Genomic DNA, 115,343 nt, shown 5'->3' with positions numbered 1-115,343 from the left:
TGTCAGGATTGACGAAGATGATGTAGGACATCGTAAGGAACGTCGTGACGCCGGCGATCACTTCCGTGCGGACGGTCGTGCCGTGCTCCTTAAGCTTGAAGAGTCGTTCAAACATTTTTCCTCCCTTGGCAGACGCCATCTCGACGCAGCCGAACGACAGAGACCGGGTGTGTTGCTCCTCCAAGAGCCCGGCCATTGCAATTTGATCGCGCGCCCCGATGTCTTCAGGGTGTATGATCCAGGCCGTGCGGCCTCGCCGGATGGGTCGCCATCGCAAGCACCCGATTGTGCGTTTTCGCGCGCATGACCGCTAGCCACCGATTTCGACGCCGAGCGCGAAAGACTTTCAAGTTTTCCAGCGAATTCCGGAGGCATTCCTTCGGGCACCGGCGATGCTAGATCCGGGTATCGGACGCGCTCCAGGCACCGTCGTCGGCCCGGACGAGCATCGGCGTCGCGAAGACTCCTACAGTCCGATCCGGCCATTGCGGAGAGAGTTCGGCGAGCGGCTGGCGCCACCGTTCCGACTGCAACATGGCGGCACCGATCGCGACCGGCTCGATGCCGCAGGCCGCCATCAACGACAGGCCGGCAAGGATCGAGGCTCCGCTCGATATCACATCGTCGATCAGCACGACTCGCCAGCCCCGCAACAGCGGCAGCATGCGGGGATCGACATAGAGCCGCTTTTTCTGACCGGGCGTCGTGATGGACGACAGGGGAACGGAGAGATCGTCGACGTACCAGAATTTTCGCGAGGTTCCGAGCGGCACATAGCGCTTGTGGCCGAGCTTGCGGGCAACGGCTGCGGCGAGCGTCAGGCCGAGTGTCGGAAGACCCGCGACGATTTCCGGTCGGAAGGGCGCCAGTCGGGCGGCCAGTTCCTCCGCGAGCGCGTCCTCCACCTCGAAGCTCGCCTGATTAATGATCAGCGAGGCCAGCGCATGTCTGCCGTCCGAAAGCGGCCGGATCGGCAGGAGGATCTGGCGCCCGTCCGCGAGAGTGGCTGGAAAAAAGGTGCGGAAGCCGCCGTCTCCGACAAAGCTGCCGGGCGGAAAGACCTCCTGCCAGTAATCGTGCGGCTCCATTGGTTTCGCTACCGTCATACCTGGCGTCCATTCGGCTGAGTAAAAGGTTCTGATCCCTGAGTTTTTCGTCTATACCCATTGCCGCTTCGATCAAACCGAAAGGGCACGTCCCAGCGACCAAAGCTGGGGAATTCAGGCTCTTTCCAGACTGCTCAAGGAATGCCTGCCGATGCGCGTGCCCCCCGGGATTGCCGACGATCTCACCTTTCTCACGGCCTTTCGCCGCGACCTGCACGCTCATCCCGAACTCGGTTTCGAGGAAGAGCGGACGAGCGATCTTGTGGCGAGAATCCTCGAAGAAGCAGGCCTCAGAGTCCACCGCGGCCTCGGCAAGACAGGCGTCGTTGGCACGCTGCAGGTCGGCAACGGCACGCGCGCGATCGGCCTGCGCGCCGACATGGATGCGCTCGCCATGCCGGAACTCGCCGACCGGCCCTACAAATCCACGGTAGCGGGGAAGATGCATGCCTGCGGCCATGACGGCCATACGACGATGCTGCTCGGCGCGGCGCGCCACCTTGCGGCGACGCGCAACTTCTCAGGAATGGTCCATTTCATCTTCCAGCCCGCCGAGGAAGGCCGCGGCGGCGCCAGGCGCATGGTGGAGGACGGGCTTTTCGATCTTTTCCCTTGCGACGCGGTCTATGGACTGCACAACATGCCGGGGCTTGCAGTGGACGAGATGGCCGTCGTGGCGGGGCCGCAGCTTGCCTCCTCGGACAGCTGGCGCCTCACCTTCCGCGGAGTCGGGACGCACGGCGCCAAGCCGCATCTCGGCCGCGATCCGATCACGGCGGCGGGGACATTCCTCGCTTCTCTGCAAACCGTCGTCGGCCGGGTCGTCGACCCGCTGCAGCCGGCGGTCGTCAGCGCCTGCGCGCTGCAAGCAGGCGACCCCAAGGCGCTGAACGTCATTCCGGACACGGTCGAGATCGGCGGCACGGCGCGTGCCTATACGCCGCATGTGCGCGACCAGTTGGAAGAAGAGATCGGCCGGTTGGCGCTGGGGACCGCGGCGATGTACGGCATCGAGGCCGATTATCGCTTCGAGCGGCGTATTCCCCCGGTCGTCAACGATCCCGACGCGACGGCACGCGCCCTTTCGGCCGCCCGGTCCGTCTTCGGTGAGAAGGCGCTGACCAGCTTCCCACCCTCGACCGCCGGCGACGACTTTGCCTTCTTCGCGCTGGAGGCGCCCGGCTGCTATGTCTGGCTCGGGAATGGTCCCGCCGTCGACGGCGCGCTGCACCATAACAGCGCCTACGACTTCAACGACGCGGCGATCGGCCCCGGGGCTGCCTTCTGGACCGCGCTGGTGGAGCAGGAACTCAAGGCCTGAAGAGCGTCAGAAGGTCTCCAGGACCGGGCTTTCCAGCAGCTTGCCGGTCGCTACGTCGGCAATGCCGCGATCCGTCTGGTGCGGCCCGGCATTGCAGGCGAGCGTCGCCCCGAAGCAGGCCTTGAACACGAGATAGGGAGGCTGCCACTCTACGATTCTGCCGGCAGCCTCGCGAATGGCCGCGAAACCCGCTGCGACCTCGGCAAGCGGCGCATCGGAGACAAGCCCGCATAGCGGCAGAGGCAGCAGCGCCTCGACCTTGCCTTCGGCAACGACCGCCATTCCGCCGCCGGCTTCGATCACCGCATTGGCCGCAACCGTCATGTCGCGCGGGCTGCTGCCGAAGACCGTCAGATTGTGGCTGTCATGCGAAACGGTTGTCGCAAAGGCGCCGCGCCACTCGCCCCAGCCTTCAAGCAAACCGACCCGCGGTCGGCTGTCGGCGCGGCCATGCCGATGGGCTACGGCAATCAGCGTCGTGCCATCAGGCGGCACCAGATATCCGTCCGAAACCTCGGCTCCCGCCTCGCCCCATCGGGTGAAGCGCGGCCGGTCGATCGTCACGACGCGGGCCGTGCTGCCCGTGGCAGCGATGCGAAAGTCGTCCTCTGTCAGCGGTTCGATCTTCATCGTGTGGCGCAGGGGCGAGACATCGGCCGCGACGGGCGCCTGAAGCATCCCGCCGCCGCTCGCCACCAGCCTGCCGTTCGCCAGCACATGGAGCGCGCGGAAATCGCGAATGTCCTCGAAGAGGACGATGTCGGCACGGCGACCCGGTGCGATCAGGCCGAGATCGGCCCTTCCGAGCCGCCGGGCGGCGTTCAGGGTTGCCGCCTGCAGCGCCCACTCGGCCTTGAGCCCGTAGCGTACGAGGCGGCGGACCACGTCGTCGAGGCCGCCGTCGCGGTGAAGATCGTCCGGGAAAACGTCGTCGGTACACAGCGTGACCGTCTGCGGCAGATGGCCCAGAGTACCGAGCGCTGTCACGAACTCGGGAAGAAGGTGATCGTGCGAGCCGCGCAGCTCGATGGTCAGGCCGGCGCGAAGTTTGGCGATGAGGTCGTCACCCGAAACGAGCTCGTGATCGGAGCCGACGCCGGCCGTTACGAAGGCCTGCAGATCGGCTCCCTCCAGGCCGCGCGCATGCCCGTTGACCGATTTGCCCGCCTTCAGTCCCGCCTCGACGATCGCAGTCATGCGCGGATCGCCGTCGATGACGCCGCGCATGTTCATGACCTCGGCGATCCCGCCGATCTCCGGCCAGGACAGCATTTCCGCAACGGCTTCGGCGTCGAAATCCGCGCCGGCGAGCTCCAGGCCGGGAGCGGAGGGCACGCAGGACGGCGCCAGAACCACGGCACGCAAGGGTAGACCGCCCATTGCGTCGACGGCCCAGCGCACGCCGGCAAGTCCGCTCACATTGCCGAATTCGTGCGGGTCCCAGACGACCGTCGTCACGCCGCGCGGCACCACGGCGGCAGCGTAGACCGCGGGCGTCACCATCGAGCTTTCGACATGCATATGCGTATCCACAAGACCGGGCGAAAGGTAGGCTCCCGCCGCATCGATGACCGTGTCCGCGTCGCTGCGCGACCCGGGTGCATGGACGCTCGCGATCAGGGCACCGACGATCCCGACATCCGCCGCGCGGCATTCGCCTGTCACGACATCCACGACCGTGCCGCCGGCCACGAGCACATCGAAGCGCGCATCACCGCGTGCGGCGGCAACTGCGCGCGCCCGCAAGCAGGCGTCGTCGAGGTCGGAGGGTTGCTGCAGTACCGTCATCTGGCGGCTTCCTTGGCGAGCGCACCGAGCAGGTGCCGGCGGGCACGTTCCGCGTCGACGTCGATCGCATATTGGGCGTTGAATGTCGCGTGGCTCCCCCGGGTCTCGACCACCGTCCGGCCGCGCGTCAAGGCTCCGGCAAGCTCGACATCGATGCGCGCCGGGCGAAACGACACAGCGTCTCCATCGACCAGCGCAACGGCTGCGCAGGGATCGTAGATCGCCATGCCGGTCCGTCCACGGCTCGTGCCGATCGCGACGTAGCCGGCGAGAAGATCGGCAAGCAGCGCGGCCTTTGCGCCACCTGCGGTGCGTATCGCCTCCACATCGTCCGGATAAGCGATGACCTTCCGGCAGAGGTCGAGATCGACCATCCTGAACGGCACGCCGTGGGCAAACACGATGGCGAGCGCTTCCGGATCGGCAAAGGCGTTGAACTCGGCGGACGCCGTATGATTGCCGCTGGAAACACCGCCGCCCATCCAGGTGAGCTCGTCGATCCGCGCGGCGAGGTCGGGGCGTGCCAGGGCAAGGGCAGCGATATTGGTAAGCGGCGCGAGCGCCAGGATACGATGCGGACCTTCGCCGTCCTCCAGCCAGCGGCAGAGCGCAAGGAACGCATCGCTGTCCGGCAGGGCGGGTGCATCGGGGAGGCTCAGCCCCGACGTCGGCATGCCGGTCTGCCCGAGGATACGCTCCGCCGTCTCGAGCTTTCCGAGCACGGGGAGCGCCCGTCCCCGATGGATCGGAAAGGTCCAGCCGAAGGCCTGCGCTGCGGCGGCGGCGTTGCGTTTAACCTGCCCGAGCGGCACATTGCCGTAGACCAGCGAGACGCCGTCGACGGCCTCACCGGCGTGAAGGACGACGAGCAACGCGGCGATGTCGTCGAAGCCCATATCGGTGTCGATCCAGATGCCCATGGCGGATCAATTGAACCTTTCCAGCTTCGCGGCCTTTTCGACCGGCAGATCGAATGCGAGCGTGGTGCCTGCGGCATGCGCGGGCACGGCCGCATCCACTTCGGCCTTCAGCGCACCGAGCGGCGTATCGAGCAGGTATTCCCGCGTGCTGCCGGAAAAAGAGGCCCCGCGCACGGTGCCCTGGAAAGGACCTGACCCCAGGGTCACCATGCGCGGACGCCAGGCAAGCCCCGCCGCATCGTGCGGCAAAGGCCCGGGAAGCTCGATCGGGCCGTTTCCGGCGCGCAATTTGCCGTTCTCGACGGCAAAGATGTTCTCGAAGCCGACGAAATCGGCCACGAAGGCCGAGGCCGGCCGGTTATAGATCTCTTCCGGCGTGCCGATCTGCTCGATCGCGCCGTTCAGCATCACCACGATGCGGTCGGCCAGCGACAGCGCCTCGCCCTGATCATGGGTGACGAAGATCATCGTGACGCCGGTTTCCCTCTGGACCCGCTGCAGTTCCGTGCGCATCTCGAGCCTCAGACGCGCGTCGAGGTTGGAAAGCGGCTCGTCGAGAAGAAGCACCTTCGGCTCCATCACCATCGAGCGGGCAAGTGCTACGCGCTGCTGCTGACCGCCGGAAAGCTCGGCCGGCTTCCGGTCGGCAAAGCTCGTCAATCCGACGGATTTCAGGCCGGTCCCGACGCGGGATTCGAGCTCCGCTCCGGAGAGGCCCTTCAGCCGAAGACCGAAGGCGACATTCTCGAAGACGGTGAGATGCGGGAAAAGCGCATAGGACTGGAAGACAAGACCGACGGAACGCCTGTTCGCGGCAACGCGAGTAATGTCGGCGCCGTCGAGGCTGATACGGCCCGATTGCGGCTTCAGCAGGCCGGCGATGGAGCGCATCGTCGTGGTCTTGCCGCAGCCCGAAGGCCCGAGAAACGCGACCAATTCGCCTTTTCGGATCGAGAGGTCGAGATCCTTCACGGCGACGGTGTCGCCATAGGCGAGCGTCAGTTTTTCGAGGCTGAGGAAGGCGGGATCAGACATAGCGGGAAAATCCTAGGAAACGCTCGGCGAGGAAGACGATGCCGATGGACATGAAGGCGAGCAGCGCCGACAGGGCCGCGACCGACGGGTCATAGGTGATCTCCATGTAGGAGAGCATGTCGATCGGCAGCGTGCGCACGCCCGGGCCGGACAGGAACAACGAAACCGGCACCTGATTGAAGCTGGTGACGAAGCCGAGAATGAAGGCGGCGAGAATGCCGCTGCGGATGTTCGGCATGACCACCCGGAAAAAGGCGCCGGCGCGTGACGAGCCGAGCAGCACCGCGGCCTCCTCGATATCGGAGCGCAGATTGTTGAGGCTCGCCGAGACGACGCGCACCGCATAGGGCAACACGAGCGCCGTGTGTGCAAGGAAGAGCGCCAGCGTGATATTGAACCCGAAGGGAACGACGAGATAGCGTAGCAGCGCCAGGCCGACGATGATGCCGGGCACGATGATCGGCAGGGAGACGACGGTGCGGACCGTTTCGCCGAAGGGCAGCCGGTAACGCGAAAGCGCGTAGGATGCGGGGATGCCGAGGGCAAGGGCGGCAGCCGTCCCGCCGATGGCAAGCAGCATCGACATGGCGAAGCTCTCGCGGAAGCTCTCGACCTCGAAGACCTTTGCGACCCATTTCAGCGAAAGGCCTTGCGGCGGAAAGGCAAGCGTCTCGCCCCCCGACAGGGATGCCGCGACGATGATGAAGAAGGGGCCGATCAGGAACGCGGTGACGAGTACGAGCACCGTTACCGGGAAAAGACGGGAATTCATCGCTTGCTCCTCGCGGTGGCGAGCCGCTTCAAGAGAAGATTGGCCGCGAAGCTCATGACGATCAGGATGAAGGCGATGACGCTTGCGGAGACGAAATCATTGGCGACGGTCACACGCTGATAAAGAAGCGTTTCCAGCATCAGGACCTTGGAGCCCCCGAGGATCGCCGGGGTGATATAGGCTGTCAGGGAGCCGGTGAAGACGAGCGTTCCGCCGATCACAAGACCTTCCCTGGTGAGCGGCAAAATGACCTTCCAGAAGACCTGAAACCAATTGGCGCCGAGTACCCGCGCTGCGGGGATCGCGTCCTTCGGCATGTTTTCGAGCGCACTGATCAGAGCCAGGATCATCAGCGGCAGAAAGAGCTGCAGGAGCCCGACGAAGACCGCCGTCTCCGTGAACAGGAAGCGCACCGGCTCGTCCGTCAGGCCGACGCTCGTCAATGCCTGGTTGACGATCCCGGTCCTCCCCAGAATGACGATCCACGCATAGGTGCGCGCAACCGGCGATATCATCAGCGGCAGCACCACGAGGCCGATCATCCGGCCCTTGCCTTTCGGCGGCAGGTTGACGATGGCGAAGGCAGCGGCATAGCCGATGACGGCAGCGACCACGGTTACCGCCGCGCCGAGCCGCAGCGTGCGCAGGAACACCGTCCGGTTGAGCGGATCGGATAGGAACCCGGTATAGGCGGATACCGACCAGCCATCGACATTGCGGAAGCCTTCGGCAAGCAGGATGACAACCGGCCCCAGAAAGACGACGGCGGCGAACACGGCCGCCGGCAAGGCAAGTGCCAGCGCCTCAGCCCGGTTGTGGAACATCTCTACCCCTTTCCGCGGCAGTGCCGCCGTTGGATACGTGGCGCGACGCCGGCAGGATCTGGCGTCGCGCAAGGCAAGAGCCAGGCTCTTACTGGCCGACCTTGGCGTTCCACTCGGAAAGCCACGCTTCCCGATTGTCGAGTGCCACTGCCGACGGGATGAGCTTCAGGTTCTTGACCGTTTCTTCGCCGTAGGTGAGGTTCTCGGCGATCTCCGGCGAGACCTTCACTTCCTTGTTGGCGGGGCTGTCGACCAGCTTTTCGGCGAGCGCCGTCTGGATTTCGGTCGACAACCAGAAGTCCATGAACTGAAGCGCGAGATCCTGGTTCTTCGAGCCCTTGGCCAGAACCATGACGTTCATGCCGCCGGTCTGGCCCTCCTTCGGGGTCGCCCACTTGATCGGCAGATCCATCTTGGTGAAACCTTCCCAGGAGAACCGGCCGATCGGCGCCGCCCAGATTTCTTCCTGCTGCATCAACTGCACGAGCTGCGAGGATTTGACGTAGAAGGTGACGATATCGTCCTTCTTTTCGCCGACTGCGGCGATCGCGGCCTCGAGGTCCGGCGTATTCTGGCCGAGCGCTTCACCGATCATGTAGAGCGTCGGCGGACCCTGGTTGGTCGTGACGTTCGGGAGAGCCACATGGCCGGCGAGCTTGTCGCCGAGTAGATCGGCCCAGGACGTGACTTCCACCTTGTCGGAACGATAGACGATCGAGGTGGCGTAGAAAGTGTAGCCGATGCTCATGCCGTCGCCGTTCGGGTCCTTGGCGATGTCGTAGAGCTTGTCGAAATTGCTGAGCTTCGAAGTATCGATCTTGTCGATCAGGCCGGCCCTTGTAGCGGAAAGCGCGTCCGCCATGGAAACCACCGCCATGTCCACGACCGGATTGGCCTTGTTTGCCTCCATCTTGGCAAGGCGTTCGATGCTGTTGCCCGTTTCGACGACGAGCTTGCAGCCGCACTTGGCTTCGAATGGATCATAGACCAGCTCCTTGAACGCGTCCTGGGCGAAGCCGTAGACGGAGATGGTCAGGGTCTTCTCCTGAGCGGATGCGCCATGGGCGCCGATCAAGAGGAGCGCGGTCGAGGCGATGAGGATTTTCTTCATGACTGCGGTTCTCCTTCGCTGGGTGGCTTTACGTTGGGGGCTGGCTGCACGTTTGATGGTGGCGTCGCCGTGGACTGGCGGACGACGAGTTGCATGGGCACTTTCGAAATGGTGGCGGCAACGGGCGTGCCGTGGGATGGAAATTCGGCTTCGCCGGCGCCGATCGCCTGCACCAGCGCCTCGACCGCGAGCGTCGCGATGCGCGCCATATCCATCCGAATCGTGGTCAGCGCCGGCGTCACCACCGGTGACCAGATCAGGTCGTCAAACCCGGTGACGCTCGCCTGTTCCGGGACATGGATGCCGGCCCGTTGCAGTTCCGTGAGCGCGCGCAGCGCCTGCAGGTCGGAGACGGCCGCAAAGGCCGTCACGCCTTCCGCCACCTTCCCGGCGAGCCCGAGCGAGCAGCCCTGGCCGTGTACCTGCTCCAGCCGTTCGATCCACAGCGTCTCCGCCTGCGCGCCTTCGCGCATGGCCGAGCGAAGCCCGCCGATCCGGTCGTTCTGCACGTTGGAGGCGGGATTGTTGCCTAGGATCAGCAAGCGCCTGTGACCGAGTCCGACGAGATGCTCGGCGATCTGCCTTCCGCCGTCCCAATGGTCCGCCGCCACCGTGTTGCCGGGTGTCGAGGGCGTGTCCACCACAGCGACCGGGCAACCGACATCGGCAATGCGGGTTCCCCGCCGCGGCACGATGACCATGCCGTCGACGCCCCGCTCGATGAGGCGTTCGATCGCCCTCGTCTGGACGGCGACGTCGCCGCGGGAGTCTGCGATCAGCACACCGTAACCGGCAGAAGATGCCGCAAACTCGATCGCCTGTGCGATCTGGGGAAAGAGCGGATTGCTGATGTCAGGCAGAACCAGCCCGATGACCGCGCTCTTGCCGGTCCTGAGCGCCCTTCCCGCCTGGCTCGGAACATATCCGATCTCGGCCGCAACCGAGCGGATTTTCTCGGCAAGCTCGGCGGAAACGCGCCCTTTGCCGGAGAGCGCGTTGGAGACCGTCGCCGCGGAGACGCCAAGTGTCGTGGCTATCCTCGTCAGTTTGGGTCCGGAACGTGCCAAGGCCTTATCTTCCGCCGCATCGGATGATTAAACGATTAAGCTGCGATATATCAGCCGATCGTGCCTGTCGAATCTTTTTTGAGTCGAACCTAATAACTGGCCGCAGAGATCGCTCACCTGTGGATGAAGCGTACCCGGGCGTTGTCCTCAACGCGCAACGAAGAGCAGGTCGAAGCCCCTGATCTCGCCTTTGGAAACCGATTTGCGGATCGCTCCCCAGAGCGCCGACGGGTTCTCCAATCGAAAGCCACGCAGGCTTCGTATCAGGCGGAAGGTTGCCGACGCAGTCCTGATTACGCGCAGAACGGCAGGCCCGGAGAGCGAAGCGGCCAGGATCTGCGGGTGCACCGCGAGCAGCACGCCGGCGGTCCTCTTCCGGTCGATCGCCCGGAACTGGTCGAGAACCTTGTATTCGTAGCCTTCGATATCGATCTTGAGGCAGAGACGTTCGGTCCTCGCCATCGCCTGAAGCTCGGGAATTGTGATCGTCTTCGCCTCGATCGACATGCCGGTGTCGTCGGCGATCAGCGCCGACGTTTCCGAACTCCCGAAGCCGCCGCCCACGGAATTGAGAACGAGACGTTCGTCTTGCGAAAGGGCCGCATTGACGAGTTTCACTTCCCCGGTGTTTGCGCCTTTCATTTCGGTGAGAATGCCGAAACAGACCGGATCAGGTTCGACGACAATGACATTGTCGGCAGCCTGTGCCGCCCAGTAGGGCGTGACCCCGATCCAGCCACCAATGTCGATATAGGTCGTTTTGCGGTCGACGAAGCGCGCGATGTTGCGAAAAGTACCGGGCTCCCACTGGCCGGACTGCAACCGGCTGAAGAAGCGCGCCTTTTCCGGCTTGTCTGGGAAATAAACGGTTCTCTGGAAATAGGTTATCGCGCGCATCGCGCTTCTCTAGAGCATTTTCAAGCGAAGTGGAAACCGGTTTTTCCGGGGACGTCGCGGAGGGGGAAACGGGTGAACGAGGCTCAGGCCTCTGCCCTCTGGGCGCGGCTGCGCGCCTCCGTCAACTCGGAAGTCGTCTGGCTGAGGCGGTCGGCCAGCACCCGCATGATCTCGACTGCCATCTCCGGGAAATCAGCCAACAGTTTGAGGAAATCATCCTTCCGGATCCGCAGAGCTTCGAGTGGGGTGGTCGTCTTGACCGTTGCCGTACGCGGCGTGTTGCAGAGGATGGCGATCTCGCCGACGATCGAATTCTGCTCCACTTCGGCGACTTTCAGCTGTCCGTTCGGCGTCGAAACGAGCACATCCGCATTACCCGAAAGGATCACATAGGCCGCGTCGCCGATATCCCCCTGATGAAACAGATCTTCTCCCATGCTGTACATCACCCGGTCGGAGGTGAAAGCCAGAAGCTTGAGCTTGGCAGGCGGAAGTCCGGAAAACAGCGTTATCCGGCGCAGCATTTCCACTTCATCTTTTAGGAGCATAACAGTCCGGTTCTCCGAATGCGTCGCGGTTGGTGCAAACAGGTCCTATCCCGTGCCGGCGGGAACATATGCTTGCCTCCTGACAACAATATTACATCAAGATGCCAGTTCCTTGTAGTCGCTGTCTCTTGCATGCGTTTCCACCGGTTCGTCGCGCGCCAACCGCCCGTTTTCGAAATGCGCGACGCGGTCGAAGAGTTCCGCCAGGTCCTGGTTGGCAAGGACCCACAATATGGCGGGCTTGCGCTCACCGTCCCGCAAGAAGGCGAAGGCTTTGCGGGTGATCTGGTCCTGCGTGCGCTGGTCGAGCGCCAGAAGCGGCTGGTTGAACACGTAGAAATCCGAGACCCGGATCAGGGCACGCGCCAGATTGAGCTTCTGGCGCTGGCCGGACGTCAACCGCTTGCCGCCGGCGCCGACGTCGAAATCCAGCCCGAACACGAGCACCTTGTTATAGAGCCCGAGCGACTCGAACAGATCGCGCACGATCGCACGTATCCGCTCGGAGCCATCCGTGTGCTTGTGCCCGATGCGGCCGAAGAGCACGTTGTCCAGGATTGTCGCCGAGGCCATGTAGCGGTCCGGTTGGTAATGCTCGATGATGCCGACGAGATCGGCCGGGAGGCCGTCGCTGAACTCCCGCCGCGCCTCGACGATCTTCTGCATGAGCTCGTCCGTCAGGAGACCGAAACGATGCCGCGGCTCGATATAGCCGAAGCAAAGGCGGATGATCCGGATGGCATCATCCTCGGACACCTCCTCGAGCGGCTTTCCCCTTACCTTCTGAAGAAGCGCTTCGTAGGCAGGGATTTCCTCGGCCGTCATGAAGGTGAGCTGCTGGAAGAACGGGTGGTCGGGCGGCAAGTCGCGGAACAGTTCCACGACGTTCTCGGCGATTTCGAGCCCCATCTCGTAGAAGGTCTCGTGCAGGCCTGCCCGCTTTAGAACGGTCTTGAAGAAAGGATGGTTCTCGAGCGCCGTCTCCCAGCGGTTGCTGTCGGTGACCGTGCCGAAGAGCAGGTTCTCCCCGACCGTTGCCTCGACATTGTAGGAGCCCGGTTCGAAGAAGACGACGAGATCGCTGAGCTTCTCGGCCTCGAGCCGCTGGCGAAGCGCGCTGCGCATCGCCACGATCTCGCCGGCGAAAGCCACGTGCTCGGTCGGATGGATGGTCGAGCGGACAGCAAGAGCCAGGACGTCATTGCTCAACAGAACGACGTCCAGCACGGCCCTGATCTTCGCGAAGAGGTCGTCCGGCCCGGTCGCGCCCGCGGCCTGATAATCGATCCAGTCGCTGTTCAGGTCGTAATGCGGATTGCCGGCGAGCTTCGCCTCCACAAGCTCCCACCTGCGGTGGGCTTCCCTGTCGCCCTCATAGACGACCTCGGTCAACGGAGCATGCTTGAGCCCGTAGAGCAGATTGTCGCCGAGGCTGCCCTGGAAGGCGAAGACGTCGGAGGAGGCGTAGGATATTCGCCTGCCCACCACCGATTCGGGCAAATCGTGTATATCGGCGTCGCCTATGACGATCCGGCCGGTTGCGGGCCAGGTCAGCCGGCCGAAAGCCTCAGCCAGCGCCTCGCCACCCCCGGACGTGCCGCCGGTAATCGCGACCGTCTCGCCGGGCTGGATCTGCAGCGAGACATGCTCCACGACTTTCGAGCCACCGTCGTCGGCCACCGAAAGGTTGACGGCAGCCAGCGCTCCCGTCAGCGGCGTTGCCGGGTCGACGGAGATTGCCTGCACCTTGGGGTCGATCAGAGGTTCGACGCTGAACTGTTCGACAACCTGGGCATATTTGACCTGCACATCCTGGCGCGCCTGGTCCCAATCGATCAATTCCTTCAAGGGGCCCGGAAGATCCTTGTAGGCGCCGATGACCGCGACAAGCTGGCCGATGTCGAGCCGGCCCTGAAGCGCAAAATATCCGCCGATCGAATAGAACAGGAACGGCGTCACCTGGGCCAGGAAGTTGTTCAGGAACTTGACCAGAAACTTCCACTGATAGAGGTCGTAGCGGATCTTGAATATCCGGCCGAGCCGCGCGGCAATGTCGGCCCGCTCGAAATTGGAGGTATCGTGGGCGCGGATCGTGCCGATGCCGTCGACGATCTCGCTGACGCGGCCCGACAGCTCACGCGCCGTCAACTGACGCTCGCGGCCGAGCACCAGCAGTCGCCTGCGCATGCGCGGGATAATGACCGCCTGAACGGCGACGATGGAGGCTGCGATGATGCCCAACCAGAAGCTCTGGAGGAGGATGAAGATCAGCGCCGTCAGCGCCTGCCCACCGAGAAGGGCGGGCTGCACGAAGGCGTCTCCGGTGAAGCCACCCATCGGCTCCACCTCGTCCTTGATCATGGTCGAGATTTCGGCCGGCTTCACGCGCTTGAGATAGCCGGGGGGGAAGCGCAGGACCCGGTCGACGAGCTCGAAGCGGATTCGCCGCAGAAGCCGCTCGCCGAGCCGGCCCTTGTAGGTATTGATATAGAACTTGAAGAGCCCGTTGATGATCACGAGCAGCAGGAACACCAGGCTCAAGGCCAGCAGCATGCCTTCCCTGCCGAGATCGAAACCCGAGAAGAGGTTGACCTCACCGAAGAACGGCAGGTCGAAGGAAATCGGCAGGAACGGTTGGGTCGCCTCGGGGCCGTCGAAACCTGCACCCTGAATCGGTCCGTTGACGATCTGCTTCGGCAGATCGAAGGACAGGAAATAGGGAACCATCGACAGCGCCACGACCAGCAATATCCAGAGTTGCTGCTTGCGGGTGTGAGTCCAGATGTAGCGGGAAAGACGTGGTTCCATGTGCCGGTAAAGAGACCTATCTGAAATTCGGGATCGCACGGCTGTTCTGCCGGCGGACTACAGCGCCGCACTTGGTGCCGGTCCGCCTGATCGTCAATGGGCCTGCGCTACCTCCACGAAATCGTGACTACCCGGCATGAGAGCAGAGCGATGCGCCATGTCAAGCCTCCGACTGATATGCAGTACCGCCTCATCTACGCAGGCCTCTTGCCTCCACTCCTGCGGCCACCTCCGGCGCCTTGCGCTCACTTGACCGTGAGCTTACAACAGCCGCATGACGCATGCCAGCCACTCTCCCCGCCTTCTCGAAGATTGGCGCGAAAACGCCCATGACCTTGCCCGGGGGCTGGCTGCCTATTCCGGCAGCAGGCTCGTCGGCGGCATAGCCAGGGTCATCGCGAAGCATCCGCAAGCCAACATTGCCAATGCCTTCAACCACAAGCAGGTCGACTGCAAGATGTGGGCCCGCGACAAGCTCTTCGAGAGCATCGGCGCAGACTGTCGTCGGATCATCGTGCTCGGCGGCTGGTACGGCGTTCTGTCGGCCATGCTGCTCGAAGATTCGCGCTTCGACATCGAATTCGCCGTGAGTTGTGACATCGATCCCGCGGTTGAGCCGGTGGCGCGCACGCTCAACGCAGCCTTCGGCGACAGATTCCATGCGATGACGGCCGATATGCACACGCTCGACTATCGCGCCCTGAATTCGGATCTGCTGATCAACACGAGCTGCGAACACATCGGCGAACTGCGGAACTGGCTGGACCTGCTTTCGCCCGGCACGCGCGTCCTCCTGCAATCGAACGATTATTTCAGCGAACCCACCCACATAAGCTGCGTCAGGTCGCTTGAAGAATTTCAAGCGCAGGCGCGTCTCGCGCGGATCGACTTCGCGGGAGCGCTGCCGACAAAAAGATACACGCGCTTCATGCTGATCGGGTCGGTCTAAGACCTGGAGCTGGGTGAGGAAAGGACTGTCTCGACGAAAGCCGCTCGCCGATGATCCTCGCCGTCCCGGCGGCTCCGTCGAGGTCGAGCGGCGGGATGGCCGGTCTTGGCCGGGCAAGCATGAAGCTCACCTTCGCGGCCAGAAGCTCAGGCGTGATCCCCTCCTCCGGCAGCACGCCGGCGAGATCGAGCTGTTCGAGCCGTGCCGCCCGCGTGCTCTGTTCGGTCTCGCCACCCGCGGTAAAGGGGATGAGGAGGCACGCGCATCCGGCACGCAGAATGTCGCACACGGTGTTGTAGCCGGCCTGCGAGACGGAAAGGCGGGCACCGCCGAGCAAGCCACCGAAATCCCGCCGGAAACGAAAGAGGCTGACGCCCTCTGGAGCCGCGGCCGCGAATGTGTCGAAATCCGCCTGCGGCAGGTTCGGGCCGGTTATCAGACACCAGCGAAGTGCATTCGGCAGAAGCTTCGCGGCCTCGAGCGCCGCGCCGATCAGCTCCCTGCCGACCGCGCCTCCGCCCGCCGAAACGACGATGTCGAACTTCTCCGCCGCCTCATTTGGCGGCGGCGGGGCGACGAGGCCCGTATAGACGACCTTGTCGCGGACTTCGTCGGCAAGGGGAAATGTCTCCTCGATACGGGCGAATCCGGGGTCACCGTGAACGAGTACGAGGTCGAAATGGTTCTTGACGAGTGCGACAGTCTCCTCGGCCCTCCCGGGCTTGACCCTCTCCTGCAGAATGTCGCGCAGCGACGTCGTCACGAGCGGCGGCCGGCTGCTCGCCGCAATTTCAGCGAGCAGCGGCAGCAGTTCGAACCGCATCTGCCGACGCCCGAAGGGGAAGGCCTCGATGATGACGACGTCAGGTCCCGTGCGGCGGAACGCCTCGATGAGCAGATCCCGTCGGTGCTCTTGAAAAGCGGCCGTGACCGGGTTTCCGTCGCCGTCGACAAGCCCGGAAAACCCCTTGTCGCCGGCAGTCACCGTCGGCAGTGCGATGGTCTGCACACCTTCCCCCGGAAAGCCCGGCACCGGCGTGCCGCCGGTCACCATCGTGACCTCGAAATCCCGATCGACCAGCGCTCCGGCAATGCGGCTCGCGCGCGCCAGATGCCCGATACCGAGAAGATGCTGCACATAGAAAAGGACGCGAGGGCTGCTCAAGGACTTCTTCTCCATTCGCTTTCGAAGAGCCCGACCAGCTGACGGACGCTGGAGTGGTGGTCGAACTCGCTGCGCACGCGCCGTTCCCCCGCGGCGCCAAGCCGCCGGCGGAGCTCCGGGTCGCGGATCAGCCGCTCCAGTGCCGCGGCAAGAGGCTCCGGGCTTTCCGGCGGCACCACCAGGCCGTTTTTGCCATCTTCAAGAAGTTCAGGAATGCCGGAGACTGCGGTCGATATACAGGCAAGCCGCTGGCTCGACGCCTCCACGAGCACATTGGGCAGGCCGTCGCGGTCACCATCGGCCGCCACCCGGCACGCCAGTGCGAAGATGTCGGCCCCACGGTAGCGGCCCAAAACATCCTTCTGATCGAGTGCCCCGTGCCAGCGGATGCGATCCTCGATGCCAAGCTTTGCGGCAAGCGCCTGGAGCCCGCCGGTGAGCTCTCCCGCACCGATATGCTCGAAGCGCCAGTTGATATCCGCAGGCAACAACGACAGCGCCTTCAGGAGGACGTCATATCCCTTCTTGGGAACGGCGCGCCCGACGCTGACGATGCGCACCGGATCGTCCGGATCCGCGCCGTCGCGCCGGGAATGCTCGCCTTCGAAGGCCGGGAAACGATCGAGATCGAGGCCGTGATAGCTCAGATGGACCCGGGTCTGGTCCTTCGACAGGTCCCGCAGGTGCTCATAGCCGCTTCGGGTGCAGGTGACCGTCCAGCGGGCCCGGTCGAGCTTGCCCGAAAGCTCCCAATCCTTAGAGGTCCAGATGTCCTTTGCATGGGCAGAGCAGGTCCAGGGTATGCCGGTGATTATGCTGGCATAGTCCGTTACCGAGGCCGGCGTGTGAATGAAGTGGGCATGCAGCCACGCGGCGTCTTCCGGCCATTCGGTGACGAGCACCAGCGCCTGACCAAGACGGCGGAAGCGGTTGCGTGAAACGTCGCGCGCGAGGTCCCGGAGGAACGACCCGAGCACCCGCCGGAAGCCGGGCTTCGGGACGGTCTTCACCAGCGCGCGGAAAACGCGCAAGGGCTCCTCATGCAGATATTCAGGCAGGTAATGGACGGCCGCGCGTATTTCGTCATGGACGGGATGGCGTTTCCTGTCGGTCGGACGGCGCAGGGCGACGAGGACGAGCTCATGCCCTGCTCTTTCGAGGCCCAGCAGTTCCTGCGCGATAAACGTTTCCGAAAGGCGTGGATAACCCTTCAGCACGACGGCGATCTTCGGTTTCGGCGACACGTGTCTTCAGTTCGATCTTTTCACGACGGCCAAATGCTCTTTCGATCTATGATCGAGCCATTCGCCGACGATCTCGGATATGTGGACGAGGCCTTCCAGCCTCAGGCCATTGGCGCGGAGCGACGGAGGCGCGCGCTGCGGCAGCGCCTTCAGGGCCGCAGCAAGGCGCAACGGCTCCTCCGCTTCATGAGGAAGCAGCATGTCGACGAGCCCGAGTGCCGAGGCACGCTGGGCGCGGATCAATTGTTCTTCGCGTGGCTGAAGGCGCGGCACGATCAGGGCGGGCTTGTCGAAAGAGAGTATCTCGCAATAGGTGTTGTAGCCGCCCATCGACACCACGCCCCTGGCGCCGGCTATCAGTTCCTCCATGCGATTGTCGAACTCGATTATCTTGATGAATGGGATCTTGCTTCCCTTCTTGATCAGCTTGTTACGCTGCTTTGCCGGCATGTAGGGGCCGAGGACGACGAGCGCGTTATGCGTGAGTTCGGGATCCTCCTGATAGGCGTGGATCACGTCATGGATGAGGTCCGCTCCGTCACCACCGCCGCCGGTGGTGACCAGTATGTAGTCGCCTTCCGGCTTATGGCCGGGCAGTGCGTCGTGGGGAACGCTTCTTTGCAGGAATCCGACGAAGTTCATGCGGTCGCGCACGGCAACGGGCACGTCGAGTCCGACCAGCGGATCGTAGAAGTCCGGCGGTCCGTAGACCCAGATCGAATCGTAGAACTGCTCGATCTTGCGCATCGTGTCGCGTCGCTTCCATTCCTCTTCAAGGAGGTGCGGCGCGTCCATGATTTCCCTCAGACCAAGCACCAGCCTGGTGCCGTGCGTCTTCAGGTAGGCGAGCGTATCCTCTACCTCGCCGCGCAGGCCCATCGGCTCCTTGTCGACGACGAAAATGTCCGGCCGGAAGGTTTCCGCCGTCGAACGGATGATCGACTGCCGCATTTTCAAGGTCTCGTGCAACTCGATGTGACGGTCCAGCGAGGTATATTCGCCGTTTCGGAGCTTTATGACGCTCGGGATCTTCACGAAGTCGACGCGCGCGCGATAATCGAAGGCGCCGGCGATGGTCGCACCGGAGATGATCAGGATCTGCAGTCCGCTGTAATCTTCCACCAGTGCATGGGCGATGGCGCGACAACGTCTGAGATGGCCGAGCCCGAAGGTATCGTGGCTGTACATGAGGATGCGGGCATCCTCGAAGCGCCGTGTCATACGAAAAACCTTTCGCTCAAAGATAGAAACGTCGAAGTCTATTGCAGCGATCGCTTGCAGCCAACAGCGATACCGGGGCTTATTTGTAGGGATCGGCGGCGTCGCGCAACCCGTCTCCCAGGAAGTTGAACGCCAATATCACAAGAATGACCGGGATCGTGGGGAAAAGCAGCCAAGGATAGAAGGCAATGACGCTGACGCTCTTTGCCTCGGTGAGCAGGATTCCCCAGCTGGTTATCGGAGGGCGCAGGCCGAGGCCGAGGAAGCTCAACGCCGTTTCTCCGAGGATCATGCCGGGTATGGAGATCGTTGCCGTTGCGATGAGATGGGACATGAAGCCCGGAACGAGGTGTCGCCCTATGATGCGTCCGCTTCTGGCGCCCATCAGCTGCGCCGCAAGGACATAGTCTTCCTCCCTGAGCGCGAGCAGCTTCGAGCGCACGGCGCGCGCAAGGCCGGTCCAGTCGAGAAGGCCGAGGATGACCGTTATACCCAGATAGATGAGAAGCGGGCTCCATGTCGCCGGCATGATCGCCGCCAGAGAAAGCCAGAGCGGAATGCTCGGTATCGACTGCAGGACTTCGATCAGTCTCTGGACCACAAGGTCGAAGATCCCGCCATGATATCCGGCAAGCCCGCCGATGACGATGCCGAGAACGAAGCTGACGGTGATGCCGAGAAGTCCGATCGTCAGCGATATCCGCGCGCCGTAGATGATCCGCGACAGCACGTCGCGGCCGAGACGGTCCGTGCCCAGGAGGAAAAGCTGCCCTCCCTCCGCCGGGCAAACCAGATGCAGATTGCTTTCGAACAAACCCCAAAAACGGTAGTCGTCGCCGCGGCAGAAGAACCGGATCGGCTCGACCTTCGACGTATCGTCCGCGTAATTGCGCTTCAGCGTGTCCATGTCCAGCGTCATCGTCCGGCCGTAGACGAAGGGGCCGACGAATTCACCCTCGTGGAAAAAGTGAACCCTCTGCGGCGGCGCATAGATGAAATCGACATTGCGCGTGTGCAGGTCGTAGGGCGCGAGAAACTCGCAGATGAGGATCATGCCGTAGAGCACCGCGAGGAAGATGCCCGAGGCGAGCGCGACCTTGTGGCGCTTGAACTTCCACCACATCAGGCGCAGCTGTGATGCCTGGTTCACCCGCACCTGCTCCTCGGTCATGACCTCCACGGAATACGGGTCGAAGGGCGCGGTCGAAACGTAGTGCGGAAGGGGCTCGCCGGGCGCCGGGATCGGTGACGTCACTTTGTGCTCCTGCCTTGCAGACGAATTCGAGGATCGAGGACGGCGAGCGCCAGATCGGAAACCAGCACTCCGATCACCGTGAGGAACGCGAGGAACATCAGGAACGAACCGGCTAGATACATGTCCTGGCTCTGCAGTGCCTTGATCAGCATCGGTCCGGTGGTTTCGAGGGACAGCACGATTGCCGTGATTTCCGCGCCCGAAATGATCGCCGGCAGGATCGAGCCGATGTCCGAAATGAAGAAATTGAGCGCCATGCGCAGCGGATATTTGAGCAGGGTCCGCGTGGGCGAAAGCCCCTTGGCGCGGGCGGTCACGACATATTGCTTCTGGAGCTCGTCGAGCAGATTGGCCCTGAGGCGCCGGATCATGCCGGCAGTACCGGCCGCGCCGACGATGATGACCGGGATCCAGATATGCTCCAGTATCGACTTCGCCTTTTCCCAGCTCATCGGCTCGGAAAGATACTTCTGGTCCATCAAATGGCCGATCGAGGTTCCGAACCAGATATTGGCGAAATACATGAGGACGAGGGCCAGCATGAAATTCGGGATCGCGATGCCGATGAGTCCGATCAGCGACAGGCCGTAATCGCCCCAGCTGTACTGGTGCGTGGCGGCATAGAGGCCAATCGGAAAGGCGATGACCCAGGTGAAGATGATGGTGACGAAGGAGACCAGGACCGTGAGCCACAGGCGCTCGCCGACGACCTCGCTCACCGGCAATTCATATTCGAAGGAATAGCCGAAATCGCCCTGGAGCATCCCCGCGACCCAGTGGACATAGCGCAGGATCGGCGGCTGGTCGAAGCCATACTGCTTACGCAGCGCCTCGATCTGTTCCATATTGACGCCTTCGCCCTGCGCCCTGATCTCGGCGATGTAGCTTTCGAAATAGTCGCCGGGGGGCAGCTCGATGATGGCGAACACGAGCGCCGAGATGATGAGAAGCGTCGGGACCATGACTGCGATGCGCCAGAGAATGTACCGCAGCATCTCAGTCGTCCTGTTCCAGCCAGAAGGTGTCGGGCTTGTAGGCGCCGAGGTAGCTCGTCGGGTCGAAACCGTACAGCCCCTCATCGGGGAAATTGCGCAGCTTCTTCGTGACGAGGATCGGCTGCAGCGAGCTGTTGACCAACCCGATCGAGAAGACCTGGTCCGTGTAGATGGACAACATCTGTCTCCAGATGTCCGCACGCTCGGCATCGTCCGCGGAATGCCTCCAGCGCTTTAGCAGGTCCAGGAGCTCGACGACCGGGGGAAGGTCGGGCGCCTCGCCCATTTCGCCATGCGACATATAGTTCAATCCCCAGACGGGCCACTGCAGCTGGTCGTCCGTGGTCGGTGCAAGCTGACCGGGGCTCATGTCCGCGGTCGGCACGCCGTTGTCGAGGCCGAACCACATCGACATGATTATCTCGCCGCCGACCGCGCGGCTGCGGAAGGTATCCCGCTGCGAGGTGCGAATGAAGAGCGAAATGCCGACCTCGCGCCAGTAATCGGTTATGAGCTGAAGCACATCGGTATCGAGCGTGCTTTCGCCGGCCGTCTCCACCACGATCTGCGCCTTTCGGCCGTCGGGAAGAATACGGATCCCGTCGCTGCCGCGCTTGGCCAGTCCAGCCGCGTCGAGCAGTGCGTTCGCCTGGTCCGGATCATGGGCGATCCAGGCACTTGCGAATTCGGGCCGGAAGAGAGGACTTTCGGGCAGCACCGTGTCGGCGCTTTCCTTCGTCAGCCCATAAAAGGCCGCCATGTTGATCTCGCGACGGTCGATTGCAAGCGACAGCGCACGACGGACGCGCACGTCCCTGAGCAGCGGCCGCCACACCGGGTCGGCAGAGTTGAGGTTCGGCAGCAGCGCCAGGCGTGATCCCGAAGTCTTTTTCCAGAGCTTCACCTCAACCGGGTGCCGCTTCTCCGCATCTTTGAGATAGGTATAGTCGACGAAATCGATCCCATATGCCTGCAGGTCGCTTTCGCCCGTGCCGGTCTTTGCTGGAATGAGTGAGGACGAACTGACGCTGAGCACGAATCGGTCGATATAAGGCAATTGCAAGCCGTTTTCGTCCACCCGGTGGTAGTAGGGGTTGCGTTCGAAGACGAACTGTTCGGCCGGCAGGGGCGTGGTGTTGCGCCACGGGTCGAGGGTCGGCAGATCCGGATTTTCGGGCCGGTAGGAGCGCGCCATGCGCATGTGGAGCTGGCTCCACCTTTTGACCCGCTGCTCCTTCAGGAACGCTTTCAGCTTGTCCTCATCCTGATATTTCGTGTGGAACTGCTTGAGATAGGCCGAAGGCATGACGACGACCAGCGGCTGCGGCGCGGCGAGTTCCTGCAGGAAAACCGGGTTCGGCATCGGCCAGGAATAGCGAACCGTTCGCTCGTCGACGATTTCGAACTTAGCCGCCTGTCCGTCCATGACCATCGCGGGCGGCAGGCCGGCCGGGGACAGATCCTCGTTGAGGAGCACGTCTTCGAAGCAGTAGCGGAAGTCCTCGGCCGTCAACGGCGTGCCGTCCGACCACTTGTGGCCCTCGCGCAGATGGAAGGTGAAGATACGATCCTCGACCGTCTCGTAGCTTTCGAGAATGTCGGGCTGGAGATTGAGCTTCTCGTCGTAGCCGACCAGGCGGGTATAGCCGTAGATCGTCATCAGGCGAATGTCCTTCGCACTGCCGATCAGGCTGCGGATCGTGCCGCCGTGTCGGCCGGGCTTGCGTCCCATCGCCGCGACATCGATCACCCGCGGCGTCTTCGGCAATCGTTCGCCGACCGGCGGAAGCTTGCCTTCCTGAACGAGGGTGGCGAGCGCGTCGGTTCCGCCCGCGGCCGCGAGCATCGCTTTCGGAAATGCAGCCGAAGCGAGAATGCCAAGCGCAGTTCTTCGGGTGATCATCGGCGTAACTCCCTGGCATCCACCGATCTGCGGGCGAGGACATAATGCCCGCCGCCGAGATCGGCGGGAATAAGAGCACCGTTCTCGCCGCCGTCGGAGAATTGCGCACCCCAGCGCTGCTGGTCCGATCCGCCGCTCGCCTGAAGGGAATCGAAGTCGAGCTTACGGTCGAGATCGGGATAGGGAACGGCGGCGAGGAGCGACCTCGTGTACGGGTGGACCGGATTGCGCATCAGCACCTCACGCGGCGCCAGCTCCACGATCCGGCCTGCGCACATGACCGCGATCCGGTCGGCCATGTAGTCGACGACCGCGAGGTTGTGCGAGATGAACAGCATCGTCAGGCCGAGCTCTTTCTGCAAGTCCTTGAGAAGATTCAGGATCTGTGCCTGCACCGAAACATCGAGCGCAGAAACGGGTTCATCGCAGATGAGAAGCTGCGGCACGAGCGCGAGCGCCCGGGCAATCCCGATGCGCTGCCTTTGGCCGCCGGAGAAGCTGTGGGGATAGCGATTGATGAAGCGCTGGTCGAGACCGACCGCCTGCAAAAGGGAGCGAACGTGTTCCTCACGCGATTTCGGCGTCCCTCGTCCGTGAATCTCCAGCGGCTCGCTGAGGATGTTCTTCACGGTCATGCGCGGCGAAAGAGACGAGACGGGATCCTGGAAGACCATCTGGATCTTGGCCCGCAACGTCTTGAGTTCCCCGCCGTCGAGCTTCAGGACGTCGAGCGCACCCTCCCCGTCGTCGAATGTGATCGTCCCCTTGTCAGGCGTCACCGCCCGCATCAGGATCTTGCTTACGGTCGTCTTGCCGCAGCCGCTTTCACCGACGAGCCCGAGGCATTCACCGCGGCGGATGTCGAAGCTGACATTGTCGACAGCGCGATGCCGATATGCCGTGCCGCTGCCGAACCAGCCGGAGCTGCGCGTGGAGAACGTCTTTGAAAGGTTGCGGACGGACACGAGGACATTGGGACCCGCCGCTTTCTTGACTTCCCGGTCGCCGACGATCGCGCCGGCCTTGACCGGCACCTCGCGCAGCGCCTTCAGCCGCTCGCCCGGTTTCATGTCGAAGTGCGGCACGGCAGCCATCAAACCCTTGAGATAGGGGTGCCGAGGATTGCGGAAGATCGCATCCACAGGTCCGGCCTCGACGATCTCGCCATGGTAGATAACGACCACCTCGTCGGCCATGTTGGCAACGACCCCGAGATCGTGGGTGATCAGAAGCATGGCCATGTTGAGCTTGCTTTGAAGCTCGCGCAGGAGCTGCAATATCTGCGCCTGAACCGTCACGTCGAGTGCCGTCGTCGGTTCGTCCGCGATGAGCAGGGCCGGACGGCAGATCAGCGCCATCGCGATCATCGCGCGCTGTCGCATGCCGCCGGAAAGTTCGAAGGGATACATGTCGTATGCCCGCTTCGGATCGGAAAACCCGACATAGCCGAGCAGTTCCTCCGTCCTCTCGCGGCGCCCCGCCTTGTCGGCATCCGTATGGATCTTCAGCACTTCGGAGATCTGGTTGCCGATCGTGTGAAGCGGCGACAGCGATGTCATCGGTTCCTGGAAGATCTTGCTGATGCGTGCGCCACGGATCTCCTGGATGTCGCGCCCGTCCCTGTCAAGCGAAAGCAGGTCGACGGGGTTTGCCTCGGCTTCGGGATCGTTGAACAACACCCGGCCGCCGACGCTTGCCACGCTCGGCAGGATGCCCATGATCGCCTGGCTGATCGCCGACTTGCCGGAGCCGGACTCCCCGACGAGCGCGGTCACCCTTCCGGGCAGAATTCTGAAATTCGCGCCTCGAACGGCTTCAACCTCGCCGCCCAGCACCGAGAATGTGATCCGCAGACCCTCAACTCGCAGCAGGTCCGCTCCTGACGTCATCGCAGCACGCTTCCCTCAATACCCCTCCTGCACAATCCCAACTCGAGGCCGCCCCCAAAATAAAATCATGCAGCCACTTCCCGCAGCGCCGCGCGTCTGATCAGGCGCGCAAAGCTCGCTCCACCCTTTTAGCGCCGCATGTTTTTGCCCTTTAATCAGCTAGGATCAACGGGAACATGCAATTGCTTACAGCGAAGTTTGCCCGCCCCGCCGGACGCACTGTAACTTTTTGCCACTCAAAAACAGTAGCCTAGGTTAAACGGGCTGTCCAGCATGCCACCGGAAAGGTGTGGACGCGTCGAAACGGCCTTACGAGAACGGGCAGCTGCCGTTGGTCAGGACGTCCTCGCAGCGCGGGGAACGCCGGAAATCGTCGTAATAGAGCGTCCAATCGGTCGTGTCGGCGGCCCGATAAGGTCCGAACTTGAAGTACTGGTTCTCACCGAGGCCCTTGTCCGCATGGCCTACATGGCCCTTGACGGTGATGATCGGCTGGCCGTTGGCAAAGAGCACTATGTGGCCCGAGCCGTCGGGACCGGGCTTCGTGAAGACGACGAAATCGATCCAGCCGGACCTCGGATCCGGCAGGGGATTGCCATGGTTGGTGATTGTGATCCCGTCCGTGCATGCATTGAAGAGGTTGCCGTCTTCCGGCTTCCAGTTGCCGTCGGTCGCCACCAGCATGCGCATCTGGTTGACTTCCGGACGGAGCCAGACCGGCGCCTGGCCTGGGGCGCAACGCGCCGGTACGCCATCAAGGCCGGCGGAGACCGGAGGCAGATGGTTGGTTTCGACCGTGGCGAAGAGCTTTCCAGAATTCATGCGCAGCGCCAGGAAGGGGCTGAAGTCGCCCTCGGCACCGGGATCGATCTCTCGCTTCCACTGCGCGATGAGATAGCGGTGGTCGTCGCTCGGCACCGGATCGGCGAACTTTACCGAGAAGCCGTACCAGACCCCTTTGTCGTAGGGCACCCGCAGCTCGGTCTTTTCCCAGATCTCCGCGCGTTCGCTGCAGCCGTCGTGATCCGCAGGGCAATTCGGCACGATGCTGAGCTTCAGCCCACCATTGCCGGTGCGCTTGACGGCGCTCTGGAACTCGTATCTGCCGGCGCTCTGCTCGAAATTCTCGCGGTAGTAGAGTCCCCCTTCGGGCGCGAAATCCGTACCCTCGAAACCGTCGAACAATCTCCGTTCATAAATTGGCGGCTCGTCCGCCGACTGGGCATAGGTGAGACTCGGCAAGGCAATCGCCGCCGCCAGCAGAGCTATTCGAAACATCGGTCCCCTCATTGAAGCATCTTGTCGATCAGACCGCGCGGGCCAGGCGGCCGCTTCTTGTTGCGGTAGAGCAACATGACATGCTCCGCCTCGGAAAGTCCATCCTCGGTTGCATCATATGCCCGCTCCTGCGCAATTGCAGCAAGGGCGGTATCCCGCGGGTAGAGGACCGTGAACTTCTGGCGAACCCCGCGCAGTTTCTCCTGCCCGAGCGTTTGCCATTCCCCGCCGCAATAATTCACGAAGGCCTCGCTCGCGACGACGCTGTGGGCATATTTCTTCGTCAGGTTCTGCAGCCGCTGAACCTCGTTCACCGCGGAGCCGAACACCGAGAAGGTCAGCCGGTCGCGCAGGCCGACATTGCCGAACATGACGTTTCCGACATGCAGGGCGATGCCGTAGCCGATAGGGTCGCGGCCCTGCCTCTTGCGTTCCGCGTTGAGGGCGGCCATGCGCGCCGTCGCCGCGCCCACGGCGGCGAACGCCTCGCGGCTGGCCATCTCCGACGGCTCCTTGTGTCGGCCGCAGGGGTAGACGCCGATGAAGCCGTCGCCGATGAAGCTCAGGATCTGTCCGCCGTTGCGGTTGAAGGGCGTGGCGATCGCGTCGAAGAATCCGTTCAACGACTCGATATAGGCCTGCCGGCCTTCCTTTTCGGCAAGCATCGTCGACTGGCGCATATCCGCCATGACGAGAACTGCGCGAACCGTCTCGCCGTCGCCGCGCCGGACCTGGCCGCTCATTACGCGGCGCCCGGCATTGGCGCCAAGATAGGTGGTCAACATATTGTCGGCGAGCTTGCCGAGCACGGCCACTTTGGCGGCGATCGCCAGGTGGTTCTGAAGTCTGAGGAGCGCCGCAATGACGTCGTCGCTAAAGCCGCCCTGACGGTCCGTCGTCCACGAGCCGACCATTCCGTGTTCGGATTCGGCTCCAAGAGGTTGCATGAAGGCTATGTAGTCGGTCGCTCCCTGCTCCTTCAGCTCGTCGAAAATCGGAAACTCCGAGGGCAAGGCGGGATCGATCCGACGCCTGACATGGTCGAGATTGTTGCTGAGCAGGTAATAATACGGACTGTGCAGGAATCGCTCGGGATTGAGCGCCAGTTCCTCATGACGCAGACCACTCACCTCGACACCCTGACCTCGCCACCAGGTAAAGCCGAGGGCGTCGTAAAGCGGATGAAGCATCGAGAAAGACAGATGAACGCGCATGAGCGGCAGGCCCGCCGCCGCCAACCGTTCGCAGAAACCGCGCACGATGGTTTCAAGCGTTTCGTCGCTGAGCGAGGTTCGCATGAGCCAGTCAGCGACCTTGTCCAGGAGGATTTCGGAAACATTGTCGTTGATCGGGCTCATGCCATATCCTCATCGTCGCGGCAACGGTCGCCACCAGCGCCGACCGCGGAGCAGCGATCGCTCGCTCGCGGCAGCACTGAAGTGGGTACCCGTCGGTGAAAGAAGGCTCCCGCCGCCTCCCGCGGCCGTTCGTGCAGCGATCGGGTCACCGCTGCGCCCCTGCAGATATTCACCGCGGAGGACTTTTTCCAGAGACCACGAGCGATTTTTGATCGTTGCCGGATCGTACACGCAACAGCCCTGCGCATTGCACCCTGAAATTGCCGGGGTCCCTCACGACCGCATGCCTGCCCGGCCAGACAAAACGACGCAGGCCGTGAGGCGTGCGGCGCCGCTGACGGCGCGCCGCGCTTGACTTGCGGTGGCTTTCCCGCCAACAAAACGACACCGGGCTCCGCAGCCGGATCGCTGAAGCGGCCCTCCCGGCAACAGAACTGGACGCCAATCTTGACCTCTCCGCATCACGACAGGCTGCTCGAATCGATCTCCGGCCGCACCGCTCGCGTCGGCGTCATCGGCCTCGGCTATGTCGGCCTGCCGCTTGCCGTTGCAGTCGCGCGCTCCGGCTTCCATGTCACCGGTTTCGACATCGACCCGGGCAAGATTGTCGCGCTCGACGCCGGGAGCTCCTATATCGAAGCGGTTTCGGACGAGGCGCTTGCGCGCGAAGCCGGCGCCGGGCGGTTCCGCTCCACGACCGACTTTTCGGACCTTGGATTTTGCGACGTCATCATCATCTGCGTGCCGACGCCGCTCACCAGGCACCGCGATCCCGACCTCTCTTTCGTGGAGAATACGTCGCGCGCGATCGCCGACTGCTTGCGGCCGGGCCAGCTCGTCGTTCTGGAGTCGACCACCTATCCCGGCACCACCGACGGTATCGTGCGCTCCATCCTGGAGGAAACGGGGCTCAAATCCGGCACCGACTTCTTCATCGGATTCTCGCCGGAACGCGAAGACCCGGGCAATCGCGCCTACGAGACCACGAGCATTCCCAAGGTCGTGGCCGGAGACGGCCCAATGGCCGCAGGGCTGATGGAGCGGTTCTATGCCGCCGTGGTCACGACGGTGGTTCCGGTCTCGTCCAACGCGACCGCAGAGGCGGTAAAACTGACCGAGAATATCTTCCGCGCCGTCAACATCGCCCTCGTCAACGAACTCAAGGTCGTCTACGAGGCGATGGGCATCGACGTCTGGGAGGTGATCGATGCCGCCAAGACGAAGCCCTTCGGCTACATGCCCTTCTATCCGGGGCCTGGGCTCGGTGGTCACTGCATTCCCATCGATCCCTTTTATCTGACATGGAAATCCCGGGAGTACGAGCTACCGACGCGCTTCATCGAGCTCGCCGGCGAGATCAATTCGGCAATGCCCCGTCACGTCATGGCAAGGCTCGCCGAGGCGCTCGACCGGCGGGAGGGCAAGGCGCTCAGCCGCTCGGCGGTCCTCGTCATCGGCCTCGCCTACAAGAAGAATGTTCCGGACATTCGCGAAAGCCCCTCCCTGAAGCTGATAGAACTCATCGAGGAGCGCGGCGGCAAGGCCGCCTTCTACGACCCCCATGTGGAAGAAATCCCCTCGACGCGCGAACACATGGCCTTGAAGGGCCGGCGGTCGGTCGTCTTCGACGAAGCGACGGTTCGCGGCTTCGATGCCGTTCTTATCGCGACCGACCACGACGCCGTCGACTATGCCGCGCTTGCCGACTGGTCGCCGCTGATCGTCGACACGCGTAACGTCTTCGCGCGCCTCGGGCTTGCTGCCGAGCACATCGTCAAGGCTTGACCGCAGGGGAAATATCCCCGGTCCGCAAAAGGTCCTCTCCGGAAAGAGCGGCCTTCAGGTTCCGGGCGGCCACCGCGTAGCCGCCGGCGGCACCGTCGATGAAGTGCATATGGTCTCTGCTCATCGGGGTCGGAACGATACACGTCATCAGCGCCGAATCCTGCCGGTGCAGCCCGTAGCGGCATATGCCCGCCGCTGCGCCCTGCTTCAGCCGCTCCTCGATACGGCCCAGCCGATCGAGACTGACGTCGATCGTCATCTTCAGCGCGTCGTCGAACTTGCGGAAGTCCGAATTGCTGGCGAGGTCTCTCGCATATCGCTTGACGTCAAACGGTCCGAAATTGATGCCGAGCCTGAAACAGAGAAACAGTGCAAGGCTCTGCGCGGCGACGAAGGACCAGGTCAGGAAGCGGCGGCCCCTCGGCGCGACGGCGCGCGATTCCGCCGTAATGCCGCGCACGGAAAGGTGCGGCTCGGGTCCCTTTTCCGGTACCGGGTGCCCGCCTCGCTCCTCCCCCTCGGCCAAGGCCACGATGTCGCCGATCAGCGCCTGGTATTCCGGGCCGATGCCGCGCTCTCCCGGAACCGCGATGATGGAGACGATCGCTCCGTGATGCGAGACGATCGGGTTCCAGCGGCATGACAATCCGGTCAGGTCGGGTCTCGTGCCCGGCGGCGCGGCCTCGATCTGGTAGCGGCCCGCCTTCATTTCCGCTTCCGCCCAACTGGCGCCGCCGCCGGAAAACATAGCGTAAGAGACTTCCTCGCTCGCCTTGAAGCGCGCGACACGCATGTCGAACCCGCTGGCGCGCACGTCGGAAACCGGGACGATCGCGGCGCGAAGCTCGAGGCCCAGCTCCTCCGCCACCCATGTCTTCGCCGCTGCGAGCACGTCCCTTGCTTTTGCCGCCAGCGTTCCGGGCACGGCGGCGAGCGCTCCGTCGCCGCCGAAGACGAATGCGAGGTTTCTCTCGTCGAGGCCGTTCATGAGCGCCGAGATGACGCTCGCGCCCGCCATGTTCACGCTCTTGTATCGCCCTTCGGCGATCGCTCCCGTCGAATTGACGATATCGGCAACGGCGAGCCACCAGCCGTCGGGCAAGGGCCGGTAGTTGGCCTCGTCGGCGACACCTTCGAATGCCTCGAAAAGAGGAAGGCCCGCGTAGAATTCCCTGTCGGCCGGCTGCACCATCGTTGCCAAACTCCTAGAGGTGACATCTGTCGCTGATTCCAGGCTGGAGCGATTTTCACCCGATTACGATGGATAAAGCACCTTCGCTTCGATGAATAGATTTCTCTTCTCGCCATGCAATCCGTGCGCGATGGCGCCAATGGCATTGCAGGACCCTCATGATTTGTGCTTGTCTAATCACTACGCCCGGGCAAAGTGCTACGGCAGGCAGGATGAAGCCGGAACGGAATGCAGGACGATACATTTCGAGTGAAGTTTTGGGGCGTAAGAGGCAGCTTGCCGGTATCCGGCGAGCAGTTCCTGCACTACGGAGGAAATACGCCCTGCATCGAAATTCGGTGCGGAAAAGAGGTGCTGATCTTCGATGCGGGATCGGGGCTGCGCGAGGCCGGGCTGTCGCTGATGTCCGAAGGTGTCTCCGAGTTCGACGTTTTCTTCACCCACACCCATTACGATCACATCATCGGCCTGCCCTATTTCAAGCCGATCTACCGCTGCAGCTCCGCCGTCCGTTTCTGGTCCGGCCATCTCCACGGCACGATGTCCACGGCCGAAATGATCAACGAGTTCATGAGGCCGCCATGGTTCCCGGTCGGAACGGGCATCTGTCAGGCGAGCCTCGACACAGTCGATTTCCGTCCGGGTGAAACACTGTCGCCGCGAAAGGACGTTTCCATTCGCACCATGAGCCTCGTGCATCCCGGGGGATGCGTCGGCTACCGTATCGAATGGGGCGGGAGGGCGGTCGCGCTCGTCTACGACACGGAACACGAACCCGGCATTCTCGACCCCGTGCTCCTCGATTTCATCGCCGGAGCCGATCTCATGATCTATGACTGCACCTACCTGGAAAGCGAAATGCCAACCTTTCGCGGCTACGGACACTCGACCGGGATGCATGGATCGCAGCTCGCCAAAGCCGCAGGCGTCACGCGCCTCGCCATGTTCCACCACGATCCGTCGCGCACCGACGCCGCACTCGCCGCAATGGAACAGGAAGTCCAGGCTTTCTTCTCGGGCGCCTTCGCCGCGTGCGACCGTCAGGTCATCGATCTATAAGATCGGCGACCCTGCGCCAGCGGCAGGCCGCGTGCGAGGCGGTGACGTCGAAAAGTCCGGAGAGGAATTCCCATACGCTCTCGTCGTGAACGAGGTGGTGGGTGAGAATTCCCACCGTCCCGCCGCCCTTCTCGATTTCATCCAGTCGGCTATCGATGTCGCGAAGGATCTCGCCATAAGGGCGACAGCCGCGGGTGCCGTGCCAGTCCATCACATCCACATGGGCATTTATGAGCTGCAGCCCGGGAACGCGTAATGCGGCGGATTTTGCCCCCTCCTCCGGTCCGAAAACCGAAAGGGCCCTAAACCCGATCTCGTGCAATCCGGCGACCAGCCCCGGATCGATCCGGTTCCATGGCGGAACGAGGAGCGGCACCATAGCGGTGGGATAAAGCGCGCGCAGGCGTGCCCAACCGGCGCGCAAGTCGGCCGCAACCATCTCGCGCGACCTGTGTCCTCCCAGTTCCTGGCGTTTTTCAGTCACAGGGGCATGGTTTTGATGGGACCACCCGTGGACAGCAACATCGACATGCGGACGGCCGGCGAGGCAGCGCGAGAGGCGCTCGTCGGTATGTGCCGGTATGACGGCCAAGCTCACCGGCACCGAAAAGCGGTCGGTAAGGTCGAGCAGTCGGTGAAGGGCCGCCGTCGGCTCGACGGCATCGTCGTCCCGCAGCCAGAAGTCGATCGATCCGCCTGTCTCCTGCAGGCGATCGAGCCTGTTGGCAAGCGTTTGCCAGATCGATGCCATCGTCATTTCGCACTCCCAACGAACTCGGCGAAGATTCCGGAGAGACGTGCGGCGGCGGCGGGAAGCGAGCGCTGCTCGAAAACGAAACGCCGCGCGCGCTCGCCAAATTGCCTGCGTAAGGTCCCGTCCACGAGGAAGTGTCGCAGCGCTGCCGCCAGCGCGTCGATGTCCCCGGCCGTCGTCAGATATCCCGTTTCGCCGTTTCGTACGACTTCTGGAACACCTGCCGTGTGCTGCGCGACGACAGGGAGGCCGGCAGCCTGCGCCTCCAGATAGGATAGTCCGTAGGCCTCCCCGCAGCCCGGCCAGACATAGAGGTCGCCGCCCGCGAGAATCTCCGGAATCGCCTGAGGCGGCCTCTCGCCAAGCCAATCCAGCCGTCCTGCGGGAAAGGCCGAGAAGGCTTCCGATACGTCAGCCCGTGCAGGGCCGTCGCCCACCACCGTAAGCGTCCAGGGCACATCGGCGACGAGGGCGAGCGCGCGGGCAAGCATGCGATAGCTATCCATCTTGTCGCCCGTACGCATCATCGCGACGGCGAACAGCCGGTTCCCGCCGGCCTCTGTTCTTCGCAGGTCGCGAAACGGCGACACATCGATGAAAGGGGCGAGCAGCGCAGAGCGCACTTCCGGTATCGCCTCTTCGAGACCCTCGCGGTCACGATGGGTGAAACAGATGTTGACCGCAGCCTGCCTTGCACCGGCGGCGACCTCATCTTGCGCCAGTTTCCATGCACCCAAGTTGCGCCGAAAGGAATAAGAACTCTCGGCGGTAACGTATGGTATGGAGAAGTCCGCCGAGAGCGCGGGACCGATGAGATCCGGAGCCTTGTAGTAAGGGTGGTAGCAAAACCACAGGTCGGGCGGGCCTTTCGACTGCCAGAGCCGCCGAATCCGGGCGATCTCCCGCTCGGCCTCCTTGCGCAACGCCGAAAATGCCGCATCCGAGGCTTCACGCGAGAAGGTGCGCAGTTCCGAGGCGATGCCGACGTCGTGACCTGCCACCCGTAGCGCTTCGATCAGCATGCGTGCCATCTGCCTGTCGCCGGAAGGGACAGGGTGGCCAGGCGATTTCAGCGGCGCATGAAAGGCGATCTTCATTCGGCGCGAGCTATCCCGCCTCCCGTCCCGATGTCAACAGGCCCGCAGCCCGACGACGTGCGGCTGCAATGCCCCGACTATTCCGCCGCTGCCTCCCCGCCGCCCTGGGCGAGCGCCGCGTTCTTCTTGGCGATCGCGTCGCGTGTCGCGGCAGCTGCCGCTGTCGCTTGCGCTTCATCACCAGCGACCTGAACGGTCGGCGAGGCAAAATGGATGCTGTTGGCCGCGAAGGCATCCTTGATCATGGCCTGGGCCCGGCGCCTGATCTGGGTCTGATGTCCGGGCTTCGTCGTCATGGCGAAACTCAAGGTGATGCCATAGTCCCCGAACTGCTCGACGCCCTTCATCTTCACCGTTTCTATGATCAGCGGCCCGAGTTCGGGATCGTCGAGGAGCGCGGCGCCTATGACCTTGACGACCTTCTTCACCTTGGCAACGTCGGCATCGTAGGAGACGTTGATCATGAACTTGTCGATAACCCAGTCGCGGCTCATGTTCTGGACAGCGCCGAGCGAGCCGAAAGGAACAGTGAACACCGGGCCGCGGTGATGCCGAAGCTTAACCGAACGGATGCTGAAGGATTCGACCGTGCCTTTGTAGCTGCCGCTTTGGATGTATTCGCCGACCCGAAAGGCATCGTCCATCATGTAGAACACGCCACTGAGGATGTCCTTGACCAGGGTCTGTGAGCCGAAACCGATGGCGACACCAAAGACGCCGGCACCGGCGATCAGCGGGCCGACCTCGACGCCGAGGCCCGAAAGCACCATCATGCCGGCGACGACCGCGATGAAGGCCGCGAGAAAATTGCGCAGGATCGGCAGCAGCGTGCGCAGGCGCGTATTGCGCGCGAGCTCGGCGGAATCCTGCACGGTCAGGCTGGCGCGCGCCATGCGCACATTGATGGATTCCTTGGCAAGCTGCCAGACGAGATCGGCCGCAAGCAGTATGACGATGCCGGCCAGCACGCCGCGGAAGATGCGGTTGAAGGCGTCGTCCTGCATCATCTGCGCGCCGTTGATGCGAAAGGCCATGGCAAGCCATACGGCAGCGAGCGCGATGATCACGAGCCTCGCCCCTCGCTCGATCAGAACATTGCGCAGGACGCGGAAGTCCTCCGCCGCGGCAGCATCCAGCATCGTTCTGGTAGCGGCGCTGGTGAAGCGTAGCAGAGGCGGGAGACCAAGGACATAGACGCCGAGCCAGAACAACACTTCCATGCCTGCAACCCAGAAGAACCAGAGCAAGATTAGGAAGGAAACGATCAAGGCATTGCGCAGGATGCGGCGCGCGGGCGCCATCTCGGCAACCGGCCGGCGCAACGTCGTGTCGATCGCCAGTCCGAGAACGACAAGCCCCAGGACCGCGCCCGTGAGGTTGCGCACGTCTTCGGGAAAGGCAAGCGCCCGCATCATATCGCCGATGGCCCATACGAAAGCGACGGTACAGATGAAGAGCACGGACCGCCTAAGCCAGTAACGGGCACTATGCGGAGTAAGCGATACATACGACCTCGCCTGATCCGTGGCCGCGCGCCCGGAGATAGCCGGCGTCAATACGGCCGATGCGATCGCGATCAAAAGACGAGCCACGATCCAGGCGATCAGAAGCGGCGCGACCGCTGCCCCGAGGTTGCTCGGCCAATCGGCGATCACGAAAGCAGCAATGGCAGCGATGGCGAAGGCGATAAGCGGCGCGATGCGTACGAAGGCCGCCAGCCCGCTTCCTGATTGCGCGTTGTTGCGGCTGGCACTGCGTCGCAGGAGACGGCGCAGAAGGAACTCGGCGCCGTAGCCGATCAGCAGAACTAGGGCAAAAGCCCAGATGATCGGCAACCTTCCCTGGCTCTGCATGTCGCCGGACACGCGGTCTCTCGCCGCCTGCCATTCGGGCAACACACGCGGCGCGGCGTTCAGAAGCGCGGTAAGGTGTCTCCTGGCCTCGGCAATCCAGCGTGAAGCGAAGCTCTGGGGCGGCGTGACGGCGACGGGCGCGGGGGACGCCTGCCTGGTCTCGATTCCCGGCCTGGTCTCGATCCAGTGACGGACCTCGGGATCATCCAACAACTGAAAAAGCTGCTGCACCTTGGCCGGAGGCGCTGCCCCCGGCTCTTGAGCCGCCGAGAAAGCCGCAGGAGCAAAGATCAGTTGGAGAAAAAAGATAAAGACTGCTGTGACGCGCCCTACACCTGCACCCATGCGATAGCCCCCTGATCGCCAGACCACTCGGCGATGATAGTGGCATATCAACACATACGCGTCACAAGGCAATCCCGTGCACTCCGAAGGATGCATGGATCGCGGCCCCGCGCCGGAGCGCCAGCCACGGCGACCTTTGCGCGTCCGATGAGACGCGCGGCGCTGAAGGCCGGCGCAAATCTCTCCGGATTATGGTTCGGCTCAAGCCGAACCGGGTTCGGCGGCCGACACCGCCCTGGCATGTTCGCGGGCCGAGTGTTTCAGGGCCGACGATGCGACTGCGTCCCATTGCGAAAGTATGCGCTCCGGCAAGTATCTCTTGGCGCTCGCCTCGGCATTTGCAGCGAGACGGCTCCTGAGCTCACCGTCACCGAGCATCCTGGACAGTGCCTCGGCAAGCGCATCCACATTGTTGCTGGGAACGAGGATCCCATCCTCGCCATGCTTCACCATGTCCGAGGGGCCCCACTCGCATGCAAAGGAAACCACGGGGAGCCCTGCAGCCATGGCCTCGAGCAAGACGATGCCCCATCCCTCGTAACGGGACGACAATACGAAGACGTCGGCCGTCTCCACCCACAGCCCCGGCCTTTGGGTCACGCCCGGCAACTCAACCCTGTCCCTCAGATCCAGCGCGTCCCGCAGTGCCTCGAGCGATTTCCTGTCATCGCCCTCGCCCCAGATGACGAGCTTCCATTCGGGGTGCCTCGTGGCAATCCGCGCAAAGGCCTCGATCAGGAGATCGAAGCCCTTCTGACGCGTGAGCCGGCCAACCGCGGCCAAGATATTGTTGCCGCGTCTTTTCTGCCATTCGCCGGGCAGGTCGACGGCGTTGGCGATCACCCACCCCCTACTGCGCATCTTCTCTGGAAAATAGTCGAGCGCGCCCTTGGTCATCGTCACGAGACCGAACGCGCGCGGATATAGGCGGCGCTGAACCCATTTCCAGACTGGGCCGAAAGGCTGCAGCGCCGGATTGTTGCGCTCGGACACGATCACCGGAGCCTGCAGCCCGATCGTCGCCAGCAGCGTCAGCACGTTCGTTCGGGTCAGAAAGCTCAACACGAAATCGGGCTGCGAGCGGCGAATGGCGGAGCGCAAGCGATAGATTCTCTTGAGCACGAGCAGGCCCGCCTCGATCTTCCCAGCCCTTTGCGGCGGCAAACCGAGGCGCTCGATCGAGATCTTTGGATCCAACGCGTAATAGGGCTTCGCATCCGGCGGTTCGAGGGTGATGATCGTCACTTTGCAGCCGCGCCGAACCCAATGGTTGGCAACCAGGTTCACCACGTGCTCGGTGCCGCCGGCGCCAAGGCCCGGCAGGACGATCGTCACACGCGCTCCGGATATATTCGACGCCTCATACGCCGGGGAATTCGAACTGTCGTTCATTTCGAGAGACCCCTCCCCTGAAGCCCGGCGAGCGTCACGGACAGGAGTCGTGGCTGCCGCCGCAGCAACGGTTTCTCTTCGCCCAAGGGACATCATCTGGTGCCTCCATTCCGTCTTCGCGATGCAAAACACCACGATCTTCACCAATGCCGATTGGAATGTTACCGGGCGCGCCTCACGCCGTATGCAAGCACGTTATTGACAGAATGCTTGTTTTTCATTTCATATTCAAATTGCTAAAACGAATGCCTGAAATTGCCAGCCGCGGGCCGACCCGGAACCGTAAGCTTAGTTAATTGCTTCAAAGAATCAATACCACACAATACGCGTGACCACTGCACACGGAAAGAATTTCATTTTTTCATTCCAAATTCCATCATGAAATGGAATGTAGAATTATTCCTGAAACGACATATTGTTCTATTCTGCGCGATCAGGCACCAAAATTACATTTATCCATGCGTGCACCGCGCGCCGGTGATCTCAATTTGAGGGACAGACGATGGCAAGCATTCTCAGACGGGCATGGCGTCGAGTGGAGAAGCGCGTACGGCTTACCGCTAATGCCGCTCAGGCCGACAGTTTCCTGATCTCTTATCCAAAATCCGGCCGCACATGGTTTCGGTACGTTCTTTCCCACTATCTCGCGACGATCGCGCGCGTGCCGGAAACGATAGACCTTCATAACATGTTCTCGATCGTACCGAATTTCGATCTCGACCCGGTGCGCGGCATGCCGGGTTACCGCTTCCGCGAGGCGAAAGACGCAATTCCGACGATCCTCGTCAGCCACCTGGACTATCGCGCCAGCCTGTTCCTCAGGCGCCCGGTCATCATGATGGTAAGAGATCCGCGCGACGTGATCGTGTCGGCCTATTTCCATGCGACCCGGCACAAACACCGTTTCGCCGGCACCCTTACGGAGTTCATAAGGGACCGTGACCAGGGTATGCCCAAGATGATCGATTATCTCAATGGCTGGGCAGCCGGCCTGTCCAACCGCGCGCACTTCGTTCTGAGCTATGAGGGTCTCTCCGCCGACACGGATGGGCGAACCGAAGCGGTGCTGGAATTTCTCCGCTGTCCGGTCGATCGGACGGCGCTCCGGGCAGCGGTCGAGGCCGGCCGGTTTGAGGCCATGCAGGACAGGGAACGGGTAGAAGGCATTCCGGCTCATGACTACGATCGGAACGATGTGGAAAGCCTGCGCATGCGCCGTGGCAAGGCAGGTGGTTTCAGGGATTATCTGGACGAGGCGCAGGTCGCAGAGGTCGAGCGTTTGTGCGCTGCCGACCTGACGGTCGCCGCCAAACGTCTCGTCGGCCACACGGGATTGAACGTCTGAACCGGCACCTGCGCGCCCGGATGGAACTGCTCTAACGCCGCGCGGCATCGAGGGCTGGCCTGCCGATGCTGGCCCTTGCAAACACCTCCCGCAGGACATGCGCCGCCTTCTCCATTGCCGCGGTATCGAGCGCGGGGTCGACCAGGAAGGCAAGACTCGTCTCGCCGAGCTCGCGCGCGTCGGGCAATGGCTGTGCCGGGGCCATGCCGATGTCCGTAAAGGCCTTTTCCAGGTAGATTTCCGAGCAACTGCCGCTGAAGCATGCGACGCCGGCGCCGTTGATTTCGGCGATGATCCGGTCCCGGCTCCAGTCGGGCCGCAGGCGCTCCGGCCGAAGAAACGTATAGAACCTGTACCACGCGTGCTGAATCCCACGGGGCGGCAGGGGCGTGCGCAAAGCCTCGATCTCCTCGGCCGCTCTGGCGATAATAGCCGCATTGTGCGCTCTTATGCTGCGCCATTCCGTCAGGCGCTGCAACTGACGCGATCCCATGACCGCCTGGATCGACATCATGCGCCAGTTGGTGCCGATGGACTCATGCAGCCAGCGGAAACCCGGAGGGTGCTCCTTGTGATAGACGGCGTCATACGACTTGCCATGGTCCTTGCGGCTCCAGGCCTTCTTCCAGAGCACGTCGTCGTTCATCGCCACGAGCCCGCCCTCGCCTCCAGTGGTGATGATCTTGTCCTGACAGAAGGAAAAAGCCGCGATGTCACCGAAACTGCCGACCGGCCGGCCGTCGATTTCGGCGCCGTGCGCCTGAGCGCAATCCTCTATCACCCACAGCCCCTTTTCGCGGGCAAGCGCCATTATGGCGGGCATGTCGCAGGGCCAGCCGGCCAGATGCACGACGATGACGCCCTTGGTCCTCGGCGTCAGCTTCGCCCTTATGGTTTCCGCGGTGATGTTTTGGCTGTCGCGATCGACGTCGGCGAAAACCGCAACTCCACCCGCCATCGGCACCGTTGAGGCCGAGGCAATGAAACTGCGCGGCGTCACGATGACCTCATCGCCCGGCTCAAGTCCGAGCGCGAAGAGCGCGAGGTCCAGCGCCACCGTTCCGTTGGCGAGAGCCACCGCATGTTTTACGCCGAGAAAGCGCTCATAGGCAGCCTCGAAGTTGCGGACGTGCGGTCCCGTCCAGGCATTCACCTCGCCAGATCTGAGGACCGACACGACATCCTCGATCTGCTCCTCGTCGTAAACCGGCCAGCGTCCCATCTGTCCCTCCGATTTGAATTAGGCCTTGTGGCAATAGTGAGTAATTCCGTGCGACGCCGTCCTTCAACCTAAACGACGTGCCGGACCAATACGAAAGCTTCCGCCGCTTGCCGCATCACGGTCGCCCCGCGCAAGGTCGCCAGCGCCCTGAGGGTCGCGATCGAGCGCTCGTGCGGCGGCTGGCGCACCTGGGAAGCAAACAACTCCATCGCCTTGAGCTTTGCCTCGAGATGCTCGCTGATATCGACGAAGACGTTTGGCACGAATGCCGGAGACAGATAGGGCGCATTCCAATTTGTCTCCGACAGGGTCTCGTAGGCGAGAACGAGCTTTGGGAATTCCGCCTGGTGCGGCCGGCAGGCGACCAGCGCTGACGTGAAGGTCAACTGATGGTCCATGTGCATGTCACCGACGAAGGGCAATAAGACGGTTTGCGGCGACAGCCGGTGAACGAGCTCGAGCAATGCGGCATTGACGGTTGCATGCGCCGTTTCTGCAAGCTGTGCTGCCGGCAGCCGGAGCCATATGGTTTCCGTCACGCCCAAGGCGCGGTGCGCTTGCCTCGCTTCTGCCTGTATCCGGGCAGTTGCCTCCGGATCGAAGGCAGGAGGCTTTCCCTCCGTCACGACCGCGACGAAGACCTCTTCACCTTCGGCCGCGAGCCGCGCGATCGTCCCGCCTGCGCCGAGCACCTCGTCATCGGGATGCGGCGCCACGACCAGAGTGCGCCCGAAAGATATCTGCCCGCCACCCATGAAACCTCCTGATCAAAAATATTGCCGCCTTGGCGCGGGTTCATCCACCGCATCGCGACTTCGGCGTCTCTGCGCCAAGACGGCGCGAAAGAAACTCCCTGGCCTCTTGCAGATGCCGTGCATGAACCCGCTCGCCGGTGACCAGCGTTTTCAGGGTCAACAGGAGGATCCGCGCATCGAGCCAGAGGCTGGTATGTGCGACATACCAGAGGTCGAGAGCGATCTTCTCCTCGTCCGAAAGCCGCGTATTGCCGTTTACCTGTGCCCAGCCGGTCATTCCCGGGGCGATGCGGCAGCGCATGCGGCCTAGTTCGCCGAAGCCGGCGACGGTCGCCAAGGGAAGTGGGCGCGGACCTACCATCGACATGTCGCCGGAAAGCACCGCAATGAGTTGTGGCAGCTCATCGAAGCGCAGCCGCCGCAACAGAGCGGTCGCGGCGGTCTGCCGCAACGCATCCGGCAAAAGCGTGCCGTCAGGTGCCCGCGCATCCGTCATCGTGCGGAATTTGGCAACGGTAAAGACGCGCATCCCCGCACCGGCGCGCGCCTGGGTGAAGAACAGCGGCAAGCCGAGGGTAGCCCAAACGACCACTGCCGTGACCGCCATCAGCGGTAGGCACAACACGAAAACGGTTCCGGCAAACAGGCAATCGAGGAAACGCTTGAGACGGTAAAATCCCAAGGAGGCAGGCAAGCCGAAGCTGACGGCCGCAGGTTCTCTACAGGTTTTCAACTCAATATTCCCTTGGCGCAGAAGCGCATAGAGCGTGTTTTCAAAATCTCTGAAATTAAGTCTTACATTCCGGCAATTGACACCATGAGCACGTCGCCCGGAACGAGTTCGGTCAGGGTCGACGCCTTTATGCTGGTCGGCGTACCGCCCATCGGGTTCCGGCGAATCTCATAGGTGTATGAAATCTGATTTTTCTTGGTCTCGTCTTCGGCCACCGCGGCCATAAGAAGTATTTGCTCTTCGGCGGAGTGTTTTCCAGAAATCAGCTTTTGGATGGCGATCTCACGCGCCTGGAGCTGGGTCAGTATGTCCTTCTCACGGTCGGCTGCAAGCTTTGCGAGCTGCAGTTTCAGCCCGCTCAACTCCTGGCGCGACCGCGCAAGTGTGGCAAAGGTCTCGAGAAGCTGCGCCTGTTCGGCCGAAGCACTGTTCTCCGCGCGGGAAAGATCGCTTTCGGTGTTCAGCCCGCGCTTGCGCAAGGTAGCGATACGCTCCACATCTTCCTTGCTGTTCTGAACCACGTCCTTTTGCTGCAGGATGAGTTGGTTCAGTATGTCGATGCCGCCTTCGGACTGGGTTATGCCCTCGGACAGGATCTGCGCTTGCGACTTGTTTGCGGCGAGGTCCGCCTTCAGAATCTTTTCTTCGAGCTCTATCACGCCATCGAGAGGCACGCCGGTCACATAGTCTCGTGCCACCTCAGGCACATCGGCGAGGTCGATCTTGTCGCTGGATTTCAACTGAGCCACAAGCCTCGCCGCATAGATGGCCTCGTGGACGATCTCGGCGTTGGCGGCCTCTGCCTCCGCGCGCAGACGGGCGCGTGCGACGATCCGGTCGGATGCGCTCGCCGCAGCGACCTGCATGCCTCCGGCCAGACCGATGGCCTGCTCGACCGTCAGCCCGCTGTAGAAAGGAAACGAACCGGGAGTCTTGACCTCTCCGAGCACGAAAATCGGGCGAAAAGTCGAAATATCGAGAGAGATTTTCGGATCGACGAGAACGTCGCGCCTGCGGTACTCGCTGCGGAGCTTAGCCAGCGCTTCCGGCACCGTGAGCCCGATGACCTCGACCCCGCCGATGAGCGGAAATTGCGCCACGCCGGCGCCCGACACGGTCGCGGTAACCGGCAGCTCGGCATCGTCAAGGAAGTCGAAGGTCAAAACATCTCCCGAGTTGAGCCGGTAATCACCGGCCTGAGCGGGCATAGACGTAATCATCGGGAACGCAAGCGCCCAAAGAACCATCAGCAGGAACGCCCCAAGCTTCCAACGGGGCAAAATGGTCCTATAAACGGCCGGTGAAATCCCCATCTCACAGCCTCCAAAAAAGGAATAAAGAAAACTCTACCAAAAAATATTGGGCGACTATATTCTTCGACGCGCTATCACGTCAAAGGTTTTTAACTATTCGCGGCCTCATTGTTGGATGCGCTCCTTGAGCCATTCCTCTTATGGATCAAAATTTTATAATATTTCAAACCGTTGCAGAAACTTATTGAATTTTTAGAGGAGCATTGGCGGGGGAAAGGGCAGTTAACCTTGCGACAAATGCCGACGGCTTGCGAGCTTGTCGGCACGGTTTTCGCCGGCTCTTCCTCTGACGATATTCACTTAAGACTATACGAGAAATCATGGCGGACCGTCCGCCCCTGAGCGGCGTACGACTACCGGCTCCGCACACAGCATTTGTAAATGCCTATTAACTTATCTCTTAAATCATAGGCGGTTTCAGTGGCGTTCCGAAAGAAGCTTCTCAAGAAATTCGGCAGCTTGCGGCAAATTCTCAGTCGCGAGAAAACGATGCTGGAGCGCCTGCAAAGCATTGCGCACCTGCTCACGGGAAACATTTTGAGCTCGGTCATCGGCCTTATCGGCTTTGCGCTCACAGCGAGGGCACTCGGTCCGGCAGGCTACGGAATCCTCGCGCTATGCTTCTCCTACACACGCGCGGTCGAGCGGATCGTAAGCTTCCAGTCGTGGCAGCCACTGATCAAGTACGGCGCCCATTCGCTCGCGGAGAACGCCGACGATGCGACCGAACTTCGGGCCTTGCTCAAGTTCGGCCTGCTGCTCGATATTTCCGCGGCACTGGTGGGATGGCTGGTTGCCGTCCTGCTCATTCTGGTGGTCGCGCCCTGGCTTGGCATATCGGGAGACGGGGCGGACCTTGCCATCCTCTACTGCACGGTCCTGCCGTTCCAGGTCTCGGGCATGCCGACCGCCGTGCTGCGCCTTTACGGGCGCTTCATGGCGATCGCCTATGGTCAGGTTGCCACAAGCGTGCTGAGGGTCGTTCTTTGCGCAATCGGCGTCGCCACCGGCGCAGGCCTGTTCGAGTTCACGCTGATATGGATGTCGGCCCAGATCATCGGCACCCTCATCCTGGTGCTTTTTGCGCTGGCCGAACTGCGGCGGCAGGGCGTCCTTTCGGGCCTGATAAGCGTTCCGCTTCGCGGTATTACCAAGCGGTTTCCGGGTCTGTGGAAGTTCGCGATCTCGGCGAACCTTTCGCTCACCATTCGTTCAAGCGCCAATGAGCTCGACACGCTCCTCGTCGGCTATCTTGCCGATCCGACCTCCGCCGGCCTGTATCACATCGCCAAACGCATTGGCCGCATCGCGCAGCAGGCCGGCGTGCAGGTTCAGGCGGTCCTCTATCCGGAGCTCGCCCGGGCATGGGCAACCAAGGCGCTCAGCGCCTTCCATCGCGCGGTCGCGCAGATGCAGGGACTGCTTCTCGGTTGCGGCCTGCTTCTGATCGGCGGCCTTTACCTCCTGATCGGTCCGCTACTCACCTGGGCCGCCGGGCCCGATTTCGCAGCCGCAGGGCCCCTCGTCATCGTGCAGTCGGTCGCGGTGACCATGACCCTGTGCGGCGCGGTCATCCGCTCGGCGCTTCTCGCAATGGGACGCGAAAACGAGATACTGCGCAGCGTCACGATCGCCGCGATTGGCTTTCATGCGACCGCATTCGCCCTCATTCCGGTCATAGGCGCGATGGGAGCGAACGTCGCCCACATCGTCATGGCCTCGATCTGGCTGTCGACGATGATGCTGAGCTACCGCCGAACCCCTGCGCCTGAGACTTGAAACTCAAAGTTAAAGAAGCATCTTGCCTCCAGCAGGTTTTTCTGTGAAATTCGCCGGTAGATTTTATTCATTTCAACTATTGCCAGGATTAACATTTAAACTGAGGTCGCTTTTTCCGGATTCTTCGCGCAAATTCTGCTACTTCGCCGCGGAACCTCAACCTGTACATTCATACCGTTTGCCGGCCGTAGCGGCACCTCGTTCACGTTAGCGAATTTCGGAAACACTGCTTGACCTAGGACCAAAGCCCCTTGCGGGGCGGCGAACCGATCGTTTCGGTGCAATCGCCCTTTGAGGCGATCGAGAGAGGGCCAAAGATGGAAATGCGGGATATCGACTTCCTGATCATCGGAGCGACGAAAAGCGCGACGACGTGGCTTCAGCAATCGTTGCAGCAGGACCCGGGCATATTCATGCCCGATCCGGAACTGCACTATTTCAGCCGCTATTACGAGCGCGGCGACGAATGGTATCTGGAACATTTCGCGGGCCAGGAGCACCGGCGGCTGCGTGGCGAAAAATCCAACTCCTACATGGATGTGCCGGAAGCGGCAGAAAGAATAAAGGAAAAGCTGCCCGAGGCCCGCCTGATAGCGCAGCTTCGCAATCCGGTGGACCGGGCCTATTCCGACTATTGCATGCTTTATCGCCGCGCCGAGGTCGGGCGCGACATCGCCCAGTACCTCGACCCACGGCAAGGGGCCGGCGGGCGCTTCCTGAACGGTGGTCTTTATTATCAGCAGTTGCAGGGTTATCTCGACCGTTTCCCCGCGGAGCAGATTCTGGTCCTCCTCTACGAGGACCTGAAGATCGACGCCCGCGCCCAACTCGCCCGCGTCCGCGGCTTCCTCGGGCTCGAAGCCGATGTTCCGCTGAAGCCGCTTGCAAAAAAGGTGAAGGACAAATCGGAACCGGTCGTCAATCCGACCCTGCGCCGGCTCCTGCGTCCCTTGAAGCCGGTGGCTGCTCCATTCCGGCAGAATACCGGCTTCAAGAAACTGCGCTCGCTGATTGCCGGCGAGCTTCAATACGCACCGCTCAGTCATGACCTGCGCGCGCGGATGACCGATTACTTCGCGCCTGAAACGGAAAAACTCGGCGCCCTCGTCGGAAGGGATCTGACGGACTGGTTGAGGAACAGAAGCCCCGAGAAATGACCTCCGGCCCGGCTTTGCCAGGTCAGCGGGTCTTTCATCAGTTCCTTTGGGATCTAAGGTAATGACGTCTTCTGCAGCAGTTGATCTTCGCCAACCGGAAACGCCCAACATAGCCGGCGGTCATCAGGTGATTGTGTGCCTCCCCTTCATTGGAGATCTCGTCGGCGGGAGCCACATGTCCTCGCTCGGCCTGATACGGAATCTCCCCAGGTCGCGCTTCGTGCCGCTGGTCGTCCTGCACGATACCGATGGACCGGTCGCGGATTTGTTTCGCCGTGAGGGCATCGACTTTGTCGCCGCTCCGGTTCTGAACCGTCTGGCGCGAGCGGCTCCGCGCAATGGCGCCGCAGTCGTCAATGTCATGCGCACACTTCCTGCGCTCGTCCGATTCCTGCGAGCGAGCAATGCCTCGATCGTACACACGAATGATGGTCGCACACATCTCATCTGGGGTCTCGCTGCGCGCGTCGCAGGGGCGAAGCATCTCTGGCATCATCGCGGCGACGCGACTTCGTTCGGTCTGCGCCGCGTGGCGCCATGGCTTCCAAACCGATTGGTGGCCGTGTCGAAATTCGCATCGCCCCGCCCGGGGATTTTCTCGGCCGCGAGCAAATGCAGCGTCGTGCACAGCCCGTTCGACGTCACGAAGATGGCGGGGTTCGAGCGCGAGGAAGCCCGCAACAACGTGCTGGCCGCGATTCGGTGTGCTCCGGAGACGAAGCTTCTCGGTTATGTCGGGACCCTGGTGGACCGCAAGCGGCCGATCCTGTTTGTCGAAGCGGTTGCCGCCCTGAAGCGCCTGTCGCCTGAGACCAAGGTTGTCGGCCTTTTTTTCGGCAATGCGCTCAACGGTCTTGACGAGGCCGCAAAATCGCGTGCCGAGGCGCTCGGAGTTGCCGATTGCATTCACTTCATGGGCTTTCGTTATCCGGGCGAGCCGTGGATCGCAGGGCTGGACGCTTTACTGGTGACGGCGGTCAACGAACCGCTCGGAAGAACCCTTGTCGAAGCGATGCTGCTCGGTACGCCGGTCGTCGCGGCCGACTCCGGCGGAAATCCGGAAGTGGTTGAAGACGGCCGGACCGGCATGCTCGTGCGCGCCGACGATCCGGATGAATTCGCCAGGGCTTGTCTCAAACTGTTCAGCGATGCGGCGCTTCGCGATCGCATCGTGGAAACGGCGCGCAACGAAGTACGCGCCCGTTTCAGTTTCGAGCGCCACGTCTATGCGATTACATCGGTCTACGAAGAGCTGACAGGCATGGCCGCCATGCAGCGCTCCGCAAGAGCGGGATGAGGAAAAGTGCGGGCGGTCCTATCCCGCTTTAGCTAGTTGTGAGGCGATCGTGTCAGAAACCGGTATGACAACGGCACATCAACTTCGTTTTGCTAGTCAGCCCAGCAGAACAAACCTTCGCCTTGCGGCTATCGAACGTGCCGTCGTTTATTTGGCCGTTTTCCTGGCGCCCTACGCGACATTGCGGTTTTCCGAACTTTTCTTCACATTCAGCGATTTTTTCTTTTGCTTGAGCCTGTTCCTTCTTTTGATCACCGGGCGTATCAGGAGCAGGCCGCTCGAACAGACGACGTCGATATGGCTCTGCGCTTTCACGCTGTTGTTCATCGGGATCATGCTCGGCAGCCTGTTCCACGGCAGTCCTCAGCGCGGACTGATCGTGATGGGGCAATATCTCTTCGCCTATCTGATCTTGATGGTCATCCTCATCCGTGAGGACCCGAGGGAAGCCTACCGACTGGCCGGCATTTTCCTGGTCAGCGTCATTCTTATCGACATTCACGGTATCATCACGTTCTATACGGTGGGGTATGTGCCCGGAGAAGGTAAAGGCGTCGTGACCGGCGGGAAGCGCCTGGCTACCGTGTTGCGAAATCCGAACCTGGCCGCGGCGATCAACGCCCTGACGCTGCCTATTCTGCTGTTCTTCTGGTCTTCGGGCCGCGTGAAATCATACTTCGCTTTGCCCGCCCTCGTGATCGTCATCGTCACGGTGGTCCTGACAAGTTCGAACAGCGGCCTGTTTTCAACCGCGCTATGTCTTGCCGTCTTCATCGCGATGATTTCGACGCCGCGGCTGCTCTTGCGACTGGCGCTTGGCGCGGGCATCGTCGTTGGCGGCGCGGCACTATTCGGCAGTAAGGAGATGCTGCCAAAGACATTCCAGACGCGGGTTTTGGGCGCGTTGTCCTCCGGTGACATATCCGAAGCGGGGACGTTCCTCTCCAGAGCCGCGCTGATGGAGGAAGCGGCTCATATGATCTCGGAGGAACAGATCCGGCTCGTGGGGCTCGGTGCGGATCAGTTCCGTGAGAGAAGCGTTCAAAGCGCTCCGGTTCACAATATTTATCTTCTCCTTTGGGTCGAGGGTGGATTGCTCGCGCTTGTCGGCTGGTTGATGTTTTCCGGCGTCGGCATGCTGCTGGCGCTCGCGATCTTGAAGGTTGGCGGAGACAAACGCGCGCTCGCGGCGGTGGTGACGACAATCCTCGTCTTCCTGGTAATCGCCCTCTTCAATCCGCATATGTATGCGCGATATTGGACCATGCCGATTCTTCTGTGTTTCGGACTAGGCCTTACGCAGCTGAGAGGTGCTGGATCAACCAAGGTTCAAATGTCGTGAACCATGCAAGCGACGTCCCAAGCAACGGGCGCCGTCTGCAACCGAGAACATTCAGGTCTCGATTTTTGCTGGCCGTGCCGCGAAATCCGGGGTATTGTCAAGATCGTGACGCCCCTCGTTTTTGATGCGGGCGTATTGACATAGTACCTGCGACTTCATCTGCGCCGCGGTATGCCCGAGGGCGCTGGTCAAAGACAACGTGCTTGTGCAGCGAAAGTAGATTTTGGTAGCATTGAACTAATTCATTGCGCCTTATTCAATATTTTACTAAAGTAACAGAATATAGAAAATTTTTTAATATTAGCAGGTTTCCATGACGACATTCGTTCCCGATGGCAGCCTATCTGCCCGCGCTCATCACCGAGAAACCATTGATTTTGCCGTTCAGCAGAGCGGCGCTACGGTCGGCCTCTTTGACCTTTGGGCCGTGGTCAAGAGGCGGTTCTGGTTTCTTGCATCAATCATCATCGGCTGCACATTGCTGTCTGCAGTTGCTTCTTTTTCGCTCCCCAAAAGCTATACCGCTAGCTCGGAAGTGGTGCTGGAGCGCAAAGATGTCCGGCCATTTGCCACCGATGCAGCTCTGACATCCATCGACCGCGACCGCTCGGCGGCGGAAACCGAGATGGACGTGTTGCAGTCGCGCAAGTTTGCCGGCCGCATCGTGGACCGGTTGAACCTCATCGGTGATCCCAGTTTCAATCCTTATGCACCGGGCGGGGACAAGTCGGGCGACCAGGGCCTGGTTGACCAGATCAAGGAATTCATCGGTATTGGCAGTTCTTCGGCAACCGTTCGGGTCGTACCGGATGTGAGGACTCAACGGGATCACGCGATTTCCGCGCTGCTGTCCCAGTTCGAGGTGAGCCGGACCGGCGAAAGCCTCGCCGTGCGGCTTGTCGTAACCAACCAGAATCCGAAACTCGCCCAGGAAATCGCAAACACGATCGCCACCCTCTATGTCGAAGCCTCGCTCGAATTCAAGCAGGACGAGCGAGTCGCGGACAAGGAACGCGCACTCAACACCGGCGGTGCAGTGGCTTTTCTTCGGCAGAGCATGACGCAGCCACTTCTTATCACGTTGCGGAACGAAGAGGCCCGGCTGCTGCAGAGCAAGGCCGAACTCGCTGCCAAATACGGCAAGAATCATCCTCAGATGATCGATGCGGATTCGCAAATAGCAGGCATCCGCAGCATGATCGAGGATGAAGTTCAGCGTATTCTGTCCGATCTCGAAGCCGAGTCCTTGAAACCCAGCGCACGAATCGTATCGACAGCCGAACTCCCCAATTCACCGTCGTTTCCCAAGCCCGGACTTATCATTCCGGCCGCATTCGCCGGCTCCACGCTGCTGGCCTGCGTGCTCGCGCTCCTGCTGGAAACGACCGACACCCGTGTCCGTAGCGGACAGCGCGCGGCGCAACTGCTGCGGATCCCCAATCTTGGCTATGTACCGAAGATACCGAAGCAACTCACCTCTCCGGGCGCCAAGCGATCCTCGTGCATTCCGGACTGGAGCAATTTCACGTCCGCCGAAGCGGAGCGGGCGGTCTATATGGCCGGTCGCTATTCCGACGCAAAGCAACTGCGGCGCATCGTGATGGTCACCTCCTGCGTTCACAACATCGCAAACGCGTCGACGGCTTGGGGAATCGCGACAGCCGCAGCAGCGGATGGCCGCCCTACCGCCTTCGTCAATCTCGATTTCAATCGCCACAACGTTCCCTATCTGAAAAGCGTTGAACGTTCACCGGAGCCAATCGAACGCTATCTCAGAAATCAAGCGGTCATTGGCGAGATCGTGCAGTCCATCCCGACCTTGCCCGGTTTCGGGTTCATCGACGCGACTCATGTGATGATGGAGCCATTCAGATCCCTGGACTCTGACAAGCTCTGCGAACTCATCATGGACCTCAAGCAAAGCGGATACGACTTCATCGTACTGCATGCTCCGCCTGTGCTCGCCTCCGGCGATGCGACTTGGCTGGCGCCCTTTGTCGATGGCGTGGTCCTTATAGCCAATTGGGGTAAAACGACTGAAGAGCAGTTGCTGGAAGCCGCTGCACAGCTCCGAATGAACCATGCGCATCTGATCGGCACAGTGATCAATCAGGTCAATCCGGAAATCCACAGGCGCCACCACTATGGCGGCTTCGTCATCACGTCCAAGCGCATCCCGGCTGGCCGCTGGCATCGCGTCCGCGGCAATGGAGCATTCCCCGAACGGGCGGACGCGGACGTCAACACGCTTCATGCTCCCGCGGCGAGACCTTCGATCACGCGCCCGTCGAATGTCGCTTAGAATACCATAGGGTGAAAGAACTCTTCCCGCGCCGCAGACGTGGCGCTGGATCTCAGTGACAAACGGACGTGGTGTGGCTGGATACCTGTGACGAGCACAGGGATGAGGAAGTCAAGCAAGCCGCGGCGGATACCCGAATCTCAACGGGATTTAATCCGCGGTATCGCCCGCCATGAAATGGAGAAACGCTTCGAGATTTGTCCATCCGTCGCCATCCAAGTCCTGTCGCCCATCGCTGGCATCTGCCGGATCGGTGCCGCTTTCGACCTCCCAGTCATCCGAGATACCGTCCATGTCGCTGTCCGGGTACGGCACCCCGGCATCGAGTTCCGGCCAACCGCCGACGTCCTGCGGATCGTTCACGAGCAGTCGTCCGCTGCGATTTCTGACCGCCTCGGTGATGCGGCGATCGACCGCGTCGCGCCGAGGCTTCGTCGCACCGGCACCTGCCAGGACGTCCTCGTAAGCAATTTCGGGCGCAGAAGCGCGGACCGCCGGTGCATCGAATGCCGACGTTGAAACGAACCTTCTTTGTTTCTCGGCCAAAACGAGGGTGTCATCCTCGCTGGCGCCAGTGCGATATGGTTCGTCGTAATTGTCCTTCAAATAGATCGCGTGCCCGCGTCCGCTTTCTTCGAAGAGATGAACCATATGATCGTCTCGCAGCTTTTCCCCCGCGATCTTGTAGTTGCCGACCACATTAGCCTGGATCCGCGCCCATTCATCGCCGAAGCTTAGGACATATTGCCACTTCGGTGAGAAAAACACGTTGTTCACGACATCGGCGACGGCGCCGGGAATCTTCATCTTTATCAGGGGGTTTCTGAACTGGCCGAAAGCGAAGAGAGAGTGATGCACGGAGACGTTGCCGCCCTTCGTGAACAACATGTTGCGCGCACGCTTGTCTTTCCCGGGGCCGCCCCGCAGCAACGGTTCGCTCGCAATACCCCACTGCCAGGTGAAGTTACTCGCGTCTTCCGAATCGATCGTCTCGTCTGATCCCCAGCTGGCGGAGATATGATCGAGCATGATGTCCTTCGCCGAGCTGGAGTACATTCCGAGGCCTCCGGAACAGCAAGCCTTCACGGCATGCGGACCGGGGCGAAGACGAATGTGCCTGATGATCACGTCATTGGTCACGATTTCGATTGAAGGACGAATTTGCGTCTCGCCGTTCCGGATGGCGATCCCGCCGCCCGGCGCCGTCTCTCCGGCAATCGTCAGGAATGGATGTCGGACGACCAGCGATCCTTCGCGAAGAACAATGGTGCCACCCGTGCGGAAAATACAAATGCGCGGGCCGGATGCCTCGATGCACGCACGTAAGGAGCCCTGCCCTGATTCGTTTGTGTTGACGACATAGATCACCTTACCCCCCCGGCCTCCAAGAGAGCCGGCGCCGAAGCCTTCGGCCGTGGGAAAGGCGCGTTGTCTGCCGTCCGGAAGCTTGGGTGAAAGAGGCTCGGCCAGTGCCGCCTGGGCTAGAGCTTGCCGCGAGAAGCCGACCCATGATCCGCAGGCCAACCCCGCCAAAATCAGGCAACGCGCTATGGTGAAACCAAATGCCCTTACGTCATGCGCTTGGTAGCTTACCGTCATGCTCTTGTGCCGCCATCCTGCAGAAATATGACACCGACCTTCACAGATAGCCGTAGCGTCGGAGCATCCAGCCGCCCAGCCGCTGGAAGGAAACCTGCTGACGGGCCGGCATCCGTGTTCGCCACGTTTCGTCCTTGTTGAGCGCGATCGATGCGTTCATGCGCAGCCGATTGCCAGCCACCTGATGTCCCGGCCCCATGGCCTCGCCATTCTGCAGCGATGTACCCACCTGACTCAGATCAAGCTCGAGGAACGTCCCGATTTGCTGCATAACGGCAACAGGATCAGAGGCGAAATCCTCGTATCTGACACGCATGACCTTTTCAGAGCCCAATTTTCGCGAGAGATATTCGACCGCAAGATTGACCATGCTCCAGCGCAAGGCTGTCCTGAATACCGATTTCGGCTTGATTTCCTTCTGCAAGCCCGATTTGGCGTCGCGCTCGTAACCCTTCAGCAACGACCAGGCTACACCGCGCCCGTCACGCACCAGATGAATGACCCGCATGTCGATCCCGGGTATCTGCGCAACGGCCATCGCTCTTCCCGGCAGCTTCGAGGAATCGACGATCACCTGTCGGCCCGAACATGACTGCATTGCGCTGAACAGGCGCTTCGTATGAAGTATATACAGAGAAAATTGTTTTCCGAGACCCATGCCGCTGAGCAGTCTCGTCATCATCGACAGCCCTTCGAACTTTTGCTGAAGAGCGCAATACTCCTCCATCAGCCCGGGATCCTGGCCCTCGGACCAATCCCGGCGGACCGAGCTCCAGAAGGAGCAATCGCGAATTGCATTGCCGCATGCACAATATTCGTTGTGACGCCAGACGTGACGTGTGAGCGACGTTATCTCTCCGGCTCCCACCACGGCAGCATGCTGCCCCAGCGCAATGTCGAGTATGGTCGACCCGCTGCGTCCGTAACCTGCGATATAAGCGATGCGAACTGGTTGCGAGGGCATCATGAAGCCTTCCATTCTCTAGAAGTTTGATTTCCGCTTCGGGAGACCGCGACGTTCCATTCCGGCCGTGTATGGCTCCGCCTCACGATGCACGGAAATCCAGCAGAAGCTTTTCGATTTCCGATCCGCCCCCGACGCGCTCCAACGCGGCGAACGAACCGTCCTCCTTGAGCTCGAACAAGGTTCCGGCGTTTTCCTGCGCGCGGTTCGTACGGGTCACCACGACCAAGGCGCCCGGGCCGCGGAGATAGGAGTGGATGTTCTCGATTGCGGTCCGGATCTGGTCCAGCGAGAAGTAGTTCGTATTTAAAATGTTTGCGGCTCTCACGAGATCGAACCGGCCGGCCAGGTGCTGCGACCGGCTCATAATATCGTCTTCGACGAAGTTTATTTTGCCGTTCTCGGGTAAGGATCGCGTGATCATCTGCACCTGCCTGCTCTTGCCTGCCCGTACACGGGCGCGCAGCCGCGGCTGCAACAGGACACGCGCCAACAGGAGCGGGGCAAATGCGAGCGTCACATAGTCCAGCCTTCTGATCCAGGGACGAACAGCGACGCCGCGCAGATCATATTGTAGCGGCCAGCCTTCCGGATCGCAAAAGACCGTGACCCAGGGAGCAAATTCGACGATGTGGGCCTCTACGAAGAGATCGGTCGCTGTAATGTGGACCGTGGCGCCGCAACTTTCGAGGAACTTGGACAGTTCCACCGTCGTCAATCCGGTGGAGACGCCCACATCCAGGATGTCATGGAGGGATGCCGCTCGCTCCGCGATCAACGGCCGGAACGCGACCTCAAGCTCTCGAAATCGGGACGGCTGAGTCAGTTTGAAGGTGCCATTGCGCATCTTCAACCGGGCGAAAAAAGCTGATTCCGATACCAGGTCAATCGTGCTTGAACTCAATGAATAAAATTTCTTGGCACTTACGGTCATGGCGCGAGAATCCGTATCCATTCAACCAAAAGCGAAAATTTTTTCAGAACTTAAGATACCGTTCCGTTGCAGGGCGGGAGTCGCCCTCTTAAAAATTGCCACGACGTGGCGTCTTATTATGCGTTGTTACTATTCAAAAATCTAATCTAATGACTGGCGGCATCATCCGCTCAGGCAAGACGTATCATAATTTCCGAGGCGCATCAATTTGCAACGTTAGCTGGTGGTGCCGTATTTCGGCGTTAGATCACGATGATTTTAGGCCGGGTCGACCTAGAACACGACGTGACCGGAATGCGGCCCGGAAATCCCACGCAGTTTTCCTCATCCCGCACTGGACTTCCGCACCTTAGTTGTGTTCGATAGGCGGATATTGTTCTTACATTTATATGCCGTCGGCTCGCCGGCAGTCAGTCATTTCACATTCAGCTTTATGGTGTGACCATGCGCATCGTATTCGTCGGCGCCGTCGAGAGTTCCAAAATCGCCTTGGACGCGCTGATAAGGGCAAAGCGCACTCCGGTGCTTGTAATAACGCTGCCGCCCGAAGCAGCCGGGCGCCATTCCGATTTCGTGGGCCTCGGGGAAATCGGCCGGGCGGCCGGAAGCGCGATCCATCACACGACGGACATAAATTCCCAGGCGACGCTGGAGGCCGTTGCAGCAGCCACCCCGGATTTGTCACTCGTCATAGGCTGGTCGCAGGTCTGCCGGCAGGCGTTCCGGGAGATCGCGCGCGCGGGCACTGTTGGTTTTCATCCGGCAGCCTTGCCGCGTCTGCGGGGCCGCGGCGTCATCCCATGGACTATCCTCCGGGGTGAAGAACGAACTGGCTCGACCCTTTTCTGGCTGGACGACGGCATCGACTCGGGACCGATCCTGTTACAGAGGCAATTTCCCGTTGCCCCGGACGAGACAGCGCGCAGTCTTTATACAAAGCACACCGAAAACCTGGCTGAGATGGTAGTCGAGGCGGCGGCACAGGTCGAAGCGGGAAGCGCGGCCCGTATGGAACAGAACGAGGCGGAGGCGAGCTATTGCGCGAAGCGCACCGCGGAAGACGGCCGGATCGATTGGCATGACCCGGCCGCATCCATCTTGCGGCTGATCCGCGCGGCCGGAGATCCCTATCCGGGCGCCTTTACCTTCTACAAAGGCCAGAAAATACGCATTGATGCGGCAACCCCGGTCGAGAATTCCAGGCAATATATCGGCCTGAAAGGCCAGATTCAGGCGCATACGGAGCGCGGGTTCATCGTACTTTGCGGTGACGGGGAATGCATCGAGGCACACGCATGGGCATGGGCCTCGGACAGGCGGCCTCCGAATCACGGCAAGCTCGGCGGGTCTGACCTGGTCCAGGCTTCTGCGCAAAACACATAAGAACAGTAGAGAACTATAATTGGGCCTATACTGGAAATCTGTTTACAACCCATTAAAGACGTGCTTTTTTATTAAGGTATTCGAATATGCCAAGGAATTTTGCGTTGCGGTTGGAATGATCGCGAACGCCTATTTTTGTTGAATTCATTTTATCTAGCCTTTCGAGCCGGTCGAATAGACACACAACAGACGCACTGTTCTTAGCCACCATAAGAGCTTTGGCGGTCGTGCGTTCGTCGTTCGGCGGAGCTGTAGGGCTTAAAAGTATTGGAAGGGGCCGTCATGCAGCGTATACACGCCGCCGCGAAGGCAGTTCGTAATCATTTCCTGGCGTTACCGACTATTTTGGGAAGAGAGGGGGGCAGCAGAGCACCGGCCAGAATGTTCTGGGCGATCTGCGGAGCCGCCCTCGACATCGGCTTCAGGCGGATAAGGGGAGCGGTCCGCAGCGTTCAGAAATATCCTGCCCTCTATCTCACCGACCTGGCATCGGTCGGCGTCGCGCTCGCAATGGCATTATTGCTACGCTACGGCGTCGAAGAACTTTCCGCACGACCAGAGACCGCCTCGGTGCTGCTATGGTCGGGTGCGCAATACCTCACCATATGCGCACTCGTTTTCCCCCTCTCCGGCCTCTACAGCCGAAATTGGAAATATGGTTCCGTTTCCGACCTTTTCATCATTTTGCGAGCGGTGTTGCTGACCTCGCTGCTGCTCGTCTCGCTGCTGTTTTTCTCGACCAGGCTCACCGACATCCCGCGCACCGTCGTTCCGATGCAGTCGCTCCTGCTCATCGCCTTCCTGGCAGCTGCGCGGCTGAGCTTCCGTGCCGAGGAACTCGCTCTGAGGCGGCCGGTTTTCAAATCCGGGCGCAGCAGGGACGCGCAGGACGACAACCGAATTCCGCTGCTGCTCATCGGCGCGAGCGATGCCGCCGACCTTTATCTTCGGGCTCTCGCACGCGATCCCAACGCGACCTATACGCCCGTCGCATGCCTCGACAGGAGTGAGGATCAAACCGGAATGAGCCTGCGTGGCGTGCCGATCGCCGGCCGTATTCAAGACTTCGAGCGGGTGGTCGCAGAGTTGCAGCAACAGGGCAAGCAGCCGCGTCACATCGTCTTCACCGAAGCCCCTGCGGCCTTTGGCGAGGAGGCATCCGACGGCCTGCTGAGATCCGCAGAAAGACTGGGCATCGCCGTTTCGCGCCTGTCGCAGATGACGGAGCTGAAGCGCGCCAAGGGCGACAACCCCTACGAGCTGCGCTCGATCGAACTGACCGATCTCCTGGAACGGCCGCAGGCAGCGCTCGACCGGGAGGCGATCGGTCGCCTCGTTCGCGGGCGCCGGGTGCTCATCACCGGAGCCGGCGGCTCGATCGGAAGCGAGTTGACGGCCCAGGTTGCCGCCTGCGAACCGGCGGAGATCGTCCTGATAGACAACACGGAATACAATCTCTACGCAATCGACATGACGCTCACGGAAAGCTTCCCCGAACTTCCGCGGTGGAGCTATCTTTGCAGCGTCCGCCGCAGTCAGCGGGTCGAGGAGATATTCGAGCGGCATCGGCCTGAGCTCGTCTTTCACGCCGCGGCTTTGAAACATGTGCCGATGGTCCAGATGAATCCTTGCGAGGGCGTACTCACCAATGTCGTCGGCACCATGAATGTCGCCAACGCCGCCAAGAAATACGGCACGCTCGCGATGGTCCAGGTGTCGACCGACAAGGTCGTCAACTCGACGAGCGTCATGGGCGCGACGAAGCGTCTTGCCGAGCTCTACTGTCAGGCGCTCGACCTGAACGGGCTCGAAACGGGCCTCGGCCCGCGCTTCATGACCGTCCGCTTCGGCAACGTGCTGGGTTCCAGCGGCTCGCTGATTCCGCTCTTCAAGCGTCAATTGGCCCGGGGCGGCCCGCTGACCGTGACAGATGCGAATATGACTCGGTTCTTCATGACGATCCGCGAGGCGGTGGAACTCACCCTCCAGGCTTCCGCCTACGGCTTCGAAAAGCAGCTCGGCCAGGGCGAGATCTTCGTGCTGGACATGGGTGAACCGATCAAGATCATCGATATCGCCCGCCGGATGATCCGGCTTGCCGGCTTCACGCCGGACCAGGAGATCGAAATCAAGATCATCGGCTGCCGACCGGGCGAAAAGCTCTTCGAGGAGCTTTTCGACGAAACCGACAAGCGCACGAGTTCGCCGGTGCCAGGCGTCCTTGGAGCGGTGCCTGAACCCATTCCGCTGCCGACGCTGAGGGACGCTTTCGCGCGCCTGCAGCGCCATTCGGAACGGGGGAACGAGGCCAGCGTCGTGGCGGTCATGCGCGAATTACTTCCGCGATATGAGCACGAGGCGGATCGCAAGATGGCGGCGGCGAGCAAACGCACGCCGTTGCGGCCGAAGAGCCGGATCAAGGCCAAGGAAGCGAAATCACCACGCGGCTACCGCGCGGAGTTCCGCCTGCCCGGAAGGTGACGACGACCTACACGATCGGTGCGGCGGCCTGCGAAAGCCCGCCGATCGGAAGCAGTGTCACGCGCCGATCTTGCAGCAGACCAGTCGGCGCCCCCCGCGCGGCCCGCATATGCGGCCGACGCAGTGAGAAGTTGAACGTTGAATACCACCGCTCGACGGTGGAGCCGATCCCGGGAGACGAGCAGTGAATCTTGTTGAAAAGGTTTCTCGCACCGAAGCCGAGCACTTTGCGGACCGTTCGGCAAAACACGGCGGAATGGCGCGTCCGTCTCGGCAGAAGCGCGTTATTGCCGTCGTCGCCAGCCTGACGGCATCTCTCGTGATCTTTCGGCTCGAGCTGCTGAAGCGGTTGGTCGCCGCCGGGCACGATGTCATAGCCTTCGCACCCGAACACGACCCCCGCGTCGAGCAGGAGCTTGCACGCATCGGCGTGCGCTTCATCCAGATCCCCATGGCGCGCACCGGGCTCAACCCGCTGGAGGACCTGCGGACCTTGTGGACGCTGCGGCGGCACTTTGCCCGGCTCCAGCCGGACATCGTCCTTCCCTATACCATGAAGCCGATCATCTATGCCGGGATCGCGGCCAGGACGCTCGGCATAAAGGAGCGCTGCTTCCTCGTGACGGGGCTCGGCCATATATTTTCGGAGGCCGCCGGTGCTTCGCTCAAGGCGCGGGCAATCCGCTACCTGTGCGTCCGGCTATACCGTTCGGCGCTGCGGGGCGCCCGCGTCGTCTTCGTCTACAACGACGCGGACGACGACGACCTTCGCCGCTACCGAATGTTGCAGGGCGACCTCTCGCCGACTATGATCTCCGGATCGGGAGTCGATCTCGACCATTTCGAATTCTCGAAGCCGCCTCGCAGCGGGCCGACTTTCCTGATGGTCGCCCGGCTGCTGCGCGACAAGGGCGTCTTCGAATATGTCGAAGCTGCACGGATCGTGCGTCGCTCTTTCCCGCATGCCAGATTTCAGCTGCTCGGCCATTTCGACAGCAACCCGACGGCGATTTCCCGCGAGGAAATCGATGGCTGGGTGCGCGAGGGAATACTCGACTACCTTGGCACGACAGTGGACGTGCGGCCTTATCTCGCGGCGTGCAACGTTTTCGTTCTGCCTTCCTATTACCGCGAAGGAATTCCGCGGAGCATTCTCGAGGCCCTAGCGACGGGACGGCCGGTGATCACGACGGATTTGCCGGGCTGTCGAGACACCGTGCAGCCGGGAACCAACGGCATGATCGTGAAGCCACGCGACGTCGCCGCGCTCGCCGACGCCATGGCCGCCTTTGCGCAGGACCCGGACCTGGCGGAGAAACTCGGAAAGCGGTCGCGAGAGCTCGCGGAAGCCAAGTTTGACGTCCACATGATCAACAGGATGCTGTTTGCCGGCATGCACCTGGCCGATTGAGGGATTTTCATGGTGCTGCAGATCAGCCACGCAGAACGTCGCCGGGGCGGCAGACATAGGGCACCGCGATGATAATGCATGTCATCACCAATTTCACCGCGAGTGCCGGCGCCGAAACGATGCTGGCACGGCTGCTGCACGGAGCGACGGACGAGCGCGTCGTCGTAGTCTCTCTCATCGGCGTTTCCGAGCGGAACCGCCGCCTCGCCGACAATCCGAGGGTCGCCTATGTCTCGCTAGGTGCGGCTTCGCTTACGGCGCTTCCCGGCGCGGTCCTGCGGCTTGCCCGGCTGATCCGGAAGGAGCAGCCCGACGTGATCCTCTGCTGGATGTACCATGCGATTGTCGCCGGCACTCTAGCGGCGGGCATGGCGCGGCATGGAGCGCCGGTTTTCTGGAACGTGCGCCAATCCCTGGACGATCCCGCTTCCCTTACACGCAGTTCCCGCGTCGCGATCGCGGCCGCGAAACTGTTATCGCACCGGCCGGCGGGCATAATCTACAACAGCGCCCGCGCGCTCGAACTGCATCGCGCATACGGTTATGCAAATCGGAACGCGGTCGTCATTCCCAATGGCTTCGACCTCCCGCAACTTGCGGCCCCCGAACCGCGAACGGCCCGGCGAATCGGTATTGTAGGCCGATTCCACCCACAGAAAGATCACGGAACTTTCTTCAAGGCGGCCGCTCAGGTGGTGAAGACCCACCCGCAGGCGGTCTTTTCCGCAGCCGGAAACGGGCTCGTCCGCGACAACCCGGCGGTCATCGAGCTGATGACACAAGCCGGTCTTCCGGCCCACTCCGTCGATCTCCGGGGGGAGATCAGCGACATGCCTGCATTCTATCAAAGCATCGATCTCTTGGTCCTCTCATCGCGGACCGAAGGTTTCCCGAACGTTATCGCGGAGGCCATGAGTTTCGGCAAGCCGATCGTCACGACGGATGTCGGTGACGCAGCCGCGGTCGCCGGAAAGGCCGGTATCGCCGTACCAGCGCGCGATCCCCAAGCGCTCGCCGATGCAATGCGCGCCTTTCTCGACCTGCCGGAGGCGGAGTATGCGCGCTATGCGCGCACGGCGCGGGAACGCATCGAGAATGAGTATGCGATTGCTGCAGTGACTACCAAATACTCAGAATTCCTAATGGCTTTAATGAAGGAATTGCCCACAACTAATTGATGCAACCCTGTCCAACATATGGTGCTTTACGGTAGCATCATACAATCAAATGTGACTTCGCCAAACCTTCCTGTGCAGTTGAAAGTAATTGATGGTTTCTAAGATAAGTAGTATATATAGCTTTATTTGAAAAAGTGAGTTAATTCCTGGTGGCGGCAAGCGACTATAGGCTGAGGATCACTTTGCGCCCTATTCTCAATTTACCCGCCCTCCGGCCCACAGCTAGAGGAAATCAAAATGATTCTGAAGGGAACCAATCTTTCCGACACGATCCGCGGCGCTCTGAGCGACGATGAGCTTTGGGGGTACGCGGGCGACGATTATCTCGACGGCGCCGAGGGCAATGACAAGCTTTTTGGCGGCGATGGCAACGACTTCATCGTCGGCGGTCTCGGCGACGACTATGCCGAAGGCGGCACGGGTAACGACAGGTTCGACGGCGGCCTTGGGCACGACACGCTGAAGGGCGGATTAGGGAACGACATCTTAGACGGTGGCGACGGCAGCGACATTCTCGATGGCGGCGACGGCCATGACCAGATCCTGGGCGGCCGGGGCCACGACAAGATTTTTGGCGGCGCAGGCGAAGAATACATCGACGCAGGCGATGGCGACGACATCATCTATGCCGGTTCGGGAGACGACGGCTTCAACAACCGGGTAAATCCCGCAACCGGGCAGGTCACGCAGCAGGCGGTCGCCGGAGGCGCCGGCCACGACAAGATATATGGTGAAGAAGGAAATGACGCTCTCAAGGGCCAATCCGGCAACGATTGGGTCTATGGCGGCATCGGCAACGACATTGTCGATGGCGGCGACGGGAACAACTATCTGGACGGCGGCGACGGCAATGACGTGCTGGACTCCGAAGGCGGCATCGACGAGGCCCACGGCGGCACCGGCAATGACAAGATCGTCGTCGGTGCCGGCGACGATCGGGTCTTCGGGGATGACGGCGACGACATGCTGTACGGCGAAGCCGGCAACGATTCCTTGAGCGGCGGCAACAACTACGATCGCATTTTCGGCGGCGACGGCAACGATACCCTGCGCGGCGACGCCGGCCGGGACGTCCTCATCGGCGAGGCGGGAACCGATATCCTATGGGGCGGAGCCGATTCCGATCGTTTCGTCTTCAAAGGTGCCCCGGTGCTCAGTGGTCAGGATACCGTCATGGATTTCCAGGATGGTGTCGATTTCCTCGTCATAGAGAAGCTCGGGATTAAGCAATACTCCAGCTCAGGCGCTGCAGGCACCGTCTACGCCTATGATGCCACGGGCGGCGACGTGCTGGTAAAAGGCTACGACTCCTCCGGCAAAGCCTTCTCCATTCTGCTGGACGATCCCAACGGCACCCTTAGCGCCGCGAACTTTTCGAGCAGCGATTTCCTTTTCGCCTGATCGGTGAAGGAAGCGTCGGCGCAGCGCAGCGCGTCTATGGACGCGCTGCGCTGCGCTTCGAACCAATTGCCTGTTTCGAAGGCTACTACGCGTTCACGCTCCCGTCCTGAAAGTCCGTCAGGCCCGTCATCGATTTCCATGCTTCGATACCTTCCCGGAAGGAGAGCGGCGCGTAGTTCAGTTCGTTTGCGGCCTTGGAAACGTCGAGGGCCCTGAAGCCGCGCGGCGCCGCATCGGTGCTGTCGCCCTCCACGGCAATGAGGTGCCGTTCTGCCCCGACTGCATCGGCGACGATCTGGGCGGCTTCCAGCGACGTGCAAGCACGCCCGCTCCCCGCATTGAACACGCCGCCTTCGGCCGTCTCCACCGCCTGCAGCGCCAGCGTCACGACATCGTCGACATAGACGAGGTCGACACTGTATCGCCCCCCCTCCTGAATGACGAGGGAACGACCGCTTCCGAGCGTTCGTACGAAGGTGGGCACCATTCCGGTATCGTGCATGCCGGGACCGTACACCGATGCGAGGCGGAGCACCGTGACCGGCATGGCGCTGGATTTGCCGAAGGCCAGCAGACAGATTTCGGCCGCGAGCTTGCTCGCCAGATAGTAGCTCGCCCGGTGCACGGGATAGGCCGGGCTCGCTTCCGAAGCGGGCTCCGTGCCGGGAGCATAGACCTGCGCGGATCCGAACAGGACAAAACGCTTCACGCCCTGCGATGCCGCTTCCATCGCGATCTGGATGGCCCCGTTCGTGTTGATCTCGAAGCATCGGGCGGCCTGACGCGCATCGCTGAGATCGGCGGGAATGTAGGCGGCAAGATGAAGAACGGCATCGGATTGACCTAGCGGCGGGAGAGGATCGCCGATCGACCATTTCTCGACGCCGAGACGCGCGCCGATTCTGGCTGCGGCCCGCTCCGGATCGCGCGCAAGTGCAGTGACCTCGTACCCTCTCGACAGGGCACGATCGATCAATCTGGCACCGATGAAGCCGGTCGCGCCGGTAACCACCAGCCGCATCTTCCTCACACCGTCTCGTCGAGTTTCGCGGGCGCAGTGACCAGGTCGCCGGGGCTCACCACGGTTTCAGACCAGTGCCGCAATATCGTCACCGGCGTGATCTGCGGCTGCTCGATCGGCTCGTCGAAGAGAAGATGGCGGATGCACATCTCCACCTCGTTGAAGCCCGCATGGATCCTGACCGCCGTGGTTCCGGAGAACCGCGCATTGATCTCGAAGATGCGGGGGACACCGTCGTCCAGACGGAACTGGAAGTTCGCCGGACCATAGGCACCGAGGGCATCGGCAGCTTCTGCCATGGCCTTGTTCAGTGCGGGGAAAGGCTCTGCAAATGCCCTGTAGGTATTGCCGTCCCGAAGGTCCCGGCGCATGACGATCGTCGCACGGCACTTCCCGTTGAAGGTCAGCGTGCCGGCGGTGTACTCGCTCGTTTCGGAGCCGACATGTTTCTGGATCACGATCCCGGGCTGCTCCTCAATTGCGCGCGCCAACTGCTCGCGGTTGCGAACGACGCTGAAGCCGATCGAACGTGCCCCGACTCTCGGTTTGATGACGAGCGGAAATCCGCATTCCTGAATCAGAGCGTCTTCATCGCCCGGCAGACAGGAGGGAACATATCCCAGGCCGCGCTCGCGAAAGAACTCGGAGGTCAGCCACTTGTCGTTGGCGATCGACACCACCCGCGGCGAACTGATGATCACCTTGGTTCCGTAGGTTCTCTCGATCGCGTCCCTGTTCGCCGCGAGGATCGGAAGTTCCACGTCGGTTCCCGGAATGAGGATGTCGGGCCGTTCGGCATGCAGGAGTTCGCCAAGCCGGTCCAGATATGAAGGGTCCTTGGCCATCGGCACGAGATAGGCGGCATCCCCCCAGTAAAGCCCGGCCGAGAGCGGACTTGGGTCTCCCACGATTATCCTCGCGTTCAAGGTCGAGCGCCGTAGAGCGCGAATGATGCCTTGCCCGAGCAGGGCACCTGCCCCGGTGATAAAGACCTTCATGACCGCCCTGCTCCCAATTCGATTAGCTGATCTCTGCAATGGCCCAGTTCGCTCAACCGGTGCGCATCGGAACCGATCGAAACGAACGGATTGACCTCCTCGCACAGGGCCAGAAACGCCGGCATGTCGACGAGGTAGGAGGAGTTGATCTCGATCGCGATCCGCCGTTCGAGCGTCGCTCTCATCAAGTCCCTGAAATAGGTTTCCGGAAAACGCCCGTGCCGCCTCAGGCTCATGCCGCCCGGATGCGCCAGGACGTCGATGGGCGCGTTTTTGACCATTCCCATCGACAGGCGAAACTCGATCCCGGCGGTCTCTTCATAGGAAAGCCGCTTGAAATCCAGATAGCCGCCGCGTCCGTCCGGGAGCCTGTGAACGACGCCGAGAACGATATCGCATCCGTCCAGCACGTCCTGCGACACATCCAGCCTGCCGTCGTCATCCATCGCTTTCGTCTCGCAGCCGACATAGACGCTCATATGATCAAAACCACGCGCAGCGGAGCGGATCTCGTCTCTGAACTCAAGAAACCATGACGTGTCTTCGCGTACGTGCTCCGTGAAAGCCAGCTCTGCGAGACCGCGTTCACTGGCCGTTTGCAGGATTTCAAGCGCAGTCGCCTGCCCGTCGGTCCAACTCGTGTGAACCTGGAACTCCACGTTCAGTTGCTCTCGGCTGATGTCCCGATAGCGGCAGAACACAGGCCTGCCAGCACGTATCTTCTCCTGTCCATTCATGCGTCACTCGGCCCTTTGACAAACACTGCGGCGGACATCGCGCTGTTCACGACAGCGCGTAAGCCGGCTGAAGACCCTCGGCACCGGACAGGTGGAGCAAGGACATATCCGCCCAGGCGATGAAGTGCGGGTTTGCGAAGGCGCTGTCCTCCTCCTGCACCGTCTTGCCGTAGATGAGGCGCGAGCCGTCCAAGCGGACGACCGATCCGCCGGCAGCTTTCAGCACCGCGTCGCCGGCGGCCGTATCCCATTCCATGGTGCGGCCGAACCGCGGATAGACGTCCGCCTTCCCTTCCGCCAGCAGGCAGAATTTCAGCGACGAGCCCACGGAAGCGTAGTTCATGACGCCGTGGCCGGTGAGGAAGGCCTCGGTCTCGGAACTGTTGTGCGAGCGGCTGGCAACCGCGGTCAGTTCCGCACCCCGCACCCGCACGCGGATCGCCTGCCGGTGTTCGAGTGCCCATGCCGGATCGAGCAGAAGCTTTTCCGCCCTGCCGCCGTCGGCGACATAGGCGCAGCGCTGCGCGGGCGCATAGACGATGCCGGCAACCGGCACATTGCCCTCGATGAGGGCAATGTTGACGGTGAAGTCGTTTCGACGATTGATGAACTCCTTCGTGCCGTCGAGCGGATCGACGAGAAAGAACGTGCCGCCGCTGATATCCGGAACGCGGCCCGAGGAAACAGACTCCTCGGCAACCACGGGAATCTGCGGAAACGCCGCCGCAAGTCTCTCGAGAATGATCGCTTCGGCCCGCTCGTCGGCTTCGGTGACGGGCGAGTGATCGTCCTTGTAGCAGACTTGGGGACCGGCGTCGTAGACCTCAAGAATTGCCGCACCCGCATCGAGCGCTATGCGCTCCAGCATTTCGCAAAGGGGCGTCATTTGTCCTCCATCCTGCGGTCAAGGAATTCCTCGATCGCGAGCGCCAGGTCGGTCGGTTCATGGCCGACGGTGCGTATATGGAGTTCCGGGTTTTCCGGGGCCTCATAGGGCGAGGATACACCGGTGAAGTTCGCGATCTTGCCGGCGAGCGCCTTCTCGTAGAGACCCTTCGGATCGCGGCGCGCACACTCGTCGAGCGGCGTGTCGACGAATATCTCGATGAACTCGCCCTCCTCCATCAGTTCCCGCGCCATCCGCCGCTCGTCGCGGAACGGCGAGATGAAGGAGACGAGAACGATCAGACCGGCATCGGCCATGAGCTTGGCCACCTCCGCCACGCGGCGGATGTTCTCTACCCGGTCCTCCTCGGTAAAGCCGAGGTCCCGGTTGAGGCCGTGACGCACATTGTCGCCGTCGAGCAGGTAGGTATGCTTGCCCTGAGCGTGGAGGATCCTGTCGAGCTCGTTAGCGATGGTCGATTTTCCGGAGCCGGAAAGCCCGGTGAACCAGAGAACGGCAGGGAGTTGATTTTTCATGGCGCTGCGCGCGCTCTTGTTCACCTCGAGCGCATGCCAGTGGACGTTGTCTGCGCGCCGGAGCGGAAAATCGATCAACCCCGCACCAACCGTGGCATTCGTCACCCGGTCGACGATGATGAAATTGCCCGTCGCCCGGTTGTCCTTGTAGGCGTCGAAGGCGATCGGCGCCTGTGTCGAGATGTTGCAGACACCCACTTCATTCATCTGCAGCGACTTCGCCGCCTCACGGATGAAGCTGTTGATGTTGACCTGGTGCTTGAGCGTGGTGACCGTCGCGCTGACGCTGTCGGTCTCCGTGCGCAGGATGTAGCTTCGTCCCGGCATCATCGGGTTCGCATCGAACCAGATCACATGCGCCTGGAACTGGTCCGCCACGAAGGGCCGGGCACCAGGGGCGACGAGCATATTGCCGCGGGACGCATCCACCTCGTCGGAGAGGACCAGCGTCACCGCTTCGCCTTCCCCTGCCGTCGCAAGCTCCCCGTCATAGGTCACAATCGCCTTGACCGATGTCCGCTGCCCAGTCTTCGCGACGACGACCGGATCGCCCACGGAAATCCTCCCGCAGGAGATCTGCCCGGCATAGCCGCGAAAATCCGCGTTCGGCCGCATGACCATCTGAACCGGGAAGCGGAAAGGCTTTGCCTGGTCCGTCGGATCGAGTTCGACCGTTTCCAGATATTCGAGCAGCGCCGCCCCTCTGTACCAGGGGGTATTGGCGGAAGCCGAGATGACGTTGTCGCCGTCTCGCGCCGAGATCGGGATTGGCCGTATGCTGGCGAAACCGAGCTCTTTGGCGAAAGCCATGTAGTCGGCGACGATTTCCTCGTACACCTGTTGTTGAAAATCGACGAGATCGATCTTGTTGACGGCCAGCACGACATGGCGGATGCCGAGGAGTGAGGCTATATAGGAGTGGCGCCGGGTCTGCTGGAGAATGCCCTGCCGGCTGTCGATGAGGATGATGGCGAGATCCGCCGTCGAAGCGCCGGTCACCATGTTGCGCGTATATTCCTCGTGGCCAGGCGTATCGGCGACGATGAACTTGCGTTTGGACGTGGCGAAATAGCGATAGGCGACGTCGATGGTGATGCCCTGCTCGCGCTCGGCCTCAAGCCCGTCGAGAAGCAAGGCGAGATCGATCTCCTTGCCGTTGGCGGCGCCGGGAGAGCCGACACGCCCGAGGTTTGCGAGCTGGTCTTCGAAGACCAGCTTCGCATCGTAAAGCAGTCGCCCGATCAGGGTCGATTTGCCGTCGTCGACCGAGCCGCAAGTGATGAATCTCAGGATCGACTTGTTGTCGTGCTCGGCCAGATGCGCTTCAATGTCATGCGGCGGTATAGATTGAACATACGACATCAGAAGTAGCCCTCCCGCTTCTTTTTCTCCATCGCCCCGACTTCATCCGTGTCGATCAGCCGGCTCTGCCGTTCGGACGTGCGCACTGTCAGCATTTCCCGCAATATCTCGGGAACGGTGACAGCGTCGGACTCGACCGCCCCGGTCAGCGGATAGCAGCCAAGCGTGCGGAAACGCACGAGCTGTTCGGTAACCTCCTCTTCGGGTTGGATGGGCATGCGGTCGTCGTCGACCATGATCAGCATACCCTCTCGCTTGACGACCGGGCGCCTGGCCGCGAAATAAAGCGGCACGATCGGAATTTCCTCGCGCAGGATGTACTGCCAGATGTCGAATTCGGTCCAGTTGGAAAGCGGGAAGACTCGCATCGTCTCGCCTTGTCCGACCCGCGTATTGTAAGTCTTCCACATCTCGGGCCGCTGGCGCTGCGGATCCCAGCCGTGCTGGGCGCTGCGAATCGAGAAGATGCGTTCCTTGGCGCGCGACTTCTCCTCGTCGCGCCGCGCGCCTGCGAGCGCCGCGTCGAAACCGTATTTCTCGAGCGCCTGCCGGAGCCCCATCGTCTTCATGACATGGGTGTGCACGTTGGAACCGTGCGTGAATGGCCCGATGCCCTGCTCGACCCCGTCCTGATTGACGTGGACGAGGAGATCGAAGCCGAGCTCTCGCGCCATCCGGTCGCGAAACTCGATCATCTCCCGGAACTTCCATTTGGTATCTACATGCAGGAATGGAAATGGCGGCTTGGCGGGGTAGAACGCCTTCATCGCCAGGTGCAGCAGTACCGAGGAGTCTTTGCCGATCGAGTAAAGCACGACCGGATTGGAGAATGTCGCAACAACTTCTCGAATGACATGGATCGCTTCGGCTTCAAGCCGCCGAAGATGGGGAAGAGACATATCGCAATCCCTCTGATTTTAAATAATAAAAATGGTATGCAAATAAAAATGTAGCCGCCTGCGAAATGTTGCAGACGCAATCAAATAATCATGCAGCAGTTAAATGTGATCCTGCCGACTGGTGCGCATTTAAGCGCTATATCGGCAATATTTCAAGTAAGAATAACAATCCGTATTTTCGCGAGCGATTCGCCACGCCGTTAGCGCTCAGGGCGGCCCCGCGGCCCGCGTCTTTAGGATCGCTGAAAAGCGCGGATCGAAGGTCCGGCTGATCGGCTCGGCCGCGGCACCGATCGCAACCGCCCACGGGTCCGTGAAACCCAGTTGCAGCCGCGGCGCGCTGCGTTGCCGCCGCTCGGCGATCGACGGCAGCAGCGGGTGGAGAGCGTCCATGAGAAGGCGGGCGAGCCCGGATGGCATGCCGCCGCATAGAATGATCGTCTGCGGATCGAAAACCGTTTCGAGCAACTGGATCGTCGCCCGCAATTCGAACGCCGCGTCGGCGATCCAGGCAGCTACGCGACGATCCTTCAAGTGAGCGACGGCGTCGATGCGGCCGTAGAGATCGCCATCGGCGGGATCGATCTCGAGAACCTTGCACAGCGAGGCGATCGATATCCGGTGCTCCAGCGGTGCCCTCCCGTCGTCGGAGCAGCCGCGCGGCCTGCTCAAAATCATGCCGATCTCGCCGGCATTGCCATGCGCGCCACGATAGAGTTCGCCATTGAGGATCAGTCCCGCTCCAAGACCGTAACCGAGATAGACGCAGAGGGCGTGGTCGACTCCATGGGCAGCGCCGACCATCTTTTCCGCGGTCGCGGCCGCCGCCGCGTCGTTCTGGAGGCGCACGTCGAGACCAGTCCCGGCCGCGAGCCTTTCAAGCAAGGGAAAGCTTTGCCAGGCAGCCATCATCCAGGGATCGTCGGCGTCGGCGTCGACGCCGAACGGGCCCGGCATCGCCACACCCAGACCCACCAGACGGTCCCTGGATTGCGGTGCGATGGCCGAAAGTTCCTGCCGTGTTTCGTCGATCAGGGTGAGTATGGCCTCGACACCCGTCTCAGGACCGCCGGCCGGCAGGATCACCTCGTTGCGGGCGAGGACTGTGCCGATCAGGTCGACGGCGACCGTGCGCGTCACGTGCCGGTCGATCTGAAGGCCGATGGCAAAGGCGCCTTCCGGTACCAGCCGATAGGGCGTCGATGGCTGTCCCCGCCCCTTGCGCACCGCGGCAAGCGACGCCACGAGCCCGTCATTCTCGAGCTCCTCGATGATGTTGGAAACGGCCTGCTTGGTGAGTGCGGTCGCACGCGCCAGATCGGCCCGCGACAGATGCCCGTTCAGCCGCAGAGCGTCGATCATGACACGGCGGTTGTGTGCGCTCGCGCCTTCCTGATTGGTGCCGCTCTTGGCCCGGATCGGGCGGATCTCGTTCATGAACAAACCCTCTTGACACATCTGGACTATTGAACAAGAAATAAGTCAAGACAATTGACTTAATAAGAGGTCGAAGAACCTCGGGGGAACGAAAGCGGCCCGGAAATGCCCGCGAACGCTCCGGTTTGATTTGTCGAAGGCGGCCGCGAGAAGCGGCGGAATTCCTGTTCGGCGCGCGCCAGGCGCGCCGCGAAGACTGCAACGGTCAGCTACTGGAGGCGACAATGTTGAAATCCACCCGCAACGCTTTGATCGGCGCGACGCTCATCGGGGCCGGCTTCACCGGTCATGCTCAGGCTGAAACGACGCTGAACGCGCTGTTCATGGCGCAGGCCGCCTATAGCGAGGCCGATGTCCGCGCTATGACGGATGCTTTCGCCAAGGCCAACCCGGACATCAAGGTCAATCTCGAATTCGTTCCCTATGAGGGACTGCACGACAAGACGGTGCTCGCCCAGGGTTCCGGCGGCGGCTATGACGTCGTCCTCTTCGACGTGATCTGGCCTGCCGAATACGCGGCCAACAACGTTCTCCTCGACGTGACCGACCGCGTCACGGACGAGATGAACAAAGGCGTCCTGCCGGGAGCATGGACGACCGTGGAATATGACGGCAAACGTTACGGAATGCCGTGGATCCTCGACACGAAGTATCTCTTCTACAACAAGGAAATCCTTGAGAAAGCCGGTATCAAGCAACCGCCGAAGACCTGGGAGGAACTTGCCGAGCAGGCCAAGGCGATCAAGGACAAGGGGTTGCTCGAAAGCCCGATCGCCTGGAGTTGGTCTCAGGCGGAAGCGGCGATCTGCGACTACACGACGCTGGTCAGCGCGTATGGCGGCAAATTTCTTGACGGCGGCAAGCCGGCCTTCACGACCGGCGGCGGGCTCGACGCGCTGAACTACATGGTGACGAGCTACACATCGGGGCTCACCAACCCGAACTCGAAGGAATTCCTCGAAGAGGATGTACGGAAGGTTTTCCAGAACGGCGAAGCCGCCTTCGCGCTCAATTGGACCTACATGTACAATCTCGCCAACGATCCCAAGGAGAGCAAGGTGGCCGGCAAGGTCGGCGTCGTTCCGGCTCCGGGCGCTGCCGGCAAGAGCGAGGTTTCGGCCGTCAACGGCTCCATGGGGCTCGGCATCACCGCGACCAGCAAGCACCCTGAAGAGGCCTGGAAATATATCGTCCATATGACCTCGCAGGAGACGCAGAACGCCTATGCCAAGCTGAGCCTCCCGATCTGGGCCTCTTCCTATGAGGACCCGAATGTGACGAAGGGCCAGGAGGAGCTGATCGCCGCCGCCAAGCGTGGACTTGCCGCCATGTATCCGCGCCCGACGACGCCGAAATATCAGGAGCTTTCGACCGCCCTGCAGCAGGCGATCCAGGAAGCACTGCTCGGCCAGTCTTCTGCGGAAGATGCCTTGAAGAGTGCCGCCGAGAATAGCGGTCTCTAAGACGGGTCGGGTCCGTACCGGACGGGCTCACCGTCCGGCACTGCGTCCCCGCGCTTGGTCGGTGCGGCGCGTTCCCTCCCTCATCCCTGTGCTTGTCACAGGGATCCAGCAGCGCCGCGTCTGCGGCGCGGAAGGGAGCTTTCCAGCCCAAGGACTTGGGCTGGCTGGTTTCCTGTGACAGGCACAGGAATGAGGATCTTTGAGTGAGTATTGCCGGCCGCTACCGAAGAAGAGGTTTCCATTCATGACCGGCACCTGGATTTGGACCCGCGCGTGGCTTCTGATGTTGCCGCTCCTCGTGGTGATGACCGCCGTCATCGGCTGGCCGCTGGTCGACACCGTTCGGCTCTCCTTCACCGATGCGAAGCTCGTCGGCACCGAGGGCGGTTTCGTGGGAACGACCAACTACATCAAGATGCTGGGCGGATCGAATTTTCAGAGGGCACTTGTCACCACGACCTGGTTCGCAGTCATTTCGGTTGCCGCCGAAATGGTGCTCGGTGTCCTTGCCGCGCTCCTTCTCAACCAGCAATTCCGCGGGCGAGCGGCGCTTCGTGCATTGATGATCCTGCCGTGGGCGCTGCCGACGGTGGTCAACGCGACGCTCTGGCGCCTCATCTACAATCCGGAATACGGCGCCCTCAATGCCGCGCTGACGCAGCTTGGCCTCCTTGACAGCTATCGCTCCTGGCTCGGCGAGCCGGGAACGGCGCTTGCCGCGCTGATCGTCGCGGATTGCTGGAAGAACTTCCCGCTGGTGGCGCTGATCGCACTCGCCGCGCTCCAGGCCGTGCCGCGCGACATCACTGCTGCATCGCTCGTCGATGGGGCCGGTCCGTTCAACCGTTTCCGCTTCGTCATCATGCCCTATCTCGCCGGCCCGCTGCTGGTGGCGCTGGTACTGCGTACCATCGAAGCATTCAAGGTCTTCGACATCATCTGGGTGATGACGCGCGGCGGACCGGCGAACAGCACGCGCACGCTCTCGATCCTCGTCTATCAGGAAGCGTTTTCCTTCCAGCGAGCCGGTTCCGGCGCGTCGCTGGCACTCATCGTCACCCTGCTCGTGACAATTCTTGCCGCCGCATACGCGGCGCTCCTCCGAAAGGCCGCCGGAGCTTCGTGATGGAACGCCAAAGCCCCCTCTTCTCCGTCTTCATCCATGCGAGTGCCCTGCTTCTCGCCGTCGTCATCCTCGCGCCTGTCGCCTGGCTGTTGATCATGAGCATTTCGCCTGCCGCGGACCTCAGTGCCAAGCCGCTTGCCTGGTGGCCGAGCGACATCGACCTCTCGCGGTACCGGACCCTTTTGTCGGCTGTCGAGAACAGTGCCGGTGCGGCCTTCATCGCCTCGCTCCTGAACAGCATCAAAGTCGCCGGAATGGCGACGCTTGCCGCTGTGGTGGTCGCCGTTCCGGCCGCCTGGGCCGTGTCGCGCACGTCGGCCGTCGCCTGGTCGCTCTACGCGGTAATCGCCACCTATATGCTGCCGCCTGTCGCCCTGGCCGTGCCACTCTATATGGGTCTTGCCTATTTCGGCCTGCTCAATTCCGTCTTCGGCCTGGCGCTCGTCTATCTCACCATTCTCGCCCCTTTCACGACCTGGCTCCTGAAATCGGGCTTCGATTCGATACCGCGGGAGATCGAGAGCGCGGCGATGATCGACGGCGCGCGGCTGGACCAGATCCTGAGGATACTGACGCTGCCGCTTGCCGCCCCTGTCATGGCAACCTCGGCGCTCTTCGCCTTCCTGCTCGCCTGGGACGAATTCTTCTACGCGCTGCTCTTCACCTCCGACCAGCGCGCCAAGACCCTCACGGTCGCCATCGCCGACCTCGCCGGCGGCCGTGTTTCCGACTACGGACTGATCGCAACCGCCGGGGTCCTTGCCGCCCTGCCCCCGGTGCTGATCGGCCTTATCATGCAGAGAGCCCTGATTTCCGGGCTCACCAGCGGCGGCGTCAAGGGATGACCATGAGCATATCGAAGGACCGCCCGGCAGGGCTCATTGCAATCGACCGGGAGATGGCGCGCCAGCATGCCGACGCGATCGCTTCCTACGAGGGAGCGACGGCCACGGCGCAGCGGATCGCCGCATCGCTGAAGTCGACGGGCCGGCTTCTGCTTCTCGGCATGGGCGGCTCGCACGCCGTCGGCCGCGCCGTCGAACCGCTCTATCGCGCCCTTGGCATCGAGGCGGTCGCCGTGCCGCTTTCCGAACAACTCGGTGAGCCGCTTTCGATCGAAGGCAAGACCATCCTCGTCACTTCGCAATCAGGCGAAAGCGCGGAAGTGCTGCGCTGGTTCCGCGAAACGGACGGCGGTACAAGCGAGACATTCGGGCTGACGCTCGAGGAAGACGCATTCCTGGCCAAGGCCGTGCCTTCGCTCGTCGGATCAGGCGGGACGGAGCGGGCCTTTGCGGCCACGCGCAGCCTGACGGTGACCTTTGCGCTGCACCTGGCGGTCCTCGCCGCCCTCGGCGCCGACCCGGCCGACGCACTTCGCGCCCTCAGGGATCCCGAAGCGCCGGTAATCGATGGGGCACTTGCAGCTCTCGCCGATGTCGGCGCGATCCTCACCTCCGGCCGCAAACTGCAGGGTCTCGCCGAAGCGATCGCCCTTGGGCTTACGGAACTCTCCCGTCTTCCCTGCTTTTCGCTAGAGGGCGGGCAGTTGCGCCACGGCCCGATGGAAATGCTGGGGGCTTCTGTCGGCGTCGTCCTCTTCCGCGCCGCCGATCCGACCGCCAAGCTCGTCGGAGCCATGGCAACCTCCGCAGCCGAAGCCGGCTCGCCGGTGATCGTCTTCGACGCATCGGACGAGTCTCCGGCCGCGGGTGCCACGACGATCCGCTTCAAGCCGGCGGCGGGCATGGCCGCGATCCTCGCTATGCTTCCAGTCGCGCAATCCCTGATGATCGCCTTCGCCAACGCCCGCGTCGAAAACGCCGGCACGCCAGTGCGGTCCACCAAGGTCACCCGGAGCGAATGACGATGCGTCCGCTTGCAGCCATCGGCAACGTCAACGTCGATCTCATACTCGGCCCGGCCGAACCCTGGCCGAAGCCCGGCACCGAGGTCATCGTCGACCATGACGAACTGCGCGTCGGCGGCTGCGCCGGCAACAACGCTCTTGCCTGGGATTCGCTCGGCGTGGACTACGTGATTGCCGCCAATGTCGGCAACGATCAGTTCGGCACCTGGCTGAAGGAGGCTTTCGGGGAGCGTTCCCGTAACTGGCCGGTGGAAGCGGTCGGCACGACGCTTTCGGTGGGCATCACCCACCCGGATGGCGAACGCACCTTCTTCACCACGCGCGGCCATCTGCCGTTGTTCAGCTTTCCGGAAGTGCACTCGATGCTCGATGGAAACCGACTTCGAGGCGGCTATGCGCTGCTTTCCGGTTCCTTCCTGACCGATGCCCTTACACTTGCCTATGACGCGCTTTTCGACTGGGCGGACGCCCACGAGATCGCCGTGGCACTCGACACCGGGTGGCCGCTCGATGGCTGGACGGAGACCAACAGACTCAGGACGCTCGGCTGGCTGAAACGCTGTCATTGCGCCCTCTTCAACGAGGTGGAGACGACCACGCTTACGGGTCTGTCCGATCCGGCCGAAGCCGCGCTGAGCTTGAAGGGCGAAATGCCTACGGAGGCCATCGTCGTCGTCAAGCGCGGCCCCCATGGAGCGCTCGCCATCGATCGGGACGGCGGAACTTTTTCCGTACCGGCGCCGCAGGTTCAGGTCGTCGATACGATCGGCGCCGGCGACGTCTTCAATGCGGGCTTCCTGGCGGCACTCGCCGCCGAAATGCCACTCGAAGCCTGCCTCAAGACCGGGGTCACGATCGCCTCGGAAGCGATCTCCACCCTTCCGCGCCGCTACGGCAAGCCCCTTTCGGCCTTCCTCGAGGAATCCAGGCGATGAGCGCTCTCGAAATCCGTAACATCCGCAAGCGCTACGGCGAGGTGGAAACGCTGAAGGGCATCGACATCGCGCTCGAAAGCGGTGAGTTCCTCGTGCTGCTCGGTTCCTCCGGCTGCGGCAAGTCCACGCTGCTCAACATCATTGCCGGGCTTGCCGAACCGAGCGGCGGCGACATCCTGATCGGCGAGCGTTCGGTCCTGGGGGTCCATCCCAAGGACCGCGACATCGCGATGGTGTTTCAGTCCTATGCGCTCTATCCGAACCTGAGCGTCGCCCGAAACATCGGCTTCGGCCTCGAAATGCGCCGGGTGCCGCAGGCGGAGCGCGACAAGGCGGTGCGCGACACCGCAAGACTGCTGCAGATCGAGAACCTGCTCGACCGGAAGCCGAGCCAGCTTTCCGGCGGCCAGCGTCAGCGCGTCGCGATCGGCCGGGCCCTGGTGCGCAACCCCCAGGTGTTCCTCTTCGACGAGCCGCTGTCGAACCTCGACGCCAAGCTCCGGATGGAGATGCGCACCGAACTCAAACGCCTGCACCAGATGCTGAGAACGACGGTCGTCTATGTGACCCACGACCAGATCGAGGCGATGACGCTCGCAACCCGCATCGCCGTGATGCGCGACGGCCGCATCGAGCAGCTCGCCGCGCCGGACGAGGTCTACGACCGCCCCGCGACGCTCTATGTCGCCGGCTTCGTCGGCTCGCCGCCGATGAACATTCTGGACGCGGAGATGACCGCAAACGGCCTGAAGATCGAGGGCTGCGAGGAGGTGCTTCCCCTGCCGGCAGCCTTCAACGGAGCCGCCTGGGCGGGGCGGCGCGTGAAGGTCGGCATTCGGCCGGAGGCATTGCGGCTCGCAGCCGGGTCAGAGGCTCAACGATTGACCGCGAATGTCGAGGTGGTGGAACTCACAGGGCCGGAACTCGTGACCACGGCTACGGTCGGCAGCCAGCGCATCACCGCCTGCCTGCCGCCGCGCACGGCAGTTGGAATGGGATCGGCTCATGCCTTCACCTTCGACGGGACAGCCCTGCACCTCTTCGATCCGGAAAGCGGCCGCTCGCTTAGAATGGAATAGAGAGCAGGCCGATCTACCACCACCAAATGCGGAGTCGCCTGTCACCCGCCAGAAGCCGTTCGCACCGAAGCCCCGTGGTCGTTGCGATAGCCAAGCTTCTCGGAAAGCTCGCCTGCCCCCTTGATCAGCACGCGAAGATAGGCGTCGCGATTGCGCAGCCCGTCCTCCTTCGGGGCGACGAGGCAGAGCGTCGCGATGCAGATCGCTTCGGCGTCGTAGACCGGCACGGCGAAGCAATGCGTGAAGCTGTCGACGATGCTGTTGAAGGTGAAATAGCCTTCCTTCTTGGCATTGCGGACCTGGGCGATGAATTCGGAGGGCTCGAGGCGCGTGCCATCCGGCAGGACGAAGTCCTCCTGCGGTATGAGGGCCAGGATCTCCTCGTCGCTCATGTGATCCACGAGGAGACGGCCGGATGCGGTCCACGGAATGGCGACCGGTTCGCCTATATTGGTGGAGATGCGGAACGGACGGCTCCCCTCGTTCATCAGGACGACGGCATATTTGTTACCTTCGAGCTGACACATCTGCGCCGTCTCGCGCGTCTCCTCGGCGATCCGCGCCAGAAGATGCTCGCTTTCGCGCATCAGGTCGAACTGTTCGGCATAGGCCGCGCCGAGGAAATAGAGCTTGCGCCCGAGAAAGACGCGGCCGTCATCGCCGCGATATTCGATGATCCCCTGGCGGATGAGCAGGTTGACGAGTTCATAGACCGACGACCGCGGCGCGCCGATCCCCTGCGCGATTTCGTTCGGGCGCAAGGGCTGACGCTGCAGGCGCAGGAAATCGAGGATCTCGAAGGCCCGGTCGAGACCCCTTGCCCTGCGATTGATCGTGTCTTCCGCCTCCGCCACCGCGCCCTCCTTGCCGCTTCTATTCCCGTCCTTCAGAATTGACCTCCTTTAGCCTTGTAGGCGACGCAGTCAACTTCGACCTTGCAGTCGATCATCATGCGCGACTGAACGCACGCGCGGGCCGGCGGGTTGGCGCCGAAATACTGCGCATAGACGCCGTTGAAGGTCCAGAAGTCACGCGGGTCATCGAGCCAGACGCCGACACGCACCACATCTTCGAGCCCATAGCCGGCTTCGTGCAGGATTGCGATCATGTTCTCGATCGCCTTGCGGCTTTCCGCGACGATCCCGCCGCCGACGATCTCGCCCGCATCCATGGCGACCTGACCGGAAACATAGAGCCACCCGTTCGCCTCCACGGCGCGAGCAAATGGAAGGTGCTGCTTGCCGGCACCGGTTTCGCCCGTTCCATAACGCTTGATCGTCACGCTTCACTCCACTTCTTCATTAAATTCAATGGTTGGTCAGTTGAACGTCGAGGTCTTCAGAAACTCCGCCAGGCGTTCGGTCCTCGGTTTCAGGAACATCTCGCGCGGATGCCCCTCCTCGCCGATGCGCCCCTGGTTCATGAAGATCACCCGGGACGAGACCTCGTAGGCGAAGCGCATTTCGTGGGTGACGATCAGCATGCTCATTCCATCCTCGGCGAGCCCCTTGATGACCTGCAGCACCTCGTTGACGAGCTCCGGATCAAGTGCCGAGGTGACCTCGTCGAAGAGCATGAGCTTCGGATTCATGGCGATGGCACGGGCGATCGCGACCCGTTGCTGCTGCCCGCCGGAAAGCTGCCCCGGATAATGATCCTTGCGCGAGAGCAGGCCGACGCGGTCGAGCCATTTCTCGGCAAGCACCCTCGCCTCGTCGCGGCTCATCTTCTTCACCTTGACGAGCCCGAGCATGACATTGGCGGCGGCAGTCATATGCGGAAACAGGTTGAACTGCTGGAAGGCCATGCCGGTCAGTGCGCGCTGGCGGGCGATCTCCCGCTCAGGCTTGCGCCGCCGGGCGCCTCCTGCCGTCTCGTAGCCGATCTCCTGGCCGTCGATGGCGATCGTGCCACCCTGAAACTCCTCCAGCATGTTGATGCAGCGAAGCATCGTCGTCTTGCCCGAGCCGCTGGAGCCTATGATGCTGATCACCTCCCCCTGGCGCATCGAGCAATCGACCCCCTTCAGCACCTCGACTGTGCCGTAGCGTTTGTGAAGATCGCGGATTTCGAGAAGATTGGTCATCGGATTGCGAACCTCACGATGGAACGGCGGTCTTGCGCTCGACGTAACGGCCGAAGCGCTCGATGCCGTAATTGATGACGAAATAGAGAAAGCCTGCGAAGAAATAGAATTCGAGGCTCATGAAGGTGCGGGAGATCAGCTCCTGCGTCCGCAGCAGCAACTCGCTCACGCCGATGATCGAAAGCAGCGTCGATGCCTTGACCATCTCGGCCGCTGTGTTGACCCAGGCAGGAAGTGCCTGCCGCAACGCCTGCGGGCCGAGCACATAGGTGAAGGTTTGCGCGAAGGTCAAACCGATCGCCTTGGCGGCTTCGGTCTGTCCCTTGGGGATCGATTGCAGCGCGCCGCGCACCAGTTCGCCGACATGCGAACTGCAGAAGACGGCAAGGGCCAGGACACCGGCCTGGAACGGCCCGAGATCGATACCGATGGTGCTCAGGACATAGTAGCTCGCGAGCACCAAGACGAGCACCGGCGTGCCGCGGATGAAATCGGTGTAACCGCGCACGATCCATTTGACGGGACGAAACCCGTAGACGAGCGCCAGACCGACGAAGACGCCCAGCACGGTGCCGACGACGATCGAGAGAAGCGATATCGAGACGGAGACGCCGAGCCCCTTGAGGAGCGGGATGCGGGCAAGCCAGAGCTGATCGAGAAACGAGAAATCCATGACGGTTACCTCGGCACTGCAAGACGCCGCTCGGCGGCGCGCATCAGCGCGGCCAGCAGCGAGCAGGTCGCGACATAGAGGCAACTCGCAACGATCCAGGTCTCGACGACGCGGAAGGTCTCGACGTTGATCTTGCGTGCCTCGAAGGTGAGTTCCGGAACCGCGATCGCTGCGGCGAGCGAGGTATCCTTGAAGAGCGAGATCATCGTACTGCCGAGCGAGGGCAGGACGCTACGCAGCATCAGCGGAATGATGATCGACGTGCGTATCTGCATCTCCGTAAGCCCAATCGCGAGCCCCGCCTCGCGCTGGCCCGGCGGTATGGCGATGAGGCCGCCGCGAAACACTTCGGCAAGATAGGCCCCCGAATAGATTGCAAGCGTGGCAACGAAGCTCTCGATCTTGCCAAGACGGACTCCGAGTTCAGGAAGCGCGAAATAGCTGAAGAGGACAAGGACGAGGATCGGCGTGTTGCGGATCACCGTGACGTAGAGCCCGGCAGGCTTGCGCAGCAACGCCCTCCTGGAAATGAGCCCGAAGGCCGTGATCAGCCCGATCACGCAACCGGCGAGGATCGCGACAAATGCCAGGCCGAGGCTGAGCGCCAGGCCTTCGAGAAGCAGGTCGAACGAGCGCCACACAGCCGCGAAGTTCAAGGAGTATGTCATGGAAGCAGCCGTTTCATGGGACAGGGCAGCTCCGCCAACAGGCGGAGCCGCCGTTGGCAGGGCTCACTTGTACTCGATGGGAAAACCGATGTGCGGCGGGGTGAGGTCCTTGCCGAACCAGGTCTTGAACGACTTGGCATAGAAATCGAATTCGACACCGGTCATGGCTTCGTGCAGCGCCGTGTTGACGAAGTTCAGCCAGTCCTGATCACCGCGCCGGACGCCGCAAGCATAGGTCTGCGGGTTCCAGCCATAGCCGGCGTCCTTATAGCGCCCCGAGTTCTGGGTCATGTACCAGGCGAGCGAGGACTGGTCGGTAGCGGCGGCATCGGCGCGGCCGGATTCGAGCGCCTGATAGATCAGGTCGACGGATTCATACTGGTCGACCGTCGCCTCCGGCAAGGCCGCATGGACCATGTCCTCGGCATAGACGTTCTGCAATACGGAAATCGTCACCGACGAGCCGGCAGCTTTTAGCGCTTCGTAATCGGCATACTTGCCGTCCGCCTTCAGCATCAGGCCGACGCCTTCACGGTAATAGGGAATGGTGAAGGCGATCTGCTGAGCGCGTTCCCCGGTAACCGTCATGAATTGGCAGGTGATATCCACCTTGCCGGTGGTGATGTTCGGAATACGGGCGTCGGACGACTGGTTGACGAACTCGATCTTCTCCGGATCGCCGAACAACGCCTTTGCGATGATGCGGCCCATGTCGACGTCGAAACCCTGGAGCTTGTCTTCGGCGCTCTTGAAGTGCCACGGCGCGTTGGTGCTGCCGGTGCCGAGTATCAGATGGCCGCGGCTCAGAACTTCGTCGAGCTTGCTCGATGCCTGTTGTGCTTGCGCTGGCATGGCCGCCAGCACGGCCGCGACGAAACTCGCGGCGACCGTGAATCTGCTGATCATCGAAAGATCTCCCCTTTTGTTCCCACTCATAGATTCCGGTATATTGGACATTGGTCCTGAATAACGGATTGACCCATCAAATGCCTTGGGCCATTACTTGTCAAGCAGGATCGGCTACATTCGCCGCCGATCCACTTCGCATCGAGGAAACCCCGCATGACACTGCCGATCGAAACCCCCGCCGTGCTGGTCGATCTCGATATCGCCCGGCGCAATGTCCTTGCGTTTCAGGCCTATGCCGACCGGCACGGCATCCGCGTGCGCCCGCACATAAAAACCCACAAGCTTCCGCAGATGGCCGAGCTGCAGCTCGATGCAGGGGCGATCGGCATCACCTGCCAGAAGGTGACGGAAGCGGAGGCGATGGTTGACGGCGGCGCCCGGATCAAGGACGTGCTGATCACTTACAACCTCCTCGGCGAGCAGAAACTCGCACGGCTGGCGCGGCTCAACGAAAGGGTGACGGTCAGCGTTGTCGCGGACAACGCGACCGTCGTCGACGGGCTCGCAGCTTTCTTCGCCGATGCCGGAAAGCCCTTGACCGTACTCGTCGAATGCAACACCGGAGCAGATCGCTGCGGCGTCGGGACTCCGTCCGAGGCGGCGCGCCTTGCCCGGCGCATCGCCGAGGCACCGGGACTGCGCTTCGGCGGATTGATGACCTATCCGCCGGCCGATGGCGCCGCACGCGTCCAGGCCTTCATGAGCGACGCGAAGCGGCTGATCGAGGCAGAGGGGCTCGAAGTTCCGTGCATTACATCAGGGGGCACGCCCGGTATGATGCAGGCGGCCGAAGCGCCGATAGCAAGCGAGCACAGGCCTGGTACCTACATCTATAACGACCGGTCGCTGGTTGCCCGTGGCGTGGCATCATGGGAGGACTGTGCCCTCACCGTGCTCGCAACCGTGGTATCGGTTCCCAGCGAAAACCGGGCGATCATCGACGCCGGCAGCAAGGTCCTGACCTCCGACCTGCTAGGTCTCACCGGCTACGGCCACGTGCTCGGCCGCAACGACATACGTATCGACCAGCTCTCCGAGGAGCATGGCCGCCTTGTCTCGGACGGTCCGATCGGGCTCCATGTCGGCGAACAGGTTCGCATCGTTCCGAACCATGCCTGCGTCGTGACCAACATGGTAGATGCGGTCCACGTCATCGAGAGCGGCGGACCAAAAGGCACATGGCCGGTCGTCGCCCGCGGCCGCGTCCTCTGATCGGCGCCCGGTCAGAGGACGCTCTGCTGGCGTAAGAGCCCGTCTGGCAGCCGAAAGCCATTAGTCCACTATTTTAGTGCATTTCTAAAATGTCGTGCTATCTTATCGGCGCTGAGGCCCGAGACCGACAACGGGCACGGCATTCTTCCAGCAGCTCGCATATTGATAGGACTTTTCAAGAAACCACCTCTAGGCGTCATAAGTTTGCGTTGAAGTAGTCTACCAAATCGGTAGCTTTATCTGGCAAAAGATGGAGGTCGAAATGAGCTCGAATAGTCTTGCCGGAATAGTGAAACTAGCGCTTGTCGTCGGAAGCCTGCAGCTTGGCTCGATTGGCCTCGCGCTTGCGGACACGACCATCCTGAACGTGTCCTACGACCCGACTCGGGAACTTTACAAGGAATTCAACGCGGCCTTTGCCGAAAAATGGCAGGCCGACACCGGCGAAACCGTGACGATCCAGACATCGCATGGAGGGTCCGGCAAGCAGGCCCGTTCGGTCATCGACGGCCTGGAAGCTGACGTCGTGACGCTGGCACTCGAAGCGGACATCGACGCGATCGCCAAGGAAAGCGGCAAGATCCCAGCCGATTGGAAGAGCCGTTTCGAGAACAACAGCGCCCCCTACACTTCGACCATCGTCTTCCTCGTCCGCAAGGGCAACCCCAAAGCCATCAAGGATTGGGGCGATCTCGTCAGGGAGGATGTGCAGGTGATCACACCCAACCCGAAGACTTCGGGCGGCGCTCGCTGGAACTTCCTGGCGGCCTGGGCCTGGGCGCGTGCCGCCAATAACGGCGACGATGCGAAGGCGCAGGAATATGTGGCGCAGCTCTTCAAGCACGTGCCGGTTCTCGACACCGGCGCGCGCGGTGCGACGACCACCTTCGTCCAGCGCGGCCTGGGCGATGTATTGCTGGCTTGGGAAAACGAAGCCTATCTGTCGCTGGAAGAGCTAGGCCCCGACAATTTCGACATCGTCACGCCTTCGATCTCGATCAAGGCGGAGCCTCCGGTTGCGCTGGTCGATGGCAACGTCGACAGCAAGGGCACGCGCAAGGTCGCCGAGGCCTACCTCGACTATCTCTACAGCGATGTCGGGCAGAAGATCGCGGCCAAGCACTACTACCGGCCGTTCAAGCCTGAACTGGCGGATCCCAAGGACACAGCGCGCTTCACCGAATTGAAGCTCGTCACGATCGACGATTTCGGCGGCTGGAAGGAAGCTCAGCCGAAATTCTTCGGCGACGGCGGGGTCTTCGACCAGATCTACCGACCGGGGCAATGATATCGATGGCCGCTCGCAGCAGCACGCGGTGGCGGTTCCGGCAGCCGAGCGTCATTCCGGGTTTCGGATTGGCGCTCGGCGTCACGCTGGCATGGCTCACCATCATCGTTCTCATTCCTCTCTCCGGACTGCTGTGGCGCTCCAGCGGCCTCGGATGGTCGAAATTCGTGGAGCTGGCGCTTGACGAGCGCACGGTCAACGCATTGACGATCAGCTTCGGCACGGCCTTCATCGCAGCCGTCGTCAACCTCGTCTTCGGCGTGCTCCTCGCCTGGGTTCTCGTGCGCTATCGCTTTCCCGGCAAGCGCGTGATCGACGCCATGGTCGATCTGCCCTTCGCCCTGCCGACCGCAGTCGCCGGCATTGCGCTCACGACGCTTTATGCGCCGAACGGCTGGATCGGCTCGCTGCTCGCTCCGCTCGGCATCAAGATCGCCTTCACTCCGGCCGGGATCGTCGTGGCGCTGATCTTCGTCGGATTGCCCTTCGTCGTGCGCACCGTGCAGCCGATCATGGAAGAGATCGACAAGGAAGTCGAAGAGGCGGCAGCGACCCTCGGCGCCACCCGATTCCAGACGATCAGCCGGGTCTTGTTGCCCGGCCTCCTGCCTGCCGGGTTGACCGGCTTCGCACTCGCCTTTGCCCGCGGCGTCGGCGAATATGGTTCGGTGATCTTCATCGCCGGCAATCTCCCCTACGTCTCGGAGATCGCGCCGCTTCTGATCGTCATCCGCCTGGAGGAATTCAACTATCCGGCAGCAACCGCGATCGCCGCGGTGATGCTCCTGCTTTCCTTCATGATGCTGCTGGTCATCAATGTGATCCAGGCGTGGAGCAGACGGAGATATGGTTATGGCGCATGATGCCGGCTACGCCTCTAATACGCTCGTGACGGCCGCAACGTCGGAAACGCGGCTTTCGCGCGTGGTCCTGACCATCGTCGCGCTCGGTTTCGTCGCGCTCTTCCTGCTTCTGCCGCTCGCCACGGTGTTCATCGAGGCGTTCCGCAAAGGGGCGGCAGAGTTCTTCACGGCGCTTGGCGATCCCGAGACCTTTTCCGCAATCCGGCTGACGCTGCTCGTCGCGGGAATCGCCGTGCCGCTCAATCTCGTGTTCGGGGTGGCGGCTGCCTGGGCCATCGCGAAATTCGAGTTCAAGGGCAAGGCGTTCCTGACGACGCTGATCGACCTGCCCTTCTCCGTTTCGCCAGTCATCTCCGGCCTCGTTTTCGTGCTGCTCTTCAGCTCCCATAGCGCGCTCGGACCGATCCTGCAGAGCTACGGCATCCAGATCCTCTTTGCCGTTCCGGGCCTCGTGCTCGCCACCGTCTTCGTGACCTTCCCCTTCGTCGCGCGTGAATTGATTCCGCTGATGCAGGAACAGGGAACCGCCGACGAGGAAGCGGCACTCTCGCTCGGGGCCACCGGCTGGCAGACCTTCTGGCATGTGACGCTTCCCAATATAAAATGGGGCCTGCTCTACGGCGTGCTTCTTTGCAACGCCCGCGCCATGGGTGAATTCGGTGCGGTCTCGGTCGTGTCCGGCCATATTCGCGGCCAAACGAACACCATGCCGCTGCAGGTCGAAATCCTCTATAATGAATATAATTTCGTCGCCGCCTTTGCGGTGGCAGCGCTCCTTGCGCTCCTGGCGCTGGTAACGCTCGTTTTGAAGACGTCTCTTGAACTTCGCTACAGCGACGAGATCGCTGCCAGCCGCAGGCACTGAAAGGTCCAGACCTCCATGGAAGTCCGCGTCCAGAACATTCGCAAGGAATTCGGCCGTTTTCCCGCGCTCGAAGACGTTTCCCTCGATATCCGGTCGGGTGAACTGATTGCGCTCCTCGGCCCCTCCGGCTCCGGCAAGACCACGCTGCTGAGGCTGGTCGCCGGGCTCGAAAGCCCGACCGAAGGCACGATCTTCTTCGGCGACGAGGATGCGTCGAAGAAGACCGTCCAGCAGCGCAACATCGGCTTCGTTTTCCAGCATTACGCGCTGTTCCGCCACATGACGGTGCTCGACAACGTCGCCTTCGGCCTGAAGGTGCGGCCCGCCAAACGGCGGCCGTCGGCTGCCGACATCCGCCGCAGAGCGGTCGACCTGCTGGAACTCGTGCAGCTCTCCGGGCTGGAGAGACGCTACCCGGCCCAGCTTTCGGGCGGGCAGCGCCAGCGCGTCGCGCTCGCCCGCGCCATGGCCGTCGAACCCAACGTTCTGCTCCTGGATGAGCCTTTCGGCGCGCTCGATGCGCAGGTGCGCAAGGAACTGAGGCGGTGGCTGCGCGAAATCCACGACCGCACCGGCCATACCACGATCTTCGTCACTCACGACCAGGAGGAAGCACTCGAGCTTGCCGACCGCGTCGTCGTGATGAGCAAGGGCGCGATCGAGCAGGTCGGCACGCCCGACGAGATCTATGACCATCCGGTCTCGCCCTTCGTCTACGGCTTCATCGGACAATCCAACTGCCTCGACGTCACCCTCGCCAATGGCGAAATCTGGCACGAGGACCGCCCGATCGGCCTTCGTGCCGGGAATGAGCCGGACGGCGCCGCAACCCTCTATTTCCGCCCGCACGACGTGGAACTCATCGACGGCTGCGGCGGTTGCCTCGCCGGCCTGGTCACGGCCAGCAGGCGCGTGGCGGGCACCCGGCATCTGGAACTCGATCTCGGACGTAAGCACGCTCCGGTCGAAATCGAGCTGCCGCCGGAACGCGCCGCCTCCACCGACCACACGCGCATCGCCTTCCGGCCGACGCGATGGAAGCTATTCCGCAAGGGCGGACAAAAGGAAGCACCGCTGATAGAGGCGGAGGCGCCGGTGCTCGCAGCCACCGGCACGTGAGGCGGTGAACCCGGGCTGTGGAAGCGCGGATTCGCCCGGTCTGGACGCCGGGCTTTGATCTGCCGAAATAATCGGTTCCGATCGAATGAATCCTGCGGTAGAAACCGTCCAATGTCTGTTATCGATGATCTCACGAGCGCACTCGGCGATGCCGTGCTCACCGGCGACCGGATCGCCGAACGTCACCGCGGCGATGCGAGCCTCACGGGCCGGATTCTCCCTTTGGCGGTCGTTCGCCCGGCGAGCGTTGCCGAGGTCGCCGACGCGCTGAGGATCTGCAACGCGCATCGCCAGGCCGTGGTGCCGCAGGGCGGCTTGACCGGGCTCGCCGGCGGCGCCAATCCGTGCGCTGGCGACGTTGCCATTTCGCTGGAGAGACTTTCCGGCATCGAGGAGATCGATGCTGCGGCGGGTACGATGACGGTTCTCGCCGGAACACCTCTCGAAGTCGCCCAGCGCGCGGCCGAGGATGCGGGTTTCCTGTTGCCGATCGATCTAGGGGCCCGCGGCTCCTGCCAGGTCGGCGGTAATCTGGCCACGAATGCCGGCGGCATCCGGGTCATCCGCAACGGTGTGGCGCGCGACAATGTGCTGGGGCTCGAGGCCGTTCTTGCCGACGGAACCGTGCTTTCGTCGATGAACAAGATGATCAAGAACAACACGGGCTACGACCTGCGGCAGCTCTTCATCGGTTCGGAAGGCACGCTCGGCATTATCACGCGGGCGGTGCTGCGCCTGCGCCCGCTACCCGCCGGGCGGCTGACGGCGCTCTGCGCGCTCGACAGCTATGAGAATGTCGTCGCCCTGCTCAAGCGGGCACAGAAGGAACTCGCCGGCCTCTCCGCATATGAGGCAATGTGGGAGAGCTATTTCCGTTTCAATTGTGTGGCCGAAGGGCTCAGGCTCTTCGAAGCCACTCCCGCTTTCGCAGTCATCGTGGAAGAGGACCTGCAAGGCCATGAAGCGGAACGCGAACGGTTCGAAGCGTTTCTCGGGCGAGCCCTGGAGGACGGCGTGATCGGCGACGCGCTGATCGCGCAATCGCAAAAGGAGGTTCAAACCTTCTGGCGTATCCGCGAGGGCCACGCGCTGGACCGGCTGCCCCTGCTCCTCAACTTCGATGTCAGCCTGCCGATCGGCGAAATCGGCCGCTTCGCCGACGAATGCGGCAAGGCGCTTCGGGCCAAGTTCCCCGAAGCGCACGTGTCGTTCTTCGGCCATGTCGGCGACAGCAACCTTCACATCGCCTTTTCCGTTCCGGGCGCAACCGAGGAAACGGCGCACGCGGTCGACGCCGTCGTCTACGGACTGGTCGGCATCTATAGCGGCTCGGTTTCGGCCGAGCACGGGATCGGCCTCGTGAAGCGCGACTTTCTCGATCGCTCCCGCAGTCCGGCGGAACTCGAACTCATGCGGCGCATCAAGAATGCGCTCGACCCGAACGGCATTCTCAATCCCGGCAAGGTGCTGGGCTCGATTTAGCGTGGAAATTTGCCCCTCACCCTAACCCTCTCCCCGTCGAACGGGGAGAGGGGACGAAGTCGGCGCTGCTAGTCCCCTTCGCCCCGCCTGCGGGGAGAAGGTGGCCGATAGGCCGGATGAGGGCACTTTTTGGGCTCAAACCCATGAGGCGGGCGATTTCGGCAGCCGGCCATCGGGATCGATGACGTCGAGACGCGGTTCTTCCGCACCGTTCCAGCGCCAGAGCGCGACGCAGGTGCCGCCGGGCGACATGAAGGATGGATAGATCACCCCGTGATAGTCGCGCGCCAGAAGCTCCGACTGCGGCCTGTGGGTCTCCGGCACCGCGCCTTTGTCGAGCGCATCACGCCATTCGCAGCGATGGATCGCCTCATCCACACCAAGCTCCAGAAGAACGCTGGCATCCGTGAGGTCCGCGAGCCTCGCCCCGCGCAACTCGAGCTGCACGATGAGCGCCGGATGCTGCACGAAACCCTGATTATATTCAGCCCAGGCAGTGGAAAGCTCGCGCGCAGCATAAATCGCAGGCATGCCGATCGGGTTCCAGCGGCCACCGAAGCGAGCGGCACCCGCGCCGGATAGCGGCATATGTGCCCAGCGCGGAACGAAGGCGCGCCAGAGCGTTATCGGCTCGACCGGCGACGTCGGTTCCGGATCGGGTCGCGATGCGGGCGGAATGTGTTTCCTCATCCCGTCTTAAGCGTAGACGCCGGCACGTACCGATTCGAGATAGGCGAGCACCTTGTCGGCCTTGCCCTCGCCGACCAGATCGAACGCCGTCTTGCCGGCCCAGCCGGGGATAGGCTGGTGCTTGAACCAGATGACGGCGCGGGCTTCGTCGCCCGCCATTTCGGAAGCCATGGCGAGGATGCGGACGACCTTGCTCAAGGCGCTGTCGACCTTCCGGGCGCCGGATTTCGCCGTCAGCGTATTGCGGGCGACACCGATCAGCTTGGCGAGTTCGGCGAGCGTGACGCCCAACCGGTCGGCGACAAGGCGGGCCGAGAGAAACGGGGAATGATCGTCCCCGAAACGGGCTGCAGGTATCTGGAAATCAACGGCCATCATGAGAAATCAAACCTGGTTTGATCGGGTCCCTGTAAAAATAGGGTCGATTTCCCATCAATTCAAGCGCAATCTCGGCTCATTGCCGCCAGGAGGGATTGCGCCGTTCGAAGAAGGCCGACACGCCCTCCCGTGCTTCGTCCGTTTCCCAGGTATCGGCAAGCTGCTCTATCGTTGCGGCGATGACGGCGTCGGTGATGGGAAGGCCCAGCGACCGCGCAAGCCGCTTCGCCCGCCCGGCAGCGCCCGGAGCCGCGACGAGATAGGCCGTCACCGCGGCTTCGACCGCCCCGTCCAGCATGGTGCCGTCGACGACCGTCGTCACGAATCCCGCGACCTTCGCCTCCTCCGCACCGAACACCCGCGCCGACATGAACAGCGGCCGCGCCCTCGCCTCGCCTGTCCGGGCAATGACATATGGGCTGATCGTCGCCGGGATCAGCCCGAGGCGCGTTTCGGTCAGGCCGAATTGAGCACCGGAAGCGGCGATCACCGTGTCGCAGACGCTGATCAGCCCGACGCCGCCGCCGAAGGCGTTCCCATGCACGCGTGCGATGAGCGGCTTCGGCAGATCGTTCAGCGCCTTCAACATCATCGCAAGCCGCGTCGCCTCGGCAATCCGCGTCGGCCGGTCGGCGGAAAACTGCTGACGCATCCAGTCGAGATCACCGCCGGCACAGAAACTCTTGCCTTCCGCGTCGAGAATGACGGCCCTGATCGATGCATCGGTTGCGAGCAGGCCTGCGACGGCCGTCAATTCGCCGATCATGGTGGCGGAAAGCGCATTGTGCTTTTCCGAACGGGCAAGCGTCACCCGGGCGACCCCGCGCTGGTCGATGGCACAACGGATCGTATCGAAGGTCATGCTGTGCTCCTCAGCGATCGTGCAAAAGCAGCGGCGCGGTCGAGTTTTTCCGAGTCGAGGCCGGTGGCAAAACCCTGCGCCTCGAGAAAGGCGTTCACGGCAAGTGTATCGACATTGCCGGCCGCTCCCGGCGCATAAGGACAGCCGCCGAGCCCGCCGGCGGAGGCGTCGAAAACCCTGATACCGCGCTCCAGTGCCACCGCGATATTCTCCAGTGCCCGGCCGGACGTATCGTGAAAATGTCCGGCGAGTTTCGGTGCATCGATCTCGCGGAGCGCCGCGGCCAGCATCGCATCAACCGCTTCCGGCGTGCCGCGCCCGATCGTGTCGCCGAGACTGATCTCGTAGCAGCCGAGGTCGGCAAGCAGCCGCGCGACGCGGGCGGTCTCCGCCGGCACGATCGCGCCCTCATAGGGACATTCGACGACACAGCTCACATAGCCCCGCAGGGGAACGCCTCGATGCCGGCTTGCCTCGGCGACCGGCCGAAAACGCTCGATGCTTTCGGCAATCGAGCAGTTGATGTTCTTTTCGGAGAAGCTTTCCGACGCCGAGGCAAAGATCGCCACCTCGTCGGCGCCAGCCGCAAGCGCCGCCTCGAAGCCGCGCATATTGGGCGTCAGTGCCGCGTAACGCGTGCCCGGCCGCCGGACGATACCAGCCATGACAGCCGGCGCGTCGGCCAATTGCGGTACCCAGCGGGGACTGACGAAGCTCGTTACTTCGATGCGCTCGTAACCGCAGTCGGAGAGCAGATCGACGAGCCCGACCTTGTCCTCGGTAGCAACGAGCCGCGACTCGTTTTGAAGACCGTCGCGCGGCGCCACCTCGACAATCGTGACGCGCTCCTTTGCCGGCGACGTCATTGCGCAGCCTCCTCCATCAGCGTCACGAGCACTGTGCCCTCGCTGACCTGAGCGCCTTCCGCCACATGCACATTGGCGATCGTGCCCTCGCGTGAGGCCGAGAGCGTCAGTTCCATCTTCATCGCCTCCATCACGACAAGCGCCTGTCCCTTTGTCACTGCGTCGCCGGCGCCGACCCGCACCAGCTTCACGAGACCCGGCATCGGCGCGACCAACTCGTCGTCGGCGATCTCGCTGCTCTGCCCGCCGGTCAATCCGTCCGGCACATGGAACACCAGGTTGCGCCCGCCATGGAAGAGCGTCAACGCCTCGCGATCCCTTGAGAAACGGATCAGGCGCTTCTGCCCGGCCACCTCGAGCCGGGCACCGCCCTCGAAGCGGTCGAGCACGAGGACGGGCAGCGTGCTCGCACCGGCACGCACGGCGAACTGGTCACGGCCGCGCGAAGCCAAGGTGACGGTTGCGCGCACGTCCGCATGTTCGATCACCACCATGCGGTGCGCGTCGCCCCAGATCTGCCAGGAGCCGAGCGACGACCATGGATCGGTCGACCTGTTCGGGTCGAGCGCGCCGGTCGAAACTATCGCCGCCAGCGCCAGCGCCTCGTCACCAGGTGCGACCGGAGCGGTCAGTCGCTCGATCTCCCGGTCGATCAGCCCCGTATCCGGGTGGCCAGAGCGGAAATCATGCTCTTCCGTCAGGCGGATGAGAAAGTCGCGGTTCGTGACCGTGCCGCCTATGCGGCATTCCTTGAGAGCATCCTGCAACCGGCCGAGCGCCGCCGAACGGTTCTGGCCATGTACGATCAACTTGGCAATCAGCGGATCGTAATAGGGCGTGATCGTATCCCCCTGCCGGACGCCGGAATCGACCCGCGAAGTCCCCTCGGGAAAGCTCAATTCCGTCAGCCGGCCGGTCGCCGGCAGGAAGCCCCGGGCCGGATCCTCCGCATAGAGGCGCGCCTCGAAGGCCCAGCCGTTCATTGAAATATCGGCCTGTTTCTTCGGCAGCGGCTCGCCGCTAGCGACCCGCAATTGCCATTCCACGAGATCGATGCCGGTGATCGCTTCCGTGACGGGATGCTCCACCTGCAGCCGCGTGTTCATCTCCATGAAATAGAAGTGATCCGGCCAGAGGCCGTTGGTCACGTCGGCGATGAACTCCACGGTGCCTGCACCGACATAGCCGATCGCCTGGGCGGCCCTGACCGCGGCATCCCCCATCGCACGGCGGACCTCGGCCGTCATGCCGGGCGCCGGCGCCTCCTCTATCACCTTCTGATGCCGGCGTTGCAGCGAGCAGTCGCGCTCGAAGAGGTGGACGATATTGCCGTGCCGGTCGCCGAAGACCTGCATCTCGATGTGACGCGGCTTCGTCAGATAGCGTTCGAGAAGCACCGAACCGTCGCCGAAGGCGGATTCGGCCTCCCGCCGTGCGGCCTCCAGCGCGGGGCCGAAATCCTCCTGCCGCTCGACCCGGCGCATGCCTTTGCCGCCGCCGCCCGCCCGCGCCTTGATCAGCACCGGATAGCCGATTTCCCGTGCCCTGTCGGCAAGAAAGGATGCATCCTGCTCTTCGCCGTGGTAGCCGGGCACGACCGGTACGCCGGATCGTTCCATGAGAGCCTTGGCCGCGTCCTTGAGACCCATGGCGCGGATTGCGGCCGGCGGCGGCCCGACGAATATCATGCCTGCTTCTGCGACAGCCTCCGCGAAATCGGCGTTCTCCGACAGGAAACCATAGCCCGGATGAATGGCTTGTGCGCCGACGCTTCTTGCCGCTTGAACGATAGGAGCGCTCGCCAGATAGCTTTCGGCGGCGGGCGCGCCCCCGATCCGGATCGCCTCGTCGGCGAGCGCCACGTGCAGCGCGTCTCCGTCAGCGTCGGAATAGACGGCGACGGTGCGGATGCCGAGCCGTCGCGCGGTGCGGATGATGCGGCAGGCGATTTCACCGCGATTGGCAATCAGGAGCTTCGAAAACATACGCCTCTTTTCCAATCTATTGCGCCGCGACCACTTCGACTTCCAAGAGCCAGGCCGAATCGAAAATGCCGGTGATCACCACCGTCATTGCCGGAGCCAACGAGCCGAGATAGTCGTTGCGGATCTCGCGGTTCTCCATGACGTGCTGCCTGTCGGCGAGATAGGTCGTGACCTTGACGATGTCGGTTTTCGACATGCCGGCCGCCTTGAGCTGCGCATCGACGTTCAGCCAGACTTGGCGCGCCTGCGCCTCGAAACCCTCCGGCACGACGTCGTCCGACGTTACCGGAATTTGGCCGCTGACGAAAAGCACGCGCCGGAAATCCTCGATGCTGACAGCCTGTGAATACCCCCCGCGCGGCTGCGGTGCATTCAGGGCATTGATGTTGTCGCGTTTCATCTCGGGACCTCTCGTCACATTCTGAACAGTCCGAAGCGCGTCTCCTCGATCGGCGCGTTCAAGGCCGCCGACAGAGACAGCGCCAGCACGTCGCGGCTCTTGCGCGGATCGATCACGCCGTCATCCCAAAGCCTTGCCGACGCATAGAGCGGGTGGCTCTGACGTTCGAATAGATCGAGCACCGGTTGGCGGAAGCGGGCCTCCTCCTCTTCACTCCATGGTTTTCCTGACCGCTTCAAGGCTTCGCCGCGCACCGAGGAGAGCACGCCTGCCGCCTGTTCGCCGCCCATGACCGAAATGCGGCTGTTCGGCCAGGTCCAGAGAAAGCGCGGCGAGAAGGCGCGCCCGCACATCCCGTAATTGCCTGCCCCGAACGATCCGCCGACCAGCATGGTGATTTTCGGCACCTTCACGGTCGCGACTGCGGTCACCAGCTTGGCGCCGTGCTTGGCAATTCCCTCTGTCTCGTATTTGCGGCCGACCATGAAGCCGGTGATGTTCTGCAGAAAGACGAGTGGAATCCTGCGCTGCGCGCAGAGCTCCACGAAATGCGCTCCCTTGACGGCCGATTCCGAGAAGAGCACGCCATTATTGGCGACGATGCCGACTGGAATGCCGTGGACATGGGCGAAACCGCAGACGAGCGTGGTGCCGAACCGCGCCTTGAACTCGTCGAAGCGGGAACCGTCGACAAGCCGGGCGATCACCTCGCGGATCTCATAGGGTGTCTTGAGGTCGGCCGGGACGATGCCGGCGATTTCCTCCGGATCGTAGAGTGGCGGCTCCGGCTCGATGCGCTCGACCGTCCAGGGCTTCTCACGGTTCAAGGCCGAAACGGCGCGGCGCGCCAATGCCAGCGCATGCGCATCGTCGCGCGCAAGGTGATCGGCAACGCCCGAAAGGCGCGTGTGGACGTCGGCGCCGCCAAGGTCTTCGGCCGAGACGACCTCTCCGGTCGCCGCGCGAACGAGCGGCGGGCCTGCAAGAAAAATAGTGCCCTGCTTTTCGACGATGATCGCTTCGTCGGACATGGCCGGCACATAGGCGCCGCCCGCCGTGCAGGATCCCATGACCACCGCGATCTGAGGGATGCCAGCCGCCGACATGTTGGCCTGATTGTAGAAGATGCGGCCGAAATGGTCCCGATCCGGAAAGACCTCGTCCTGGTTCGGCAGGTTCGCGCCGCCGGAATCGACAAGATAGACGCAGGGGAGCCGGTTCTCCGCCGCGATCTCCTGCGCGCGCAAATGCTTCTTGACCGTCAGCGGATAGTAGGTGCCGCCTTTGACCGTCGGATCGTTGCAGACGATCATGCACTCGCGGCCGGAAATCCGGCCGATGCCGGTGATCAGGCCCGCGCCCGGCGCATCGTCGTTGTACATCCCATATGCGGCGGTGGCTCCGACCTCCAGAAAAGGCGTGCCCGGATCGATGAGAGTAGCAAGCCGGTCCCGCGGCAGGAGCTTGCCGCGGCTGACGTGGCGCTCGCGCGCCGTCTCGCCGCCGCCGGCTGCGGCCAGGCGCACCGCGTCCTCGATCGTCGCGATGGCCTCCGTCATGGCCGCGCGGTTCGCCTTGAACTCCTCCGAGGATGGCGAAATGTGCGAACGCAATACTGTCATGCTCCCCCCAAGCGTTACCTATTCGGCCTATTTCGTTTCGGCAAAGAGCTCCCGTCCGATCAGCATGCGACGGATCTCGCTCGTGCCCGCGCCGATCTCGTACAGCTTGGCGTCGCGCAGCAGCCGGCCTGCCGGATAATCGTTGGTGTAGCCATTGCCGCCCAGCGCCTGTATCGCCTCCAGCGCCATGGCGGTCGCCTTTTCCGCCGCATAGAGGATACAGCCGGCCGCGTCCTTACGCGCGGTCTCGCCACGGTCACAGGCGGCCGCCACGGCATAGACATAGGCCCGCGCGGCATTCATCGTCACATACATGTCGGCAAGCTTTCCCTGCATCAACTGGAACTCGCCGATCGGTTGCCCGAACTGCTTGCGCTCATGGAGATAGGGGACGACGACATCGAGGCAAGCGGCCATGATCCCGAGCGGTCCGGCAGAAAGCACGACCCGCTCATAATCGAGGCCGGACATAAGCACCTTGACGCCCTCACCCACGCCGCCGAGCACGTTTTCCTCCGGCACCTCGCAATCCGTGAAGATGAGTTCCGACGTGTTCGATCCGCGCATGCCGAGCTTGTCGAGCTTGTGGCCGGCCGAGAAGCCGGGAAATGCCTTTTCCACCAGGAAAGCGGTGATGCCGCGCGGTCCGGCTGCCGGATCGGTCTTGGCGTAGACGACCAGGACATCTGCGTCCGGGCCGTTGGTGATCCACATCTTGCTGCCGTTCAGGACATAACGGTCGCCGCGCTTGTCTGCCTTGAGTTTCATCGAAACGACATCGGAGCCGGCGCCGGGCTCGGACATGGCAAGCGCCCCGACATGCTCGCCCGAAATCAGCTTCGGCAGATATCTGCTCTTCTGTGCCGGTTTGCCGTTGCGGTTGATCTGATTGACGCAGAGATTGGAGTGGGCGCCGTAGCTCAAGCCCACCGAAGCGGATGCGCGGCTTATCTCTTCCATCGCCACGCAATGGGCGAGATAGCCGAGTCCCGCACCGCCATGTGCCTCGTCGGCAGTGATGCCGAGCAGGCCGAGTTCTCCCATCTCCCGCCAGAGCGACATGGGAAAGGCATTGCTGCGGTCGGCATCGTCGGCAAGCGGCGCGATTCGCTCGGAAGCGAAGCGGCGCACACTCGCGCGCAGCGCATCGATCTCCTCGCCGAGCGCGAAGTTCAATCCGGCTTCAAACATTTCCATCTCCTCCCGACGCCCGCTCCACGATCTCCCCATCGCCAAGCAGAGGCGAGCCGCTGCGATCTGTCGCCGCCGCACGCCTATCGTCGTGAACGATAACATCGCCGTCGGCTAATTTCCTTCCAAAGAGCTGGCGTGCCAAGCACGATGTGCAAAGACGGCGGCAGGCATTGCGAAACGCAACCTTACAGACGGGCGAGACCTGCAAGCGCTTCGCGGACGATCTCCGCCAGCGGCTGGGCGACGTCTACGGCGACCGTCCTTACCTCCCCCCTCGGGTCCTCGAGCGTCTCAAGCTGCGTCTGCAGCAATGAGGACGGCATGAAATGCCCTGTGCGGTGGTGCATCCGCTCCGCAAGCACGGACTCGCTGCCGTGGAGAAAGACGAAGGCCAGGCCACCGGGAGCACTTTCTCGAAGCTTGTCCCTGTAGCTGCGCTTAAGGGCGGAGCAGGAAACGACGACCGGCTCCCGGCTCGCCAGCCGCTCTCCGATCGCAGCGAGCCACGGCCAGCGGTCGTCGTCGGTGAGCGGAATCCCCTCGGACATTTTCCTGATGTTTTCCGGAGGATGGAGCGCGTCACCTTCGATGAAGGGATAGCCGCAGGCTTCGGCGATCGCCTCCCCCACCGACGATTTGCCGCTGCCCGAGACGCCCATGACGACGATCGATCCGGGAAAGCGCCGTACCGCGGCTGCTTCTGATTTGTACTCAATACTCATTGTGGCAGGCTTTCACTCCCTACTGATCTTCCCTTGGATCCTATCCGATTCGACGACAACGTTTCGGTACATGAATGCTGCACCTTGCCCCCTGGTGCGGCAAGTCCTCTGCCGGCCGGCGTTTCGAACTCGCAATTATTGGAAAGTTGCGTTTTGCCACAGAAAGCGGCGCGTGCTGATTGCATCGCGGCGTCCATTCAAGCAAACTTATATGCCATAAGCTGACTCGAACTCGCGAGGAGACTAGCAGATGAACAAGAAGGATCCTAACCCGATCGATGCCTTTGTTGGCTCGCGTGTTCGCATGCGCAGGCTGATGATAGGTCTGAGCCAGGAAAAGCTCGCCGACGGGCTCGGCATCACCTTTCAGCAAGTCCAGAAATACGAAAAAGGCACGAACCGCATCGGCGCCAGCCGGTTGCAGGCAATCGCCGACATACTCGGCGTCCATCCGAGCTTTTTCTTCCAGCAGGACGAAGGCAGTGTCCACTCGGGCAAGCCCGCTGCCGATGTTCACGAGTCCCAGGAGATTTCATCCTTCGTCGCCTCGAAGGAGGGTATCGCTCTAAACCGGGCCTTCCTGAAGATCACTGACCCGGTGCTTCGCAAGAAGATCATCTCCCTCGTCGCGGCTATGGCGCAAACGCCCGAGGCGGATCAGGCCCCGGCCCAATCCGGAACCCGCCACGCGGAATCACTCCATGGCTGACGATCGCCATGAACATAGCTGTCCGTGACGACGATTGGCGGCGGACAGGCTGCCTCCGCCGTTCTCAAATCCACTGAGGCGGAATGAAAGTCGCATTCGTTGGCCCGACCGTTCCCGATGCAGTGCGGCTGGCCGGCAACACGCTCACGATCCGCCCGCCTGCCAGGCAGGGCGATGTTCTCCGGGCGGTGCGCGACGGCGCTGCGGCGATCGGCCTGATCGACGGCAACTTCGAATATGTCGCCCCCGTCTGGCACAAGGAAATTCTCTTCGCCCTTTCCGAGGGCGTGGCCGTCTTCGGCGCAGCGAGCATGGGTGCTCTACGCGCGGCCGAGTGCGCAGATTTCGGAATGGCCGGCATCGGCGAGATCTTTCGCCAATATGTAAGCGGCGAGGCCGAAGACGATTCCGACGTGGCACTGCTCCACGCTCCCGAGGAACTCGGCTACGCGCCGCTGACCATTCCCCTCGTCAATGTCAGGGCCACCCTCCGCCGGCTCCTGGAACTGCGATCGTTCTCCGTCGAAGATGCCGCTTGCGTCGAGGAAGCCGTCTCCTCCTTGTTCTACAAGGAACGGACCTGGGGTGCGATCGCTGCGCGCGCCCGACTGATGACGAGCGGTGATGCGCTGATCGGGAAACTGCGGGCGGGGTATGTCGACCAGAAGCGGGCCGACGGCCTTGAACTTCTGGAAGCCCTGCGCAGCCACCCGGGCGAACGGCAGCATGTGAAATGCCAATGGACGTTCCATGCGACGAGCCTCTGGAAAAGAGCGCTTGACCCGTTGCCGTCTTCCACAGGTGAACCTGCCTGAATTTACGCCAGACCGGCGGTCATCAGCATATTATTTAGGCATTAAAGTATTTCGCAAAATATTTAGGCATATTTATATTGCGGAAATTGCTGCATCGCATCATGATACGGCATGACCCATCGCGACCTCACCATTCTTGTGATTGACGAGAACGCCATCCGCGCCTCTATCATCGAGGAAGGACTGCGCGAAGCAGGACACGGCAAGGTCACCGTGATCCATGAGGTTCACGGTGTCGCCCGGGTCATCGAGACGCTCCGGCCCGACGTGATCGTCATAGACATCGAAAACCCTAACCGGGACATGATGGAGCATCTTTTCCAGCTGACCCGCACGGTGGGTCGGCCGATCGCCATGTTCGTGGACCGCTCCGACACGGCCTCTATCGAGGCGGCGGTCGAGGCAGGCGTCTCGGCCTACATCGTCGACGGTCTGAAAAAGGAGCGCGTCAAGCCGATCCTCGACATGGCTGTCAGCCGCTTCAAGGCCTTCAGCCGGCTTCAGCGCGAGCTGGCGGAGGCCAAGTCCGCGCTCGAGGAGCGCAAGCTCGTCGAGCGCGCCAAAGGTATTCTCATGAAAATGCGCGGTCTTTCCGAAGACGAGGCATTCGCGCTGCTGCGCCAGACGGCGATGAACGAGAAGAAAAAGATTTCGGAGATCGCGCAAAGCGTCGTGACCGCCGCCGGATTGCTGATCCGGTGACCGGCCGCTCTTTTGCTGCGGTACCTCGGGAGACACCGGAGTGAACATATTGACGAACAAAAGTGAATTCAGCGGCGAGAACCTCTCCGCCGGCGGCGCCCTGCCCGCGCCGGGAAGCATCCGCCACGAGGGTTCGCGCACCGTCCGCGCCGGATTCATCCCCCTCGTGGATGCGGCCGTGCTGATCGCCGCCGCCGAATTCGGCTTTGCGCAGCGCGAAGGCATCACCCTCGAACTCGTCAAGGACGTCTCCTGGGCGAATGTGCGCGACAGGCTTGCCTTTCGTCAGTTCGACGTGGCCCACATGCTTTCACCCATGCCGGTTGCCGCCATGCTCGGTCTCGGCTCCAATCCGTCGCCGACGATTGCGCCCTTTTCCCTGGGGCGCGGCGGCAACGCCATCACGCTCTCGACACGGCTTTACGGGCTCATGCAGCAGGCAGGAGGGCTCGGTGGAGGCGAGGATGCGTTGAAGAATGCCAAGGCCCTGGCGGCGGTCATCCGCAGCGCGGGGGCAGCCGGCAAGCCGCCGCTGACGCTCGGCGTCACCTACCCCTTCTCGTCCCATAACTACGAGTTCCGCTACTGGCTCGCGGCCGGCGGCATCGATCCCGACCGCGACGTCAAGCTCGTCGTGGTGCCGCCGCCAATGACCTCCGACGCGCTGGCGGCGGGCGCGATCGACGGCTTTTGCGTCGGTGCGCCCTGGAACATGGTCGCATCCGAACGCGGCGTCGGCCGCATCGTCGCGACCAAGCAGGACATCTGGCCCTCGGCACCGGAAAAGGTCATCGGCATGCGTCCCGAATGGGCGGAGGCCAATAGGGATACGGTCTCGCGCCTGATCGTCGCGCTCGACCGCGCCGCCCGCTGGTCGGACGAACCGGCCAACCGCGGCCGCCTTGCGGAAGTCCTGGCAGAGGAGCGCCACGTGGCCGCGCCGGCCAACATCATCCGCCGGGTACTTGCGGGCGAATTCGCGATCGACCCGGAGGGAACCCGCCGCGTCGTCGAGAACTATCTCGTCTTCCACGCAGACTTTGCCAACTTCCCGCGTCCCAGTCAGGCGCTCTGGACCTACAGCCAGATGGTGCGCTGGGGACAGACATCCTTGTCGAGGCAGCGAGTTGACGCGGCCATCTCGGCCTATCGTCCGGATCTCTATCGCGAGGCGCTCGGCAAGGATGCCTTGCCGGCCGACGCGGACGGCGGCAGGCTCGAAGGAGCAACGGACGGCGATCGCTTCATGGACGGCCACGTCTTCGATCCGGGCAGGATCGAGGACTATATCAAGTCCTTTGGGGCTCCTTCCGTCGTCAATTCTCGAGTCGGTCGTCATCCTCGGGCCTGACTCGAGGATCCACACACGAGCCTCACAAGGTCGGAGCGCTCACATCAGCCGTCAAACCTGTAGTCCTCGATCGATTGTTGCTTCATTTCGATCGAGAAGCCAGGCCGCTCGGGCGGCATGTAAGCGGCGTTGCGGATCACGCACGGGTCCAGGAAGTGTTCGTGCAGGTGGTCGACATATTCGATCACCCGCCCGTCCTTCGTGCCGGAAACGGCAACGTAATCGATCATGGAAAGGTGCTGCACATATTCGCAGAGGCCGACGCCGCCGGCGTGCGGCCAGACGGGCAGCCCGTATTTGGCGGCGATCAGCAGCACCGCCAGCACCTCGTTCAGTCCGCCCATGCGGCAGGAATCGATCTGCACGATATCGATCGCGCCCTCGGCGATGAACTGCTTGAACATGATGCGGTTCTGGCACATCTCGCCGGTCGCGACCTTGACTGGTCCGATCGCTTCGCGGATCTTTCGGTGCCCGGCGACATCGTCCGGGCTCGTCGGCTCCTCGATGAAGAAGGGCTTGGCAAAGGCGAGCTTTTGCACCCACCCGATCGCCTCGCCCACTTCCCAGACCTGGTTCGCGTCGATCATCAGGTACCTGTCGGGGCCGATCACTTCACGGGCGATCCTCAGCCGGCGGATATCGTCGTCGAGGTCACGCCCGACCTTCATCTTGATGTGATCGAAGCCTGCGTCGACCGCCTCCTGCGCAAGCCGCCGGAGCTTTGCGTCGTCATAGCCGAGCCAGCCGGCAGAAGTCGTGTAGCAGGGGTAGCCCTCCTTCTCGAGCGTCGCGATCCGCTCGGCCTTGCCGGGTTCGGCACGCCGCAGGATCTCGACCGCGTCGTCGCGGGTGAGAACATCCGTCAAGTAGCGGTAGTCGACGATGTCGGCGATCTCTTCCGCCGGCATGTCGGCGACGAGACGCCACACCGGCTTGCCGGCGTGCTTTGCGAGGAGGTCCCAGACGGCGTTGACTATGGCGCCGGTCGCAAGATGGATCGCGCCCTTTTCCGGGCCGATCCAGCGCAGCTGGCTGTCGCTCGTCAGGTGCCGCCAGAAGCGGCCGGGATGCTTCAAAATGTTGCTGATGTCCTGGCCGACCACGAGATGCCGCATGGCCTCGATCGCCATGCAGCATATGTCGTTGCCGCGCCCTATGGTGAAGGTGAGGCCGTGACCCGCCAGCCCCGGCCGATCCGTGTCGAGGATGACGTAAGCCGCCGAATAGTCCGGATCCGGGTTCATGGCGTCCGAACCGTCGAGGCTCGCCGAGGTCGGAAAGCGAAGGTCGAAGACGCGAAGGTCGGTGATGCGGGTCATGTTTGCTCCAATAGACCTGCAGCGCCGCGCGCCTTTTCGGGCGCGCGGAGATCACTGCGGCACTTTGATGCTGCCTGTTCGTGTCCTTCAGTCGAATAGGACCGAAGGAAACATTCGATTAGCTCAGGCGTCGGCGCGAACGCGCTGTTTCTGGCTGCCGAGGCCCTCTATGCCGAGTTCGACGACGTCGCCGGCCTTCAGATAGCGCGGCGGCTTCATGCCCATGCCGACGCCCGGCGGCGTGCCCGTCGAGATGATATCACCGGGGCGCAGCGACATGAACTGCGACAGATAAGAGACGAGATAGGCGGCGCCGTAGACCATCGTCTTGGTCGAGCCGTCCTGCATCGTCTCGCCGTTGACCTTCAGCCACATTGCGAGATCCTGCGGGTCCGCCACCTCGTCCTTGGTGACAAGCCACGGTCCGGTCGGCCCGAAGGTGTCGCAGGATTTGCCCTTCGTCCACTGACCGTGACGTTCCGTCTGGAAAGCGCGTTCGGAGACATCGTGGACCGTGCAATAGCCGGCGACGTAGTCGAGTGCCTCGGCTTCGCTCACATATTTCGCCGTCTTTCCGATCACGATGCCGAGTTCCACTTCCCAGTCGGTCTTTTCCGAACCACGCGGCAGGACCAGATCGTCGTTCGGCCCGACGATCGCGGAGGTCGCCTTCATGAAGATGATCGGCTCCGGCGGCACGGTCGCGCCCGTCTCGGCGGCGTGATCGGAATAGTTGAGGCCGATGCAGATGAACTTTCCCGTACCTGCGACGCAGGGACCAAGCCTCGGATTGCCGGACACGGCGGGCAGCGTCTCGACATCGAGATTCGCGAGTTCGTCAAGCTTGCTGGGGTCGAGCGCCCCGGCGGCGAGATCGGATACGTGGCCGGAAAGATCGCGGATGATGCCGTCGGAACCGAGAAGACCCGGCTTTTCTTGGCCCGGTTCGCCATAACGAAGAAGTTTCATGTGCTTTTCCCTGATTGAGCGTTCAAATGGTCCAGCCGCCGTCGATGGCGTAGGCCTGGCCGGAGGTGTAGGTGGCGCCGGCGAGATAGACGGCAAGGTCGGCGATCTCTTCGGGCGTGCCGAGGCGGCCCATCGGCTGGCGGGAGATAAAGGCCGCACGCGCCGTTTCGTAGTCTCCCTGTGCCCGCATGCGGCTTTCGAGCGACGGGCTTTCGACCGTTCCCGGGCAGATCGCATTGCAGCGAATGCCGTCTCCTACATAATCCGCCGCAACGGCTTTCGTCAGCCCGATGACGGCTGCTTTGGTCACGCCATAGGCGAAGCGGTTCGGCACGCCTTTAATGCTGGAGGCCACCGAGGCCATATTGACGATCGACCCGTCCTTGCGTGCGATCATGCCGGGCAGCACCGCACGGATGGTGCGGATCATCGACTTCACGTTCAGATCGAAGGCGAAATCGAGGTCCTCGTCCTTCATCGTGAGCACCGAGCCTGCATGGACGAAACCGGCGCAGTTGAAAAGCACGTCCACGGCCCCGATCTCCGCGACCAGCGCTTCGACCGCAGCGGTGTCGAGGACGTCCAGCCGGTGGGTGCTGATGCCCGCCTCACCTTCAAGGCTACCAACGGCGTCCGCGTTGATATCGGTCGCATGGACCTTGGCACCGGCCTTGGCGAAGGCAAGTGCGGTTGCGCGTCCTATGCCCTGCGCCGCAGCTGTTACGAGGACGACCTTTCCGGCAAGGTTCGCTGTCATTGGATAGTTCCCTCAGGTTTGCGTTCGACGATCAGAATGTGATCCGCGGCAAGAACGACCTCGCCGCGCTGGTTGATGACCTCGCACCGCTCGACGACCCGGCCGGCCCTCGGGCGCTTCGGATCGTCTTCCTTGGCGGCGATGGTGACGCGGGTGCGGATCGTATCGCCGATATGGACAGGGCGGACGAATCGCAGACGGTCGTAACCGTAAGAGAAGGCGACCGGGTTGATCAAGGAGGCGGTGAGCCCGACACCGATCGAGAAGATCATCGTGCCGTGGGCAATGCGCTGACCGCCGGGGAGCGTTTTGGCAAACTCCGCGTCCATGTGATGGGGGAAGAAATCACCCGTGTGCCCGGCATGGACCACGAAGTCCGTTTCCGTGATCGTGCGTCCGCTCGTCAGCCGCACATGGCCCTGTTCGTAGTCCTCGTAATAGATCGTCTGCTCGCTCATTTTAATTTTCCAATGGAAGCGCAGCGATCGGCGTTGCCGGGCGCGCGCTCGATTGATAGGCGGCCTCCACCAGGGCCATGGTCCGCCATGCGTCCTCGACGGACCCTATGAGTTCATCATCCTCGCCGCCGGCATGGCGTTGCAGATTGGCCATGCGGTTGGCGAAGGCATCGGGGAACCAGGAACCTTCAAGCGGCACCTGAATCCAGTCGGCACCTCCGGCTGGGCGAATCCACAGCTCGTCCGGCTCGCCACGCGGGTAGTCGAGATTGACGCCGAGTTTGACATAGGCGGCACCCCTCGTCCCACAGATGCGGAATTCACAGGCCTGGAACCTCCGCCCGAAATCGTGGTCGTGATTGACGGAAAGCACGCAGCGCACGGCATCGCCGTAATCGAGGATCGCGGCGGTGCGGGTCTGGGCCACATCGTGGTTCGGATGGCCGATGGTCTTGGCGTGAACACCCCGCGGATCGCCGAGAAGACTGCGCACGAGATCCAGGTAGTGAATGGAATGCATCGCGATCTCGATGCGCGGCAGCCCCTTCAGGAACGGCCAGAGCCCCCAGGGCGTGGCAAGCGCCAGCCAGGCGTCGAAATCGACCACCTCGCCGAGATAGCCCGTGGCGATCGCATCCTTGAGCGCCAGCATCATCGGCGCGAAGCGGAGCTGAAAGTTCGCCGCCGCCCTGATGTTTCGCTCACGGCAGATTTCGAGAATTCCGGTCGCCGCCGCAAGATCGCTGCCCAGCGGCTTCTGTATCAGCGCAAAGGAGCCCTTCGGCAGTTTCGAGAGGATCGAGGCGTGCGCTGCCGGCGGCGTCGCGAGATCGAAGATCGCGTTCTCCGCCGAAAGAGCTTCCTCCTCGCTCGTAAACGCCATGACATCCGACGCCCGCGCGAGCGCCGCCGCCTTCCCGGCGTCCGGATCGAAGATGCCGGCCACCGGGAAGCCTGCGTTCCTATAGGCCGGAAGATGGGCGTCGCCGACGATGCTGCCCGCACCGAAGATGACGATGGGGCGTGGCGCAACCGGCTTCGGCCACCATTGCCGCAGCGATGAGGGATCGAATGTCTCAGTCATGGTGGAAGACTTCCTCCATCATCGCCCACCACTCGCCTTGCCTGCGGCTTTCGAGCGGCTTCTGGCAGGGCATGCACACCGACCACCATTCCTGGTTCTTCGGATGTGCCGCCATTTTCGTCATGTCGGCTTCGAAGTCCTCCCCGACATATTCCCAGTAGCCGAAGAGAAGATTTTCCGGCTCCTTCAGGAAGATCGAATAATTGGTGATGTTGCACTCGCTGATCAGCGCGAGGATCTCCGGCCAGACGGCCGCATGCAGCCGCTTGTATTCAGCAATTTTCGAAGGCTCGAGCCCGATCACCATTCCCATTCTCTGCATGACCGTTCCCTTCTACCGGCGGAACTCGCGGGTGAACTCGGCGACCGAGCGCGCCTTTACCGCTTCCCAGTCCCAGGCGATGCCGATGCCGGGATCGGAGGGCGCGATCGCCCTGCCCTCCCGGATCTCCATTCCCATCTGCGTCAGATCATCTAGCTGCGGAATGTACTCGACATACTTCCCATTGGGCACCGCGCAAACGAGGCTCACATGCAGTTCCATCAGGAAATGCGGGCAGACGGGAATGTCGAAGGCTTCCGCCGCATGGGCCACTTTCAGCCAGGGGGTGATGCCGCCGATCCGCGCCACGTCCACCTGGACGATCGAGCAGGCGCCCTTCTGCATATATTCGCGGAAATGGCGGATCGAATAGATGGATTCGCCGACGGCGATCGGCGTCGGCGTCGACCGCGTCAGACGGATGTGGCCGTCGAGATCGTCCGCCGGCAACGGTTCCTCGATCCAGGCGAGATCAAGCTCGCGGAGCCGGGCGGCGCGGCGGATCGCCTCGTCGACGGTGAAGCCCTGGTTGCAATCCGTCATGATTTCAAAGCCGTCGCCAAGGGCTGCGCGCATGGCTGAGAGCCTATCGTAATCCTCCGCCCCGCTCGGCTTGCCGATCTTGACCTTCGATCCGGAGAAACCCTTGGCCTTCGCCTGCAATGCGTCGTCTACGAGGGCCTGTTTTTCGATGTGCAGCCAGCCGCCCTCGGTGGTGTAAAGCGGGCAGCTTTCCTTCGCCCCACCCGCCAGTTTCCAGAGCGGCAGCTTCTGCTTCTTCGCCCGCAGGTCCCATAGCGCCGTGTCCACGGCGGCGAGCGCCAAGGCCGTGATGGCGCCGATGGTCGTCGCATGCGTCGCGAACTCCATCTTCTGCCAAAGTGCCTCGATGCAGTCCGCATCTTCCCCGAGCAGGATCGGAACCAGGTGATCGGAGAGCAGCCGCATGACGGAGGATCCGCCGGTGCCGATCGTGTAGCTGTAGCCCGTGCCGGTCGCGCCGTCGGCATCCGTGATCGTGACGATCGGCGTCTCCTGGCTCACGAAGCTCTGGATGGCATCGGTCCGCTTGATCTTCGGCGGAAGATCCACCATTCGCAGTTCTATTTTCTCGATCCTTGCCATGTCAGCCTGCCAAAGCCCTTCCGGTCTCGCCGTCGAAGAGATGCGCCCGGGCCAGATCGAAGCTCATGGGCACCGCCTCGCCGGGGCGCAGCGGCCGCGGGTTGAGCATGCGCGAGACCCAGTCCCGCCCGTTGAACTGAGTGAAAACCAGGGTTTCGTTGCCCAGCGGTTCGGTGATCGTGACCGGAAGCTCGATCTCGTGGACGGCGTCCGCATCGCCGGCATGGAGGCCGTGCCCCGAAGGATAGACATCGTCCGGCCTGAGCCCGAAGGTCACTTTCTGGCCCTCGCGAACCGAGGAACGGAAGCGTGGCGGAAGCGGCAGGGTCGCACCGCTGGCAAAGGCCAGCTTTCCGTCCGTCAGGACCGCCTCCTCCATGTTCATCGGCGGCGAGCCGATGAAGCCGGCGACGAACTTGGTCGCCGGGCGGCGGAAGACATCCTCCGGCGTGCCCACCTGCTCGATATGCCCGTCGCGCATGATGACGATGCGGTCGGAGAGCGTCATCGCCTCCACCTGATCGTGGGTGACGTAGATCATCGTCGCCTGCATGCGCGCGTGCAGTTTCTTGATCTCGGTGCGCACCTGGGTCCTGAGCTTCGCATCGAGATTGGATAGAGGCTCATCGAAGAGAAAAACGTCCGGCTGCCGCACGATCGCGCGTCCCATGGCGACGCGCTGGCGCTGGCCGCCCGACAGTTGCGAAGGGCGGCGTTCGAGAAGATGGGCGAGATCGAGGATCGCCGCTGCCTCGGCAACGCGCACCTTGATCTCTTCCGCCGGACGCCCGGCGATTTTCAGCGAAAAGCCCATATTCTCGGCAACCGTCATATGCGGGTAGAGCGCATAGGACTGAAAGACCATCGAGATGTTGCGCGCCCGCGGCGGCAGGTCGTTGACCTTCCGCCCGCCGATCTCGATCGCGCCGCCGCTGATCTCCTCGAGCCCGGCGATCATGCGCAGCGTCGTCGACTTGCCGCAGCCGGAAGGTCCGACGAGCGCGATGAATTCGCGATCCTTCACTTCGAGATCGATGCCGTGCACGACTTCCAGAGCGCCGTAGCGCTTGACGAGTTTCTTGAGCGTAACGGGCGCCATGAACGATTATCCTTTCACCGCGCCGAAGGTCAGGCCCGAGACGAGGTGCTTCTGAATGATGAAGGTGAGGGTCAACGCCGGAACGATCATGACGACCGCAAGCGCGCACATGCCGCGCCAGTCGATGGTGAATTCGGCGGTGTAGTCGAGGAGCCCGACGGGCAGGGTCTTGGAATTGACGGAGCGGGTAATCTGCGAAGCGAGCGCATATTCGTTCCAGGACGTCAGGAAGGCGAAGATACCGGCCGACGCGATGCCCGGGCCGGCGAGCGGAAACTCCACCTGCCAGAAGGCCTGCCAGGGCGTGCAGCCGTCGATCTGCGCGGCTTCCGCGAGGTCTTTCGGCACCTGGCGGAAGAACCCGTCGATCAGCCAGATCGTGAAGGGAACGTTGAGCGCGACATAGGTGAGGATCAGCGAGAAATGCGTATCGATGATGCCGGTGCGCGCATAGAGCATGAAGAGCGGCAGCGACAGCGCGATGCCCGGCACTGCGCGCGTCAGCATGAAGCCGAGGAAGATCGCCGACTTCGCCTTGAACCGATAGCGCGCAAAGGCATAGCCGCCGGAAAGGCCGATCGCCAGCGCGATGACGGTGGAGGTGACCGATACGATGAGCGAGTTGCGGAAATAATCCCAGACCGGGACGCCGCCCTGGCCGGCGCCCGAGAACATCGCCCGGTAGGCGTCGAGCGAGAGCGTCTCCGGGATCCAGACCGGCGGCTTGGCCATGATCTCGACCGTCGGCCGCAGCGACGAAAGCACGATCCAGAGGCCCGGCAGGCAGATGACCAGCATGGCGAGAAAGAGCCCCGCCAGGTGCGCGACCTTCAGCAACCGCCGCCTGAGGCGATGAGACGCGTTCGTATCCATTACCACTCGGCTCCGATCTGCTGGCGCGCCGCGGCGAGCTTGCGGAAGAAATAGACGGTGAAGACGATCGACAGCAGGATGGCGACATAGGCCATTGCGTTGGCCATCCCCATGCGGGCGTCGCCATAGGCGGTGCGTCCGATAAGCGTCCAGAGCAGTTCGGTGCGCTTGGCCGGGCCGCCATCCGTCATGATCTTGACGATGTCGTAGGCGCGCGCGACATCGAGCGAGCGGATCGTCATCGCGATGAAGGCAAAGGGCATCAGATAGGGCCAGGTGACGTAGCGGAAGGTCTGCCACGGCGTGCAGCCGTCGACATGGGCCGCTTCGATGGGATCCTTGGGCATGGCAAGCAGCCCGGCGAGAATGAGGATCGCAAAGACCGCCGTCGACGACCAGACCTCGGCGACGATGATCGAGAAGAGCGCGAGATTGCCGTCGATCAGCCAGGGGATGGCGCGGTCGGTGAGGCCCAGCGACTGCAGCGCGTTGTTGACGAAGCCGATATTGTCGTTGAACAGGAACTTGAACTGGAAGCCCACCAGCACGGGCGAGAACATCATCGGAAACATCATCGCTGTCCGCAGCGCCCGCTGGCCGTAAGTCGCCTTGTTGACGAGCAGCGCCAGGCCAAGACCGAGGAACATCTCGGCGTTGAGCGCGACGGTGAGCAGGAGCACCGTCCGCCCGAACGCCACCCAGAATTCGGCATTGGTGAGGACGTTCACATAGTTGCGAAAACCGATGAAGACCCAAAGCGAGTCCGGCTTCGTCAGGCGGAACGGCGTGAAACTGGAATAAAGCGAGAAGATGAGCGGCAGCACGATGAAGACTGCCAGGACGATGAAGGCCGGAAGCAGTAGAAGCGTGGGTGCTGACAGTTTCGAGAGCTTCATCGGGGATCCTGGGAAGAGTTCACATGCGCGGCGGCGCCGAAACGGTCCGGCGCCGCCTTTCAACCGGGATCAGAGCTTGCCGGCGTCTTCGAGAATGCCGGTCGCCTTTTCGGCGGCGGCGTCGAGCGCTTCCTTCGACGTCTTGTCGCCGAGGATCGCCGCCTGCAGCTCCGGATAGACCGCGTTGGAGATCTCGATCCACTCAGCCGTCTGCGGCACCGGGAAGGCATGCTTTGCCGCTTCCTGGAAGGCCTGCAGGACCTCGGTTTTGTAGGCGTCGCCTTCAGCGGCCTTGATGTTGAAGTCCCAGACCGCGCTTCGCGTCGGCAGCGGGCCGGCGGCGGATTCGAGCTTCTGGCTGTCCTCGTTGGTCAGCCACCAGACGAGCGAGGCGGCTGCCTCCTTGTCGGCGCAGGATTCGGTCACCGAGAAGCCGTGATGCCCGGACCAGCCGGTGCGCTTGCCGGAGGAGCCGGCCGGCTGAACCTTCACGCCGACATTGCCGGCGACCTTCGACGATTTCGGATCGTTGAAGAAGGATGCCCAGCCAGGCCAGTCGAGATTGACCGCGATCGAGCCCGAGGCGAAGCCCTGTCCGAGATCGTCCCAGAGATAGTTGGTGGTGCCCGGCGGTACCGCCTTGTCCTTGTAGAGCTTGACGAACCATTCGAGGGCGCGCACGCCCGCGTCCGAATTGAAGGCCGGGCGGCCGTCCTTGTCGAGATATTCACCACCCTCGGCGACCAGCATTTCGTAGAAGCGGCCGTTGATCGCTTCCTCCTTGCCGGCGAACTGGGTGCCGTAGAAATTCGGTGGAGCGGCGAAGAATTCCGCCTGATCGCTCACCTGAGCCCAGGTGTCCGGCGGCGCGAGGTCATAGCCGTATTTGGCCTTGAATTCGGTCTTCTTCGCCTCGTCCTGATAGAGGCTCTTCTGGAAATACAGCGCGGAGACGTCGAACTGCGCCCGCGGCAGCATGACGAGCTTGCCGTCGAGCGTCGAGGCGTCGATCACCGCCGGCACGAATTTGGCCACTTCCTCGGAAGGGATGAGGCCGAAGAGGTCCGCATAGATGTCCGGATATTGCGGCGCGAAGGAGGAATGATTCGAACCGACGCACCAGGTGAGGCCGCCGGTGGCGATGTCGGACTTGATCTCCTTGTCCAGTTCGAAGTGGTTCTTCTTCGACAGGATATTGACCTTGGCGCCCGTCGCTTTCTCCCATTCACCGATGCGCTCGTAGAGCTTTTCGTACTGCTGTCCACCGATCAGCTTGGCGTCGATGGTCACGCCCTCGAACTTGCCGGGCAGGTCCGCGGCCTTGGCCGCCCCCATTGCGCAAGCAAGCATGATCACTCCGGCCGATACGCCGGAAAGCAGCCTGTTCATTGTATTTCCTCCGCTGAACACGCCCTTCTCCAGGAGCATGAGTCCTCATCTGTGAGAAACTGATTTATATACAAACGATAAATTTATGGATGGTCAAGGGCCATTCCCTTCCGTCTTCCGCTTTTCATGCGTATATGGAGAGGAATATTCATCTGGGAGAGACGCGGATGGACAATGAAGAGTCCGACAAGTATCGCGCGCCGGCACTCGACAAGGGCCTGGACATTCTGGAACTGCTTGCCAGCGTCGACGGCGGCCTCACGCAGGCGGAGATTTCGAAGAGGCTGAACCGCAGCCCGAACGAGTTCTACCGCATGCTCGACAGGCTCGTACGCCGCGGCTACGTGACCCGTATCGACGGCGATCTCTATTCGCTGACCCTGAAGCTCTTCGGATTGGCGCAGTTGCACGCGCCCGTGCGCCGGCTCGCTTCCTTCGCCACGCCACTGATGCGTGAGCTCGCCCAGAGGTCGAAGCAGGCCAACCAACTCGCCGTCTTCGACCGCGGCTCCGCCGTCGTGATCGCCCAGCAGGAGGCGCCGGATTATTGGGGTATTTCGATCCGGGTGGGCTCGCATATCAGCCTGTTCGACACCGGATCGGGCCACGTGCTGCTTGCATTCCGTTCGCCGGAGGAACGGGAGATGATGATCTCCGAGCACGTGCGCAGCAGGGACGAGATCAATCTCACCCCGGAATTCTACGCCCGTCTCGACCAGATCCGCGAGCGCGGCTACGAGATGATGGCAAGTGCCCAGACAGCCGGTGTCTACAACCTCTCGGCCCCGATCCTGGGGCCCGACGGGCGCAGCATCGCGGCGCTCACCTGCCCCTATATCTCCCTGGTCAACAATCCTTCGGCCCCTGACATCACCGAGACCATATCGCTCCTGCTCAAGACAGCATCGCAGCTTTCGGCGCTCGCCGGTGCCGATGTCGCGCAGAGCTGATCCGCGCCGAAAAGATCGACTTCTTGTTTGAACGAAGAGGAGGAGCAGCCTTGATCATCGACACGCATCTGCATCTGATCGACAAATCCGCGCTCAACTATCCGTGGCTCGCAGGCGTTCCCGCGCTCGATCGCGATTTTCTCTATGCCACGTATGCGGCGGAGGCAAAGCGCGTCGGCCTTGCCGCCTCGCTGCATATGGAAGTGGACGTCGACCCGGCGGAGATCGAACTCGAAACGCGCGAGATCGCGCGTCTTGCGGGCGAACCCGGAAGCCTCCTTAAAGGCGCGATCGCGGCTTGCCGCCCGGAAGAGGAAGGCTTCGCCGCCTATCTCGAGCGGCAGGAGGAGAACGCCTTCGTCAAGGGTTTCAGGCGGGTGCTGCACGTCGTTGCCGACGACCTCTCGGAGCAGCCTCTTTTCCGCGAGAACGTCAAGCGGCTCTCGGGCACCCGCTTCACCTTCGATCTTTGCGTCCTGCCGCATCAGATTCCGAAAGCGATTGCGCTCGCCGACCTCGCGCCCGACGTTCGGTTCATTCTCGATCATTGCGGCGTTCCGGACATAAGGGGTCACGCGGAGCACCCCTGGCGCGACCATATGACCGAGATCGCCCGCCGCCCCAATGTGGTCGCCAAGATCTCCGGCGTGGTCGCCTATGCGGAGGAAGACTGGGCGCTAGACTCCATCCGCCCCTATGTCGAGCACACGATCTCGGTTTTCGGATGGGACCGGGTGGTCTGGGGCAGCGACTGGCCGGTCTGCACCCTCGGCGGCAACCTCTCGACCTGGGTCGCGGCCACTCAGGCCCTCATCGAAGGCTGCAGTCCCCAGGAGCGGACGAAGCTGCTCTCCGGCAATGCGCGACGGATCTGGAATCTGGCCTGACGATTCTCCCCCTCATCCCTGTGCTCGTCACAGGGATCCAGCAGCGACGCGTCTGCGGCGCAGAAGAGTCTATTCAGCCCAAGGACTTGGCTTGGCTGGATTCCTGTGACAAGCACAGGAATGAGGACGGAGGAAAGGTGCTGCCGCACCCAGCTTAGTCAGTTTTGCTAAGTCGACCGCGGCACGTATGCCGGATGCGCTTCTCTCCCTCATCCCTATGCTCGTCAAAGGGATGAGGGGGTGCGGTAGGCGCCGTCATGATGCGCGCCGTTGCCGTTCCAGCGTTTCGAAATGGTCGGCGATCTCCTTGCCGGTTGCGATCCACACGTCGCCTTTTGCCTGAACATGGCGCAGGAAGTCGCGAAGGAGGTGCCAGCGCATCGGACGACCGGAAACTTGCGGGTGCAGGACGAGCGTCGTGACGCCGCCCCAGGCATGGGTGGCCTCGAATTCGTCGATCCAGAGGGCGAGGACGGCTTCGCGGCCGAAGAGCGGCCGCGCGCTCGAGCGGCTGGACATGCCGAAATTCCAGTCGTCGAATGCGAAATTGACCGGAATCTCCACTGGGCCCGGCACGCCGTCCGCCGACGCGTGCCGGTAGGGCAGGATGTCGTCGCGAAACGAGCTGGAATAGCGGATGCCCGATTTGGCAAGATAGGCGATCAGCTCGGGAAAGTTCTCTCCCGAGGGCGCGCGGTAACCGATGGGACGAATTCCGAACGCCCGCTGCAACGCCTCGAAGCCGCGGTCGATCTCCTCGAATGTCTCCTCCAGCCGGTCGCGATCCGGCATCTTGTGAAGATAGCCATGGTGACCGATCTCGTGTCCGGCCGCGACAATCTTCTCGCAGGCCGCGGGATGGGCAAGCGCCGTCCATCCGGGCGTGAAGAATGTCGCCTTCATCGCGAGTTCCGCCATCAGTTCGACGATCCTGGCGATGCCGACGCGCGCATCGTAGCCGCCATGGGAGGTGGTCACCATCCGGTCCACATTCGAAGGGTTGTTGCCGATCCATGCGGTTTCGGCGTCCACGTCGAAGCCGATGAAGACGGCGCTCTTCGCTCCGTTCGGCCAGGTCATCGCCGGCGTTTGGGGCGCCGGATTGAGCGGACGCGGCGTCAGGTCGTATGTCATGGCGGAATCCTCAGCAAAAGACGGGACGCTTGTCGCCGTCGCCGGCGAGCAGGGACTCCAGAGCGCGGCAATCCTCGAGGTGTTCGAGCTCGGCGAGCATCCGCCAGAGCCGATCCGCCTGCTCCGTTTCGATGCCCATCGCGGCGAGCTCTCCGAACTTGGCGCGGATGGCGGCGGGGCGCATCGGCCTTTCGGCGGAGCCGGTCGCGCGGGGCACCATTCGCGACCGGCGGGCGCCGTCCTTGAAGAGAAGCGTGACGAGCGGCTCGTCGAGCGGCTGCATCCCATCGTCTACCGCCAGCAGCATGCGGTCCATGACGGCCCGCAGGCGGGGATCGGCACGCCGGTCGGCGGCATAGGCCTGGAGTCCGGCCGTCAGGAACACGCACCGTGCCGCAAGCGCATAGGGCAGGCTCATCTGCGTGGGCGCTATGGCGCCGCTCTCCCGGGCGCCGCACATGCCCATCAGCATGGCGCTCAACCGCAACTCGATCCTGTCGATCTCAGCTGCATCGCGGCCCGTTTCCGAAAGCAGGTCGCCCAGCGCATCGATCGCCGAATGGGCGCCCCGGCAGGAGGCGTAAGGCTTGAGGACCGCGCGTCTCACCTTCCAGTCTTCGCCGAGTCTTTCGCATAGCTTCTGCGGCTCGCAGACATCCTTGTTGAACGCCCGGAAAAAGCCGCCCCAGACGTCGTCGAAGACCTTGGAGGGGCCGGCAAGCCCGTCCCCTGCCAACCGCGCCGCGAGCAGGCCTCCTTCGGCCGCGCGGCCGGCATGGATCTTCTTCGCCTGCGATCCGTCGTGGATGAAGGCCCAGAGGCCGGAGGAGAAGCTGGTGGCGAGCGTGATCGCATCGCCCGTGGCAAGATCATCGAAACGGGAAAGCCTGGCAACGGCCGCCGCAGCCGCAAGCGTGCCGCAGGTGCCCGTGGAGTGCCAGCCGAGCCCGTTGTGACTGTCGTATCCGCCCGCCGCTTCGAGGACGCGCCGGCCGGTCTCGTAGCCCGCAACCACGCTGGCGATGAGCTCCCTGCCCGTCACCGGCTGCTTCGCTTCGGCAACCGCAGCCAGAACGGCGGGAATGACGACGGCGCCCGAATGGTCGCAGCCGCCGGAATCGTCGAGTTCTAAGGCATGGGCCGCCACCCCGTTTATGAGCGCGGCCTCACGCGCTGCTGCTCGATGGCCGGTGCCCCAGATCAGCGCACTACCGGTCGCGCAGGCGGCCCGGCGGGCGATCCGGGCTTCCGCCGAACGGACCCCCGCCAGGGCCGCGCCGATCGTGTCGGCGATGTGGACTTTCGTCTTTTCGACGACATCGGCGGGAAGCGCCTCGAAGCTGAGGGCTGAAAGAAAGGATGCCAGCCTGTCGACCGGCGCGTCGGCAGCAACGCGGGGCATGGAACTGCTCATGGTTGTCGAGAATCGGTCGGCGACGGCGCATATTGTGGCCCGGCCTCTTCGGCGGGGCCGCAGCGCGGCGAATTACTTCACCGCTTCGCCATTGATGTGAATGCCATCGAGCAAGGTGCCCTCGAGGCCGTATTTGGCGAAAATCGCCTTGTATTCGCCTGATTCCATCAGGCCTTTCAGCGCTGCGGCATAGGCGTCGCGCAGTTCCGTGTCCTTCTTGGCGAAACCGATGCCCTGATAGACCACGGTGAAGGGCTCGCCCACGACGGCGTAGGTGTCCTTCTCGAGATCCATCAGATAGGGCAGTGTTTCGGAACCCTGGACCGCAGCGTCGAGCCGGCCTTGCTTCAGCTGGGCGCGGGCATCGGCGGAGCCTTCCGTGCCGACGACCTTGATGGCCGGCAGCCCCTTGGCTTCGCAATTGGCAGCACTCCATTTCGCCGTCTCGTCCGGGAAGGAGGTGCGGCGGCTCATGCCGACGGTCTTGCCGCAGAAATCGGTGAGCGTCTTGAACTCGTCCTTGCGGGCAAAGGACGTGTAGAACTGCGCGCCGGATTTCATGTAATCGATGAAGTCGAGCGTATCGCGCCGCTTTGGAAGATCGCTCATGCCGCTATGGATAAGGTCGACGCGACCGGTCTGAAGCGACGAGATCATCTGCTCGAAGCCGATATTCGACCATTCGACCGTGGTGCCGAGCTCCTTGGCAAGCGCAACGCCGAGATCGATGTCGACACCCTTAAGTTCGTTGGTCGCCGGATCGACATATTCCATCGGCGGATAGTTCGGCTGGTTGGCGACGACGACCTTGCCGGCCGACTTCACCCGCTCGGGCAGGCCGGCGGCATTGGCGGAGGTTGCGGCGAGGCATGCGACCGTGAGCGCTGCGATGTGCTTGTTCATGTGGTTCCCCATTTTGTCCTGGTTGTAGCCGGCGACTTCGTCTGCCGCCGTCATGCTGTTCCTCAGCTGTGAACGGCTTTGATGAACTCCGCCGTTCGGGCACTTTTCGGGGTGCTGAGAACCTCCGATGCCGAGCCTGTTTCAACCACCTTGCCGGTCTCCATGAAGGTTACGGTATTCGCCACATTGCGGGCGAAGCCGAGCTCATGGGTGACGACGATCATTGTCATCCCGGAAGCGGCAAGGTCCCGCATCACGTCGAGCACTTCCGACACCAGTTCGGGGTCGAGCGCCGACGTGGGTTCGTCGAAGAGAATGAGATCCGGCCGCATGCCCATGGCCCGGGCGATCGCGACGCGCTGCTGCTGGCCCCCGGAAAGTTCCGAAGGGTAATGGTTCGCCTTGTCCGCGAGCCCCACCCGCT

At 62.4% G+C, this 115,343-nt stretch carries 103 protein-coding genes (2 of these 103 only partly in view); 33 read left to right on the top strand and 70 right to left on the bottom strand.

Features of this window, described 5'->3' with window-relative positions; all coding sequences use genetic code 11:
* A protein-coding gene (locus M1D43_RS21050) for an NCS2 family permease (RefSeq protein ID WP_014527246.1) crosses the window boundary here: on the bottom strand, positions 1–115 show its beginning. 1,178 nt of this gene lie to the left of the window's left edge; the window shows 115 of its 1,293 coding nt (coding positions 1–115); the start codon lies at positions 113–115; its stop codon lies beyond the left edge, outside the window.
* A gap of 280 nt (positions 116–395) precedes the next feature.
* The gene (locus M1D43_RS21045) at positions 396–1,106 is read right to left on the bottom strand and encodes a phosphoribosyltransferase (protein ID WP_014527247.1); all 711 of its coding nucleotides are present in this window, start codon (positions 1,104–1,106) and stop codon (positions 396–398) included.
* 151 nt (positions 1,107–1,257) lie between these two features.
* On the opposite strand from M1D43_RS21045, the gene M1D43_RS21040 reads away from it, so the two are divergent.
* Entirely contained in the window at positions 1,258–2,427 is a 1,170-nt protein-coding gene (locus M1D43_RS21040; protein ID WP_010975639.1) for a M20 aminoacylase family protein, read from the top strand.
* A 6-nt stretch (positions 2,428–2,433) separates the two neighbouring features.
* Here the strand turns inward: M1D43_RS21040 and M1D43_RS21035 are convergent, their stop codons facing one another.
* The 10 genes from M1D43_RS21035 to M1D43_RS20990 form a co-directional block, all read right to left on the bottom strand.
* Positions 2,434–4,215, bottom strand: coding sequence for an adenine deaminase (locus tag M1D43_RS21035; protein ID WP_014527248.1), 1,782 nt, complete (start codon positions 4,213–4,215; stop codon positions 2,434–2,436).
* Entirely contained in the window at positions 4,212–5,135 is a 924-nt protein-coding gene (locus tag M1D43_RS21030; protein ID WP_014527249.1) for a nucleoside hydrolase, read from the bottom strand. Before M1D43_RS21030 ends, M1D43_RS21035 begins: the two co-directional genes overlap by 4 nt.
* 6 nt (positions 5,136–5,141) lie before the next feature.
* Positions 5,142–6,170 (bottom strand): ABC transporter ATP-binding protein, encoded by a 1,029-nt coding sequence (locus M1D43_RS21025; protein ID WP_003534073.1) that lies wholly within the window; start codon positions 6,168–6,170, stop codon positions 5,142–5,144.
* Positions 6,163–6,942, bottom strand: coding sequence for an ABC transporter permease (locus M1D43_RS21020; protein ID WP_003534075.1), 780 nt, complete (start codon positions 6,940–6,942; stop codon positions 6,163–6,165). The genes M1D43_RS21025 and M1D43_RS21020 overlap by 8 nt, the downstream gene beginning before the upstream one ends.
* Positions 6,939–7,766 (bottom strand): ABC transporter permease, encoded by an 828-nt coding sequence (locus M1D43_RS21015; RefSeq protein WP_014527250.1) that lies wholly within the window; start codon positions 7,764–7,766, stop codon positions 6,939–6,941. The genes M1D43_RS21020 and M1D43_RS21015 overlap by 4 nt, the downstream gene beginning before the upstream one ends.
* Before the next feature lie 88 nt (positions 7,767–7,854).
* Complete coding sequence (locus M1D43_RS21010) at positions 7,855–8,877, bottom strand: ABC transporter substrate-binding protein (protein WP_014527251.1); 1,023 nt, start codon at positions 8,875–8,877, stop codon at positions 7,855–7,857.
* Positions 8,874–9,944 (bottom strand): LacI family DNA-binding transcriptional regulator, encoded by a 1,071-nt coding sequence (locus tag M1D43_RS21005; protein WP_014527252.1) that lies wholly within the window; start codon positions 9,942–9,944, stop codon positions 8,874–8,876. Before M1D43_RS21005 ends, M1D43_RS21010 begins: the two co-directional genes overlap by 4 nt.
* Before the next feature lie 147 nt (positions 9,945–10,091).
* Entirely contained in the window at positions 10,092–10,841 is a 750-nt protein-coding gene (locus M1D43_RS21000; protein ID WP_014527253.1) for an FkbM family methyltransferase, read from the bottom strand.
* A gap of 83 nt (positions 10,842–10,924) precedes the next feature.
* On the bottom strand, positions 10,925–11,389 hold the full coding sequence (locus tag M1D43_RS20995; protein WP_003531302.1) for a cyclic nucleotide-binding domain-containing protein: 465 nt from the start codon (positions 11,387–11,389) through the stop codon (positions 10,925–10,927).
* Positions 11,390–11,485: 96 nt separating this feature from the next.
* Complete coding sequence (locus M1D43_RS20990; protein WP_014527254.1) at positions 11,486–14,197, bottom strand: ABC transporter ATP-binding protein; 2,712 nt, start codon at positions 14,195–14,197, stop codon at positions 11,486–11,488.
* Between the two features lie 274 nt (positions 14,198–14,471).
* Between M1D43_RS20990 and M1D43_RS20985 the strand changes: the two genes are divergently transcribed.
* Entirely contained in the window at positions 14,472–15,146 is a 675-nt protein-coding gene (locus M1D43_RS20985; protein WP_014527255.1) for a hypothetical protein, read from the top strand.
* Here M1D43_RS20985 and M1D43_RS20980 read toward each other — a convergent pair.
* From M1D43_RS20980 to M1D43_RS20940, 9 genes are all read right to left on the bottom strand, one after another.
* Entirely contained in the window at positions 15,124–16,326 is a 1,203-nt protein-coding gene (locus tag M1D43_RS20980; protein WP_017267246.1) for a glycosyltransferase family protein, read from the bottom strand. The genes M1D43_RS20985 and M1D43_RS20980 overlap by 23 nt on opposite strands.
* Entirely contained in the window at positions 16,308–17,555 is a 1,248-nt protein-coding gene (locus tag M1D43_RS20975) for a glycosyltransferase family 4 protein (RefSeq protein ID WP_010975627.1), read from the bottom strand. Before M1D43_RS20975 ends, M1D43_RS20980 begins: the two co-directional genes overlap by 19 nt.
* Positions 17,556–17,561: 6 nt before the next feature.
* Positions 17,562–18,776 (bottom strand): glycosyltransferase family protein, encoded by a 1,215-nt coding sequence (locus M1D43_RS20970; RefSeq protein WP_014527257.1) that lies wholly within the window; start codon positions 18,774–18,776, stop codon positions 17,562–17,564.
* Positions 18,777–18,855: 79 nt separating this feature from the next.
* The gene (locus M1D43_RS20965) at positions 18,856–20,031 is read right to left on the bottom strand and encodes an ABC transporter permease (protein ID WP_003531310.1); all 1,176 of its coding nucleotides are present in this window, start codon (positions 20,029–20,031) and stop codon (positions 18,856–18,858) included.
* A complete protein-coding gene (locus tag M1D43_RS20960) occupies positions 20,028–21,026 on the bottom strand; it encodes an ABC transporter permease (RefSeq protein ID WP_003531312.1) in 999 nt (332 codons plus the stop codon). Before M1D43_RS20960 ends, M1D43_RS20965 begins: the two co-directional genes overlap by 4 nt.
* Position 21,027: 1 nt before the next feature.
* Positions 21,028–22,929 carry an ABC transporter substrate-binding protein gene (locus M1D43_RS20955; RefSeq protein WP_010975625.1) on the bottom strand — a complete coding sequence of 634 codons (1,902 nt, stop codon included), beginning with the start codon at positions 22,927–22,929 and terminating at the stop codon, positions 21,028–21,030.
* Positions 22,926–24,818: an ABC transporter ATP-binding protein gene (locus tag M1D43_RS20950; protein WP_003531316.1), complete on the bottom strand. Its 1,893-nt coding sequence runs from the start codon at positions 24,816–24,818 to the stop codon at positions 22,926–22,928. The genes M1D43_RS20955 and M1D43_RS20950 overlap by 4 nt, the downstream gene beginning before the upstream one ends.
* A 309-nt stretch (positions 24,819–25,127) precedes the next feature.
* The gene (locus M1D43_RS20945; protein WP_013850756.1) at positions 25,128–26,096 is read right to left on the bottom strand and encodes a polysaccharide lyase family 20 protein; all 969 of its coding nucleotides are present in this window, start codon (positions 26,094–26,096) and stop codon (positions 25,128–25,130) included.
* A gap of 8 nt (positions 26,097–26,104) precedes the next feature.
* The gene (locus M1D43_RS20940) at positions 26,105–27,454 is read right to left on the bottom strand and encodes an adenylate/guanylate cyclase domain-containing protein (protein ID WP_003531320.1); all 1,350 of its coding nucleotides are present in this window, start codon (positions 27,452–27,454) and stop codon (positions 26,105–26,107) included.
* 447 nt (positions 27,455–27,901) lie between these two features.
* Between M1D43_RS20940 and M1D43_RS20935 the strand changes: the two genes are divergently transcribed.
* Positions 27,902–29,239, top strand: coding sequence for a nucleotide sugar dehydrogenase (locus tag M1D43_RS20935; RefSeq protein ID WP_015008338.1), 1,338 nt, complete (start codon positions 27,902–27,904; stop codon positions 29,237–29,239).
* Here the strand turns inward: M1D43_RS20935 and M1D43_RS20930 are convergent.
* Positions 29,229–30,431 carry a DUF3095 domain-containing protein gene (locus tag M1D43_RS20930; RefSeq protein ID WP_014527259.1) on the bottom strand — a complete coding sequence of 401 codons (1,203 nt, stop codon included), beginning with the start codon at positions 30,429–30,431 and terminating at the stop codon, positions 29,229–29,231. The two genes, M1D43_RS20935 and M1D43_RS20930, sit on opposite strands and share 11 nt — an antisense overlap.
* Positions 30,432–30,659: 228 nt before the next feature.
* Between M1D43_RS20930 and M1D43_RS20925 the strand changes: the two genes are divergently transcribed.
* Positions 30,660–31,490 (top strand): MBL fold metallo-hydrolase, encoded by an 831-nt coding sequence (locus M1D43_RS20925; RefSeq protein WP_010975618.1) that lies wholly within the window; start codon positions 30,660–30,662, stop codon positions 31,488–31,490.
* Here M1D43_RS20925 and M1D43_RS20920 read toward each other — a convergent pair.
* From M1D43_RS20920 to M1D43_RS20905, 4 genes are all read right to left on the bottom strand, one after another.
* Positions 31,477–32,247: a polysaccharide deacetylase family protein gene (locus M1D43_RS20920; RefSeq protein ID WP_014527260.1), complete on the bottom strand. Its 771-nt coding sequence runs from the start codon at positions 32,245–32,247 to the stop codon at positions 31,477–31,479. The two genes, M1D43_RS20925 and M1D43_RS20920, sit on opposite strands and share 14 nt — an antisense overlap.
* Positions 32,244–33,341, bottom strand: coding sequence for a glycosyltransferase family 4 protein (locus tag M1D43_RS20915; RefSeq protein WP_014527261.1), 1,098 nt, complete (start codon positions 33,339–33,341; stop codon positions 32,244–32,246). The genes M1D43_RS20920 and M1D43_RS20915 overlap by 4 nt, the downstream gene beginning before the upstream one ends.
* A 77-nt stretch (positions 33,342–33,418) precedes the next feature.
* On the bottom strand, positions 33,419–35,539 hold the full coding sequence (locus M1D43_RS20910) for a mechanosensitive ion channel family protein (RefSeq protein ID WP_498814498.1): 2,121 nt from the start codon (positions 35,537–35,539) through the stop codon (positions 33,419–33,421).
* A 201-nt stretch (positions 35,540–35,740) separates the two neighbouring features.
* Positions 35,741–36,931, bottom strand: a complete 1,191-nt coding sequence (locus M1D43_RS20905) for a glycosyltransferase family 4 protein (protein WP_003531351.1) — start codon at positions 36,929–36,931, stop codon at positions 35,741–35,743.
* A 502-nt stretch (positions 36,932–37,433) separates the two neighbouring features.
* Here M1D43_RS20905 and M1D43_RS20900 point away from each other — a divergent pair.
* Positions 37,434–38,276: a sulfotransferase domain-containing protein gene (locus tag M1D43_RS20900; protein WP_014527263.1), complete on the top strand. Its 843-nt coding sequence runs from the start codon at positions 37,434–37,436 to the stop codon at positions 38,274–38,276.
* A 31-nt stretch (positions 38,277–38,307) separates the two neighbouring features.
* Here M1D43_RS20900 and M1D43_RS20895 read toward each other — a convergent pair whose 3' ends face one another.
* The 4 genes from M1D43_RS20895 to M1D43_RS20880 form a co-directional block, all read right to left on the bottom strand.
* Positions 38,308–39,498, bottom strand: a complete 1,191-nt coding sequence (locus tag M1D43_RS20895) for a DegT/DnrJ/EryC1/StrS aminotransferase family protein (RefSeq protein ID WP_014527264.1) — start codon at positions 39,496–39,498, stop codon at positions 38,308–38,310.
* 68 nt (positions 39,499–39,566) lie between these two features.
* Entirely contained in the window at positions 39,567–40,253 is a 687-nt protein-coding gene (locus M1D43_RS20890) for a PIG-L deacetylase family protein (RefSeq protein ID WP_003531355.1), read from the bottom strand.
* Positions 40,254–40,293: 40 nt separating this feature from the next.
* Positions 40,294–40,986 (bottom strand): sugar transferase, encoded by a 693-nt coding sequence (locus M1D43_RS20885; RefSeq protein WP_010975611.1) that lies wholly within the window; start codon positions 40,984–40,986, stop codon positions 40,294–40,296.
* A gap of 62 nt (positions 40,987–41,048) precedes the next feature.
* On the bottom strand, positions 41,049–42,299 hold the full coding sequence (locus tag M1D43_RS20880) for a polysaccharide biosynthesis/export family protein (protein WP_010975610.1): 1,251 nt from the start codon (positions 42,297–42,299) through the stop codon (positions 41,049–41,051).
* A gap of 420 nt (positions 42,300–42,719) precedes the next feature.
* On the opposite strand from M1D43_RS20880, the gene M1D43_RS20875 reads away from it, so the two are divergent.
* The 5 genes from M1D43_RS20875 (at position 42,720) to M1D43_RS20855 (ending at position 50,176) form a co-directional block, all read left to right on the top strand.
* Positions 42,720–44,078, top strand: coding sequence for a lipopolysaccharide biosynthesis protein (locus M1D43_RS20875; protein WP_014527265.1), 1,359 nt, complete (start codon positions 42,720–42,722; stop codon positions 44,076–44,078).
* 317 nt (positions 44,079–44,395) lie between these two features.
* Positions 44,396–45,235, top strand: a complete 840-nt coding sequence (locus M1D43_RS20870) for a sulfotransferase family protein (protein WP_014527266.1) — start codon at positions 44,396–44,398, stop codon at positions 45,233–45,235.
* A gap of 61 nt (positions 45,236–45,296) precedes the next feature.
* Positions 45,297–46,532 carry a glycosyltransferase family 4 protein gene (locus M1D43_RS20865; protein ID WP_014527267.1) on the top strand — a complete coding sequence of 412 codons (1,236 nt, stop codon included), beginning with the start codon at positions 45,297–45,299 and terminating at the stop codon, positions 46,530–46,532.
* 49 nt (positions 46,533–46,581) lie between these two features.
* Positions 46,582–47,874 (top strand): O-antigen ligase family protein, encoded by a 1,293-nt coding sequence (locus tag M1D43_RS20860; protein WP_014527268.1) that lies wholly within the window; start codon positions 46,582–46,584, stop codon positions 47,872–47,874.
* Positions 47,875–48,187: 313 nt separating this feature from the next.
* Entirely contained in the window at positions 48,188–50,176 is a 1,989-nt protein-coding gene (locus M1D43_RS20855; protein ID WP_014527269.1) for a polysaccharide biosynthesis tyrosine autokinase, read from the top strand.
* A 150-nt stretch (positions 50,177–50,326) separates the two neighbouring features.
* Here the strand turns inward: M1D43_RS20855 and M1D43_RS20850 are convergent, their stop codons facing one another.
* The 3 genes from M1D43_RS20850 to M1D43_RS20840 form a co-directional block, all read right to left on the bottom strand.
* Complete coding sequence (locus tag M1D43_RS20850) at positions 50,327–51,775, bottom strand: thrombospondin type 3 repeat-containing protein (protein ID WP_014527270.1); 1,449 nt, start codon at positions 51,773–51,775, stop codon at positions 50,327–50,329.
* 40 nt (positions 51,776–51,815) lie between these two features.
* Positions 51,816–52,754, bottom strand: a complete 939-nt coding sequence (locus M1D43_RS20845) for a sulfotransferase family protein (RefSeq protein ID WP_017267243.1) — start codon at positions 52,752–52,754, stop codon at positions 51,816–51,818.
* A 67-nt stretch (positions 52,755–52,821) separates the two neighbouring features.
* Positions 52,822–53,694 carry a hypothetical protein gene (locus M1D43_RS20840; protein ID WP_014530492.1) on the bottom strand — a complete coding sequence of 291 codons (873 nt, stop codon included), beginning with the start codon at positions 53,692–53,694 and terminating at the stop codon, positions 52,822–52,824.
* A 423-nt stretch (positions 53,695–54,117) separates the two neighbouring features.
* On the opposite strand from M1D43_RS20840, the gene M1D43_RS20835 reads away from it, so the two are divergent.
* The 5 genes from M1D43_RS20835 to M1D43_RS20815 all read left to right on the top strand — a co-directional run bounded on the left by M1D43_RS20835 (position 54,118) and on the right by M1D43_RS20815 (position 61,527).
* Positions 54,118–55,056 (top strand): methionyl-tRNA formyltransferase, encoded by a 939-nt coding sequence (locus M1D43_RS20835; protein ID WP_010975600.1) that lies wholly within the window; start codon positions 54,118–54,120, stop codon positions 55,054–55,056.
* A gap of 381 nt (positions 55,057–55,437) precedes the next feature.
* Positions 55,438–57,537 (top strand): polysaccharide biosynthesis protein, encoded by a 2,100-nt coding sequence (locus M1D43_RS20830; RefSeq protein ID WP_014527272.1) that lies wholly within the window; start codon positions 55,438–55,440, stop codon positions 57,535–57,537.
* A gap of 184 nt (positions 57,538–57,721) precedes the next feature.
* The gene (locus tag M1D43_RS20825) at positions 57,722–58,948 is read left to right on the top strand and encodes a glycosyltransferase family 4 protein (protein WP_014527273.1); all 1,227 of its coding nucleotides are present in this window, start codon (positions 57,722–57,724) and stop codon (positions 58,946–58,948) included.
* Positions 58,949–59,016: 68 nt separating this feature from the next.
* Complete coding sequence (locus M1D43_RS20820; protein ID WP_014527274.1) at positions 59,017–60,126, top strand: glycosyltransferase family 4 protein; 1,110 nt, start codon at positions 59,017–59,019, stop codon at positions 60,124–60,126.
* A 237-nt stretch (positions 60,127–60,363) separates the two neighbouring features.
* Complete coding sequence (locus tag M1D43_RS20815; RefSeq protein WP_010975596.1) at positions 60,364–61,527, top strand: calcium-binding protein; 1,164 nt, start codon at positions 60,364–60,366, stop codon at positions 61,525–61,527.
* Between the two features lie 85 nt (positions 61,528–61,612).
* Here the strand turns inward: M1D43_RS20815 and M1D43_RS20810 are convergent, their stop codons facing one another.
* From M1D43_RS20810 to M1D43_RS20780, 7 genes are all read right to left on the bottom strand, one after another.
* A complete protein-coding gene (locus M1D43_RS20810; protein WP_014527276.1) occupies positions 61,613–62,548 on the bottom strand; it encodes an NAD-dependent epimerase/dehydratase family protein in 936 nt (311 codons plus the stop codon).
* 5 nt (positions 62,549–62,553) lie between these two features.
* Positions 62,554–63,546 (bottom strand): ATP-grasp domain-containing protein, encoded by a 993-nt coding sequence (locus M1D43_RS20805; protein ID WP_003536050.1) that lies wholly within the window; start codon positions 63,544–63,546, stop codon positions 62,554–62,556.
* The gene (locus M1D43_RS20800; RefSeq protein ID WP_498814494.1) at positions 63,543–64,283 is read right to left on the bottom strand and encodes a PHP domain-containing protein; all 741 of its coding nucleotides are present in this window, start codon (positions 64,281–64,283) and stop codon (positions 63,543–63,545) included. The genes M1D43_RS20805 and M1D43_RS20800 overlap by 4 nt, the downstream gene beginning before the upstream one ends.
* 46 nt (positions 64,284–64,329) lie before the next feature.
* A complete protein-coding gene (gene cysQ, locus M1D43_RS20795) occupies positions 64,330–65,169 on the bottom strand; it encodes a 3'(2'),5'-bisphosphate nucleotidase CysQ (protein WP_014527278.1) in 840 nt (279 codons plus the stop codon).
* Positions 65,166–67,067, bottom strand: coding sequence for a bifunctional sulfate adenylyltransferase/adenylyl-sulfate kinase NodQ (gene nodQ, locus M1D43_RS20790; protein ID WP_003536044.1), 1,902 nt, complete (start codon positions 67,065–67,067; stop codon positions 65,166–65,168). Before nodQ ends, cysQ begins: the two co-directional genes overlap by 4 nt.
* Positions 67,067–67,966 (bottom strand): sulfate adenylyltransferase subunit CysD, encoded by a 900-nt coding sequence (cysD, locus tag M1D43_RS20785; protein WP_010967449.1) that lies wholly within the window; start codon positions 67,964–67,966, stop codon positions 67,067–67,069. The genes nodQ and cysD overlap by 1 nt, the downstream gene beginning before the upstream one ends.
* Before the next feature lie 207 nt (positions 67,967–68,173).
* Positions 68,174–69,403 (bottom strand): ROK family transcriptional regulator, encoded by a 1,230-nt coding sequence (locus M1D43_RS20780; protein ID WP_013850784.1) that lies wholly within the window; start codon positions 69,401–69,403, stop codon positions 68,174–68,176.
* A gap of 224 nt (positions 69,404–69,627) precedes the next feature.
* On the opposite strand from M1D43_RS20780, the gene M1D43_RS20775 reads away from it, so the two are divergent.
* The 6 genes from M1D43_RS20775 to M1D43_RS20750 all read left to right on the top strand — a co-directional run bounded on the left by M1D43_RS20775 (position 69,628) and on the right by M1D43_RS20750 (position 75,876).
* Complete coding sequence (locus M1D43_RS20775; RefSeq protein ID WP_003536038.1) at positions 69,628–70,866, top strand: extracellular solute-binding protein; 1,239 nt, start codon at positions 69,628–69,630, stop codon at positions 70,864–70,866.
* Positions 70,867–71,110: 244 nt separating this feature from the next.
* Complete coding sequence (locus M1D43_RS20770; protein WP_014527279.1) at positions 71,111–71,992, top strand: carbohydrate ABC transporter permease; 882 nt, start codon at positions 71,111–71,113, stop codon at positions 71,990–71,992.
* Positions 71,992–72,837 carry a carbohydrate ABC transporter permease gene (locus M1D43_RS20765; protein WP_014527280.1) on the top strand — a complete coding sequence of 282 codons (846 nt, stop codon included), beginning with the start codon at positions 71,992–71,994 and terminating at the stop codon, positions 72,835–72,837. Before M1D43_RS20770 ends, M1D43_RS20765 begins: the two co-directional genes overlap by 1 nt.
* Positions 72,834–73,859, top strand: coding sequence for an SIS domain-containing protein (locus M1D43_RS20760; RefSeq protein ID WP_014527281.1), 1,026 nt, complete (start codon positions 72,834–72,836; stop codon positions 73,857–73,859). The genes M1D43_RS20765 and M1D43_RS20760 overlap by 4 nt, the downstream gene beginning before the upstream one ends.
* Positions 73,856–74,797 carry a PfkB family carbohydrate kinase gene (locus M1D43_RS20755; protein ID WP_017267820.1) on the top strand — a complete coding sequence of 314 codons (942 nt, stop codon included), beginning with the start codon at positions 73,856–73,858 and terminating at the stop codon, positions 74,795–74,797. The genes M1D43_RS20760 and M1D43_RS20755 overlap by 4 nt, the downstream gene beginning before the upstream one ends.
* Entirely contained in the window at positions 74,794–75,876 is a 1,083-nt protein-coding gene (locus tag M1D43_RS20750; RefSeq protein ID WP_003537175.1) for an ABC transporter ATP-binding protein, read from the top strand. Before M1D43_RS20755 ends, M1D43_RS20750 begins: the two co-directional genes overlap by 4 nt.
* 41 nt (positions 75,877–75,917) lie before the next feature.
* Here M1D43_RS20750 and M1D43_RS20745 read toward each other — a convergent pair whose 3' ends face one another.
* The 6 genes from M1D43_RS20745 to M1D43_RS20720 form a co-directional block, all read right to left on the bottom strand.
* On the bottom strand, positions 75,918–76,730 hold the full coding sequence (locus M1D43_RS20745; RefSeq protein WP_003537173.1) for an IclR family transcriptional regulator: 813 nt from the start codon (positions 76,728–76,730) through the stop codon (positions 75,918–75,920).
* 32 nt (positions 76,731–76,762) lie between these two features.
* A complete protein-coding gene (locus tag M1D43_RS20740; RefSeq protein WP_003537171.1) occupies positions 76,763–77,158 on the bottom strand; it encodes a RidA family protein in 396 nt (131 codons plus the stop codon).
* Positions 77,159–77,194: 36 nt separating this feature from the next.
* Positions 77,195–77,962, bottom strand: coding sequence for an amino acid ABC transporter ATP-binding protein (locus tag M1D43_RS20735; RefSeq protein WP_003537169.1), 768 nt, complete (start codon positions 77,960–77,962; stop codon positions 77,195–77,197).
* 13 nt (positions 77,963–77,975) lie between these two features.
* Positions 77,976–78,635 (bottom strand): amino acid ABC transporter permease, encoded by a 660-nt coding sequence (locus M1D43_RS20730; RefSeq protein ID WP_003537167.1) that lies wholly within the window; start codon positions 78,633–78,635, stop codon positions 77,976–77,978.
* A gap of 5 nt (positions 78,636–78,640) precedes the next feature.
* Positions 78,641–79,303, bottom strand: coding sequence for an amino acid ABC transporter permease (locus tag M1D43_RS20725; protein ID WP_014527283.1), 663 nt, complete (start codon positions 79,301–79,303; stop codon positions 78,641–78,643).
* A 63-nt stretch (positions 79,304–79,366) separates the two neighbouring features.
* Positions 79,367–80,209 (bottom strand): transporter substrate-binding protein, encoded by an 843-nt coding sequence (locus M1D43_RS20720; RefSeq protein ID WP_003537164.1) that lies wholly within the window; start codon positions 80,207–80,209, stop codon positions 79,367–79,369.
* Positions 80,210–80,365: 156 nt separating this feature from the next.
* Here M1D43_RS20720 and M1D43_RS20715 point away from each other — a divergent pair, with 156 nt between their 5' ends.
* From M1D43_RS20715 to M1D43_RS20690, 6 genes are all read left to right on the top strand, one after another.
* The gene (locus M1D43_RS20715) at positions 80,366–81,424 is read left to right on the top strand and encodes a D-TA family PLP-dependent enzyme (protein WP_014527284.1); all 1,059 of its coding nucleotides are present in this window, start codon (positions 80,366–80,368) and stop codon (positions 81,422–81,424) included.
* A gap of 262 nt (positions 81,425–81,686) precedes the next feature.
* Positions 81,687–82,712, top strand: a complete 1,026-nt coding sequence (locus M1D43_RS20710; RefSeq protein ID WP_003537160.1) for a sulfate ABC transporter substrate-binding protein — start codon at positions 81,687–81,689, stop codon at positions 82,710–82,712.
* Positions 82,709–83,575 carry a sulfate ABC transporter permease subunit CysT gene (gene cysT / locus M1D43_RS20705; RefSeq protein WP_010975580.1) on the top strand — a complete coding sequence of 289 codons (867 nt, stop codon included), beginning with the start codon at positions 82,709–82,711 and terminating at the stop codon, positions 83,573–83,575. The genes M1D43_RS20710 and cysT overlap by 4 nt, the downstream gene beginning before the upstream one ends.
* Positions 83,565–84,440, top strand: a complete 876-nt coding sequence (cysW, locus tag M1D43_RS20700; RefSeq protein WP_014527285.1) for a sulfate ABC transporter permease subunit CysW — start codon at positions 83,565–83,567, stop codon at positions 84,438–84,440. The genes cysT and cysW overlap by 11 nt, the downstream gene beginning before the upstream one ends.
* Positions 84,441–84,455: 15 nt before the next feature.
* Positions 84,456–85,559, top strand: coding sequence for a sulfate/molybdate ABC transporter ATP-binding protein (locus M1D43_RS20695; protein WP_014527286.1), 1,104 nt, complete (start codon positions 84,456–84,458; stop codon positions 85,557–85,559).
* Positions 85,560–85,670: 111 nt separating this feature from the next.
* A complete protein-coding gene (locus M1D43_RS20690) occupies positions 85,671–87,041 on the top strand; it encodes an FAD-binding oxidoreductase (protein WP_015008367.1) in 1,371 nt (456 codons plus the stop codon).
* A 135-nt stretch (positions 87,042–87,176) separates the two neighbouring features.
* Here the strand turns inward: M1D43_RS20690 and M1D43_RS20685 are convergent, their stop codons facing one another.
* The 9 genes from M1D43_RS20685 to M1D43_RS20645 form a co-directional block, all read right to left on the bottom strand.
* Entirely contained in the window at positions 87,177–87,731 is a 555-nt protein-coding gene (locus M1D43_RS20685) for an RES family NAD+ phosphorylase (protein WP_027990652.1), read from the bottom strand.
* 6 nt (positions 87,732–87,737) lie between these two features.
* Positions 87,738–88,109: an antitoxin Xre/MbcA/ParS toxin-binding domain-containing protein gene (locus tag M1D43_RS20680; protein WP_003534594.1), complete on the bottom strand. Its 372-nt coding sequence runs from the start codon at positions 88,107–88,109 to the stop codon at positions 87,738–87,740.
* Positions 88,110–88,185: 76 nt separating this feature from the next.
* Positions 88,186–88,971: a crotonase/enoyl-CoA hydratase family protein gene (locus M1D43_RS20675; protein WP_017264723.1), complete on the bottom strand. Its 786-nt coding sequence runs from the start codon at positions 88,969–88,971 to the stop codon at positions 88,186–88,188.
* Positions 88,968–89,837 (bottom strand): hydroxymethylglutaryl-CoA lyase, encoded by an 870-nt coding sequence (locus M1D43_RS20670; RefSeq protein ID WP_014527288.1) that lies wholly within the window; start codon positions 89,835–89,837, stop codon positions 88,968–88,970. Before M1D43_RS20670 ends, M1D43_RS20675 begins: the two co-directional genes overlap by 4 nt.
* Positions 89,834–91,822 (bottom strand): acetyl/propionyl/methylcrotonyl-CoA carboxylase subunit alpha, encoded by a 1,989-nt coding sequence (locus M1D43_RS20665; RefSeq protein ID WP_015243150.1) that lies wholly within the window; start codon positions 91,820–91,822, stop codon positions 89,834–89,836. The genes M1D43_RS20670 and M1D43_RS20665 overlap by 4 nt, the downstream gene beginning before the upstream one ends.
* A 16-nt stretch (positions 91,823–91,838) precedes the next feature.
* Positions 91,839–92,222, bottom strand: coding sequence for a RidA family protein (locus tag M1D43_RS20660; RefSeq protein WP_027990651.1), 384 nt, complete (start codon positions 92,220–92,222; stop codon positions 91,839–91,841).
* A 14-nt stretch (positions 92,223–92,236) separates the two neighbouring features.
* Entirely contained in the window at positions 92,237–93,844 is a 1,608-nt protein-coding gene (locus M1D43_RS20655; protein ID WP_014527290.1) for a carboxyl transferase domain-containing protein, read from the bottom strand.
* A 27-nt stretch (positions 93,845–93,871) separates the two neighbouring features.
* Positions 93,872–95,035 (bottom strand): isovaleryl-CoA dehydrogenase, encoded by a 1,164-nt coding sequence (locus tag M1D43_RS20650; protein WP_014527291.1) that lies wholly within the window; start codon positions 95,033–95,035, stop codon positions 93,872–93,874.
* 188 nt (positions 95,036–95,223) lie between these two features.
* Positions 95,224–95,760, bottom strand: a complete 537-nt coding sequence (locus M1D43_RS20645; RefSeq protein ID WP_010975569.1) for a gluconokinase — start codon at positions 95,758–95,760, stop codon at positions 95,224–95,226.
* 250 nt (positions 95,761–96,010) lie between these two features.
* Between M1D43_RS20645 and M1D43_RS20640 the strand changes: the two genes are divergently transcribed.
* The 4 genes from M1D43_RS20640 (at position 96,011) to M1D43_RS20625 (ending at position 99,337) form a co-directional block, all read left to right on the top strand.
* On the top strand, positions 96,011–96,469 hold the full coding sequence (locus M1D43_RS20640) for a helix-turn-helix domain-containing protein (RefSeq protein ID WP_010975568.1): 459 nt from the start codon (positions 96,011–96,013) through the stop codon (positions 96,467–96,469).
* A gap of 83 nt (positions 96,470–96,552) precedes the next feature.
* Complete coding sequence (locus M1D43_RS20635; protein ID WP_010975567.1) at positions 96,553–97,284, top strand: TfuA-like protein; 732 nt, start codon at positions 96,553–96,555, stop codon at positions 97,282–97,284.
* A 111-nt stretch (positions 97,285–97,395) separates the two neighbouring features.
* Entirely contained in the window at positions 97,396–97,986 is a 591-nt protein-coding gene (locus M1D43_RS20630) for an ANTAR domain-containing response regulator (protein WP_003534620.1), read from the top strand.
* A gap of 40 nt (positions 97,987–98,026) precedes the next feature.
* On the top strand, positions 98,027–99,337 hold the full coding sequence (locus M1D43_RS20625; protein ID WP_014527293.1) for a CmpA/NrtA family ABC transporter substrate-binding protein: 1,311 nt from the start codon (positions 98,027–98,029) through the stop codon (positions 99,335–99,337).
* A gap of 44 nt (positions 99,338–99,381) precedes the next feature.
* On the opposite strand, the gene M1D43_RS20620 is transcribed toward M1D43_RS20625, so the two are convergent.
* The 11 genes from M1D43_RS20620 to M1D43_RS20570 form a co-directional block, all read right to left on the bottom strand.
* Complete coding sequence (locus tag M1D43_RS20620; protein ID WP_027990650.1) at positions 99,382–100,659, bottom strand: L-fuconate dehydratase; 1,278 nt, start codon at positions 100,657–100,659, stop codon at positions 99,382–99,384.
* A gap of 123 nt (positions 100,660–100,782) precedes the next feature.
* On the bottom strand, positions 100,783–101,628 hold the full coding sequence (locus M1D43_RS20615) for a fumarylacetoacetate hydrolase family protein (RefSeq protein WP_003534626.1): 846 nt from the start codon (positions 101,626–101,628) through the stop codon (positions 100,783–100,785).
* 22 nt (positions 101,629–101,650) lie between these two features.
* Positions 101,651–102,385 carry an SDR family oxidoreductase gene (locus M1D43_RS20610; protein ID WP_003534628.1) on the bottom strand — a complete coding sequence of 245 codons (735 nt, stop codon included), beginning with the start codon at positions 102,383–102,385 and terminating at the stop codon, positions 101,651–101,653.
* Positions 102,382–102,843: a MaoC/PaaZ C-terminal domain-containing protein gene (locus tag M1D43_RS20605; protein ID WP_003534630.1), complete on the bottom strand. Its 462-nt coding sequence runs from the start codon at positions 102,841–102,843 to the stop codon at positions 102,382–102,384. Before M1D43_RS20605 ends, M1D43_RS20610 begins: the two co-directional genes overlap by 4 nt.
* A gap of 1 nt (position 102,844) precedes the next feature.
* Entirely contained in the window at positions 102,845–103,927 is a 1,083-nt protein-coding gene (locus tag M1D43_RS20600) for a Gfo/Idh/MocA family protein (protein WP_010975562.1), read from the bottom strand.
* Entirely contained in the window at positions 103,920–104,249 is a 330-nt protein-coding gene (locus tag M1D43_RS20595) for an L-rhamnose mutarotase (protein ID WP_010975561.1), read from the bottom strand. The genes M1D43_RS20600 and M1D43_RS20595 overlap by 8 nt, the downstream gene beginning before the upstream one ends.
* Positions 104,250–104,261: 12 nt before the next feature.
* Complete coding sequence (locus tag M1D43_RS20590) at positions 104,262–105,374, bottom strand: mandelate racemase/muconate lactonizing enzyme family protein (protein WP_003534636.1); 1,113 nt, start codon at positions 105,372–105,374, stop codon at positions 104,262–104,264.
* 1 nt (position 105,375) lies between these two features.
* The gene (locus M1D43_RS20585; RefSeq protein ID WP_003534638.1) at positions 105,376–106,473 is read right to left on the bottom strand and encodes an ABC transporter ATP-binding protein; all 1,098 of its coding nucleotides are present in this window, start codon (positions 106,471–106,473) and stop codon (positions 105,376–105,378) included.
* A 6-nt stretch (positions 106,474–106,479) separates the two neighbouring features.
* Positions 106,480–107,346, bottom strand: coding sequence for a carbohydrate ABC transporter permease (locus M1D43_RS20580; RefSeq protein WP_003534640.1), 867 nt, complete (start codon positions 107,344–107,346; stop codon positions 106,480–106,482).
* Positions 107,346–108,242 carry a carbohydrate ABC transporter permease gene (locus tag M1D43_RS20575; RefSeq protein ID WP_003534642.1) on the bottom strand — a complete coding sequence of 299 codons (897 nt, stop codon included), beginning with the start codon at positions 108,240–108,242 and terminating at the stop codon, positions 107,346–107,348. Before M1D43_RS20575 ends, M1D43_RS20580 begins: the two co-directional genes overlap by 1 nt.
* A gap of 69 nt (positions 108,243–108,311) precedes the next feature.
* Complete coding sequence (locus tag M1D43_RS20570; protein ID WP_003534644.1) at positions 108,312–109,631, bottom strand: ABC transporter substrate-binding protein; 1,320 nt, start codon at positions 109,629–109,631, stop codon at positions 108,312–108,314.
* A 167-nt stretch (positions 109,632–109,798) separates the two neighbouring features.
* Here M1D43_RS20570 and M1D43_RS20565 point away from each other — a divergent pair, with 167 nt between their 5' ends.
* Together M1D43_RS20565 and M1D43_RS20560 are read left to right on the top strand one after the other, a co-directional pair.
* Entirely contained in the window at positions 109,799–110,581 is a 783-nt protein-coding gene (locus tag M1D43_RS20565; protein WP_003534646.1) for an IclR family transcriptional regulator, read from the top strand.
* Between the two features lie 50 nt (positions 110,582–110,631).
* Positions 110,632–111,468: an amidohydrolase family protein gene (locus tag M1D43_RS20560; protein WP_014527296.1), complete on the top strand. Its 837-nt coding sequence runs from the start codon at positions 110,632–110,634 to the stop codon at positions 111,466–111,468.
* 255 nt (positions 111,469–111,723) lie between these two features.
* On the opposite strand, the gene M1D43_RS20555 is transcribed toward M1D43_RS20560, so the two are convergent.
* From M1D43_RS20555 to M1D43_RS20540, 4 genes are all read right to left on the bottom strand, one after another.
* Positions 111,724–112,602 carry a polysaccharide deacetylase family protein gene (locus M1D43_RS20555; protein WP_003534650.1) on the bottom strand — a complete coding sequence of 293 codons (879 nt, stop codon included), beginning with the start codon at positions 112,600–112,602 and terminating at the stop codon, positions 111,724–111,726.
* A 10-nt stretch (positions 112,603–112,612) separates the two neighbouring features.
* Positions 112,613–114,004, bottom strand: coding sequence for an MmgE/PrpD family protein (locus tag M1D43_RS20550; RefSeq protein ID WP_003534652.1), 1,392 nt, complete (start codon positions 114,002–114,004; stop codon positions 112,613–112,615).
* An 84-nt stretch (positions 114,005–114,088) separates the two neighbouring features.
* Positions 114,089–114,973, bottom strand: a complete 885-nt coding sequence (locus tag M1D43_RS20545; RefSeq protein ID WP_003534653.1) for an ABC transporter substrate-binding protein — start codon at positions 114,971–114,973, stop codon at positions 114,089–114,091.
* 8 nt (positions 114,974–114,981) lie between these two features.
* Positions 114,982–115,343 carry the final stretch of an amino acid ABC transporter ATP-binding protein gene (locus M1D43_RS20540; protein WP_013850819.1) on the bottom strand. Its footprint extends 409 nt past the window's final position, so only the last 362 of its 771 coding nucleotides appear in the window; its start codon lies beyond the right edge, outside the window; it ends in the stop codon at positions 114,982–114,984.

This window comes from Ensifer sp. R1-3, assembly GCF_056739175.1.
Note: the sequence above shows the minus strand (reverse complement) of the source record. Positions and strands in the feature narration are given on the sequence as shown.

Bases quoted from the DNA above. Each gene is read 5' to 3' on its own strand.
- M1D43_RS20685 (WP_027990652.1), bottom strand. From the start codon at position 87,731: ATGAGGAAACACATTCCGCCCGCATCGCGACCCGATCCGGAACCGACG.
- M1D43_RS20570 (WP_003534644.1), bottom strand. From the start codon at position 109,631: ATGAACAGGCTGCTTTCCGGCGTATCGGCCGGAGTGATCATGCTTGCT.
- M1D43_RS21010 (WP_014527251.1), bottom strand. From the start codon at position 8,877: ATGAAGAAAATCCTCATCGCCTCGACCGCGCTCCTCTTGATCGGCGCC.
- cysT (WP_010975580.1), top strand. From the start codon at position 82,709: ATGATATCGATGGCCGCTCGCAGCAGCACGCGGTGGCGGTTCCGGCAG.
- M1D43_RS20990 (WP_014527254.1), bottom strand. From the start codon at position 14,197: ATGGAACCACGTCTTTCCCGCTACATCTGGACTCACACCCGCAAGCAG.
- M1D43_RS20565 (WP_003534646.1), top strand. From the start codon at position 109,799: ATGGACAATGAAGAGTCCGACAAGTATCGCGCGCCGGCACTCGACAAG.
- M1D43_RS21000 (WP_014527253.1), bottom strand. From the start codon at position 10,841: ATGCGCGCGATAACCTATTTCCAGAGAACCGTTTATTTCCCAGACAAG.
- M1D43_RS20780 (WP_013850784.1), bottom strand. From the start codon at position 69,403: ATGAACGAGATCCGCCCGATCCGGGCCAAGAGCGGCACCAATCAGGAA.
- M1D43_RS20950 (WP_003531316.1), bottom strand. From the start codon at position 24,818: ATGACGTCAGGAGCGGACCTGCTGCGAGTTGAGGGTCTGCGGATCACA.
- M1D43_RS20595 (WP_010975561.1), bottom strand. From the start codon at position 104,249: ATGCAGAGAATGGGAATGGTGATCGGGCTCGAGCCTTCGAAAATTGCT.
- M1D43_RS20650 (WP_014527291.1), bottom strand. From the start codon at position 95,035: ATGTTTGAAGCCGGATTGAACTTCGCGCTCGGCGAGGAGATCGATGCG.
- M1D43_RS20800 (WP_498814494.1), bottom strand. From the start codon at position 64,283: ATGAATGGACAGGAGAAGATACGTGCTGGCAGGCCTGTGTTCTGCCGC.
- M1D43_RS20770 (WP_014527279.1), top strand. From the start codon at position 71,111: ATGACCGGCACCTGGATTTGGACCCGCGCGTGGCTTCTGATGTTGCCG.
- cysQ (WP_014527278.1), bottom strand. From the start codon at position 65,169: ATGACGCCCCTTTGCGAAATGCTGGAGCGCATAGCGCTCGATGCGGGT.
- M1D43_RS20835 (WP_010975600.1), top strand. From the start codon at position 54,118: ATGCGCATCGTATTCGTCGGCGCCGTCGAGAGTTCCAAAATCGCCTTG.
- M1D43_RS21025 (WP_003534073.1), bottom strand. From the start codon at position 6,170: ATGTCTGATCCCGCCTTCCTCAGCCTCGAAAAACTGACGCTCGCCTAT.
- M1D43_RS21040 (WP_010975639.1), top strand. From the start codon at position 1,258: ATGCGCGTGCCCCCCGGGATTGCCGACGATCTCACCTTTCTCACGGCC.
- M1D43_RS20645 (WP_010975569.1), bottom strand. From the start codon at position 95,760: ATGAGTATTGAGTACAAATCAGAAGCAGCCGCGGTACGGCGCTTTCCC.
- M1D43_RS20900 (WP_014527263.1), top strand. From the start codon at position 37,434: ATGGCAAGCATTCTCAGACGGGCATGGCGTCGAGTGGAGAAGCGCGTA.
- M1D43_RS20850 (WP_014527270.1), bottom strand. From the start codon at position 51,775: ATGACGGTAAGCTACCAAGCGCATGACGTAAGGGCATTTGGTTTCACC.
- M1D43_RS20610 (WP_003534628.1), bottom strand. From the start codon at position 102,385: ATGACAGCGAACCTTGCCGGAAAGGTCGTCCTCGTAACAGCTGCGGCG.
- M1D43_RS20920 (WP_014527260.1), bottom strand. From the start codon at position 32,247: ATGACGATGGCATCGATCTGGCAAACGCTTGCCAACAGGCTCGATCGC.
- M1D43_RS20985 (WP_014527255.1), top strand. From the start codon at position 14,472: ATGACGCATGCCAGCCACTCTCCCCGCCTTCTCGAAGATTGGCGCGAA.
- M1D43_RS20600 (WP_010975562.1), bottom strand. From the start codon at position 103,927: ATGACTGAGACATTCGATCCCTCATCGCTGCGGCAATGGTGGCCGAAG.
- M1D43_RS20855 (WP_014527269.1), top strand. From the start codon at position 48,188: ATGACGACATTCGTTCCCGATGGCAGCCTATCTGCCCGCGCTCATCAC.
- M1D43_RS20845 (WP_017267243.1), bottom strand. From the start codon at position 52,754: ATGGAAGGCTTCATGATGCCCTCGCAACCAGTTCGCATCGCTTATATC.
- M1D43_RS20805 (WP_003536050.1), bottom strand. From the start codon at position 63,546: ATGAAGGTCTTTATCACCGGGGCAGGTGCCCTGCTCGGGCAAGGCATC.
- M1D43_RS20970 (WP_014527257.1), bottom strand. From the start codon at position 18,776: ATGACACGGCGCTTCGAGGATGCCCGCATCCTCATGTACAGCCACGAT.
- M1D43_RS20720 (WP_003537164.1), bottom strand. From the start codon at position 80,209: ATGATCAGCAGATTCACGGTCGCCGCGAGTTTCGTCGCGGCCGTGCTG.
- M1D43_RS20945 (WP_013850756.1), bottom strand. From the start codon at position 26,096: ATGTTTCGAATAGCTCTGCTGGCGGCGGCGATTGCCTTGCCGAGTCTC.
- M1D43_RS21035 (WP_014527248.1), bottom strand. From the start codon at position 4,215: ATGACGGTACTGCAGCAACCCTCCGACCTCGACGACGCCTGCTTGCGG.
- M1D43_RS20725 (WP_014527283.1), bottom strand. From the start codon at position 79,303: ATGACATACTCCTTGAACTTCGCGGCTGTGTGGCGCTCGTTCGACCTG.
- M1D43_RS20655 (WP_014527290.1), bottom strand. From the start codon at position 93,844: ATGACAGTATTGCGTTCGCACATTTCGCCATCCTCGGAGGAGTTCAAG.
- M1D43_RS20665 (WP_015243150.1), bottom strand. From the start codon at position 91,822: ATGTTTTCGAAGCTCCTGATTGCCAATCGCGGTGAAATCGCCTGCCGC.
- M1D43_RS20760 (WP_014527281.1), top strand. From the start codon at position 72,834: ATGACCATGAGCATATCGAAGGACCGCCCGGCAGGGCTCATTGCAATC.
- M1D43_RS20580 (WP_003534640.1), bottom strand. From the start codon at position 107,346: ATGGATACGAACGCGTCTCATCGCCTCAGGCGGCGGTTGCTGAAGGTC.
- M1D43_RS20810 (WP_014527276.1), bottom strand. From the start codon at position 62,548: ATGCGGCTGGTGGTTACCGGCGCGACCGGCTTCATCGGTGCCAGATTG.
- M1D43_RS20585 (WP_003534638.1), bottom strand. From the start codon at position 106,473: ATGGCGCCCGTTACGCTCAAGAAACTCGTCAAGCGCTACGGCGCTCTG.
- M1D43_RS20730 (WP_003537167.1), bottom strand. From the start codon at position 78,635: ATGGATTTCTCGTTTCTCGATCAGCTCTGGCTTGCCCGCATCCCGCTC.
- M1D43_RS20890 (WP_003531355.1), bottom strand. From the start codon at position 40,253: ATGGGTGGCGGGCAGATATCTTTCGGGCGCACTCTGGTCGTGGCGCCG.
- M1D43_RS20870 (WP_014527266.1), top strand. From the start codon at position 44,396: ATGGAAATGCGGGATATCGACTTCCTGATCATCGGAGCGACGAAAAGC.
- cysD (WP_010967449.1), bottom strand. From the start codon at position 67,966: ATGTCTCTTCCCCATCTTCGGCGGCTTGAAGCCGAAGCGATCCATGTC.
- M1D43_RS20750 (WP_003537175.1), top strand. From the start codon at position 74,794: ATGAGCGCTCTCGAAATCCGTAACATCCGCAAGCGCTACGGCGAGGTG.
- M1D43_RS20830 (WP_014527272.1), top strand. From the start codon at position 55,438: ATGTTCTGGGCGATCTGCGGAGCCGCCCTCGACATCGGCTTCAGGCGG.
- M1D43_RS20840 (WP_014530492.1), bottom strand. From the start codon at position 53,694: ATGGATACGGATTCTCGCGCCATGACCGTAAGTGCCAAGAAATTTTAT.
- M1D43_RS20775 (WP_003536038.1), top strand. From the start codon at position 69,628: ATGTTGAAATCCACCCGCAACGCTTTGATCGGCGCGACGCTCATCGGG.
- M1D43_RS20735 (WP_003537169.1), bottom strand. From the start codon at position 77,962: ATGACCAATCTTCTCGAAATCCGCGATCTTCACAAACGCTACGGCACA.
- M1D43_RS20555 (WP_003534650.1), bottom strand. From the start codon at position 112,602: ATGACATACGACCTGACGCCGCGTCCGCTCAATCCGGCGCCCCAAACG.
- M1D43_RS21020 (WP_003534075.1), bottom strand. From the start codon at position 6,942: ATGAATTCCCGTCTTTTCCCGGTAACGGTGCTCGTACTCGTCACCGCG.
- M1D43_RS20630 (WP_003534620.1), top strand. From the start codon at position 97,396: ATGACCCATCGCGACCTCACCATTCTTGTGATTGACGAGAACGCCATC.
- nodQ (WP_003536044.1), bottom strand. From the start codon at position 67,067: ATGTCGTATGTTCAATCTATACCGCCGCATGACATTGAAGCGCATCTG.
- M1D43_RS20575 (WP_003534642.1), bottom strand. From the start codon at position 108,242: ATGAAGCTCTCGAAACTGTCAGCACCCACGCTTCTACTGCTTCCGGCC.
- M1D43_RS20895 (WP_014527264.1), bottom strand. From the start codon at position 39,498: ATGGGACGCTGGCCGGTTTACGACGAGGAGCAGATCGAGGATGTCGTG.
- M1D43_RS21030 (WP_014527249.1), bottom strand. From the start codon at position 5,135: ATGGGCATCTGGATCGACACCGATATGGGCTTCGACGACATCGCCGCG.
- M1D43_RS20640 (WP_010975568.1), top strand. From the start codon at position 96,011: ATGAACAAGAAGGATCCTAACCCGATCGATGCCTTTGTTGGCTCGCGT.
- M1D43_RS20925 (WP_010975618.1), top strand. From the start codon at position 30,660: ATGCAGGACGATACATTTCGAGTGAAGTTTTGGGGCGTAAGAGGCAGC.
- M1D43_RS20620 (WP_027990650.1), bottom strand. From the start codon at position 100,659: ATGACCCGCATCACCGACCTTCGCGTCTTCGACCTTCGCTTTCCGACC.
- M1D43_RS20660 (WP_027990651.1), bottom strand. From the start codon at position 92,222: ATGAAACGCGACAACATCAATGCCCTGAATGCACCGCAGCCGCGCGGG.
- M1D43_RS20715 (WP_014527284.1), top strand. From the start codon at position 80,366: ATGACACTGCCGATCGAAACCCCCGCCGTGCTGGTCGATCTCGATATC.
- M1D43_RS20915 (WP_014527261.1), bottom strand. From the start codon at position 33,341: ATGAAGATCGCCTTTCATGCGCCGCTGAAATCGCCTGGCCACCCTGTC.
- M1D43_RS20905 (WP_003531351.1), bottom strand. From the start codon at position 36,931: ATGAACGACAGTTCGAATTCCCCGGCGTATGAGGCGTCGAATATATCC.
- M1D43_RS21015 (WP_014527250.1), bottom strand. From the start codon at position 7,766: ATGTTCCACAACCGGGCTGAGGCGCTGGCACTTGCCTTGCCGGCGGCC.
- M1D43_RS20865 (WP_014527267.1), top strand. From the start codon at position 45,297: ATGACGTCTTCTGCAGCAGTTGATCTTCGCCAACCGGAAACGCCCAAC.
- M1D43_RS20670 (WP_014527288.1), bottom strand. From the start codon at position 89,837: ATGACGTCGCCGGCAAAGGAGCGCGTCACGATTGTCGAGGTGGCGCCG.
- M1D43_RS20605 (WP_003534630.1), bottom strand. From the start codon at position 102,843: ATGAGCGAGCAGACGATCTATTACGAGGACTACGAACAGGGCCATGTG.
- M1D43_RS20675 (WP_017264723.1), bottom strand. From the start codon at position 88,971: ATGACCTTCGATACGATCCGTTGTGCCATCGACCAGCGCGGGGTCGCC.
- M1D43_RS20815 (WP_010975596.1), top strand. From the start codon at position 60,364: ATGATTCTGAAGGGAACCAATCTTTCCGACACGATCCGCGGCGCTCTG.
- M1D43_RS20590 (WP_003534636.1), bottom strand. From the start codon at position 105,374: ATGGCAAGGATCGAGAAAATAGAACTGCGAATGGTGGATCTTCCGCCG.
- M1D43_RS20995 (WP_003531302.1), bottom strand. From the start codon at position 11,389: ATGCTCCTAAAAGATGAAGTGGAAATGCTGCGCCGGATAACGCTGTTT.
- M1D43_RS20680 (WP_003534594.1), bottom strand. From the start codon at position 88,109: ATGATGGCCGTTGATTTCCAGATACCTGCAGCCCGTTTCGGGGACGAT.
- M1D43_RS20765 (WP_014527280.1), top strand. From the start codon at position 71,992: ATGGAACGCCAAAGCCCCCTCTTCTCCGTCTTCATCCATGCGAGTGCC.
- M1D43_RS20940 (WP_003531320.1), bottom strand. From the start codon at position 27,454: ATGAGCCCGATCAACGACAATGTTTCCGAAATCCTCCTGGACAAGGTC.
- M1D43_RS21045 (WP_014527247.1), bottom strand. From the start codon at position 1,106: ATGACGGTAGCGAAACCAATGGAGCCGCACGATTACTGGCAGGAGGTC.
- cysW (WP_014527285.1), top strand. From the start codon at position 83,565: ATGGCGCATGATGCCGGCTACGCCTCTAATACGCTCGTGACGGCCGCA.
- M1D43_RS20820 (WP_014527274.1), top strand. From the start codon at position 59,017: ATGATAATGCATGTCATCACCAATTTCACCGCGAGTGCCGGCGCCGAA.
- M1D43_RS20690 (WP_015008367.1), top strand. From the start codon at position 85,671: ATGTCTGTTATCGATGATCTCACGAGCGCACTCGGCGATGCCGTGCTC.
- M1D43_RS20960 (WP_003531312.1), bottom strand. From the start codon at position 21,026: ATGCTGCGGTACATTCTCTGGCGCATCGCAGTCATGGTCCCGACGCTT.
- M1D43_RS20635 (WP_010975567.1), top strand. From the start codon at position 96,553: ATGAAAGTCGCATTCGTTGGCCCGACCGTTCCCGATGCAGTGCGGCTG.
- M1D43_RS20695 (WP_014527286.1), top strand. From the start codon at position 84,456: ATGGAAGTCCGCGTCCAGAACATTCGCAAGGAATTCGGCCGTTTTCCC.
- M1D43_RS20545 (WP_003534653.1), bottom strand. From the start codon at position 114,973: ATGACGGCGGCAGACGAAGTCGCCGGCTACAACCAGGACAAAATGGGG.
- M1D43_RS20615 (WP_003534626.1), bottom strand. From the start codon at position 101,628: ATGAAACTTCTTCGTTATGGCGAACCGGGCCAAGAAAAGCCGGGTCTT.
- M1D43_RS20930 (WP_014527259.1), bottom strand. From the start codon at position 30,431: ATGGTGCAGCCGGCCGACAGGGAATTCTACGCGGGCCTTCCTCTTTTC.
- M1D43_RS20550 (WP_003534652.1), bottom strand. From the start codon at position 114,004: ATGCCCCGCGTTGCTGCCGACGCGCCGGTCGACAGGCTGGCATCCTTT.
- M1D43_RS20880 (WP_010975610.1), bottom strand. From the start codon at position 42,299: ATGGGGATTTCACCGGCCGTTTATAGGACCATTTTGCCCCGTTGGAAG.
- M1D43_RS20755 (WP_017267820.1), top strand. From the start codon at position 73,856: ATGACGATGCGTCCGCTTGCAGCCATCGGCAACGTCAACGTCGATCTC.
- M1D43_RS20910 (WP_498814498.1), bottom strand. From the start codon at position 35,539: ATGGGTGCAGGTGTAGGGCGCGTCACAGCAGTCTTTATCTTTTTTCTC.
- M1D43_RS20955 (WP_010975625.1), bottom strand. From the start codon at position 22,929: ATGATCACCCGAAGAACTGCGCTTGGCATTCTCGCTTCGGCTGCATTT.
- M1D43_RS20980 (WP_017267246.1), bottom strand. From the start codon at position 16,326: ATGGAGAAGAAGTCCTTGAGCAGCCCTCGCGTCCTTTTCTATGTGCAG.
- M1D43_RS20710 (WP_003537160.1), top strand. From the start codon at position 81,687: ATGAGCTCGAATAGTCTTGCCGGAATAGTGAAACTAGCGCTTGTCGTC.